Consider the following 115,343-nt stretch of genomic DNA (forward strand, 5'->3'; position numbering starts at 1 on the left):
GGACAACATATGGAAAATCTAACATAACCCATTCCATTAGTACCAAATATTCTTCCAGGAGTAATAAATATATGATATTTATGGAAAATATTTTCCGACCATATGATATCATCTTGTTCCAATCCATTTAATTTTGCCCATACAAAAATACCAGCACTGTTTTTAGAATATTTTAAATCAAAAGCATCACATATTTCCCATACCACTTTTTTTCGTTTCATATATTCCTCATTAATTTTTCGAAACCATTGAATATCATGTTTCAATGCTTCGATAGCTCCTATTTGTATTGGATAATACATTCCAGAATCCATTTGACTTTTCACTTTTAATATATTTTGAATAAATTCTCGCTTTCCTATTACCATTCCAATTCTCCATCCAGGCATATTATAACTCTTACTTAAAGAATTCAATTCTAAAGCTATGATTTTTGATTTTTTTATATTAAAAATACTTAAATAACTATCATCATTCAGTATAAAACTATAAGGATTATCATAAACAAGTAAAATACGATGTTTTATCGCAAAAGAAACGAGTTTTTTTAAATTTTCCAATGTAACCGTAGCACCTGTAGGCATATGAGGATAATTGACCCACATAATTTTTACCTGAGACAAATCTAAGGAAGATTCTAATAATTGTATATTCGGAAACCAATTTTCTTTTTCATGAAGATCGTAATAAACAATTTTCGCTTCCAACAATTTGGAAACAGAATAATAAGTCGGATAACCGGGGTTGGGAATTAATACCTGATCATTTTTGTCTAGATAAGACATGCTGATATGCATAATTCCTTCTTTAGATCCCATTAAAGGTAATATTTCATATTCAGGATCTACTTGAACTTTATATATTTTAAGATACCAATCAGAAATAGCATGACGAAACTCTTCTATTCCAATATAACTTTGATAAGTATTTGCATGATCATATTCCGATGCTTTTTTCATTTTAGATATGACACCATATGGTGGAAGAAGATCTGGATTCCCTATTCCTAAATTAATGATTTTTGCACCATTTTTTTCAAGAAAAACAATTTCTTTCATTTTCTTCGAAAAAAAATATTCCGATATATAAGATATTTTTTTTGATGGTACAATCATGATTTTCTTATTATTCCATTTTTATATTCTCCCATAATTGATAATTTATAAATACATGAAATATTTTGTATTTTCTTTTTCATTTTATAATAATCTTTTACATGATTAAATATGATGTCCACATAAAATGAATATTCCCAAGGTTTTTTTAAAATAGGAATGGATTGAATTTTTGTCATATTCATACCCAAATGAGATATAAAACCTAATATTTTCGATAAACTACCAATAGTATGTGATATTTTGAATTTCAAAGAAGCTTTATCAAAAGAATAAGAACATCCATCATCCATATACGAGCCATTTTTAATCACAAAAAACCTTGTAAAATTACTTGAAATAGTTTGTATCCTATGAAATAGGATCTCTAATCCATATTCTGTAGCTGCATGTTCAGAAGCAATTGCTGCAATTCCTTTTTTTTTGTATTGAGATATATACTTAGCAGCTGATGCTGTATCTGAATATTCGGATACTTTTATTTCAGGATGCCCATAGATAAACGATTCACATTGTAAAATAGCCATAGGATGAGAATAAATTTCTTTGATATTTGTTAATTTTTGTCCAGGATAAGCCATTAAATGATGTTGTATTGGCATATATATTTCTCCTATGATTTTTAATTTATACTCCGAAATGAGTCTATAATTTGTCAATATCGTTCCCGCTATAGTATTTTCTATAGCCATTACTCCAGTATCTACATCAGAATGAGCAACCGAATGGGCTAATTCTTTAAAAGAATTACATTCCAATAATTGATAGTTGCATCCTTTAAAATATGTTAAAACTGCTGCATGATGAAAACACCCCTTTACACCTTGTATTGCTATTCTTTTCATGAAAATTAAGAAAGATTGAATTTACTTAGGTACTACAAAGTAGTATCATCAATCAAAGAAATATAAAAATTATTCCAATCAATACAATTTTTTTTCCATTCGGATTTCTATCATTGTATTGTCACAGATCAATGTATATACAAATTTACAAAATAAAAAGTATTAAAACGGTTAACTTTATATTTTTTATTTTGATCATATATACCCAAAAAAAATCTTCTACAGAATGGAAAAAAAACATATCCATCCCTTTCATCAGTTTGTTCTTCTATATCCGTTCCTAAACAACAAAGTATTGGGAAAAAGATTCTTTCGTTTACTGGACCAGGTTTCATGGTCGATGTAGGATATATGGATCCTGTTAATTGGACTTCCGATATAACTGGAATGGTATAAATTCGGTTATATAATTTGATCCGTTATGTTGATATCTAATTTGTTTGCTATTATTTTACAATATTTATACCTAAAATTAGGAATTGTTTGTGAACGAGATTTAGCAGAAGTTTGTAGAGATCACTATGCTCATTTTATTAATGTTATATAATGTATTCTTTGTAAAATTTCTATTTCAGATTGTGATTTATCAGAAATTATGGGATCTGTTCTTGCATTTAAATTCCTTTTTGGTCTACCTATGACATGGGGGTTTTTCTTCCGACTATCGATGTTTTTATTATTCTTGTTTTTTCAGTACAAAGGATTTAGATATATTGAATGTATCGTTGCTATATTCATTCTTCCCATTTTCATTTGTTTCAGTTTGAAAATTTGTAGTTACAAACCAAAAATTACTTCTATATTACAAGTAGTCATACCCCATATTTATATTATCAAGAACTTACGTACATTTTATATATATAGGAATATTATCTTATCCAGTCATGCCACATCATCTTTATATACATTCAAGTATTATACAAACTAGAAATTATTCACGTACCAATGATGGAAAAAAAATGGCTATTACATACGCTACTATAGACAGGCCATTCTATTGATATTTAGCTTTTTGGATTCATTCATCTATATTGATGAAATTTGCATCTACTTTTCATAAATACGGATACACGGATGTAGCAGATATTATGGATGCACACAAATGACTCCATCTAATTTAAGGTGATAGTTTTGCTGATATATTGTTTGCTATTGCTCTTCTTGCATCAGGAAAAAATTCGACGCTTACTGGAACTTTATCTGGAAAAATTGTAATGGAAGAATTTTGAAATATTCGATTACAACCTTGGATAAGAAGAATCATTACAAGATTAAAGGTAATCGTACTTGCTATTATGGCATATTTTTTTTGATGGATAAAAAGGAACGACATAACTATTAATTATAAGTCAAATTATGTTATTGATACAAATTAGTTTTGCTATCATTCCATTAGTTCATTTTACATGATATCCGGAAAAAATGGGAATGTTTATCAACGAATTGATTTTAAATACATTATCATGGATCATTACTATGAGGATCCTAGTATTGAATTTATTTTTAATATATGATATATTAAGAAATAGCTAATACTTCGAAATTTAGTAAAAATTCTATTTTTTTGTGCAAATGTATATGAGCATGATGTTTTCCTATTGTTTTTATAGATTTATTTCCTGGAATTCTGATACATTTTTTATCTATAGATATGCCATTTTTATTTAAAATAATCATGATATCATGATTATTAATAGAACCAAAAATTTTTCCTCTTTTATTCACTTTCACCGGGATTTCGATCACTAATTTTTTTAATTTTTCCTTTATCTTTTGTAATTTATCCATTAAAAAACGTTCATTTTTAGAACGTTGTTTAAACATTTCCGAAATATTTTTTTTTACTCCAGGGGAAGATATTACCGCAAATCCTTTTGGAATTAAATAATTTCTAGCATAACCAGATTTTACATCTAATTCATCATATTGAAATCCTAAATTGTCTACGTCTTTTTTTAAAATAATTTTCATAATAGATACATTTATCTTAAATCATCTGTCACAAAAGGAAGAAGACCTATTTGTCTACATCTCTTAATTGCCGCATTCAATTTATGTTGATTTTTTTGTAAAGTACCTGTAATCCGTCTTGGTAGGATTTTACCTTGTGCATTCAGAAATTTTGTTAAAAATACAGAATCTTTATAATCTATATATTTTATATTTCTCTTTTCAAAATAACAATATTTTTTTTTGACTTTCGTTTCAATCTTAATAGGAGATAAATATCTTAAATCATGATCTCCTTTTAATTTCTTGGAATTATGTTTTTGATTAGATTCTTCTGAAAGTAAATTCATCATTTTTCTTTATTTTTAAAAAGTTTATTCCTTCGATTAACGGAATATTCTATTCCATATTGGTTGAGTTTAACGGTTAAAAACCGTAAAATACGTTCATCTTGTTTTAATTTCAATTCTAATTCAGAAATTAAATGAGAATTGAATAAAAATTCAAATAAATGATAACATCCACTTTTTTTTTTTTGTATTGGATACGCAAATTTTTTTAATCCCCAGTATTCTTGACAAATGATTGTTCCTTTTTGGTTTATTATATAATTTTCATATTCTTTTACTGTTTTTTTTGCCTGATCATCCGATAATATAGGAGTTATGACCATAATGTTTTCATAATGTTTCAACATCGAAATTTTTTTTGTATGTTTTTTATAAATTACAAAAAAATCTTCAAATTGTTTTTGTATTAATTTCGTTAATCAATTTTTTGATACGATTCATACTTTGTTTTTTTCCAATCATTTCTAAAATAATCATAATATCCACGCCTTTGAAAACACCTACTAGAGATAATCTCATTAATTTCATATAAATTTTCCACATATTTTTATCGACTTTATCTTGAAAAACTATTTTTAAATTATCCAATGTAAATGGAGTCACACTGAATAACAAGTTATGTAATTTTTCTAATTGATGTAGAAAATATTGGTATTTTTCATGGTTATACAACAAATATTGTTGATCATAATAATATGGATCTATGAAAAAATAAAAAGAATGATCCCATATTTCATGAATGAAATGAATTCGATCGATAGTGAGATCGATCACCCGATACAAATAATTTTTTTTATACCGATGAAAAATAGAACGTTTTTTTAGCTCTTTACATAAAAAAGTAAACACTTTTTCCTTATTCCGATTTAAATACCTTCTATTAAACCAAACCATCTTTTTCATATTAAAAAGAACACCAGATTTTTGAATCTTTTCAAGAGAAAAAGATTGTTCTAATTCTTTTAAAGAGAATATTTCTTGATTTCCTCCAGGATTCCATCCTAACAAAGCCAACATATTGATGAATGATTCTGGAAGATATCCTAATTCTCTATATCCAGGAATCATCTTTTTAGTATTTGGATCCATCCATTTGATAGGAAATATGGGGTCTATCGTTTCTTCATAATTTCTTTTGCTCATTTTTCCTTTTCCATTTTTTTTTAATATTAAAGGTAAATGAGCAAAATAAGGTGGATTCCATCCAAAAGAACGATACAATAATATATGAAAAAACATAGAAGATATCCATTCTTCTCCTCGAATAACATGAGTTATTTTCATTAAATGGTCATCTATTGTATTAGCTAAATGATATGTAGCGGTACCATTAGATTTTAAAAGAATTTTATCATCTAAATAATTCGTATTCATCTCTATATTTCCACGAATAATATCATGGATTTTCAATTGTTCTCCTGGATTCATTTTAAATCTCACGACATATGGATTTTGATCTTTCAGTTTAATGGCTAATTTTTTTTTTGTCATGGTTAATGAATTATTAAAATTCATACGAGTTTTGTAATTATAAGAAAAAAAAATCCCATGTTTTTGAAAATCTGTTCTTTTCTGATCAAGATCTTGATCTAAATCAAAAGCATAATAAGCGTATCCATTTTGTAATAATTGATTCAAATAAAAACGATAAATATATCCGCGTTTGGATTGATAATAAGGAGAAAAAGGTCCACCAAAACCAATTCCTTCATCTGGAACGATTCCACACCATTTTAATGATTCTAATATATGAGATTCTGCATTGCGTATATATCTTTTTTGATCTGTATCTTCCATCCTGAGAATAAATCTTCCTCCATTTTTTTTAGCAAATAAATAATTGTATAAAGCAGTCCTGATTCCACCTAAGTGAATGGGACCTGTAGGACTAGGAGCAAAGCGTACTCTCACAGGAGTGAACATGTTTGGTAACATACAAAATTTATTTTCCAATACAAAATTTAGAAAAAATATTGTTCAATATGTCTTCACTTGTTATCTCTCCTATGATTTCACCCAAATGATTTGATGCACATTTAATATGAATGAGAATCAATTCCTCTGATATACCTCGTTTTAAAGAATCATAAGCGAATTGGATTTCATTCAATGAATTCTTAAATGATTCATAGTGTCTACTTTGTAAAACAATATATTTTCTTTTTTTTAATTTTTTCATAAAAACACAGCTTAAATAGTTTAGCATTTCTTCAATTCCTTCTCCGTTTTTTGCAGAAATATGAAACAATCCATCTACTTTGGACTTGATATCGATATAATCATGAAAATGACAAATATCAGATTTATTTGCTATGGCAAAAATTATTTTTTGCGAATTTTTTTTATAAATATTTTGAATTATATGAATCATTTCTTTTTGTTTTTTTTCATTGAATGAAGAATCAAAAACATATAATATTAATTGAGAATTTTCAATTTTTTTCATCGTATTTTTAATACCCATATATTCTATTGGATCATGTACATTTTTCCTCATTCCTGCAGTATCTAAAAATCGAATTGGAATTCCTTTTAAAATCATAGACTCTTCTATAATATCTCTAGTCGTTCCTCCTATAGGGGATATAATAGAACGATCTTCTTGAATAATTTGATTAAATAATGTAGATTTACCTACATTTGTTTCCCCGATAATTGCTACAATGATACCTGTTTTTATCGCATTTCCTAATGAAAATGATTCAACTAAATTTTTGATTATTTTGATCAATTTTTGTAAAAAATTACATAGTTCCATTCTATCAGAAATCGATACTTTTTCTTCGTGAAAATCCAAATCTAATTCTAACATAGATGAAAAATCTAATAAATCTTGTCTTAATTTTTTAATCATATTAGATAATGAACCTTTAACATGCTGTAAAGAAATATCGTGATAAACTTTATTATCAGATGAAATCAGATCGGATATTGCTTCAGCCTGTGATAAATCTATTTTCTTATTTAAGAAAGCACGAAATGTAAATTCACCAGCACGAGCTAAACGCACGCCATTTCGAATTAAAAGTTGCAAAATATTTTGTTGTATATAATAAGATCCATGACAGGAAATTTCCACCATATTTTCTCCTGTATAAGATAAAGGATTCCTAAAAACAGAAACTAATACTTTATCTAAAAAAGAATATTTTTTATTGTTATTATTATCTTGAATATATCCTAAATGAATAGTATGTGTAGGTTGATCTTCTAGTTTTTTATTTTTTTGTATAGAAAAAAAAATTTTACTAACAATAGATATGGATTGATTTCCTGAAATACGAATGACAGAAATCGATCCATAACCAAAAGGAGTAGCTAATGCTGTAATAGTATCATCATTTAACATGATATTGATTCATATGAATATGGTTTGATTAAAAGTAAGTACTTTTTTATAAAAAAAAAAAATACAATGAAATATATTGATCCAATTTATTTATGATTTCAAAAGAATTGTTCCATTTTATATCAATCATATCAAAAGCTGGATATTCGATTCTTTTTAATTCCTTATTTTACAATGTAATGATACCAATATATTGATGAAATTCCTTTTTATATCAAACATTCGTTTTTTATTACAGAAAGTGAATGAAACAAATTATGAAAATTGAAAAAATCATAGGCCTATTCAATATATAATAGGTTATTCTTATTTTTGGAATAAAATATTTTTTGTTAATGAAAAAGTATTGATTATAAAGGATGAAACACAAGAACTCGTATTTTGTATATTAAATGATATATAAAATATTGATACGATTGATGATGAACCATAAATGATATCTGTATTCATAAATCATACATCCAAACATAATGTAAAAATTGACTTTACCAAAGTTGACATTTTGGAAAACGATATATGAAAAAATAATTCATAGACCAACTATTATCGTAAGAAATCCTAAATATTCGAAACAAAAATTACTCAGTTATCATATTATACAATATGAACCTGATAAGGAATGATTTGTTCCGTATGAAGATCCTTTAATATTCTATCAAAAAATTTATTTCTGGATGAAAAAAAAATTTACTAATGTAGTTTATGTTGATTTCGCAATTCGTCCATTGATTTACACGGATATGATTCTTATTCTAAAAAAGAAATGGATTTGTTCATATAAAAATTAAAAAATATTTTCAATGTTTTGATAGAATGATTCGTGCTAAATATGATGGATACAATAAAAAAATAATAAAATGACTAATAAAAAAATAAAAGAAAAAATATATAGATTAAGAAAAGAATTATCAATACTCAATAAAAAATATTACAATTTTAGTTATTCGGACATATCTGATTTTGATTTTGATAAAAAATTGAAAAAACTATATGATTTAGAGAAAAAATACCCTGAATGTTTTGATTCATCTTCTCCTACTTTAAAAATAGGATCGGAAATAGAACAGAAAAAATCCAAGGCTATCAATTATAAATATAAAATGTATTCTATTAATAATTCTTATTCTAAAGAAGAATTAAAAAAATGGAATAATAAAATAGAAAAATCGATTAACAATTTTTCCTTTATATGTGAACCAAAGTATGATGGAGTAGCTATCAATCTGATTTATAAAAATGGCATTCTTATACAAGCCATAACTCGTGGAAATGGAGAAAAAGGAGAAAATGTGATAAGAAACATCCCAATCATCAATTCGATTCCCCTAAGATTGATAGGGAATCATTATCCTTCATATATCGAAATACGAGGAGAAATATTCATACCTATTCATCATTTTGAAAAAATGAATCAACAACGCCTAAAACATGGATTCAAACTATATTCTAATCCAAGAAATACAGCTAGTGGAATGTTACTTAATGTTCAAAACAAATCATACCAAAAAAAAATATTATGTTGTATAGCATTTCATGCAGTAAGCACAGAATTTCATATCAATCAATACGATTCTTTACAAATCATGAAATATTGGGGTTTTAATATTCCATATCATACACGTATTTGCAAAAACATCAAAGAAGTTTTTCGATTGATAGACTTTTGGTCCCATTACCAAAATAAACTTTCTTATCAAATAGATGGAATAGTCATTAAAATCAATGAATATGAAAAACAATCGATTTTAGGATATACCAAAAAATATCCAAGATGGGCAATAGCCTATAAATTCAAACAACCATATTCAGAAACTAAATTAATAGGATTAACTTTCCAAATTGGAAGAACCGGTATTATTACTCCTGTAGCGAATGTTGATCCTACTCCAATGAGTGGAACAACAGTAAAAAGAGTCTCCTTATACAATATCAATTTCATAAAAAAAAATAAAATTCATTATGAAGATACTTTTTTATTAGAAAAAAGGGGTAATGTAATACCAAAAATCACCAAAATAAATGAGCAAAAAAGATCCGTCAATGCATTTCCTATCCCATTTATCAAAAAATGTCCATCATGTCATAGTTATTTAATAAAAAAAAAACAATTATTCTATTGTATGCATGGAAATTGTTCTTCTAAAATAATTATGAAATTGAAACATTTTGTCAGTGATAATGCTATGAATATAAAAAAAATTGGTTATAAAATGATTGAAAAATTATATAACAATGGTGTGTTATCTCATTTTCATGATTTTTTTCAATTAAAAATAGAACAATTACTCCAAATAAATGGAATCAAAGAAAAATTAGCAAAAACCATGATTCATAATATCCACATATCTAAACAAAAGACTCCTTATCATAATGTATTATATGCTTTGGGAATTCGTCATGTTGGAGAAGATATATCTCAAAAATTAACAATCAATTTTTTGGATATTCATTCTTTAATGAATGCAAAATATAATGATTTAATATCCATTCCAGGAATAGGAAATCAAATTTCAAAAAGTATTATTCATTACTTTTCTGTTCAAGAAAATAAAAAATTAATTCAAGTTCTTATTCAATTAGGATTGAATTTTTGTTCTGATTTTTCCATGACAAAAAATAAAATACATCCTATTCAAGGTAAATATTTTGTTTTTACAGGTAAATTATCTTGTATGACTCGTAAAAAAGCCAAAATTATCATTGAATCGTTTGGAGGTATAGTTTTTAACAATGTAAACAATCAAATTGATTTTATCATAGTTGGAAATAACTATGGATCCAAACTAAAAAAAAGTATAGATAAACATCATATCAAAATTTTAACAGAAAATCATTTTTTGGAAATGATTGAAAATTGAAACATATTGAATATTAGATAGATGTTTATGAACGTACTTTGAAAAAAAAGTAGCTTTTATAGAGGTTTTTTTTTTCATATAGAAAACAGTATATTTAATCAAGTGGAGGTTTTTTTCATAAAAAAATCATCACAGTAAGTATGAAATCTATTTTTTTATGTTATTAAAAAATACATTTACCGGATCTAGTTTTGAGTCTGAAGCAGAATTTATTCCATTAATGAGTCAAGATGAAGAAGATCAATTACTTAAAGACGAAGTTCCCGAACAATTAGGTATCCTAACAGTAAGAAATATGGTTTTGTATTCTGGAATTGTTTTTCCAATTATTGCAGGTAGAAGTGGATCCATCCAATTACTACAAGATGCTTATGGATTGGACAAAACAGTAGGAGTCTTAACACAAAAAAATCCTGGAATAGAAAATCTCAGTGAACAAGATTTATATTCCGTAGGAACCGTAGCTAAAATTTTAAAATTGTTAAAAATGCCTGATGGAAACACTACTGTTATTTTACAGGGAAAAAGAAGATTCAAAATCAGTCGTTTTATTCAAAACGATCCATATTTTAAAGCTGAAATTATCGCTTTAGAAGAAAAGAAACCTTCCTGTAAGGATAAAGAATATATTGCTTTGGTAGAATCAATAAAAGATATTGCTATAAAAATTATTCAAGATAATCCCAATATACCATCAGAGGCAAGTATTGCTATACGAAACATAGAAAGTCCATCTTTTTTAATCAATTTTGTAGCTGCAAATATGAATTTATCAATAGGAGATAAACAACAATTATTAGAATACGATGATTTAAAAAAAAGAGCAATAGAAACTTTACGATTCCTCAATGTAGAACATCAGCAAATTAAATTGAAGAATGATATTCAATCTCGTGTACGAAATGATATGGATCAGCAACAGAGAGAATATTTTTTACATCAACAAATTAAAGCTATTCAAGAAGAATTAGGGGATATTTCTTATGAAAAAGAAATAGATGATATGCGTGATAAAGCTACTAGAAAAAAATGGACTCAAGAAGCAAAAAAACAATTTGATAGAGAACTGATAAAAATGCAAAGAACAAATCCTCAAATGCCTGAATATACGGTACAAAGAAATTATCTAGAGCTAATGATAGATCTTCCTTGGAAACAATATTCAAAAGACAATTTTGATTTAAAATACGCACAAAGAATATTAGATAGAGATCATTATGGATTAGATCAAGTCAAAGAACGTATTATAGAATATTTAGCCGTATTAAAATTAAGAGGCGATATGCGTGCTCCTATTTTATGTTTTTACGGGCCACCAGGAGTCGGAAAAACATCATTGGGTACATCCATTGCTACAGCTCTCAAAAGAAAATATGCACGAATTTCTCTAGGAGGATTACATGATGAATCAGAAATTAGAGGTCACAGAAGAACTTATATTGGAGCTATGCCTGGTAGACTTTTACAGTCCATACGAAAAGTGGGAACTTCTAATCCTGTTTTAGTTTTGGATGAAATTGATAAAATGGGTATAGGAACTAATGGGGATCCATCATCTGCTATGTTAGAAGTTTTAGATCCAGAACAAAATACTGAATTTTATGATAATTTTTTGGAAATGGGGTATGATTTATCAAAAGTATTATTTCTAGCAACTGCGAACTCTATTTCTCATATACAACCAGCTCTTGTTGATCGAATGGAAATCATAGAAATTAATGGATATACCATAGAAGAAAAAACATACATTGTAAAAAAACACATTTTACCTAAACAGTTAAAAGAAAATGGACTCAACAAATATCATCTAACACTTGGAAAAAGACAAATAGAAAAAGTAATTGAAAGTTATACCAGAGAATCTGGATTGAGAAACCTGGAGAAACACATAGCTAAATTAACACGTTATGTTGCTAAGCATATAGCTATGAATAAAAAGTATGTAAAACGGTTAAGTATTGAAAAAATAGAGAGTATTCTTGGAATTCCTCATGAGCCAGATCGTTATGAAGGAAATAATGATCCAGGAGTGGTAACTGGATTAGCTTGGACTCATTTTGGTGGAGATATATTATATATTGAATCTAGTTTATCTAATGGGAAAGGTCATTTGAGTATAACAGGAAATTTAGGAGAAATTATGAAAGAATCCGCAACGATCGCTATGCAATATATTAAAGCTCATTATCAAGAATTTAATATAGATCCCATCATGTTCGAAGAAAAAAATGTACATATACATGTACCAGAAGGATCGGTTCCAAAAGATGGACCATCTGCTGGTATAACCATGTTAACTTCTTTAGTATCCATATATACAAAAAGAAAAACCAAACCGTATATAGCAATGACGGGAGAAATTACTTTAAGAGGAAAAGTTTTACCTGTAGGAGGTATAAAGGAAAAAATTTTAGCAGCTAAACGTGCTAACATCAAGAAAATCATTCTTTCCAAGGAAAATAAAAGAGATGTAGAAGAAATTAAACCAGAACATGTAAAAGGAGTAACTTTTGATTATGTTAGAAATATGAATGATGTCATTCATTTATCTCTTTTGTCAGAATCATAAAAAATTATGTTATTTTTTGTGTTAAAATTGATAGAATATTTCATTATATAATGAATGAAAATATAGAAAATAGTCAAAGGACCCCATTCCATGAAATAGATTTAATCAAATTAGCAAAACAATACGGCACTCCATTATATATATATGATTCTGAAAAAATGAAGGATCAATTTCAAAAATTGAAAAATTCTTTTTTAGATATTCAAAAATTGACCATTAATTATGCCTGTAAAGCAAATACTAATTTAAATATATTGAAATTTCTGAAAAAAATGGGATGTGGATTAGATACCGTTTCTATACAGGAAATAAAAATAGGATTAAAAGCGGGTTTTCTTCCAGATGAAATAATATTCACACCCAATGGTGTTTCTATAAAAGAAGTGAAAAACGCAGTAGAGTTAGGAGTTCGAATCCATTTAGACAATTTGTCTATTTTAGAACAATTTGGAGAATATTTTCCTCATCATTCTATAGGAATAAGAATTAATCCACATGTCATGGCAGGGGGAAATTCAAAAATTTCAGTAGGACATATTGATTCCAAATTTGGAATTTCTTATTATCAAATTCCTCATATGAATCAAATATTAAAAAATACAGGATTGAAAATAGAAGGATTACATATGCATACGGGATCTGATATATCAGAAATTCAATCATTTATAAATGGAGCAAAAGTGTTATTAAGAATTGCTAAGGATTTTCCCAATCTTGATTATATAGATTTTGGAAGTGGATTCAAAGTTCCATATCAAAAAAAAGATGATCAAACAGATTTAACTTTGCTCAGTAAATATATAACGGAACTGTTTCAACATTTTTGCAAAAATTATGGAAAAATCATTACTTTGATATTTGAACCTGGTAAATTTTTGGTTAGTGAATCTGGATGCTTTTTAGTAAGTGTTAACGTTATTAAACATACAGTTTCTACTATATTTGCAGGAATCGATTCAGGTTTCAATCATTTTATTCGCCCTATGTTTTATAATGCATATCATCATATTGAAAATATTTCTAATCCAAAAGGTCGTTTTCGTTTTTATAATGTAGTTGGATATATATGTGAATCAGACAATTTTGGTTTGAATAGAAAAATATCAGAAATACGAGAAGGAGATATTTTGTGTATTCAAAATGCTGGAGCTTACTGTTTTTCTATGTCTTCGAATTATAATTCTCGTTATAGACCTTCTGAAGTGATGATGATTGATGGAAAAGATTTTCTCATAAGAAAAAGAGAATCCATGACAGATCTTCTTCGAAATATAGTAGAAATTCAAATTTGAATGGAGAGATGGCAGAGTGGTTAATTGCGACGGTCTTGAAAACCGTTGAGGATATTTCCTCCGGGGGTTCGAATCCCTCTCTCTCCGCTTTATTTATTTTTTATATAATTTGTATAATTGTTTATGAATATCTTCATTCGTGATTTTTTTAAATAAAAATGTAAAATGACCCAATGAATGTCCAGGGTTTAAAAGGCACTCGATCTTTTCTATGTGATCCCAACATAATAGTTTGATATGAAGAATGTTTAGCAATTTTTGGGATGTATGAGGTAAGAATGGTTCTGACAGTTGCGATAACATGGCTACTATTTGTAATGAAACATAAATAATAGTATTGATTCTTTTTTTTTCTTTTTTATTCCAAGGTTCTTCTTCTGTTAAATATTTATTTCCGATACGAGCTATTTTCATGAAATAAGATAAAGAATCCCTAAATCTATAAGAATGAATTAAGTCGCCGATTTTTTTTGGGTATGATCTGATTTCTTTTAATATAATTTTTTCTTTTTCAGATAAAATTTCCGGAGTAGGAACTATTCTATTATTATGTTTTTCAACTAAAGTTAAACATCTGTTTACAAAATTTCCTAATATAGCCACCAATTCTGCATTATTCTTTCTTTGAAAATCTTTCCAATTAAAATTATTATCTTTTTTTTCAGGCATATTTGCTATGAGTACATAACGTAAGGTATCCTGTTGATTTGGGAAATCAATTAAATATTCATGCCCCCAAACGGCCCACTTTTTAGAGGTAGATATTTTTTTATTTTCTAAATTCAAAAATTCATTAGCTAATATATTATACGGTAGGATGTATCCATGGTTATATGCTTTAAGAATTGATGGAAATATAATACAGTGAAAAACAATATTATCTTTTCCTATAAATTGAATCCATTTTGTGTTTTGATTTTTCCAATAGGATTTCCAGTCTATACTGTTTTTTTTAGCCCATTCGATAGTAGAAGATATATATCCTATAGGTGCTTCAAACCACACGTATAGAACTTTTCCTTTTCCTTGATCCATGGGAACTGGAATTCCCCATTCTAAATCTCTTGTAATGGAACGTGAGTTTAATCCTTGATCTAACCAAGATTTTGCTTGTCCGTACACGTTTATTTTCCAATTTTTTTTATTATTCATAATCCAATTTTTTAAAAATTTTTGATATTTATTCAAAGGAAAATACCAATGTGTTGTTTTTTTTCGAATCGGATCACATCCACTAATGGTAGACTTGGGATTAATTAAATCTTCAGGAATTAAATTTTTTCCACAATTTTCGCATTGATCGCCGTATGCATCCTTTTCTTGACAAAAAGGACATGTTCCCGATATATATCGATCTGATAAGAACTGATGAGCTTTTTGGTCGTAATATTGTTCCGATGTTTGTTCAAATATTGTTTTTTTTTTATAAAATTCTAAAAAAAAAGAATTGGAAACTTCGTAATGAACTTTGTTAGAAGTTCTGGAATAATTGTCAAATTGAATTCCAAAATTCATAAAACAATCTCGAATCATATAATGGTATTTGTTCACTATTTCTTTTGGATTCTTATTTTCTTCCTTAGCTTTGAGGGAAATAGACACTCCATGTTCATCCGATCCGGATATGAAAATAACATCTATTTTCTTTCTTCTGAGAAAACGAACAAAAATATCTGCTGGTAAATAAACACCGGATAAATGACCAATATGAATTGGTCCATTTGCATATGGAAGAGCTGCTGTTACTATATATTTATTATTATTCAATTTTTCCATGTATAAATATGATTTTTTTTTTAATATAAAAAAAGTTGATATTGCTATAATGAATGATACTAAAAAGTTATTTTTAATAGATGCATTTCCACTAATTTATCAAAGTTTTTATGCTTATAAAAAATCCCATCTTTTTACTTCTAAAGGATTAAATACTTCTCCTATTATCCATTTTACAAACTTTTTGATTAATCTATTAATCCGAGAAAATCCTACTTATATGTCTGTTGTATTTGATAAACACCAAGAAACTTTTCGAAAAAAAACATACAAAAAATATAAATCTCATAGGAGAAAAATCCCCAAAGAAATACAGATAGCCATTCCTTATATTGAAAAAATATTAACAGCTTTTCGTATTTTGTTTATTCATTCATATAATGGATATGAAGCTGATGATGTCATAGGAACAATTGCTAAAAAAGCAGAAAATAAAGGATATATTGTATATATAATTTCTTTAGATAAGGATTTTTTCCAGCTTATTACAAAAAATATAAAAATATATATTCCTCCTTTTAAAGGAAATCCAAAAAAAATTATGGGTATAGAAGATATTCAAAGAAAATTTGAAATCCATTATCCAAAACAGATTATCGATTTGTGGAGTATGATGGGAGATTCTTCCGATAATATACCCGGAATTCCAGGAATAGGAGAAAAAAATGCAAAAAAATTTTTAAAAAAATATGGAAATATTGAAAATTTTTTAAATTCCACTTATGATCTTCAGGGCAAGATGAAAGAAAATGTAGAAAAAAATAAACAATTTGGGTACTTATCTAAACAATTAATCACTATAGTTACTAATATTCCATTTAATTTTCAAGATCAAATGTTTTTCGTCCAATCACCAAATTGGATTGGTATTCAGAAAATTTTCGATGAACTTGAATTTGTTCAACTACTGAAAAAAACATATCAATATTATAAAAAACATGAATGATAATCACATTATGTTGTGATATAAAAATTATGTTTCATAATATAAATCCAAACTTTTTCATGAAGAAATGATTTGATATTTTTACCATTCTGAATCGAATTTCGAATAAATGAAGAAGATATTTCAATAACTGGAGCTTCATTTAAAAAAATCACTTTTTTCTGTTTCAAAATAGGTTGATCTGATTTCATTTTTTTTCCTATTCTAGGATATACTAGAATATCATATTTATTTAATATAGTTTGATAATTTTTCCATTTCGTGAAAGACGAAAAAGAATCTTTACCTAAAAGAAGAAAAAATTGGTTCATAGGATACTGTTTCTCTATATGATTTAATGTATGAATCGTATAATAAGGTTTTATTAACCTTGATTCAATATCTAAAACCATCATATTTTTGTAATTATCAATAGCCTGACGAACCATTTTTATTCGGTGTTCATAATCTAAACATATATCTTTTTTTAATGGATTTTTAGGTGAGACAACAAACCAAACAGAATGAATATGATTGATGAATTCTAGTACATAATTTGCAATAATTAAATGTCCTAAATGAATCGGATTAAAAGACCCAAAATATAGTACTATTTTCATGTATGATGTTTGATTATTTCCATGAATTCAAAAAATTGTATACGATCATTCATTCCTAAAAAAACAACATAGATCATTTCATGATATATCAAATCATTAGGTTTTTGTTTCGAAAAAGTTTCTTATTAAAATGATCATCATATAAATGATATCCATTCGTTCACTATTTTTACAATGTGAATATGATTCGTACTATAATGATAGTTTCAAATTATCGATTATAACCAATGATTTGTTATATTTTATTTTTCATTGAATTCTTTCCTTATTAATATAATAAATTTTCTTTTTTTTCAAAAAACAATATGAATAAAAAAAATATTTTAAATAAAAACAAAAAAAAAATAAAAAATCATGGAAATAAAATTCGATCCACTATATTCGGATTTTTCCTGTTATTATTCAGTATTTTTTTCTTTTTAAGTTTTTTCTCTTTTATTTTTCATTGGGAAAACGATCAGAGTCAAATAGAAGACTTTTTTAATAACAATATCATTGCAGAAAACATGCTCGGAAAAATAGGAGCACTCATATCCCATTTTTTTATTTATTGTAGTATAGGAATCAGTGCGTTTTTTATTCCTATATTATTATTTATCACAGGATTACAGTTTTTGTTTGATAAAAAAAAAATATTAAATAATCTTTATAAATCACTAATCTATCAATTTATTTTTTTCAGTACATGGATCCCAATTACTTCTCATATTTTTTTTTCCAATAAAAAAATCATTTCCAACAGTATTGTTGGATTTGAATTAGGAAATTTATTAACCAACTTATTTGGTCGAACCGGAACATATATAATTATTTCTATTAGTGGATTATTTGATATGATGGTGATTGTTCATCTTATTACTTGTCAAATACAAAAAAAAATGAAAAATTATGAAAACATAATAAAAAATCACTTTACATTTCCCTCTTATTCGTCATATACAAAAAAAAAGATAGAATATAAAAAAAATATCAATATGTTACATTCTATTTTAAATAATAATAAAAATGCATCAATCGATATACAAAAAGTGGATTTAGAATCAAATAAAAAAAAAATATATCAAATACTCAATTTTTATCATATCAAAATATTTCATATAAAAGTTGTTGTAGGACCAAATGTGATATTGTATGAAATTGTTCCTCATATGGGGATTCGTATTTCTAAAATAAAAAATTTAGAAAATGAACTTGCTTTAAATTTATCTGCTTCGTCTGTAAGGATTATAGCTCCTATACCAGGAAAAAATTCTATAGGAATAGAAATTCCTAATAATCAACGTTATAAAGTGTATATGAAAGAAATTTTATTTTCAAAAGAAAGCAAAGAAAAAAGTAAAAACATGGAATTACCTATTTCATTAGGAAAAACAATTTTTAATGAAATTTTTATAATCGATTTAGTCAATATGCCTCATATTTTGATAGCAGGATCAACTGGCCAAGGAAAATCCGTAGGATTAAATGCAATCATTGTTTTTTTATTATATAAAAAAAATCCAAAAGATCTAAAATTTATTTTAATTGATCCAAAAAAAGTAGAATTATCCATATATGAAAAAATTTCAAAATCTTTTTTTGCAAAAATACCTCATTCGAAAAATTCAATTATTACGGATTTAAAAGAAGTAGAAAAAACATTAAATGCCTTATGTAAAGAAATGGATAAAAGATTTTCCATTTTAAAAAAAGGGAAAGTAAGAAATATTCAAGAATATCATATAAAATACAATAGTAAAAAAAATGTGCATTTACCTTATATCGTATTAATTATTGATGAGTTTGCTGATTTAAGTATGTTTTTTAAAACCACAAAAATAGAAATATATATTACTAGACTAGCACAACTTTCTCGTGCTGTGGGAATACATATGATTATAGCAACACAAAGACCTTCGGTCAATGTTATTACCGGATTAATAAAATCAAATTTTACAGCAAGAATATCTTTTAAAGTAAGTTCTAAAATAGATTCTAGAACAATTTTAGATTGTTCAGGTGCAGAAAAATTAATAGGTAGAGGAGATTTACTATTTTCTTCAAACAAAAACGAATTAATTCGATTGCAAAGTCCATTTATGGATTTGGAAGAAATACAAAAAATAGTGAATTTTTATGAAGATATCAATCAACAAAAAAAAGAATATTTTTTACCAGAACCAGATAAATGGATCAAATCATGATTAAAAAATTAGATTTTTACATGGTTCGTTTATTTATAGAACCTTTTTTTATCGTTTTTTTGTCAATATTTGTTTTATTTCTAATCCAATTTTTCTGGAGTCAAATTGATGAATTAACGGGAAAAAATATAGATATCATCATTATTATCAAATTTATTTATTATTTTGGAATAATTATCTTTCCTATAGTGATTCCTATTGTTATATTATTAACTTCTCTAATAACATTTGGAAACTTATCGGAAAAAAAAGAACTTTTCGTGATTCAATCTTCTGGAATATCTTTTTTTCGCATTATGTTACCCGTGTTTATCGTATCATTGATCTTATCTCTTGTTTCATATTTTTTCTCTGATTTTTTCATTCCAAAAGCTCATGTTCAGATTAGAAAATTAGGAGATCAAATATCATTATCTTCTCCATCATTAATAATAAAAGAAGGAATATTTGTCAATATATGTTCCAATGTTTTTATCAAAGTAGATAAAAAGATCGAAAAACAGAATCAGAATAGATTACAAAACGTTTTCATTTTTTTTCATAATGATGATAATTCTATAATCAATACCATTTTGGCCAAACAAGGATTTATAAATACTAACAAAGTAAAAAAATATGTTGTACTAAAATTAAGGAATGGATTTTTATATAGCGGAAAATTCGATTGGAGGAATCATTACAATGATAAAAAAAATACATATTATCAAATAGCAAAATTTAAAACTTTGATTCAAAAATTTCCAATTCCTTCATATCAAGAAAAAAATAGAGAAAACGATCATGAATCATATAAATTTCTCGATACAAAAAGCTTAATAAAAAGAATTAAATTTTTAAATAAAAAGCAAATCCATTCAAAAAATTTTACATATGAACAAAAAATTTACTTATACAAAACTCAATTAGAACTTCAAAAAAAATTTACGTTTCCAATAACATGTCTTATCATGTTTTTTATTGGTTCCTCATTGGGAAGTATTATCAAAAAAGGAGGAATTCTATATCCAACTATCATATCTTTATCTATATTTATTTGTTATTATATACTAATTACTATTACTCAAAATGAAGTAGAAAAAGGAAATTTGATTCCGTGGATTGGCGCATGGACTACAAACTTGATCTTTTTTCCGATTAGCATAGGGATTATCAAAGTAGCAATAAATAATAAATTGTCATGATATGGTCTTGAAAAATGATTTCATCATGTTGAACATCCGATAAATATGAACAAATCATCATCAACTAATGAAAAGTAGTAAAAATGAATGTTGGCAATACGGATAATATCAATAATAAAACAATCTATGTTATTTGTAGTAAATGAAAAAGGACCAAAATATAATAATCGTATTTCTCATTCGTGATCAAAATGTTGGAGTACTTAGAAAACAAATCAAAACGGTCTGGACGGGATTCGAACCCGCGACCTCATGCGTGACAGGCATGTATTCTAACCAACTGAACTACCAGACCAAAAGAACTATTTTATTAAAACATTTAACTTCTCTCTTATATATTTTTTAGAAGCTGATCCAACATAGATATCCACTTTTTTTCCATTTTTAAAAAAAATCATTGTAGGAATACTACGAATTCCATATTTGGATGAAATCAAAGGATTTTTATCCACATTTAATTTGAAAAATAAAACCTGATTTTTGTATTTTTCATCATGACACATTTCTTCTAATAATACCGATAAATTTTTACATGGAGTACACCATGGTGCCCAAAAATCGACCAATATAGGATCTTTTGATTCATGAACTAATTGATCAAAATTTGTATCGTTTATTTCTTTTAACATATAAAAAATTTTTTACAAAAAAAAAGAATAAAACAAATTTACTTTTTTTTTACGAAGATTCTAAAATAGAAACCTGGTTAATAAACCAATATAAATATCTATTCCTTTTTCGATTTCCGACACTAAAATATACTCATTAGATGTATGAGAACGAGAACTATCACCTACTCCCATCTTAATGGTAGGAAATGTCATGATACTTTGATCAGAAAGAGTTGGAGATCCATAAGTTTTTATTCCCATGAATTTTGCATGTAAAACAATAGGATGCGTTGAACTTATGTAAGAAGTGGAATGATAAGAACGTATTTCAATTTTAGAATGAATGGTTTTTTGAATGATTTCTATAAACTCATTTTTTTCATATAAATCATTCATTCGAATATCTACAATAAAAGAACAAAAATCAGGAATAATATTATGTTGAATACCTCCCTGTATTTGAGTGATATTTAACGTACTATATCCTAATAATATCGATTTTCTATCAAACAACATATTTTTTAAATTATTTATGTCCTTTATAGCTAAATATATAGCATTAATCCCATTACTTTTTGCAGAATGAACCGATCTACCTAATGCAATACAATATAGCACCATTAATCCTTTTTCAGCTACTGCTACTTTCATATTAGTTGGTTCACCTATTATACCCAAATCAATACAACCAAATTCTTTTAAAATGGATCTTATCCCTAATTTTCCAGATATTTCTTCTTCAGCTGTAATAGAAATGATTAATTTATATGGAAAATTAGACAAATTACTTAAGTAGAGAAAAGTAGATATTAATGATACGACACATCCACCTGCATCGTTACTCCCTAATCCAATAATTTGATCATATTTTTTTGTAGCAGTAAAAGGATTGGTTCTCCATCCTTTTACCGGTTTTACTGTATCAATATGAGAATTTAATAATATGGTTTTTACATTTTCTTTTTTAGGAAAATTAGAATTTTCTACCCATATATTATTAAATTTTCTTTTTACATAAAATCCATGTTTGTGAAAATAATTTTCTATCAAAACGGACGCTTGATATTCATTTTTCGATACTGAAGGAATATTGATCAGTTTGATTAGGAGTTTGATTGCCTCTTTTTTTAATTTTTTGATATCTATTACAGGCATAGTACAGTATTATTGTGAATCTCGTTTAAATAATGAGGATGACCAATAGATACTTTTTTCACTCCATTTTGGAATGCAAAAAATGCATTTTCTAATTTCGGAATCATGCCATTGAAAATAGTATGATCTTGTTTCATTTTTTGAAACAAATCAAAATTAATCTTTTTTAGAAAAGATTTTGGATTGTTTATATTCCGTAATACTCCTTTTTTTTCAAAACATAGATGTAAATCTACTTGATTATTATCATTTGATAACGCAATAGCTATATGAGATGATATGGTATCTGCGTTAGTATTCAAAAGAGTCCCATATCCATTATGAGTAATAGGACATAATACAGGAACTAGATCATTTTTTAGAAGAAGTTTGATAAAATGAATATTAATATTTTTTATATCAATATCCCCTACATATCCATAATCAATGTTTTTTTCTTTACTACGAAAAAATGATTTGATACAATTTCCATCTGCTCCAGACAAACCTAAAGCATTACAATTATAACCTTGTAATAAGGAAACAATATTTTTGTTAATATATCCCGCATAAATCATAACAACGACTTCGAGAGTTTTTTTGTCAGTCACCCTTCTCCCTCTTATCATTTTCTTAGGAATACCCATTCGATCCATCACATTATTTGCTTTTTCTCCTCCTCCATGAATGAAAATTTTATATCCTTCTAATTTACAAAAAGATTGAATAGAAATATTCAGAAGTTTAGGATCATTAATGATATGTCCACCTATCTTTACTATATGAATTTTCATGATAGAAATTGAAGAATTTTTAAAAAAACTATTTGTGCAGAAAAAATTCTATTTTCCGCCTGTTGCAATATGATCGAATTCGGACTATCTAAAACGGAATCTTCTACAACTACATTTCTCCTTACAGGTAAACAATGCATAAATTTAGCTTGATTAGTTATATTCATTTTTTGTTCCGTAATCATCCAATCAGAATAATCTTTCTGAATCACTTTTCCATAATATAAATAACTACTCCAATTTTTAGCATAAATAAAATCAGATCCTAAAAAAGCTTCATTTTGATGATGAATAATTTTTGATTTCAAAGAAAATTTTTCACAAAGATGGTATTCTTTTGGACATGAAATAACAAAATCTATTTGTTCAATTTTCGATATCCATTGAGCAAATGAATTAGCAACAGACTGAGGTAAAGGGTTGACATGTGGAGCCCAACTTAACACAACTTTACTTTTTTTTTTGAAAAAAGAACTATATTCCGCTATAGTAATCAGATCTGCTAAAGATTGTAGAGGATGTAAAGTTGCACTTTCCATATTAATTACAGGAACTTGAGAATAAGTCATGATTTTTTTAAATATAGTTTCTTTATAATCATCATCTCTATCTAAAAGATTGGGAAAAGTTCTGACTGCAAGTATATCGCAATACCTACTCATAACAGATATGGCTTCTTTAATATGCTCTTGTTTCATTTTCATAATACTTCCATCATTCATTTCTATTTTCCAAGAATCTTTATTAAGATCTAATATCCATGTATGACATCCTAAATTAAAACAAGCTTTTTGGCAACTAATTCTTGTACGCAAACTAGGATTGAAAAAAACTAATCCAATAGTTTTATTTTTACCAATGTATTGGTAATCATATGGTTTTTGTTTTATAGATATAGCTTCTTGAATAAGATGATATACATTAGGAACATCTTCTACACTAAAAAAATTTTTCATCAATTTGATTTATTTATATTCATCCCATGATTTCACAAATAATTTTTCCATAGATAAATGACAAAATGCTTGTATAAAGGCTTTCGATAAACGAGAATTGGTAAGTAACGGAACATTAAAATCTATGGCAGTACGTCTGATATGATAATCATTATATAATTCCGTTTTACTTAAATTTTTTGGAATATTGATAATCAAATCTAATTTTCTGCTTTTTATCAGATCTATCACATTAGAATACTTCCTAACGTTAGGCCAATAAACTTTGATAGAAGGAATTCCATTCATAGATAAGAAATGGTTAGTTCCTGCTGTTGCATATAATATATATCCTTTTTTTGTTACAAGTTTCAATACATCCAATAGTTCTAACTTAGAATCAATAGGACCTCCAGAAATTAATATATTCTTTTTAGGAATATCATAACCAACAGAAATCATAGCCTTCAATAAGGCTTCTTCGAAAGAATCTCCTAAACAAGCGACTTCTCCCGTAGAAGCCATATCAACACCCAATATTGGATCTGCATTTTGTAAACGAGAGAAAGAAAATTGAGAAGATTTTACTCCTATAAAATTGTTTTCCAAAAAATTAGATTTTTTTTTATCCTGTTTTTTCCCAAGAAGGACTTGAGTCGCGAGTTTAATCATATTAAAATTAGATACTTTTGAAACAAAAGGGAAACTTCTAGAAGCTCTTAAATTACATTCTATGACTTTTATTTGATCATTTTTATATAAAAATTGAATATTGAAAGGACCAGTTATATTAAAATATTTTGATATTTTTTTAGACGTATTTATCATTTCTTTTAATGTAGAAACATAAATCTTATGTGGTGGATACACTAAAGTGGCATCTCCTGAATGAACTCCAGCAAATTCTACATGCTCGGATATAGTATAATATAATATAACTCCATCTTGAGACACAGCATCAAATTCAATTTCTTTTGCATTTTCTATAAACTCTGTAACAATTAATGGATATTCTTGGGAAATTTCTTTCATTTTTTCATTAAGATAATTTTGAAGTTCTTCTTGATTAGAAATCACGTTCATATTGGACCCTGATAATACGTACGAAGGCCTAACTAATATAGGAAAATCAACTTCTTTTACAAATTGATAAATAGTTTTAAAATCAGATAATTCTTTCCATTTTGGTTGCAAAATACCTAATTCATCCATAGCATGAGAAAATTTATATCTATTTTCTACTTTATCTATAGAAATAGGAGATGTTCCTAAAATACAAACATTTTTCTCATAAAGTTTTAAAGCTAAATTATTAGGTATTTGACCAGCCATAGATACAATAGTTCCTTTTGGCTCTTCTAATTCAATTATATCCAATACCCGTTCTAAAGAAAGTTCTTCAAAATATAATCGATCACATAAATCAAAATCAGTACTTACTGTTTCTGGATTATAATTAATCATGATAGATCTATAAGATTCTTGATTGATAGTATGTAATGCATTTACACAACACCAGTCGAATTCCACACTACTACCAATTCGATAAACTCCAGAACCTAGTGTGATGATCGATCTACCATCTTTTTCATAACAAATATCATGTTGAATAGAATGATAAGTTAAATATAGATAATTTGTATTTGATGGATACTCTCCTGCTAAAGTATCAATTTGTCTCACAAAAGGAATAATATTTTTTTCTTTTCTATATTGTCTTATTTTTTCTTCTAAATCATAAATATTTTCATATTTTTTTTCTTTTTTTCTAAAAAAAATACTAGCGATTTGTAAATCCGAAAATCCTTCTTGTTTTGATTTTTTCAATAATTCATATGGAATATCATTCCATTCTTTGAATGAAGAAATTTGATTTTTAGTTTCTAATATGTTTTGCAATTGATAGAGAAACCATGGATCAATTTTTGTTAAATTGTGAATTTTTTCTACAGAAAAACCTGTTTCAAAAGCTTCCTCTAAAAATAAAATTCTCTGATATGTAGGTTTTTTCAGATTTTTTTTCAAAAGTTTATAAGAACCAATTATTTTTTTGTTATGTATGGAATTCACGAATCCATACATTCCTATATCCAACATTCGGATTCCTTTTTGAATAGCTTCTTCGAAAGATCCACCGATAGCCATCACTTCTCCTACACTTTTCATACTACTTCCAATTCTATTAGAAACTCCATCAAATTTTTCAAGATCCCATCTTGGAATTTTACATACTACATAATCTAATGCCGGTTCAAAAAAAGCAGAAGTATTTTTGGTGATAGAATTTTTTAACTCATGTAATCCATATCCTATAGATAATTTTGCAGCAATAAAAGCCAAAGGATATCCTGTTGCTTTAGATGCAAGAGCACTTGAACGAGAAAGACGAGCATTCACTTCAATTACTCTATAATCTTCTGATTGATAATTTAATGCAAATTGAACATTACACTCTCCAATAATATTAAATTTTTTAGCTATATCTATAGCTAATTTTCTTAATTTGAAATATTCCGAATTATTTAAAGTTTGAGATGGAGCGACTACAATACTTTCTCCGGTATGAATCCCTATTGGATCAAAATTTTCCATATTACATACGGAAATACAATTATCATATTTATCTCGAACAATTTCATATTCTATTTCTTTCCATCCTTCTAAATATTCTTCTATAATAACTTGAGAAGAATAAGAGAATGCTTGATTTACTATTTTCTTTAAATCACTCACATTGTTTGCGTAACCACTACCTAAACCACCTAATGTATAAGCAGATCTAATTATAATAGGGAATCCTATTTCCATAGAATAGATAACAGCATCTTCTATCGAATTAACTACAAAACTTGTTGCTGTTTTTATTTGAATATGATTGAGTTTTTTTCGAAATTTGTATCGATCTTCACTTTCAATTATAGATTGGATGGGAGTTCCTAATACTTGAATGTTACTTTTATCTAGAATTCCTTCTCGAAAGAGATTGATTCCACAATTCAGTGCCGTTTGTCCTCCAAATGATAATACAATTCCTTCCGGTTGTTCCTTATATATCACATTTTTTATAAAAAATGAAGTTAAAGGAAGAAAATAAACTTTATCAGCAATTCCTTTTGAAGTTTGAACAGTTGCAATATTTGGATTCACTAATACGGTATAAATACCTTCCTCTTTCAAAGCTTTGATAGCTTGTGTTCCAGAATAATCAAATTCACCTGCTTCTCCTATTTTTAATGCACCTGATCCTAAAACCAATACTTTTTTTATTTTCATTTTTCTTTTTACAAATTCCTTTATTTATTCCTTTTTTTTTTTTTAATAATTAAATCTATAAAAAAATCAAACAAAAATTCTGTGTCTGTCGGTCCACTAGATGCTTCTGGATGAAATTGGACAGAAAAAAATGGTTTATGATTATGAATAATTCCTTCACATGTATCATCATTTAAATTTTTAAAAAAAACCTTCCAATCTTTATCTAATATATGACTGATATCTAAAACATATCCATGATTTTGTGATGTAATAAAACTTTTACCAGTTTGTAATGATATAACTGGTTGATTATGACTTCTATGAGGAAATTTTAATCTATGAGTTCTTCCTCCTGCAGCAATTCCTAAAAGTTGATTCCCGAGACATATTCCAAAAATAGGAATTTCTTTTTTTATAGCCATACGGATATAATGGATAGGTTTTTCATATATTTTTGGATCTCCTGGTCCATTGGAAATAACTAATCCATCATATGTTTCATCGGTAAAATCATAATTCCATGGAACTCTTATAATCGTACAATTTCTTTTCAATAAACATCTTAAAATATTATTTTTTAGTCCAAAATCTAGAAGTAATATTTGATAAATACCATTTCCATATATCATTTTTTTATCGATTGATACTTGATCAGATAAATTATCCGAATTGGGATTATAAAAAGGAATATTTCGGTTTTCCAATAATATTTTTCCTAACATAGATCCACCTTTTGTTCTAAGTTTTTTTGCAATAAATCTAGTGTCTAAACCATATAATCCAGGAATGTTATGTTGAAATAACCAATCTGACAAAGACTGATTCATATTCCAATGATAGGGTCTATTCGAATAACGAGAAATCAATAATCCAGAAACTTGAATTTCATCGGATTCATAGTAATTGGAAATGGATTCTTTACAAAAAGAAAAAGGTGGAACTCCATAATTTCCTATGATAGGATAGGTAAAAGTAACTATTTGACCTCTATAAGATGGATCCGTTATACTTTCTGGATATCCTGTCATGGCTGTGTTAAATACAACTTCACCTGATGAAGATACTGGCGCTCCAAAATGATAAGCATTGAATTTCGTACCATCCTCTAAAACTAAAAATCCCTTATTTTTATTTTTACTATTTTCCATTATTTTTTTAAATACAATAAAGCTTTGTTTAATTTATTCAAAAAAATTTCTATATGACATTTTTTCACATTTAATGGAGGAAGTAATCGTAAAACATATGGATTATTAGATGTACCTACAAGTATTTTTTCTCTATAAATCAACACATCTCTCAAATTATGAATAGGAAAATCAAATTCAATTCCTAACATGAGCCCTCTTCCCCTAATTCGTTTAATTTCCAATATATATGTCATTTTTTTGAATAGCAATTCACCCATTTTTTTTGCGTTCTCAATTAAATTTTCTTTTTGAATAACCTTTAAAACAGATATTCCTGCTGTACAAGCTAAATAATTTCCTCCAAAAGTAGATCCTAACATACCATGATATGATTTAAATTTTGGATGGATTAATACTCCTCCTATAGGGAATCCATTCCCCATGCCTTTTGCTACCGTGATAATATCTGGTTTTATAGAATAAAACTGATGGGCAAAGAAATGACCAGTTCTTCCATATCCACTTTGTATTTCGTCAATAATGAATACGGTGTTATATTGATGACATAATTGATCAATTTTATGAAAAAAATTTGGTCCTGGATCTACAATACCGGATATACCTTGAATTCCTTCAGTAATGACCGCACAAATATCCCTATTTTTTAATATTTTTTCTAAAATATCTAGATCATTATAATTCATGAATAAAACATTTTTTCGATAATCAAAAGATGTTTTTATTTGATTATTGTCTGTAATAGAAATGCTTCCAGTTGTTCTCCCATGAAAAGCCCCTTTAAATGATATCATCTTTTTCTTACCTGTATGAAAAGAAGCAATTTTTAATGCATTTTCATTCGATTCTGTTCCAGAATTACATATAAATAACGAATAATCCTCATATCCTGAAATTTTTCCCATCATATTCGCTAGTTTTTTTTTATGAGAAATCAAAATACTATTTGAATAATAACCAATTTTTTGTATTTGTTTTATCATGGATTGAACATAGTACGGGTGAGTATGTCCAATAGAAATGACTGCGTGTCCTCCATAAAAATCTAGATATTTATTTCCTTTTTTATCGAAAACATATAATCCTTCACTTTTATCAAGTTCTATATCTAGAATAGAATAAACATTAAATAATTTCATTTACTTATTATATTTTTTACTAAAATCGAACAGATTTTAACTTTAAACCACAAGTTTCTTCTATATTGAACATAATATTCATATTTTGTAAAGCTTGACCGGATGCTCCTTTGATCAGATTATCTAAAATGCTGATGACAATTAATTGATCTTTTTCTTTAGCTATATATAAAATACATTTATTCGTATTAACTATTTGTTTGATATCAACATTTTCATCGGAAATATGGACAAATGGATGGTTTTTATAATACTTTTTGTATATCATTTTATTTTCTTCTAAAGAAAGATTCGAATAGGTATATATAGATGATATGATTCCTCTAGAAAAGTTACCTCTATAAGGAATAAAATAAATTTCCGATGAAAAATCATCCTGTAATTGATCAATAGTTTGTTTTATTTCTTTGATATGCTGGTGTTGAAATATTTTATAAACAGAAACATTATTATTCCTCCAACTGAAATGATTTGTATTGATCATTTTTCTACCAGATCCAGTCGAACCAGTAATAGCACTAATATGAATATCAGTTCTCAATAATTTTTTTTTTGCTATGGGTAAAATAGATAGAATAATTGATGTAGCAAAACATCCAGGATTGGCAATATTATCAGACTTTTCTATTAATTTTTTTTGCAACTCTGGCATACCATAAAAAAATATTCTGTTTTTAAAAACAGATCGGTCTTTCATTCTAAAATCTTGACTCAGATCGATCACTCTAATATGTTCTGGAATCCTAATTAATTCTTTTCTAGATTGTCCATGACCTGAACAAAGAAAGGCTACATCGATATTTTTATCTATTTCGGAAGAAAACTTTTGGTGTCCAATTTGTTCTCCTAGTAAATCTTGATGAACCAAATATATGAATGACCCTGTATGACTATGACTTACTACACTTACAATATTGACTTTTGGATGATAATTCATTAATCGAATTAATTCTCCAGCTGTATATCCTGCTCCACCTACAATACCTATATTAATCATTATTCATCGTATGTTTATGTAAATTATGGTATATTTTTATTTGGTTACTTAAAATTTTTGTGAATCCTTCAACATCCTTTGCATTCCATGTATGATTCATTTCTCCATATTGATCTGAAAAATTAGAAGATGTCATTAAATCGAAGTCAGATTTTATTCCAATCAGTTGAAATCTATAAGGGTATAACATGATATTCACAAATCCTGTTAATCTTTCTTGAGTGCTTAGCAAAAATTGTTCTATATCCCGCATAACAGGATCTAAATATTGTGCTTCATGAAGCAAAATTCCATACCAATTAGATAATTGTTCTTTCCAATATAGTTGCCATTTCGTAAGAATATGTTTTTCTAATAAATGATGTGCTTTGATAATGATAATTGCAGCCGAAGCTTCAAACGCTATCCTTCCTTTAATTCCTAAAATAGTATCTCCTACATGAATATCTCTTCCTATTGCATATTCTGACGTGATTTGTCCTACTTTTCGTATATTATGTATTGCTTTTCCTTTTTCTCTATTGACACCTACTAATTCTCCTTTTTCGAATTCTAACTCTAATTTTTCTTTTTTTCTCTTTTTTAACTTTGTTGGATATGCTTTTACTGGAAAGTTATGATAAGATGTCAGAGTTTCTTTTCCTCCTATACTAGTACCCCAAATCCCTTTATTGATGGAATACTTTATTTGATTCCAGTGAATAGATATACCTTGATCTTTCAAATATTTGATTTCTTCTTTTCTGGATAAATTCATATCCCTTATCGGGCATATGGTGATTTTATCTGGACAGATAATACGAAAAGCAAGATCAAATCTTACTTGATCATTTCCAGCTCCGGTACTACCATGAGCAATACCTTTTGCTTGAATATTAGTAGCATATTCTGCTATTTTAATAGCTTGAAATATTCTTTCTGAACTTGCCGATAATGGATAAGTATTATTCCTAAGAATATTACCAAATATAAGATACTTGATACAATTTTGATAGTATTCTTCTACGCCATCAATGGATTTATGAGATAAAGAACCGATACTTAAAGCCCTATTTTTTATTTGTTCTAATTCTTCTTGATTAAATCCTCCTGTATTCACAATAACAGTATGAACTTCATATTTTTGTTGTTTCAGATATTTTAAACAAAAAGATGTATCTAATCCACCACTATAAGCTAAAACAATTTTATCTCCGATATTTAAAACATGATTTTTTGTATTTTGATGTTTGATTCTTTTTTTCGTATTATGATTTTTTTCAGGTTTGTATAATAACCCAGTACATAAACACATTTTTTTTTCATTTTTGATTAAAATATCAAAATTCACACAACTTCTACATCCATTCCAAAATTTTTTAGAATGAGTTAATTCATTAAAAGAAACTGGTTTAAAACCTAGTTTGGTATTAATTTTGATAACAGTATGATTTGTTGTAATACTAAAAATTTTATACTGTGGAAATTTGTTTCTAGATAATTTGAATATTTTAGTTTTGATCACTTTCGCTAATCCTTGATTTCGAAATTCAGGAAAAACAATTAAACCAGAATTAACAACAAATTTTCCATTTTGAAAAACTTCAAGATAACTGAATCCTGCTATTTTCTCGTTACAAAAAGCGATAACAGCGTCCCCATTAACCATTTTGGATTTGATATATTCTGGATCTTTTTTTGCAATTCCAGTACCTCTTTTTTTTGCAGATTCCTGAATTTTTTTACAAATTAGGTATGCATACTTGGTATCCTTTTCATGAGAGACTCTAACTTTGATTTTCATTTTTATTTGTAAGAACAAACTAAATAAAATGTATTTTTATGATATATTTGATATATATAAAATTATCATTCATATATTTTGATTGAAATATATAATAATGCAAATTTAATAAAGTCTTTTCATTATTGTTTTTAATTTAAACAAAAATCTACTTCTTTTATTTTTTTCAATTTGTTTAATAGAATGGAATCGATATTAATTCCATATTTTTCTGATTCAAATTTCAAAGAAATTTGATTTTTTTTATCATAAATCATGATATCCAATTTTTTATTTCCTATTTGTTCCTGAAATAATTTATCAATATGATTTACGAATTCTTCATTCAAATTATGAATATCAATTTTCACTAATAATTTTTTTGCTTCATTTTTTAAAATGTTCTTTAACATTCCTATATGTAGGATATTCAATTCGATATTTTTGAACTTTTCAATAGAGATATATAAGTATAAAATATTTTTTTCAATTAAAAATGACTCGTATTTTAAAAAATTATTTCCATAAATACGAAATTGTATATAAGAATTGTAATCTTCTAATGAAAATATTCCGTATTTGATTCCACTTTTTATAGACATTTTTTTTTCTACTTTAGAAATAATACCACATATGTATATTTTATGACCAATAAGAGTTTCTTTTTTTTTATTTAATTGTTCTATGGTATAAAAATTATTGAAGAAATTTATGTCATCAAAAAAATCATCTAAAGGATGTGAAGAAACATATACTCCTAGGACTTCTTTTTCTTGAAATAACTTATGTAAATTAGTCCATTTTTTACATTCCAAAATATTCGGTTTATCTGATCCGTTTTGATTTTTTTTTTTTTGAAATTTTGATGAAAATTGAATAATTTGTTCTATAGTACTTAATGGAGATCCTTTTTCAATATGAAAATATTGTTCTCTTCGTATTTGAAAACAATCCAACGATCCAGATAAAATCAAACTCTCTAAAGTTTTTTTATTAACTACACGTAAATCTACTCTAGATACTAAATCAAAAATGGATATAAATGGTTTGTTGTTTCTTTTTTTAATGATTTCTCTTACAGCGTTAAATCCAACTCCTTTTATTCCAGTCAGACCAAAACGAATATAATTTTGATGATTACATATTCTAAAATATGAATCACTTTCATTTATATCTGGTCCGATTACAGTTATATTCATTCTTCTACATTCTTCTATAAAAAAAGTAAGTTGTTTAATGTTATCCATATTATTACTTAATACATTAGCCATATATTCGTGTGGAAAATGTGATTTGAGATATGCTGTTTGAAAAGCAATATAAGCATAACATGTAGCATGAGATTTATTAAAAGCGTAACAAGAAAAAAATTCCCAATCTTTCCATATTTTTTCTAATTTTTGAATAGGATATCCATTTTTTTTCGATTGATATAAAAATTTATTCTTCATCTTATCAAGAATTTCTCTTTGTTTTTTTCCCATTGCTTTTCTTAAAAGATCAGCTTCTCCCTTACTGAAATTTGATAATTTTTGTGATATTAACATCACCTGTTCTTGATAAATTGTTATTCCATAAGTTTCTTTTAAAAATTCTTCCATATCTGGAATATCATAGGTAATAGGCTCTTTTCCATGTTTTCTAGATATAAAACTTGGAATATATTGCATAGGTCCAGGTCGATATAAAGCATTCATTGCTATTAAATCATCAAATTTATCAGGTTTTAATTGACGTAAATATTTTTGCATACCTGGAGATTCATATTGAAAAACGGCTATAGTTTCTCCTTTTTGAAATAATTGATAAGTTTTTTTATCATTTAATGAGAATGATAAATTCGTAATGTTTTTTACACGTTGTTTAATGAGATTTATGGTATGTTTAATGATGGTTAAAGTTTTTAATCCTAATAAATCAATTTTTAATAAACCAGAATATTCTACAATATGATTATCAAATTGAGTAATCAATAAATTTGTATCTTTTGATACAGATACCGGTACATATTCCCTAATATCGTTCGGACATATAATAATTCCACAAGCATGTATACCTGTACTTCTTATAGTTCCTTCTAGAAAACTAGCTTGAATTAAAACTTTACTTAACAAAGTATTTCTATCCATTACACACTTTTTCAAGTTGTTGATATTTTTTCTTTCGTCTTTGTTCATTTTTTCATATGAAAAGTTTTCAAAGAAAAGATTTTTTAAAGAAAAATAATTGGGAATCATTTTTGTAATCCGATCTGTTTCTTTTAAAGGAAATTCTAACACACGTGAAACATCTCTGATAGCAAGTTTTGCCCCCATTGTTGAATATGTGATAATTTGCGCTACTTGATTTTTTCCATATTTATTAGCCACCCAATCGATTATTTTATCACGACCTTTATCATCAAAATCAATATCTATATCTGGTAATGAAATTCTGTCTGGATTTAAAAATCTTTCAAATAGTAGATTATACTTCAGTGGATCAATTTCTGTGATTCCAATACAATAAGCAACAATGGATCCAGCGACAGACCCTCTTCCAGGTCCTACAAGGATATTCATATTTTTTGCTTGATGTATCAAATCTTGTACGATAAGGAAATAACCAGGATATCCTGTTTTTTTTATAATTTGTAATTCAAAATGAATTCTATCTTGTATGGTTTCATCAATATTTTGATAACGTTTTTTAGCTCCATTATAAGTTAATTCTTTTAAATAAAGATATTCTATTTTGTTTTGATCATATTTTATATTTATTGAATTTTCGAACAATGGTGGTATTTGAAATTTTGGAAGTAATAATTGATGAGAAATGTGATAAGATTCTATTTTTTCAATTAATTCATCCAAAAAATCAAATGCTTCTGGAAGATCTGAAAATATGTTCATCATTTCTTCCGAATTTTTGAAATAATATTCAAAATTAGGGAATCCAAATCTCTTTCCTTTTCCGATTCCTATTGGAGTAGATTTTTTATTTCCACTTTTTATACAAAGCAGAATATCATGAGCATTTGCTTCATTTTTATTCAAATAAAACACATTATTTTGTACGATGTACTTGACATGAAATTTTTTTGAAAATTTTAATAGGATGTTATTAATATATTCTTCTTCTTCTAATCCATGACGTAATAATTCTATATAAAAATCATCTTGAAATAATTCTTTCCACCACAAAAAAATTTTTTCTGCTTTCTTTTCTCCATAATTGAGTATAGTATAAGGTATTTCTGCATGAATATCTCCAGTAAGAGCTATTAAATTTTCCTTATATTCCTCTATTAATTTTCTACCAATTCTAGGAATTCCAGAATAGAATCCTTTTATAAATCCATAAGAACAAAGTTTGGACAAATTTTGATATCCTTTTTTATTTTTAGATAAAAAAACTTGACGGTACCGTTTATCTGGTTTTTCTTTTGTAAATTTATTTTGTGGATAATATTCGGATAAAAACATTTCGCATCCAACAATACCTTTGATTTTTTTTTTTGGATACAATTTTTTATTTGCAGAATAAATAGCATTTAAAAAATAAAAAGAACCCATCATATTTCCATAATCTGTAATGCCTACAGCATCCATATTCAATTGAATGGCCTTATTAATTAAGGATTTGATACTTATGGTTGAATTTAAAATAGAAAAATGAGTATGAATATGAATATGAGAATATTTTTTTCCTTTGAATAATTTTTTATTTAATTTTTTGTTGTCTATTTTTTTCTTTTCTTTTTCCTTTTCTTGTATGGATTTTTCTTTATGAAAACAAACGACAGATACAGGAATCTTATTTGTATATTTTTCCTTAAATGGTGATAAAAATTCACTTTCTACACCAATATCTTTATGAGATATTATTCCAATTCGTAATAATTCTAAAAAACAACGTGCAGTTGCTTTGACATCATTAGCAGCATTATGCTGATATAGTATATTTTCATTAAATAATTTATGATATAATTCAGATAACGTAGGCCATTTAAACCTCTTTTTATTTCCAGGTAATTGACAATAGTTCATGGAAATTAATTTTGTATCTAAACATTTTTTCTTTTTTAAAGAAAAATCTTTTTTTTTCCGAAACAGTTCAAATTCAATAACTCTTAAATCAAAATTTAAGTTATGTCCAATAACACACTTAGATTGATTAAAAGATTTTATAAATTTATTTAGAACAATATGTAAGTCAAACCCATATTTTTTTGCTATTTCATTAGTAATACCATGTATTTTAAAAGCATTAAAAGGAATATCATAGTTTTCCGGTTTTATAATAAAATCTTGAAATTCTATTATTTTACCTGAAATATCATGAATTTGCCAAGATAATTGTACTATTCTAGGCCAATTTTCGGAAGAAATATCTCCAGACCTGATAGGTAAACCAGTTGTTTCTGTATCAAGAATACAATACATTTTATTCGAATTAGTAGAAAAGTTACTGAAAAAATTATTAGTTTTGCATTATTTCTCTTCTCATAGAGAATTCAACAATAAACGAGTAATATAAACATATTTTTTTTTGCATATGTCAAATAAATGGATATGATAAATAATAGAAAATAAATTTAATATATTGTTATTATGTCTCATCAAACTAATCAAAATGAAAAAACAAAATACCAAAAACTACATTTATCTTTATCTAAAATTGAAAATAATTTAAAATTGAATAATCAAGGTAAAAAACAAAAAATAAGTTTCGATTGGATGAATTTCGGTCATTATATGAAAAAAGAAAATGATATTAATCAAATAGATAAAGAAGCAAGAAAAAAATATGAAAAAATATACTCTAAAACATTACCAAACATACAAGAATTAGAAATATATGAAGGTGTTGTTACTTATATTACAGAAAAAATTATTCTCGTAGATATAGGATTTAAATCAGAAGGAGCAATTTCTATAAATGAATTTAAAGAAAATAATCCTCCTGTTGAAATAGGGGATAAAATAGAAGTCATGGTGTTAAAAATAGATTATAGAGGACAATGCGTTTTATCATATCAAAAAGCAAAAATGCTGAGAAATTGGCAAAAAATAAATCAATCGTATGAAAATTCCGATATAATATTAGGTTATGTTGTAGCTAGAACAAAGGGAGGACTTATAGTAGAAGTTTGTGGTATTGAATGTTTTTTACCTGGATCACATATTAATGTAAAACCAGTACGAGATTATGATAATTATGTAGGTAAAACTATGGAAATTAAAGTGGTGAAAATCAATCAAAAAACAAAAAATATAGTTGTATCACATAAAGTATTAATAGAAAGAGATATTGAAGAACAAAGGAAAAAAATGATATCTAAACTTGAAAAAGGTCAAGTTTTAGAAGGAAAAATTAAAAATATACTTCCATATGGGGCTTTTGTCGATTTAGGTGGAGTAGATGCTCTTCTTCATATTACCGATATGAGTTGGCCACACATTAATCATCCAACAGAAATTGTTCAATTAGAACAAGAATTAAAATTTGTTGTATTAGGTGTAGATAAAGAAAAAAATCGTGTTCAATTGGGATTAAAACAATTGCAACCTCATCCATGGAATGCTTTGGATAAAGAGTTAAAAGTCGGAAATAAAATTAAAGGAAGAGTAAGTGTTATAGCTGATTATGGGGCATTTATTGAGATTATACCTGGAGTAGAGGCTTTGTTACATATAAGTGAAATGTCTTGGTTTTCTAATATATCATCCCCTCAAGATTTTGTACAAATAGGAGATCATATAGAAGCTATTATATTAACTATAGATCGAAAGGAAAGAAAAATGTCTTTAAGTGTAAAACAACTAACACCAGATCCTTGGATTGACATTCAACAAAAATATACTGTAGGTTCAAAACATATTGGAATTGTGAAAAAAATAACAAATTTTGGAATGATTCTAGAATTAGAAAAAGAAATATCTGGGATGATGCATATTAATGATTTTTCTTGGGTGAAAAAAATGAAACATCCATCTGGATATTGTTCGGTAGATAGCAAATTAGAAGTGGTTATTTTATCATTAGATCAACAAAATAGGAAATTGATTTTAGGACATAAACAACTTATGGATAACCCATGGGATACATATCAAAATATTTATAATGTAGGAAGTATTCATAATGGACTTGTTGAAAAAATATTTGATAAAGGTGCAATTGTAAAATTTTTAGATAATAATATTTTAGAAGGATTTGTTCCTACACGTTTTTTAGAGAAAATAGACAAAACATTTCTAAAAAAAGGAGATAAAGGAAAATTTAAAGTTATTGAGTTTAATAAAGAAAATCAAAAAATTGTTATATCTCATACATCCACTTTTCGTGATAAAGATCATAGAAAAGAACAACGGTCAAAAGGTCGTAAATTTGAAAAATCCACTTTTGGTGATATAGAAGGTTTAGCTAAACTTAAAGAAAAAATAGAAAAAGAAAAAAAATAAAGAGATTGATTAAAAATGGAAACACACCCTATTGCAGAAAAGGAAGGATGGAAAGTTAAAAAGGATTATCCTATTTGGGCTAACAATGAGTTATATCTTACTACAATTAAAGGTGGATATTTATTAAATGGAGAAACTCCATTTGGAGCATATAAAAGATTAGCAAGTAATGCAGCAAAAATTCTGAAAAAACCAAATATAGAGAAAGAGTTTTTCAATATTTTTTGGAAAGGATGGTTTATTCCTTCTACTCCAGTTATGGTTAATTTTGGTACAGAAAAAGGTTTACCTATTAGTTGTTTTTCAGGTGTAGTAGGAGATAGTATGTATGATATATATAGGAAAAACTTAGAAATGGCTATACTTAGTAAACATGGTGGTGGAACGGCATATGATTTTAGTTTGGTTCGACCTTCAGGAAATCCTATTAAAAAAGGAATTTTAGGAAATTCTGAAGGAATTATCCCCTTTATTAAATCATATGATAGTACCATAATAGCTAGTAAACAAGGAAAAACAAGACGTGGAGCTGTTGCTATATATTTAAATATTGAACATAAAGAATATCCAGAATTTTTAAAAATTAGAGAACCAAAAGGTGATATTAATCGTCAGTGTCATAATATACATCAAGGTGTTATAATATCTAATTCTTTTATGGATAAGGTTGTAAAAGAAAATGGAAAAGAAAGATTTTTATGGATCACTACATTGAAAGAAAGAGTAAAAACTGGAGAACCTTACTTATTTTTTAAAGATAATGCAAATAAAAATCTTCCTTACAATTGGAATAAGTATGGATTAAAAATACATCATAGTAATTTATGTTCAGAAATTATGTTACCTACAAATGAAGATCATACACTTGTGTGTTGTTTATCTTCTTTGAATTTACATAAATATATAGAATGGAAAAATACTAATACCGTATTTTACTCTATATTATTTTTAGATGCTGCGTTACAAGAATTTATTGATAAGGGAAAACATATAAAAGGTATTGAAGATGCTGTTCATTTTGCCGAAAAAAGTAGAGCATTAGGTTTAGGAGCATTAGGATGGCATTCTTATTTACAATCAAGAATGATACCTTTTATATCGATGAAATCGGATATTATCACACGTGATATATTTAAGTATATAAAAATAGAATCAGAAAAAGCTACTAAATACTTAGCAACAGAGTATGGAGAATCAGAATGGAATATTGGTACTGGAAGAAGGAATTTAGCTTTAATGGCTATAGCTCCTAATAGGAGTTCGGCTAAACTAGCTGGAGGAATATCACAAGGAGTAGAACCTATAGCTGCAAATATTTATGTAGATGATGATTCTAAAGGTATGCATATCAGAAAAAATCCATATTTAGAAAAGATTTTGTCAAAAAATGGACATAATATTCCTAAAGTTTGGGAGCAAATTGCTAATGAAAAAGGATCTTGTCTTGGATTAACTGTTCTTGATGAAAAGGAAAAAAATGTATTTCGATGTTTTAAAGAAATTGATCAACTTGGTTTAATAAAACAAGCAAGTATAAGACAAAAATATTTAGATCAAGGACAAAGTATTAATCTTTCATTTCATCAAAAAACTCCCGCAAAATATATTAATAAAGTTCATGTTGAAGCATGGAAAATAGGTATGAAAAGTCTTTATTATTTCAAAAGTGAAAGTATAATAAGAGCAGATACGAGTAAAAAACATAAATATATATAAAAAATAGGCAGTGACTTACTCTCCCAGAAAATAAACTAGTACCATCAGCGCTAATGCATTTCACTTCTCTGTTCGGAATGGTTAGAGGTGGTTCCACATTGCTATAACTACCCATAAAAAATTATATTACAAAACATAATATATAAATGAGGAATATATAAAAAACTTACGGGTAATTAGTACTACTTAGCTATGACATTACTGCCTTTACACTTGTAGCCTATCAACGTTGTCATCTACAACGACCCTTAAAAGAAGCCTTATCTTGTGGAGAGTTTCGCACTTATATGCTTTCAGTGCTTATCTCTTCCGAACATAGCTACTCAGCAATGCATCTGGCGACACAACTGATACACCAGAGGTTCGTCCAATTCGGTCCTCTCGTACTAGAATCAGGTCCACTCAAGCTTCTAACGCTCGCAATAGATAGAGACCGAACTGTCTCACGACGTTCTGAACCCAGCTCGCGTGCCACTTTAATGGGCGAACAGCCCAACCCTTGGGACCTTCTTCAGCCCCAGGATGTGACGAGCCGACATCGAGGTGCCGAACCTCCCCGTCGATGTGAGCTCTTGGGGGAGACTAGCCTGTTATCCCCGGAGTACCTTTTATCCTTTGAGCGATGGCCCTTCCATTCGGAACCACCGGATCACTATGCCCTACTTTCGTACCTGATCGACTTGTAAGTCTCACAGTCAAGCACCCTTATGCCATTACACTCTACACACGATTACCAAACGTGTTGAGGGTACCTTTGGGAGCCTCCGTTACCTTTTTGGAGGCGACCACCCCAGTCAAACTACCCACCACGCAATGTCCTCAATTTTTTGTAATTGAGTTAGATTTCAACTAAAAAAAGGGTGGTATTTCAAGGACAACTCCACATTATCTTGCGATGATGCTTCAAAGTTTCCCACCTATCCTACACATTTTTGAATCAAAATCAATACGAAGCTATAGTAAAGGTTCACAGGGTCTTTTCGTCCCATTGCGAGTAATCGGCATCTTCACCGATATTACAATTTCACCGAGCTCACGGCCGAGACAGTATCCAGATCGTTACACCATTCGTGCAGGTCGGAACTTACCCGACAAGGAATTTCGCTACCTTAGGACCGTTATAGTTACGGCCGCCGTTTACTGGGGCTTCAGTCAAAAGCTTTGCTAAAAGCTAACTTTTTTCTTTAACCTTCCAGTACTGGGCAGGTGTCAGACCCTATACGTCATTTTTCAATTTAGCAGAGTCCTATGTTTTTGATAAACAGTCGTCTGGACCTCTTCACTGCGACCTTATAAAAAGGCAACCTTTATCCCGAAGTTACAGGTTTATTTTGCCTAGTTCCTTAGCCGTGAATCACTCGAGCACCTTAGGATTCTCTCCTTAACTACCTGTGTCGGTTTTGGTACGGATTGCTTTTATCTGAAGCTTAGAGGATTTTCTTGGAAGCTCTTACCTGTTCTATCCACTCCCTCGAAAGTTTGTGGTACTATTGTAGATCAGAAAAATATACAGATTTTCTAATATATTCTATTCCTAACTACTTCAACGTACACTTCCGTCCGTACGCGACAGTTTCATTACTTCGTCCCCTCAATCGCAATAAAAGCAAGTACCGGAATATTAACCGGTATTCCATCGATTACACCTATCGGTTTTATCTTAGGACCGACTAACCCTCAGTTGATTAACATAGCTGAGGAATCCTTAGTTTTTCGGTGTGTGGGTTTCCCGCCCACATTATCGTTACTTATACCTACATTTTCTTTTGTAAAAGCTCCATTGTATTTCACAATACAACTTCTATGCCATTACAATGCTCCCCTACCGATCAATTATTTATTCAATAATTAATCCCATAGTTTCGGCGATATATTTATGCCCGATTATTATCCACGCTTAATCACTCGACTAGTGAGCTGTTACGCACTCTTTAAATGAATAGCTGCTTCCAAGCTAACATCCTAGCTGTTTATGTGACTAAACTTCGTTAGATCAACTTAATATATACTTAGGGGCCTTAACTGATGGTCTGGGTTGTTTCCCTCTTGGACATGGACCTTAGCACCCATGCCCTCACTACCGTGAAACATAATAACAGCATTCGGAGTTTGTCAGGAATTAGTAGGTGATGAAACCCCTTCATCCAATCAGTAGCTCTACCTCTGTATTACTTAACACGATGCTGCACCTAAATGCATTTCGGGGAGAACGAGCTATCTCCGAGTTTGATTGGCCTTTCACCCCTATCCACAGATCATCCGAAGACTTTTCAACGTCAACCGGTTCGGTCCTTCACTATGTATTACCACAGCTTCAACCTGTCCATGGATAGATCACTCGGTTTCGCGTCTAATTCCTCCGACTATAAATGCCCTATTCAGACTCGCTTTCGCTACGGCTCCACAGCTGAACTGTTTAACCTTGCCGAAAAAAATTAACTCGTAGGTTCATTATGCAAAAGGCACGTCGTCACTTCACTAAAAAGCTCCGACAGTTTGTAAGCATATGGTTTCAGGATCTATTTCACCCTTCTATTCGAAGTACTTTTCACCTTTCCCTCACGGTACTAGTTCACTATCGGTCTCTGAGTAGTATTTAGCCTTTCCAGATGGTCCCGGATGATTCAGACAAGATTTCTCGTGTCCCGTCTTAATTAGGTTCCTACTATATCTACTTTTTCATTTCGCATACAGGACTATCACCTTTTATAATTGATTTTTCCAAATCATTCTGCTATAAAAAAATAATATATATATATTGTAGACCTACAACCCCAACATAGCCAAAACTACATTGGTTTAGGCTGTTCCGTTTTCGCTCGCCACTACTAACGGAATCACTTTTGTTTTCTTTTCCTCTAGATACTTAGATGTTTCAGTTCTCTAGGTTTGCTTTATCTAATAAATTAGACAATATTACATGATTAAATGTAATAGGTTTCCCCATTCGGAAATCTGCGGATTAAATTGTATGTGCCAATACCCGCAGCTTATCGCAGCTTATCACGTCCTTCATCGCCTCTCAGAGCCAAGGCATCCACCATACGCTCTTAATTAGTTTTTTATATTGAGTTATTCCTCATATTATATATTATGTCAAAGAACTTTAAGTGGAGAATATCGGAATCGAACCGATGACCTCCTGCGTGCAAAACAGGCGCTCTGGCCAACTGAGCTAATTCCCCCATTTTTATAAAAAAATAAAGAACAAAATAGTCTCGCGCGGAATTGAACCGCGGACCTCTACATTATCAGTGTAGCGCTCTAACCATCTGAGCTACGAGACTGATATAATAATCAATCTCTTTATTTTTTATAAATATTTTATATGAAAAACTTCTAGCCTGAAAAATTTTAAGGAATCTACTTAATAAAAAACTCTAAAAAAGAGATGTTCCAGCCGCACCTTCCGGTACGGCTACCTTGTTACGACTTAGCCCCAGTTATCGATTTTACCTTAAGCAATTCCTTTTACGGACACCGATTTCAGGTACCCCCGACTTCCATGGCTTGACGGGCGGTGTGTACAAGGCCCGGGAACGTATTCACCGCATCATGGCTGATATGCGATTACTAGCGATTCCAACTTCATAGAGTCGAGTTGCAGACTCCAATCCGAACTGAGATCGGTTTTTAGAGATTAGCTTCTAATTACTCAGTAGCAACCCTTTGTACCGACCATTGTAGCACGTGTGTAGCCCAAGGTATAAGAGCCGTGATGATTTGACGTCATCCCCACCTTCCTCTCGACTTACGTCGGCAGTCTTGTTAGAGTCCCCGACTTAACTCGCTGGCAACTAACAACAGGGGTTGCGCTCGTTGAGGGACTTAACCCAACACCTCACGGCACGAGCTGACGACAACCATGCAGCATCTTGTACTCCGTCCGAAGACTAAACTATTTCTAGTTTATTCGCAGTACATTTAAACCTTGGTAAGGTTCCTCGCGTATTATCGAATTAAACCACATGCTCCACCGCTTGTGCGGGCCCCCGTCAATTCCTTTGAGTTTCAATCTTGCGATCGTACTCCCCAGGTGGATCACTTATCACTTTCGCTTAGTCACTGAAAAGAAAAACGATCCAACGACTAGTGATCATCGTTTACGGCGTGGACTACCAGGGTATCTAATCCTGTTTGCTACCCACGCTTTCGTACCTCAGCGTCAGTATAGACTTAGTAACTTGCCTTCGCGATCGGTGTTCTGTGTAATATCTATGCATTTCACCGCTACACCACACATTCCAGCTACTCCAATCTCACTCAAGCCTACCAGTATCAATAGCACTTTTAACAGTTAAGCTGTAACATTTCACTACTGACTTAATAAACCGCCTACGCACCCTTTAAACCCAATAAAACCGGATAACGCTTGTGTCCTCCGTATTACCGCGGCTGCTGGCACGGAGTTTGCCGACACTTATTCGAATAGTACATTCAAAATTTCTATCACGTAGAAATTCTTATTCCTAAACAAAAGCAGTTTACAACCCATAAGGCCTTCTTCCTGCACGCGGCGTGGCTGGTTCAGAGTTTCCTCCATTGACCAATATTCCTCACTGCTGCCTCCCGTAGGAGTCTGGTCCGTGTCTCAGTACCAGTGTGGGGGATCGCCCTCTCAGGCCCCCTACCGATCATTGTCTTGGTAAGCTATTACCTTACCAACTAACTAATCGGACGCATGTCCATCTTCTTCCACATTGCTGTTTTAATAAAAAAATCATGCGATTTAATTATACTATAGAATATTAATCCAAGTTTCCTCAGGCTATTTTCTAGAAAAAGGTAGGTTACATACGTGTTACGCACCCGTCCGCCGGTCGCCATCAAAATCTATTTTCATAAATTTTATGCTGCCCCTCGACTTGCATGTGTTAAGCCCGCCGCTAGCGTTCATCCTGAGCCAGGATCAAACTCTCCGTTGTAAAAAAAAAATTTTTTATTACAAAATCATGTAATTAAGAGACCCTTAAACAATCAGGCGTCGAAGCTTTTTTTTCAAATGTAAAGAACAATAAATTTCGTGTTTTTTATTTAATTTAAAAAAAATTTTCACGAAAAGGATAAATATATATATTTTTTTTTAATTGAAAAAAATTAATCTAATTTTATAAACAAATTTTTTCTCAAATCCACATAATTTACTATGGTAAAAACTTCAGATTTTAATTTCAAATCGCCCTTAGATTTACTTGCAAAATTTCCTTCTCAAGAAAGAGACGAATCTAGATTAATGATTATACATAAAAATATAAATAAAATAGAACATAAATTTTTTAAAGATTTACCTAAATATTTTGAAGAAGGTGATGTTTTAATATTAAATAATACAAAAGTTTTTCCTGCAAGATTATTTGGAAATAAGGAAAAAACAGATGCAAAAATAGAAGTATTTTTATTAAGAGAATTAGATTCAGAAGATAGAACGTGGGATGTTTTAGTTGATCCTGCAAGAAAAGTTCGAGTTGGAAATAAACTTAATTTTGGATATGGATTAACTGGTGAAGTAATAGATAACACTACATCTAGAGGTAGAATTTTACAGCTTCATTTTAATGGAAATCATCAAAAATTAATTCAAAAAATTAAGGAAATAGGAAAAACTCCTTTACCTAAATACATTAATAGAAATCCAGAAAAAAATGATGAAACACGTTATCAAACTGTATATGCTAAAATAGAAGGATCAGTAGCAGCTCCAACTGCAGGTTTACATTTTTCTAAACATTTATTAAAAAAATTAGAAATAAAGGGAATAAATTTAGTAGAAATTACATTACATTTAGGATTAGGAAGTTTTCATCCGGTAGAAGTAGAAGATATATCAAAACATAAAATGGATTCTGAAAAATGTTTTATAGGTAAAGAATCCTGTAAAATTATAAATAACGCTATAAAAAAAAAAAAAAGAGTTTGTGCTGTTGGTACATCTTCTATGCGTGCAATAGAAAGTTCTGTTTCTTCTGATAAAAATTTAAATCCTTTTTCAGGATGGACAAATAAATTTATTTTTCCACCATATCATTTTAATATAGCTAATGCTATGATTACTAATTTCCATATGCCAAAATCTACTTTACTTATGATGATAACAGCTTTTACTGGATTTAATTTAACGATGAAAGCATATGAAATAGGAATAAAAAAAAAATATAGATTTTATTCTTATGGTGATGCTATGTTAATTTTATAAAATAGATAATGTTAAATAAATGTTTTTAAAAAATTTCATATTTATTTTTTATTATGAAATTAATTTTAGAAAAAATTAAAATTCCCATAAAAAAAGAAATAAAAAAATTTGAAAAATTGTTTATTGAAATAACTAAAAGTAAAATAAAGCTTGTAAATCAAATAAATTATTATATTTCTCATAGAAAAGGAAAACTAATTCGACCAATATTTGTTTTTTTAATAGCTAAAATGTTAGGAAAAATACAACAAAAAACTTATCATACAGCATGTTTAATCGAATTAATACATATTGCTACTCTTGTTCACGATGACGTTATTGATAATAGTCTTCTTAGACGTGGTTCTTTTTCTATAAATGCTATATGGAAAAATAAAATAGCAGTTTTAGCAGGAGATTTTATCCTTTCTAAAAGTCTTCTGCTAGCAACAGATAATAATCATTTAGATATTTTAAAAATTATTTGTAAGTCTATTAATAATATGAGTGAAGGTGAATTATTACAAATAGAACAATCAAAAAATTTAAATATTGATGAAAAAATGTATTATCAAATTATATATCAAAAAACAGCAAGTTTAATTGCTGCTTCATGTGAATGTGGAGCAATTTCCGTAAATGCAAAAAAAAATATTGTTTCAAAATTCAAAAAGTTTGGAATACTTATTGGATTTGCTTTTCAAATTAAAGATGATTTATTTGATTATGAAAATCATAATAAAAATTTTACAGGAAAACCTGTAGGAATTGATCTTAAAAATAGAAAAATAACACTACCTCTTATTTATACTATACAAAATGCTTCTAAAAAAGATCAAACATGGATATTAAACTTTATCAGAAATTATAATGAAAAAGAAAAATATAAAATAATCAATTATATTAAAAAATACAAAGGAATAGAATATGCTACTAAAAAAATGATAAAATTCAAGGATAATGCTTTAAAAATATTGAATATTTTTCCAGATGGATTAATAAAAGAATCTTTAAAAACTATGGTTAATTTTATTATTGAAAGAAACCAGTAATAAACTAATTTAAATCCCAAATTATTTTTGATAATAAAAAAATCAAAATTTTATACAATCACAAAAATTTATTTTCTATAAATAGAATATTTATTATAGAATGTTATATTTTTTAACTATCAAAATATCTTTGATTTAAATATGTAGTTGGATATGCTTGATCATGTCCCGTTCTCCTTATATGATCTAAATATTTTGGAATATAAGATAACGCTTTTATCTGATCAGATAGAGACATTCCATTCCATATGTTTTCTGCCATTTTTTTTTTTCCTACTTTATATCTATAATCGGTCCAAAATCGACTAAAAGATAAATCAATTGGAATTTCTTCTATTGAAAAAGCAGATTTTAATCCATTCATAGTATTTATAATAGACTCATTATGAGGTAAATATTTTCCAACCCATACATAATGGGAAATAGAAAGTCTCTCAGGAAAAACAATTTCTCTTAAAAATCCATTCAAATCATATCTAAATATAATATCTCCTGAAACGAAAGGACTTTTAAAGATATATTGTTTACCTCTCATTATCACTGATTTCGTCATCGTTAATAATAATAGATTGATAATTTTATTTCTTGAAAAAAGTTAAAATAAATTATATTTTTTATAAAAAGAATAAAATAATATATTATTACATAATAAATAATATACACAAAAAATTATATATTTTTTATCAACAATGTTATATATAGTTCCTACTCCTATAGGAAATTTAGAAGATATTACATTTAGAAGTTTGCGTATTCTAAAGGAAGTAAATTTAATATTAGTAGAAAATTACCAAATATCTAGAAATCTTTTAAAATTTTATAATATTAATACTCCAACAACAAATTATCATAATTATAATGAACGCAATATTATTCCTTCTATTATAGATAAAATGAAGAAAGGTGAAAAAATAGCATTAATATCTGATGCTGGAACTCCATGTATTTCAGATCCTGGTTTTTTACTCATACGTACTTGTATAGAAAAACATATATCTATAGAATGTTTACCTGGTCCTACATCTATTATTCCCGCGTTAGTAAATTCGGGTTTACCTATTCATGAATTTACTTTTATAGGATTTTTACCTAAAAAAAAAAGACAAAGTAAATTACATTCTTTATCTAAAGAAACAAGAACAATTATACTTTATGAATCACCTTATAGGTTAATAAAAACGTTAAATGATATAAAGAAAATATTTGGAAAAGAAAGAAAAATAGTTGTTTGTAAAGAAATTTCAAAAATATTTCAACAAATTTTTAGAGGAAATATAAGTGAAATTATTTTTTTATTGCATCAAAATTTTAATAAAATATTAGGAGAATATACAATCTTAATTGATAGAAATAATTCTAAATAATAATATTAAACATAATTTTTTTTCAGTATATATTCGGCTATTTGAATTGCATTTGTTGCAGCACCTTTTCTCAAATTATCTGCAACAATCCAAAGATTGATTGAATTTGGATGAGAAAAATCTTTACGTATTCTTCCTACAAAAATTTCATCTTTTCCATGAGCATATAATGGCATAGGATAAATATTTTTGGATGGATTATCTTGAACTATCACTCCTTTTGTTTTTGATAAAATTTCACGAATACAATGAATATCTGGATTTTGATTAAATGTAATATTTACACTTTCTGAATGGCCTCCTATAACTGGAACTCTTACTGAAGTAGCCGTTATTAATATATTTTCATCATTCATTATTTTTTTTGTCTCCTTTATTAATTTGATTTCTTCTATAGAATAACCATTTTTTGTAAAATCATCGCAATGAGGTAAAATATTTTGATAAATAGGATATGGATATATTTGATGGATATGCGATACCATTTTATTATTTTTTTCTTTATTTAATTGATTTAAAGCTTTTTTTCCAGTTCCTGTTACTGATTGATAAGTTGATATTATAACTCTTTTTATGTGGTATTTTACATGTAAAGGATATAAAATCATTACTAATTGTATAGTGGAACAATTTGGATTAGCGATAATTTTATCTTTCTTTTCTAAAAAATAAGAATTTATTTCAGGTACAATTAATTTTTTATTTGGATCCATTCTCCAAGCAGAAGAATTATCTATAACAGTAGAACCAATTTTAGCAAATTCAGGAGCCCATTTTTTTGATATTTCTGATCCAGAAGAAAATAAAACAATATTAGGTTTTTTTGACAATAAATGTGTTATACTAATAACTTTGTAAGCTTGATTTATACAAAATAATCTCTTTCCCAAAGATTTTTGAGATGCAGATACATACATTTTTTTAAATGGAAATTTGTATTTTTCAAGAACGCTTAACATAACACGTCCCACCATTCCAGTAACTCCTACTATTCCTAACACCATAATAAATACATTATAAAATATTCAGAAATTCAAAAATATTTAAAAAAAATCATTTTTTATAAAAATAATAAGCAAATTTAAATAATTAATTATTAATAATAATGGAGAAAAAAAAAATGATCATTTTATCAGGTCCATCCGGTTCAGGTAAAACAACTATATCAAAAGAATTATTATCTAATATACCTAAATTAGATTTATCTATCTCATGTACTACTCGTAGAATGAGAAATAATGAACAAGATAAGAAAGACTATTATTTTATTTCTGAAAAACAATTTTTATCAAAAATCAACAAAAATCAATTTGTAGAATGGGAAGAAGTTTATAAAAATTTATATTATGGAACTTTAAAAAGTGAAATATATAGAATATGGAATAACAACCGACATATATTATTTGATATTGATGTAAAAGGAAGTATAAATATTAAAAAAAAATATCCTAATAAATCTCTTTCTATTTTTATAATGATACAATCATTAAATATATTGAAATATAGGCTTATAAACAGAAATACTGAAAATTTTCATAAAATTAAAATACGTTTAAAACGAGCAAAAAAAGAAAATAATCTATCTTGTTTATTTGATTTTATTTTACCAAATATTAATTGGTATGATACAAAAAAAAAAGTCGTCAATATAGTTAAAAATTTTTTATCAAAAAAAAATGATATCGGGGTGACTGGATTTGAACCAGCGACCGCACGCCCCCCAGACGTGAACTCTAACCAATCTGAGCTACACCCCGATTAAGAAAAACTCCTCAGGCTGGATTCGAACCAGCGACATCCTGATTAACAGTCAGGTGCTCTAACCAACTGAGCTACTGAGGATTATATTTATATTTTATTTATTCTTTTTAAATGCCGACCACCTTTAAAAGGTGTTTTCAAAAAAATGTCAACAAGTACAAGCAATTGATTTTCATTTACAAAACGGGAAGGAATGCTCATAATATTTGCATTATTATGTCTTTTTGCTAAAAAAGCAATTTTTTCATTCCAAACTAAAGCTGCACGTACATTTTTATATTTGTTTGCAGTCATAGCTGCTCCATTACCACTCCCACATAAAACAATTCCAATATAAGCTTTCCCTTTATCAACATATTTAGAAGTTGGATGAATAAAATCTGGATAATCAACAGCTTTCTCTTCATGATATGATCCAAAATCTTTAACTCCATATCCTTTTTGTTTGAGAAAATTATTGATTAAATATTTATATTTCACTCCAGTGTGATCTGATCCTGTAGCTATAACTATCATTTATCATTATATTTTATTTTTCATAATTATAAAGAAATCCTACATCCTAATATGTAAAAATACAAAAAAGGACAAAAATAAAAAATTTTAAAAATAATTAAAATCTTAACTTTATTATATGAAATATTATATACTAAACAATGATGAATGAAATAAAAAATATTAATTGTTTTAATTTTACGAATAAAAGAGTTTTACTTCGAGTAGATTATAATGTTCCTATAAATAATGGTCATATAACAGATGACACAAGAATTCAACGTAGTATTCCTACTATACAAAAAATATTATCCAAAAAAGGAAAAATTATTTTAATTTCTCATTTTGGAAGACATAAAGATTATCAAAATAAAAATTTATCCTTAAAATTTTTAGTTCCTATTTTATCAAAAATATTAAAAATTTCTATCAAATTTTGTGAAAACTGTATAGGAAGCCATGTAATTAAAAAAATTGATCAGTTAAAAAATGGTGAAATATTATTATTAGAAAATTTACGTCTTTATAAAGAAGAAGAAATGGAGGATCCAAAGTTTTCTTTTTATTTATCAAAATATGGAGATATTTACATAAATGATGCTTTTAGTGTTTGTCATCGATTTCATTCATCCATAACTGTTCTTCCAAAATTTTTCAACGAAAAAAAATGTATGGGTATTCTTTTAGAACAAGAAATAAAAAATTTGAATCTATTCTTATCAGAAAAAAGTGTTAAACCTATAACAATTATATTAGGAGGTGCAAAATTATCTTCCAAAATAGAAACTATTAAAAATATCATTAATTTTGCCGATCATATTTTATTAGGAGGAGCAATGTCTTTTCCTTTTATAAAGAAAAAGGGAGGAAAAATAGGAAATTCCTATATAAATAATTACATTTTAATTGAACATTTAATTGAAAATATAATTTGCCATTCTAAAATAGAAAATAAATTGTCATTACCATTAGATAGTATTATAGCTAATTCATTTCATAATAATGCTAAAACTAAGATTGTTTCTACTTATTCTATTCCAAATGGCTGGCAAGGTCTAGATATTGGTCCTAATTCTATTAAAAATTTTTGTAATATTATTCAAAAGTCTAAAACTATTTTATGGAATGGTCCTATGGGAGTTTTTGAATTTCCAAGTTTTTCATTAGGTACTACATCTATTGCAAAAGGAATAGCAAAATCAACAAAAAATGGATCTTTTTCTTTGGTAGGAGGAGGAGAATCACTCTCTGCATTAAAAATAGAAAAATGTGAAAAAAACATTAGTTATTTATCCACAGGAGGAGGTGCTATGTTGGAATATTTAAAAAACAAAAATCTACCTGGAATAATTGCTTTAAAAGTATAAACAATTTTTTTAATTATATTTGTTATAAAAATTAGTTATGTCTTTTAAAAAATCCGATTTATTATATTCATATGAAGATCTCGAACCTTTTATTGATCGAGATACTATGAATATACATTATAACAAACATCATACTTCTTACACAGACAATTTAAATCAATATATATCAGGTACAGATATGGAAAATTTATCTATTGAAGAAATTCTTCGAAGGTCACATATTGAAAATCCTTCTGTACGAAATAATAGTGGAGGATTTTTTAATCATAATTTTTTTTGGAAAATATTAATACCACATTCAAAATTTTCAAATCCAAGTATATATTGGAATAATATTTTAAAAAATAATTTCAATTCTTTTAACTTGTTTAAAGAACAATTTACTAATGCTGCTATGAGTATTTTTGGATCTGGATGGACTTGGTTATGTGTAAAAGATAAAAAATTATGTATTTGTACTACACCTAATCAAGATAATCCCATTATGTATAAATCTGGATGCGAAGGAAATCCTATATTAGGATTAGATTTATGGGAACATGCCTATTATCTTAAATATCAAAATAAACGTTTAGATTATATATCTTCATTTTGGAAAATTATTAACTGGAAAAATGTTGAAAAAAATTATCAACAAGCTATAGGGTATTTATAATAATGGGAAAGATTATATTAAAAAATATAGAATTATTTGGATTTCATGGACCTATTCCAGAAGAAAAAAAAATTGGATGTAAATATACCGTTAATCTTGAAATTGATTTAGATTTACAAACAGCATCTATTAAAGATGATTTAAATCAAACTGTGAATTATGTTATTTTATTTCAAATTATTAAAGAAGAAATGAAAATTAGATCTAATTTAATAGAAACTGTAGCTAAAAGAATTATAAAAAAAATTCAAAAAATCAAAAAAATAAAACATATAAAAATTAGGTTATGTAAAATTAATCCACCTATATGTGGAGTTATTAAAAAATTTTGTGTCGAATTAAATGAATAATTTTTTTTTCAGGCACCGTGGCCGAATGGTTAGGCAAAGGTCTGCAAAACCTTTTATAGCGGTTCGATTCCGCTCAGTGCCTTATAATTATTTTTTTATTACAATTATATCATAAAATATCTAAAAATTATTTAGATTTGTAAAAATATAAAAAATTTGATGTTTTAAAAAAAATGAAAATAAATAATATTCTTATTTCACAATCAGTGAATGGAGGTTTTTATTCTCCATATTTAGAAATTAGTAAAAGACAAAATATAAAAATTGATTTTCGATCTTTTATAGATATTATTGGTGCAAATCCAATTGATGTTAGAAAACAAAAAATAAATTTTGCTAATTTTAGTGTTGTGATATTTATAAGTAAAAAATCAGTTGATCATTACTTTCGATTAGCAAATGCTATGCGTTTTAAAGTTCCTATTTCTATGAAATATATTTGTCAAACAAAAACAATAGCTTATTATTTACAAAAATATATCATTTATAGAAAAAGGAAAATTTATATAGGGGATAAAAATTTCATTGATCTATTACCTTATATAAATAAAAATGAAAAGGAAAAATTTCTTTTACCTTCTTCAGACATTTTAAGCCAAAATATTCTAAATCAACTTAACAAGTTAAATATTTTTTGGAAAAGAGCTATTTTATATAAAATAGCTTATAGCGATTTATCAGATTTAAAAAATGTATGTTATGATATTTTAGTTTTTTTTAATCCATCAGAAATAAAATCGTTATTTGATAATTTTCCAAATTTTGATCAAAATAATACTAAAATAGCTACATTTGGTAAAAATACTTTAGATGAAGCATATAAATCTGGATTAAAAATAGATATTAAAGTTCCTACACCGGAATTGCCTTCTATGTCTATGGCATTAGATAAATATATTAAGAATCATATAAAATAAACAATATTGTTATAAAAAATAAATAATATATAACGAATATAAATGGAATTACTCTACTGTTACGGATTTAGCTAAATTTCTCGGTTGATCAATATTTTTTTTACGTAAAAATGCTATTTGGTATGCTAATAGTTGTAATGGAATTACTGTTAGTAAAGGACTAAAAATATCACATATATTCGGAATATTTATTACATGATCGGCTATCATGTCAATTTGACAATCATTTTGATTAGCTATAGCTATAACTATTCCTTTTCTTGCCTTTATTTCTTGTATATTACCCATTATCTTTTCATAGAAATCATTTTTTGTTGCTAGGACAACTACTGGCATTTTTTCATCAATTAAAGCTATAGGGCCATGTTTCATTTCAGCTGCTGGATATCCTTCTGCATGAATATAAGATATTTCTTTCAGTTTTAATGCACCTTCTAGTGCTACTGGAAAATGAATTCCTCTCCCTAAATAAAGAAAATTATTATAATTATAATATAAATTGGATACTTTTTGTAAAGTAGTATTCAATTCTAGTGTACGATTAATTTTTTCAGAAATTGAATCTAATTCTTTATATAAAAATTGAGAAAAACTTTTATTTACAGTAGATCGATATTTTCCTAATTTTATAGCTAATAATATCAAAATTATTATTTGTGCAGTAAATGATTTGGTTGAAGCTACACCTATTTCAGGACCAGCATGAGTGTAAACTCCTGCATCAACATATCTTGCAATGGAAGATCCAACAACATTACAAATTCCAAAAACAAAAGCTCCTTTTTTTTTTGCTAATTTTAAAGCTGATAAAGTATCAGCTGTTTCTCCAGACTGAGAAATAACAATGATAATATCTTTAGGATTTATAATTGGATCTTTATATATAAATTCTGATGCATATTCCACTTCCACAGGGATATGATCTAATTTTTCAATTAAATATTCCCCTATTAAACTAGCATGCCATGAAGTTCCACATGCTATAATCGTAATAGATTTTGTTTTTGTAAAAATTTCTTTATTAGAATCTACTCCATTAATATATATAATTTCATTAGATATAAATAACCTACTCTTTAATGTATCTAAAATAATTTTGGGTTGTTCATATATTTCTTTTAACATGAAATACTTATACTTTCCTTTTTCAATTTCTTTTAGATTAATTTTTAATTTTTTTATAATGGGACTTATTTTAAGATTATTAACTATTTTTCGTAAATCTAATTTTTTATTCTTTTTTAGAATTACCATTTCTCCATCTTGTAAATAAAGAACGTTTTTAGTATAATTTAAAAAAGAAATTGGATCGGATGCAATAAAAAATTCTTTTTCATTATATCCTATTCCTATAGAAATAGGACTACCTAATTTAGCAAGTATAACTGTTTCCGGATTTGATTTTTCTATTATAGCAATAGAATAAGTTCCTATTACTTCATTTAATGAAATACGGACAGCTTCTTCTAAAGAAGATTTGTTTTCTATTTTTAAATATTCTATTAAGTTAACAAGTACTTCTGTATCTGTTTCACTTTTAAAAAAGAATCCATTTTTTAATAAAAAAATTTTGATTGCATGATGATTTTCTATAATACCATTATGAATCATAATAAGTTCATTAGAATTAGACACATGAGGATGTGCATTAACATTATTTGGTAATCCATGCGTAGCCCATCTAGTATGACCCAGTCCAATAGATCCTTTTAAATTCATTTTTTTAGAAAATATCGTTTTTTCTAAATCAGATACTTTTCCTATTGTTTTGCATAAATTATATTCATTATTATGAAATAATGCAATTCCAGAACTATCATATCCTCTATATTCTAATTTCTTTAATCCATTAATAAGAATATGATAAGCTTTTCTATAACCTAAATAACCAATTATACCACACATTTGAAATGATAAAATTATTTATTTAATTTTATTCATTAATTTTTTGATAAAATTTTTTGATAAACGTTTTCTATTTTTTCATATGAAAAATATTTTGATACTAATGATTTGTTTATTTCTATAAATTTTTCTACTTCTTTAGGTATAATGATATCTCCTTTTATGATTGCATCAGAAAAATATAAACAAATCTTCATTAGGTTCAAATAATCTGGATTTTTTAATAATGTCAATTTTTTAGATTTAATTCCATCTAGTTGTATTTTTTTTATAACATTGAGATCAAGTACTCCTATAAAAGGATTATTATCAATCGATACTACTATTTTAACATTTTGATAAATAGGATCTATTTGATATATCTCCTTGATATATAAAGGTATAAAACAACTAATCCATCCATATATGTGAATAATATCAGGTTTCCAATTGAGTTTTTTTACCGTTTCCAAAACTCCCTTTGCAAAGAATATAGCTCTTTCATCATTATCACTAAAAAAATTTCCATTAATATCATAATAAATATATTTTCTTGTAAAATATTCTTCATTATCTATGAAATAAACTTGTAATCGAGCATCAGGAATAGATGCTACTTTTATTAATAAAGGTTGATCTATTTCATTTATAACTAAATTAACACCTGATAAACGAATTACTTCATGCAATTGATGTCTTCTCTCATTTATTACTCCAAAACGAGGCATAAATATACGAACATCATTCCCTGTTGATTGCATAAATTTAGCAGTTTTTAAAACTGATAAAGATATAGGGCTCTCTGAAGAAAAAGGAAATAAATCCGAAGAAACATATAATATGCGTTTACCTGTCATCTTAGAGTTTAATTTTTTTGTTTTTATATAAAAGATAAAAAATGGATCGGTACAAATATAACAATTTTATACATTACGTATTTTATAAAGTAAAAAATAGTAAGTGATTTTTTTCTAATATAAAATCTTGTAGATTGTATAAATAAAAATCCGTATGTAGAAATACTTATTTTTATCATGAAAATAAAAAATAAAAACAATAAATTTTTTATCGGGATCATTAATATAACTAATTTTGGATATGCTTTTGTGAATATCCAAGAATTTCAAAAAGATATTTTTATTCCAAAACATAAAATTCATCATTCTTTAGAAGGAGATTTAGTAAAAATAAAAATTCAGAAAAATATTAATGAAAAAATCAAAGGAGAAGTTGTTCAAATAATTAAAAGAAATAAAACAAAATTTATTGGAATTTTAAAACATAATAATAACAATTATTGGAAAGTAATTGTGAAAAATTATAATTATCTAAATATATTAATTCCCATAGAAAAATTGCAAAATTACAGTTATAATGAAAAAGTTTTAGTAGAAATTATATCATGGCCAAAAAAATTCAAAAATCCTTTAGGAAGAATTATCAAAAAATTTGGAATTTCTGGAGAATATAATACAGAATTTTTTTCCTTATTAGAAGAATATCACATTTCTTGTCAATTTTCTAAACAATCTGAAAATGAAACAAAAAAAATTCTTGTAAATGAATTGACAGACTTTCATCAGAATGCTCAATCAAGAAGAGATATGAGAAAAACAAATACTATCACTATAGATCCTATAGATGCAAAAGATTTTGATGATGCATTATCCATTAAAAAATTAAAATCAAACGAATGGGAAATAGGTGTACATATTTCTGATGTATCCCATTATATTCGAGAAGGAAGTTATTTAGATAAAGAAGCCTATTCACGTGCTACTTCTATTTATGTTGTAGGAAAAGTTATACCTATGCTTCCTAAAGCATTATCCAATAATTTATGTTCTTTACAACCAAAAAAAGATAGATTTTGCTTTTCATTTATTTTTAATATAAATGAAAAGGGTGACATAATAAAAATGTGGTTTGGGAAAACACTTATACGATCTAATCATCGGTTTTCATACGATGAAGTCCAAGAAATTATAGATCAAAAAAAAGGAATTTTTTATTCGGAAATATGTAGGCTATTTTATTTTTCTAAAATATTTCAAAAAAAAAGACTCAAAAATGGATCCATTTATTTAGATAGAAATGAAGTAAAATTTTTTTTAGATGAAAAAAAAAATCCAATAAAAGTTTCTTGTGCAAAAAATAATAATGCTCATCATTTAATAGAAGAATTCATGATATTAACTAATCAAAAAGTATCAGAATTTGTTCATAAAATAAAAAGTCAACATAATCAAGATAAATTCGTTTATATATATAGAATTCATGAAAAACCTGATTTAGAAAAAATTTTATTTTTAAAAAAAGTAATAAAACCTCTAGGTTATTTTTTAGATTTGAATAATATAAAAAGTTCAATCAATCATCTATTAATGAAAATAAAAGGAAAATATGAAAAAAATATGATTGAAAACTTAATACTTCGTTCTATGAGCAAAGCGAAATATTCTACAAACAATATAGGTCATTATGGTTTGTCTTTTGTACATTATACTCATTTTACATCTCCAATAAGAAGATATTCAGATATTATTGCTCATCGTTTACTATATCATTTGTTATTGAAAATTAACAATATGAAACAAAATGAAAAAACATTGAAATTAAAATCAGTGGATTATTATGAAAAACAATCTATACATTGTAGTGATAAAGAACGTTTGTCTATTGACATAGAAAGGGAATTTTTAAAATATATACAAGTAAAATATTTTTGTAAATTTTTGGGAAAAGAGTTTATTGGTATAATTACAGGATTTACTAAATGGAGTGTTTATGTTGATTTATTATCGTTTCAAACAGAAAGTATGATAAAATTTTCTGATATAAAAGAAGATAAGTATATTTTAAATACAGATAATTGTAGTATAATAGGAAAAATCAAAAAACGTATTTATTATCTTGGTGATCAAATTAAAGTAAAACTTTTGGATTCGGATTTAGAAAAAAAACAAATTATTTTAGATTGGATTGGAAAATATGAGTAATTTTGATTTTAAATTCTTACGGATTGAGGTACAAATACTGTGTAATTTCCTCCTTTTTTCATAACATCTCTTACCATAGAAGATCTAATGAAAAAATTATCATAAGAAGAAAAAATACAAATAGTTTCTATTTTAGAATTTTTATTTAATTTTTTATTAAAAAAAAACATTTCTTTCTCAAATTCGAAATCTAAATGATTTCGAATTCCTCTTAACAAAAATTTTACTTTTTTTTTTATGCAAAAAGAAATAGTTAATCCATTAAATGAATCTACTTCTATTTTTGAACATTTGTTTAAAAATGTTTTGTATATCCAAATTTTTCTTTTTTCAATTGAAAACATACTTTTCTTTTTACTATTATCTCCAATGGCTATAATGATTTTATCAAATAATCGTAAAGCGCTAAAAACAATATCACAATGACCTAAGGTAATTGGATCAAAAGATCCGGGAAATACTGCTATTTTGTGATTATTATTCATTTTATTACTATATATATGATTATATTCAAAAATGAAATTGAATATATCTAATGATTTGAAAAAATAAAATTAATAAAAAAATTTATTTTTGTTATCAAATTGATCAATATGATAAAAAAAATTATGTTTCCATTATTTTCGTAATACTTTTTTTTCAAAAAAAACATAATTCAAAAAAATGTTTTATTCACAATATATATATAGTTAGATATAATATTAATATAGGATAATTCACATTACTGAAAACATGAAAAAAATTACAAGTAAAAATCAATATAGTGATTGATACTCTATAAAAATAATATCAAAAAAATATAAAAATAAGGATATTATTTATTGTAAATAATTTTCAATAAATAAAAAATTGAAATATATTCTGTGAATATTGGTTATTTTGAATATTATAAATGTGAAACAAAAACTGTTCTTTATTAATACATATAAAAATATGATGGATTTTCAAAAAATGATAAAAATATTAGAATCTTTATTTAAAATACGAAAAATAGAATACAAAAAAAAATATGCCAAAATCAAGGAAATAGATACTTATGTTTGTGAACAAAATGATTTTATTTTTGTAAAAAATTTGAACATTTTTTTATTAAATACATCAAAAAATAAAAAATTACCGATAAATAATTTACAAATTATTTTACCATATGGTAAATGTAAATATGATGTTGATTTCGAATTGAATCATTATTTATCATATATTCAAAATTCTGCAATAAACAATCAAAAAATATATAAAAAAAAATGGATGAAAATTGTTCTTTTTAAAAGAAAAACATTTTTTTTTTATATCCTACCTCCTCTTCCTTAGTTCAGGAACTAATTTAAAAAAGTTCTAAATTTCTCCTTTATTTATAAACATCATCATAATTTAAGAAGGATACAGAACTAAACTTTTATAAGTTTCATAACTATTTTTACAATCACGTTATATATGAATACCTAATTTTATAACATAAAATTATATACGTGTATCATACAAATGAAAAAAACATATATTTATTCAAAATCATTGTTTCTTTTTGGTTTTTATTTTTTTCAAGTATCGGATCTTTTTTTATCATCATATTTATTGCATATCAAGGATATTTAGGAGATTTACCTAGTACTGAAGAAATAGAAAATCCTTTTATGGAAAAAGGATCAAAAGTTTATGATATTAATGGCATTTTACTTGGAAAATTTTTTTCCGAAAATCGAATTTTAGTTAATTATAAACAATTACCAACCAATCTCGTAAACGCTCTTTTAGCAAAAGAAGATATTCGCTTTAAAATTCATTCTGGAATTGATGCTAAATCTATACTTCGAGCTCTATTTTCTTTTGGTAAAAAAGGAGGAGGAAGTACCATATCTCAACAATTAGCAAAACTTCTTTTTACAGGACATTCTGCAAGAAATAAATTGTATAGAATACATCAAAAAATTTTAGAATGGGTGATGGCAGTTGAATTAGAAAAACATTATACAAAAGAAGAAATTATTGCAATGTATTACAATAAATTTGATTTTTTATATAATGCAAAAGGAATAGAAAAAGCATCACATACTTATTTTAATAAAAAAGTTTCTGAACTCAATTTAGGAGAATGTGCAACATTAGTTGGAATGTTAGAAAATCCTTCATTATATAATCCTAAAAGTCATCCAAATAGAGCTATAAAACAAAGAAATTTGGTGTTATTTCAAATGAAAAAATATCATTTTTTAAATAAAAATAAATATAAAAAAGAGTTAAAAAAACCAATGAAAATAAATTTTAAAATACAAAAAAAAGATTTTGAACTTCTTACTTATTATGGAGAATTTCTTAAAAAAGAAACTCAAAAATTTGTAAATGAATATGAAGAACAAACTGGAAAAAGATTAAATCTTGATTCTGGAGGTTTAAAAATATATACATCTATCGATTCAAGAATGCAAGATTATGCAGAACAATCAGTAAAAAAACATCTAAATAAATTACAAAATTTATTTAATAAATCGAAAAAAAATAATAAAAATTATCCATTTTTAAATATTTCTCATGAAAAAATAGAAAGAATCATGATATCAGCAATGCATAGAACATCATTGTATCATAAATTAAAACAAAATGGTTTGTCAGAAGAAAAAATTATAGATGAATTTAAAAAACCAAAATTAATGGAATTATTTACTTGGAATGGAAATAAAAAAGTATGGATATCTTTATGGGATTTAATTCGATATCGAAAAGGCATTATTCAAGCTGGGTTACTTTCCATAGAAGCATCAACTGGTTTTATAAAAGCATGGGTAGGGGGAGTTGATTTTAATCATTTTCAATATGATCATGTAGCACAAACAAAACGCCAAGTTGGTTCGATTTTTAAACCTATTTTATACGCTACAGCTATAAATCAATTAAATTATAATCCATGTACAAAAATTTCTAATGAAAAATTTCAATTAGGAAATTGGAGTCCTAGAAATTCCAATGGAAAATATGGAGGTCTTCTTACATTAAGAGATGGATTAGCTTTATCTGTCAATACTATTTCAGCACGAATTATTGCAGAATTAACTCCAATACCAGTTATTGAATTAGCAAAAAAAATGGGGATAGAATCGAAAATACCAGAAAATCCATCTATAGCACTTGGATCATCTGATCTAACATTATATGAAATAACAGGAGCTTTTAATACATTTACTAATTATGGTTTTTACATCAAACCAAGTATTATCATTAAAATAGAAGATAAAAATGGAAATTTAATTAAAAACAATGTGAATTGCATAGAAGAAAATAAGAAACAAGTTTTTAATAATCGAACTGCTCATATCATGTTAAATTTAATGAAAGGAGTTATTGAATATGGGACTGCTAGAAGATTAAAAACATATTATAATATGAAAGGTGATATTATAGGGAAAACTGGAACAACAAACGAAAATTCAGATGGATGGTTTATAGGAATGATTCCAAATTTAACAACAGGAGTTTGGGTCGGGTGGGAAGATCGATATTGTCATTTTAACAATATACAAATTGGTCAAGGAGCTAATACAGCATTACCTATATGGGCTTATTTTATAAAACATTTATATCAAGACATAAATCTTATGTATCACGATCAAATGTTCTTTCAAAAATTAAGAAATGGTGAATTTTATTGGAATCAATGTGAAAAAAAATATAATACAAAAAATTATATCAAAAATAGAACAATCAATACAAATAAAATTGAAAATAACGAAGAAAATTTAAATGAAAAGAATAACGAAGAAAATTTAAATGAAAAGAATAACGAAGAAAATTTAAATGAAAAGAATAACGAAGAAAATTTAAATGAAAAGAATAACGAAGAAAATTTAAATGGAAAGAATAATGAAGAAAATTTAGAGAAATCATGAAAAAAATACTCATTATATATGGCCATTATTTTTTGATTTCATATAACATATATGCAATGAAATGTATTTTTTCCATTATTTCATGATCTTTATTTATTTTCTATTAATACATGTTATTGTTTTTATTTTCTAATGTTTACATATATCGAATAAAAAACATGAATAAAAATTTTCTACACCAAATCCAATCATAGATATTAATTTTATATTATTTTTTTTCAAAGAAATGTGGATTTATTTGAAAACTTTTTGATTACATTTTACCTAAAAAAGAAAATGACAATACAAAAAAATGATACAATTTCATTTTATTCAAAATAATTCATAACCTATTGATTGAATCAATACTTATTATATAAATATTTTATATATAAATCATTTCATCAAAGTATTTAATATGGAAAATTATATAGAAGTATCTTAATACGTATAAGAATATATAAATTGTTTCGTAAAAAAATGATTTATTTCAAATAAACAATGTATGAATTTTTCATAATTCATAATACAAATGATATCATCATACTTATTATTTTAATACACATTCTGTATCAATTTTTTCTCTTTTTTCATTTGTTCAACAAAAGATTGACCATTAAAATGACCAACACATTCAATGACACGAATAATCATATTTTCAACATCTATACTCATAGGATTTTTTCTACCACATATATATATATATGCTCCTTCTTGAATCCAAATGAAAAAATCTTTACGATTATCCCATATTTTATTTTGTATATATATTTTTTCTTCTTGATCTCTTGAAAAAGAAAGATCTAACTTATAAATAATTTTTTCATGTTTCCATTTTTTAATTTCATCTTTATATAAAAAATCAACATGATAATTACGAAATCCAAAAAAAAGCCAATACTTTCCAGTCAAATTTTGATTCATTCTTTCATATAAAAGAGATCGAAAAGGAGCTATTCCTGTTCCAGTACCAATAAGAATTATATTGTTATTGGATTTTGGAAATCGAAATCTTTGATTATTGTGAATAAAAAAATATAATTTATCTCCTTTTTTTAACTTGGATAAAAACGTAGAACAATGTCCATATGTTTTTTTTCCATTGAACATAATAGGATAATGAGATACAGTTATATGTATTTCATTGATATGTATTTTCATAGAAGATGATATAGAATATAATCTAGGCTTGATAGGTTCCATTATTTTGAATAAATCTTCTAATCCAAATTGAGAAATATTAATAGGATATTTTTTTAATAAATTGAACATATCCCAACTTTTTTCTAAATCGAATGAATTTTCCGCTTTACTTAATAAAAATGAATATTTTTTCAAAAATTTTTTAGATAAAAAATATATATTGAATTTTTTTTTCAAAAGATGAGTAATTTCATTTTTTTTGTGATGGATTAACAAATCTTGTTTGGAAAAAATATTGATGATATTATTCACTTTGGAGTCTTCATTTTCAGGATAAATCCCAACAGAATCTCCCGGAGAATAATCTAATGGATTGTTTTTATTAAATACATTGATTTCAATATGATGAATATTTTTTAATAAATCATTATTTGCATTTTTTTTGATATTATTTAGGATTCTATTTTTAGAAATTATTCCTAAAATTCTTTTCATAAAATTTCTCTATTATTTTTTTTTATAAATTTTCTAAAAAAATTTTCAATAGATTACTTCATCTATATAATTTCATATTTTTATTTTGATCTATAAAACAATTAAATCGTTTTTTTTATGACAAATTTTGTTATATATTAAAATAGACCATCGACTGATAAATATCGTTCTCCAGTATCATAATTTATAGTTAAAATTGTCGAATCTTTTGAAAAATTTTGTAAATTTTTATTTATAGCAGATAAAGAAGCACCTGTAGATATTCCAGATAGTATTCCTTCTTTTCTTGCCATTTTTCTGACAAATAGAAAAGCATCTTTTTTAGAAACTAAAAAAGTTCCATTTAATAATTTTATATCTAAAATAGATGGAATAAATCCAGCTCCTAATCCTTGTAAAGAATGCGAATTCGCTTTCCCTCCAAATAAAACTGGCGATTCTTCTGGTTCTACAGAATAAATTTTCATATATGGAAATTTTTTTTTCAAAATTTTTCCTATACCAGTTATATGACCACCAGTTCCTACTCCTGTAATAAAATAATCAATTCCATTAGGAAAAGAATTGATTATTTCCATACCAGTAATTTTTTCATGTATAGATGGATTCGATAAATTATCGAATTGTTTAGGCATCCAAGAATTAGGAATAGTCTTGAGTAATTCTTCTGATTTTTTAATCGCTCCTTTCATACCTTCTTCTCTTGGAGTTAAAATAAATTTTGCTCCAAAAACTGAAAATAATTTTCTTCTTTCCTTACTCATAGATTCAGGCATTACTAATATTAGTTTATACCCCTTAATTGAAGAAACTATAGATAACCCTATACCTGTATTTCCAGAAGTAGGTTCTATAATAACATCTCCTTTTTTAATAATATTTTTTTTTTCTGCATCTTCTATCATAGATAAAGCTATTCGATCTTTTATACTTCCACCCGGATTATTTTTTTCTAATTTTATCCATACTTTATGATAGGGATACATCCGTTTCAGGCGGACATGTGGTGTGTTTCCAATTGTTTGTAAAATATTATCTACTTTCATCATTTTTTTTTATCATATTATAAAATTGATGGAACTAGGAATGGAAGGTTTATTTTTCATTGCTATTTCATTTTTTTGATATACCACAGAAAATGGTGGAACACTTCTTGTTATCCAAACATTTCCACCAATAATACTGTCATGACCTATGACTGTATTTCCTCCTAAAATTGTTGCTCCAGAATAAATGGTTACTTTATTTTCTATAGTAGGATGACGTTTTTTATTAAATAGTTTTTTATCTACATAAATAGCACCAAGAGTAACACCCTGATATATTTTGACTTCATCCCCTATAATTGTACTAGATCCGATAACAACTCCAGTTCCATGATCTATTGAAAAAGATGTTCCAATGATTGCAGAAGCATGAATGTCCACTCCAGTTTTACTATGAGCATATTCTGTAATCAATCTTGGGATAATTGGAACTTGTTGATTCCATAATTGATGTGCTAATCTATATAAAGCCGTAGCAAAAAAACCTGGATAGGAAAAAAATATTTCGTATATTGAAGTAGCTGCTGGATCCGATTTTAATATGGCATCTGCATCTATTAACAACATGTCATAAATATTGGGGATATCTATCAAAAAATTTTTCAAAATTTCTTTTGAAAAATTTTTTGATAAGTTCATATTAATCAAAATCAGATATAGATCATTTTTTATCCTATCATATTTTTTTTGAAAAAGAATTTTATTTTTCAACAAATTTTCAGAAGGAGTAAATAAGATATAAAATAATTCTTCTAAAAAACACTCTAATTTCTTTTTATCAATGGTAAGAAATTGATTTTTTTCTTTTCTTTCAGAAACAATTTTTTGAAATATTAAATCACTCATCTTTTTTTTATTCATTTAGTATGTTAATCCTAATTAATTTCATATACTAAATTAATGTATATTATCAAGGTTATATTATATACACTATTTTAGTTCTAATTTAATAAAAACAATCAAAAAATAAAATTTATATTTTTTTGAATCATTATTTATTGTTTCACTAATTAACAAACATATTCAAATAATAGTTAAAATGAGTAAATAAACATATCATTCATTATGATAAAATTTATTTATCTCATGAAAAAATAAGAAAATTAAAAAATGTTTGAAAAAAGAACGAAGTAATATTTTTTTATTCTATTGAACAAAACAAAAAATATAAAATATTAATTGATATGATGCATTCAAATATAAAAATTCTTTTTTGTATTATTATACAAATAAATATAAATTTTTAATTAATTAAATTATGAAAATAATCAAAGTCAAGAATCCTATAGTGGAAATGGATGGAGATGAAATGGCTAGAATTATTTGGAAATATATTAAAGAATATTTTATATATCCATATTTAGATATCAAAATCATGTATTTTGATCTAGGAATAGAAAATAGAAATAAAACGGAAGATAAAGTAACTGTCCATGCAGCTAACTATATTAAAAAATATAATGTAGGAATAAAATGCGCAACAATCACTCCTGATCAAAAAAGAATGAAAGAATTCAACTTAAAAAAAAAATGGAATTCTCCAAATGGAACTATTCGAAATATGATTGGAGGTACAATTTTTAGAGAACCAATTTTGGTAAGTAATATTCATAAATTTGTTCCTGGATGGATTAACCCTATATGTATAGCAAGACATGCTTATGCAGATCAATATAAAGCAGTTGACTTTTTGGTTAAAGAAAAGGGTGATTTATATATTTCTTTTTTTCCTGAAAATCAAAAAAATCCTAAAAAAAGTTATAAAATACACCATTTTACAGGACCTGGAATCGCAATGGGTATGTATAATACAGTACATTCTATATATGGATTTGCTCGTTCTTGTTTTAATTATGCTTTATCTAAAAAATATCCTCTTTTTCTTTCCACAAAAAATACCATTTTAAAATCATATGATGAAAAATATAAAAATATTTTTCACGATTTGTATAAAAATGAATTCCAAAAAAAATTTAACGATATGGGAATTATTTATGAACATCGTTTAATAGATGATATGATAGCAAAAACTATAAAATCTAACGGAGGATTTATATGGGCTTGTAAAAACTATGATGGAGATGTTTTTTCTGATTGTATTGCTCAAGGATTTGGTTCATTAGGAATGATGACTTCTATTTTGATATCCGAAGATGGAAAAACATTAAAATCAGAAGCAGCACATGGAACTATAACAAGACATTTCCGTTTATATCAAAAAGGTATTCATACGTCAACAAATCCAATTGCTTCTATATTCTCATGGACACGTGGATTAAAACATCGTGCTTTTTTAGATAAAAATAAAGAATTAAATCATTTTTCTGAAAAATTAGAAAAAGATTGCATTCAATTTCTAGAAAGAGGAAATTTAACTAAAGATCTTTATATTATAGCTAATAAAACAAATAACAAACATAAAAACAAAATTCTAGATACTAAAACATTTCTGAAAAAATTAAGAATTTTTTTTGAAAAAAATTAATTTATTTGATTTATTATTTTCTTAACAATTTTTATTTTTTGAATTTTTCCAAGTTCATTTTCTATAAAATGAGGTACAAAAACAATTTTTTTAGGATAAAAAAATTGTTTTTCCCCTATAAAAATTGATTTGGGAATTTTTAATGAAAAAGGAAAGCTTTCTATCACTAATATTAATTTTTCTCCTAAAACATGATCTGGAATGGAGGATAAAAAAAATCTTTTATTATTTGGAATAAAAAATTTTAAATCTTTTTCTACTATTTCAGGAATAATTTTAACTCCTCCACTATTAATAATTCCATCATATCTACCAATCCATATAAACATATTCTTCGATACTAATTGTACGATATCGTTTGTAATAAATAATTTATTATTAGAAAGAAATCTAATTTTTAAACAATTTTTTTGATCTATATCTACAGATATATCATTAAATGGTTGATAAAATAATGTTTTATTCCATCCATTTACTTTTCTTATAGCTATATGACCAGATGTCTCAGTCATTCCATAAGTTGCATAACAATCTGTTGTTCTAATAGATTCTAATCTTTTTTCTAAATCCTTATTAATAGGAGCTCCTCCTATTAAAAGAATTTTTACATATTGAAGTTTTTTTATACTATAAAATACTTGCATTGGTGTCATAGAAACAATATCAAAATAATTTTTAATATGTACCATAGGATTCGATGATGGAGGAACAAAAAAAACTTTCCATTTAAAAATCATAGCACGAATTAAAAACATTTTTGCTCCTATAGAATTTATAGGTAAACATAGTAAACCTGTAACTTTTTTTCGATTTAACTTTAAAAATTCTACGGTTTTTAATGCTCTTTCATACATATATTTTTTTCTTAGAAATATCATTTTAGAACTACCTGTAGTTCCAGAAGTAAAAGAAACAATCTTTGGATTCATACTATACCAATCCTTAATAAAGGAATGAATTTTTTTTTTCCAATAAGAGTCAAAATGATTTCGAAAAATATGATTATAAGTAAAATCTATCCACATTGTTCCATTTTTTTATATAAATCCTCTATTTTACATTGAAAAGATGAATGATACCGAACTAAACCTTTCTTAATTCTTAAAAAAGAACGAAAATTATTGGTATATACACAATGAGTATTCAATCCATGATACATTTGTTTTCCCTTATTATATTTCTTTTCCATTATAAATGTCCACTGTGCTATAGCGTTCATACCGATATTGCTTTCTAGAGATGAACTAATATACCACTTTATATTTCTTTCACATGCTTCTTTGATCCATTCCTCAGATCCAAAGAATCCATTATTCATACTAGGTTTTAAAATAATATAATCCGGGTTAATATAATCTAATAATCTTCTTTTATTTTCTATATTTTTAATTTTTATCAATTCTTCATCTAATGCTATAGATATTTTCGATTTTTTACAAATATGATGCATATCGTTCCAATAACTTGGAGGAATAGGTTGTTCTAACAAAACAACAATATTTATATCATATAATTTTTCTATAAACAAAATTGCTTCTTTTCTATTTCTAAAACATCCATTTGCATCTATATGTATTCTTAACAAAGGATATCGATCTTGAAGTTTTTTTAAAATGAAATATTGTTCATTGAACAATTCTTTACTCATTTTTATTTTTAAATAAAGAAATCCTTTATCAATCTTATCCTCAATTTTTTGAATTATTTTTTGCTTTTTCCATGTATTTATCCATATAACATCATTTATAAACATACTTTTTGTTCCTTTTGTAAAATCAGAATGATATAAAATGGGATATTTCTCTTTCAAACTTAAAAAAACTTGTTCTAATCCAAAAAATAAGGAAGAATATGAAATATATTTACGATAATGATATATATCATATTTTTTTATATATGATATTTTACTTATAACATTTTTTAATTCATTTTTAAATCTATATAAAAAATTAGGACATTTTTCTTCCAATAATGGATTACATTCTCCAATACCTATGTTGTTATTAGTGAATAATATAATAAAAAAAATTATATTCTTTTTAAAAGAATAATTAGAATTAGAAACTTCTTTTTTAAAGACAAGTTTTTTTTTTCGTATTGAAAAATTTAACATATCAAATATGTACAGAATGACCTATGTTCAATATTATTAATTCTTTTCCTTTTTGATAAAAACTTTTTATTGCATTTTTTTCATCTATTTGAATACTATCAAAAGTATTATAATGAACTCCTATAATTTTTTCACAATGTAAAAAATCAGATGCAATAATTGCTTCTTCAACATCCATCGTAAATCGACCACCTATTGGAAGAATAGAATATTTTAATTTACCAAAAGTTGGTATGATTTTCATATCATACATAAGAGATGTATCTCCGGATACATATATATTTCCTTCATCTGTGTGTAATAAAAAACCACCTGGATTTCCTCCATATATTCCATTAACAAATGAACTTGAATGAAGAGCCCATACATATTTTAATTTTCCAAATGGAAAAGAAATAAAAGATCCATAATTGACTCCATATGTTTTAATTCCTTTTTTTTCAAAAAAATTGGAAATTTCATAATTAGAAATTACCAAAGAATTCGGATATATTTTGTGAAATAATTCAACGTCACACACATGATCATAATGAGCATGAGTGACTAATATATAATCAATAGGTTCTACTATATATTTTTTCCAAGAAAATTGTTTTTTACAAAAAAAAGGATTTTCTGATAAAAATGGATCTACCAATATATTTTTTTCATGTACTTTTAAAATAAAAGTACTATGAGAAAGAAATGTAAATTTCATTATTTAATATTTTGATTTATAAACAAATACTTGTAGTCAATCCTACACTATATAAAAAAGATATGAAAATTAATTTTTTCAATTCTGAAATCAATATATTTTTTTCTTCTATAAAAAGGATATTTTTCATATGAAATATGAAAAATAGAAAAATACATAAAATGAATATCCATTCATAAATATTTTTATTATTAAAATATAAAAATATCAATCCTAACAAATTGGAAACTAATAATATTCCTACATGATATAATTTTGCATATTTGATTCCTATAAAAACAGGAATTGTTTTTTTTCCATTTTTATAATCCATATCTATGTCTCTCATATTATTCAAATTTAAAACAGCAACATTTAAAAGACCAATAGATAGTGATAGGATAAACATATCAATTTTAGGAAAAATATTAGTATATAAAAAAAAACTTCCTAATACAGAAAAAAAACCAAAAAAAACTAATACAAATAAATCACCTAACCCCATACGTCCATATGATTGTTCTCCTATAGAATATCCTATAGAGCTATATATACAAGAAAATAATCCAACTAAGTAAATAAAAAAAATGATTTTTTCTTTTGGAAAAAAATTTCTATATATTAATATCAATCCAAAACAAAAAGATAATATAGAAAATAAATAAATAGCTCGTTTCATTTTCATCAAAGAGATCAATCCCCGTTGAACTGCCTTTTTTTGATTTAAATCTTCTTTCAAATATCTCTCCAATATACTATCACCATAATCATTTGATAAATTAGATAAAACTTGAAGTGATAAACAAGTAAATACACATAAAATATATGTTACAGTACAATGGTATATATTGATATTATATTTATTGATAGATAAAAAATAACTAGAAGTTACACCAGAAATAGAAAGGGGTAAAGTATGAATACGAATAGCATAAATCCAATGATTAATATTCATAAAAATTTTTGAAATTTTTTAAAGTTTGGTTCTCTTTTTTCTAAAAATGCTTTTTTACCCTCTTCAGATTCTTTCATTAAATAAAACATTAAAGTCGCATCTCCTGCTAATTGCATCAATCCATGTTGTCCATCTAACTCTGCATTTAAACAACGTTTTATCATCCTTATAGCCATTGGGCTTTTTTTTTGTATAATTTTACACCATTCAATGGTTTTTTTTTCTAAATCTTTTTGTGATACTACTTTATTAATCAAACCCATGTCAAAAGCTTCTTTTGCTGTATATTTTTTGCATAAAAACCACATTTCTCTAGCTTTTTTTTGTCCAATATGTCTAGCTAAATAAGAACTTCCAAATCCTCCATCAAAAGATCCTACTTTTGGACCAGTTTGACTAAAAATAGCATTATCGGATGCAATAGTGAGATCACATACAACATGTAAAACATTTCCACCTCCTACTGCAAAACCATTTACCATAGCAATAACAGCTTTGGGCATTTCTCTAATTTTCTTGTAAAAATCTAAAATATTCATTCTTGTTTTCCCATCTTCTCCTATATAGCCTCCTAAACTTCTAGTCGTTTGATCTCCACCTGAACAAAAAGATTGTTTTCCATTTCCTGTAATAATTAATACATCTATATCATTTCTTTCATAACATATATTGATAGCATCAATCATTTCCTGTACAGTTTCTACTCGGAAAGCATTTAGACACCATGGTCTATTAATCTCAATTTTAGAAATTCCTTTCCAAAAAAGAAAAGAAATGTCTTTATATTTTTTAATTATATGCCAATTTATTGTAAAATTCATAAAAAATTACATTTTTCATTTTATAAAAAAATATATATGTCAAATATATTTTAATGATTTACATTGATAATCATCAATATTTCTAATATTATTATTTCTATTAATTGAATTAATACAATTTATTTTACTTAGTAAAAGTATTATTTTACTTTCATTTATAAAAACATTTTATATTTAAAAAATGAATTGTTCTAATAAAAGATAAATAAATCCAGATATATATCCAATTAAAGCGATCCAACTTATTTTTTTAACATACCAAAAAAAACTAATTTTTTCCATACCCATAACTGCTACTCCTGATGCTGATCCTATTAAAAATAAACTTCCACCTGTTCCAGAAACATAAGCGATAAAATGCCATAATTCATGATCAATGGAATAATAAAACATAGATATACTTGCTGCTACTAATGGTACATTATCAATAATAGAAGATATCAATCCAAATAAAAAAGTTGTAATTTTCCATGTAGGAACTACATTATTGATCCAATTAGCTGTATGATATAAAATACCTAAAACTTCTAATGAAGAAACGGATAATAAAATTCCAAAAAAAAATAAAATACTAGATATATCCAATTTTTGGAATAATTCATTTATATTTAAATATGAATATTGATTTCTGTATTTTTTAGATAATACAATACAAAGAAGTATTCCAAGAGAAAACATGATTCCCATATATGGTGGAATTCCTATGATAGTTTTATAAATAGGAACAAGTAACATTAAAAATATTCCTATTTTCAACATATGAAATCCAATTTGAATATTTTTTTTTGACAAATTCTTATACTCTCTATTTTGTTTAATAGGTCCATCAAAAACCGACATACAAGATGCTATACATGTAGATATTAACATACATAAAATAGATGGAATAAAAACTCTTTTTATAAGTTGAATTGTGGTTACTTTTTTAGATATCCACAACATAGTTGTAGTTATATCTCCAATTGGAGACCATACTCCTCCTGCATTAGCAGATATAATGACTATACCTAAATAATATAGTCGTTCTTTACATTTATTAATTATTTTTCTTAATAAAGATATTAAAACTATACTTGTAGTAAGATTATCTATAATAGCTGATAAAAAAAAAGATAAAAAACTAATTTTCCATAAAAGTTTACGTTTTGTATCTATATGTAATAATTCTTTAAGAGCGTCAAATGCAGAAAATTTATCAATAATTGAAACAATAGACATAGTACCAATAAGAAAAAAAATAATTTCAGACGCTTTTCCTAAATGAAGTAATAATAAATTTTGAGGATCCTTTTTTATCATTAAATATTGATCTAAATCATACACTGATTTATTAAAAAATATAATAATAGACCAACAAATTACAGACATTAAAATTGATGAAATAGTCTTATTTAAAGAAAAAAAATTCTCAAATACAATAAATAAATATCCAATTATAAATATTAAAATTATCATTGATATTTTCTGATTGTATTCGGAATATATTTAATTAGTCCCATTTTGAATAAATGGCATATTTTCCAATTTTTTCTTCAATACGCAATAATTGATTATATTTTGAAGTACGTTCAGATCTACATATAGAACCTGTTTTAATTTGTTCTATATTAAATGCAACGGATAAATCTGCAATAAAAGAATCTTCTGTTTCTCCAGATCTATGAGATATTATATTTTGATACCCATTTCTTTTAGCAAGTTCTATTGTTTCAATAGTTTCTGTTAAAGTTCCTACCTGATTTAATTTGATTAATATAGAATTTGCAATTTTCTTTTCTATACCTTTTTTCAATCTATCTATTTGAGTAACAAATAAATCATCTCCTACTAATTGAACTTGATCCCCAATTTCATTAGACAATAAAGTCCATCCTTTCCAATCATTTTGATCCATTCCATCTTCGATAGATATAATTGGATATTTTTTTAATAAAAATGATAAGTATTGAACATGTTCTTCTCTAGATTTAATTAGAGCATCTTCTGTATCTTTTTCAAATTTTGAATAATTATATTTACCATTTTCATAAAATTCAGATGAAGCGCAATCAATAGCAATTCCTATTTCATTATAGGGATCATAATCCGACAAATGAATAGCCTCTAACATAAAATCTAAAACCTGTTCTACTCCATTTAGATTTGGAGAAAAACCTCCTTCATCACCAAGACTAGTGGAAAGTCCTTTTTTATATAATAAATCTTTTAATTGATAAAATACTTTATAACTCATTTGTAAAGCTTGTGTCAAATTACTAGCTTTAATAGGTACTATCATAAATTCTTGAAAAACAATAGGAGCATTGGAATGTTTTCCTCCATTTATAATATTTATTAAAGGAATTGGTAATGAACGGGAAAAAGAACCTCCTATATATTTATATAGAGGAATTTTTAATTCACATGAAGCAGCTTTAGCTGAAGCTAAAGATACTGCTAATATAGAATTAGCACCTAAACGACTTTTATTTTTAGTTCCATCTAATTCTAACATAATTTTATCAATATGAATTTGATCTAAAATTGATTCGCCAATTAATTCAGGATAAATAATTTCATTCACGTTTTGAATAGCATTTAAAACACCATTTCCAGAAAAAATATTTTGATCATTATCACGCAATTCAAATGCTTCTCTTTCTCCTTTGGAGGCTCCTGATGGAACGGATGCCCTTCCTAATATTCCATTTTCTGTTATGACATCCACTTCTATCGTTGGATTTCCTCTAGAATCCAAAATTTGTCTAGATTGAATATGTTTAATTTTACTCATTAATAATTTCTTTTTTTCCTAATTTTTTACTACGTCTTGTTATTTTGACTCTTTTTTTAGAATGATAAATTTTATTAAAATCTACTAATTCAATTAAAGATAAAGTAGCATCATCTCCTAAACGATGTCCATTTTTTAATATTCTAGTATAACCACCTGGTCGCTCTCGTACTTTATGAAAAGAATCTTTAAATAATTCTGATACAGCTTTTTTATCCCTTAAATATGAAAAAATATTTCTTCTTGAAGATAAATTATCAATTTTTGATTTTGTAATAATAGGTTCAATGTATTTTCTTAAAGTTTTTGCTTTAGATAAAGTAGTAAAAATTATTTTATTCTTGATTAAAGAAGACGCCATATTGGATAGCATCGATTTTCGATGTCCACGTTTTCTTTTTAAAGCATTATTTTTATTTCTATGATTCATTATTAAATATTAAAAAAATATTGATTATTTATAATTTGATATTTTCATTCCAAAATATAAACCCTTTTCTTTCATTTTTTTTTCTAATTCATCTAAAGATTTTTTTCCAAAATTCCTCATTTTTAACATCGAATTCCTATCACAATTAATCAAATCCTCTATCGTTTCTATCAAAGCTAATTTTAAACAATTTTTTGTGCGTACAGATAAATCCATCTCTTTTAATTTCGATTTTAGTAATGTTTTCATTTTCATGAATCTATCACTATATTTTTTGTTGTTGTTTCCTTTTTCTTTTTTTTTTTCTTTTTTTCCAATTTTTTCACAAGAAAATATAGAAAAATATTGAATTAATATGTTAGAAGCTTCCACTAAAGCTTTTTTTGGAGATATAGATCCATCTGTTGTAATTTCTAATGATAATTTTTCAAAATCAGTTTTTTTACCTACTCGACAATTTTCTACTGTATATTTTACATTTTGAATAGGAGTATATATAGAATCTATTGGTATTGTTCCAATTATATAATTATTATTATTTTTTTTATTTTCTTCTGCAGGTACATATCCACGTCCTTCCTCTATTGTAAAAGATATTTCAATAGAAGTACATTCATCTTTATTACAAATAACTAAATCTTGATTCAAGATTTGAAATCCAGTTATAAATTTATTTAAAACTGTTCCATTAATACATTTTTCTTTATGAAGAACAGCTTTAACTGTTTCTCTATTCATATCCGGAATGATTCGTTTGAAACGAATTTTTTTAAAATTTAAAATAATATCAGTAATGTCTTCAACTACGCCTTTTATCGTAGTAAATTCATATTTTACATCTTTTATTTTAATAGAAGTAACAGAATATCCTTTTAAAGAGCTCAATAATACTCTTCTTAAAGAATTTCCTAAAGTAATTCCATATCCAGGTTCCAAAGGTTTTAGATGAAATATTCCTTTATAATCCGAAAATTCAGTAACATAAACTTTATCGGGTTTAATAAAATCTAGAATAGCCATTCTATTTTATATAATATAATTTTTTTATTATCTATTTTTTTGAATAAAATTCAACAATTAATTGTTCTTTAATATTTTCAGGTATTTGTATTCTTTTTGGCATAGTTCTAAAAAATCCAATCATTTTTTTTTCATCTAAAAAAAGCCAATCTACTATTGGTCCAGCTTTTTCATTAATGGATTTTATAATATCAGGATGTTTTTTAGATTTATCTTTAATTCCTATTTTATCTCCAGGTTTTAATGTATAAGAAGGAATATTAACAATATTTCCATTAACAGTAATATGTTTATGAGAAACTATTTGCCTAGAAAATAATCTAGATGATGCAAATTTTAATCTAAAAACTATGTTATCAAGACGACTTTCACATGATTGTAATAACAATTCCCCTGTATTTCCTTTTTTTTTTGAAGATTCAAGAAATAATTTTTCAAACTGACGTTCCAATATACCATATATATATTTAGCTTTTTGTTTTTCTACTAATTGAATTAAATATTCTGAACGTTTATTTCTACGACGAAAGTTTCCATGTTGACCAGATGGATATTTTCTTCTTTCAAAATACTTATCTTTTCCATAAATACATTCTCCAAATTTTCTAGAAATTTTTGTTTTAGGTCCTATATATCTTGCCATAATCTATTATTTTATTATACTCTTCTTCTTTTTGGAGGACGACATCCATTATGTGGTAATGGAGTTATATCTTTTATCATCGTTACTATCATTCCAGAATTACTTATTGCTCTTATAGCTGCATCTCTTCCAGATCCAGGTCCTTTAATTTTGATTTCTACTTTTTTTATTCCAGCATTTAATCCTATTTTTGCTACACTTTCTGCTGTTATTTGAGCAGCATAAGGTGTATTTTTTCTAGAACCTTTAAAATTCATTTTTCCAGCAGATGACCATGCGATCACATCTCCTTTTTTATTTGTTAAAGTGATAATAATATTATTGAAACTAGATTGTATATGAGCTATCCCAACTGAATCAATTATTACTGATTTTTTTTTTTTTTTCGAGGGTGATTTTACCATAAAAAAAAACTTATTTTACTATTCTTCTTTTATTTGCTATAGTTCTTTTTTTTCCTTTTCGAGTTCTACAATTATTTTTTGTTTTTTGACCTCTTAGAGGTAATCCTTTTCTATGCCTCATTCCGATATAAGAACCAATATCTATTAATCGTTTAATATTCAATTGAATTTCGGATCTTAATTCTCCTTCAATTTTTATATAATTAGATATATATTTTCTAACATTACTAATTTCTTGGTCAGACCATTCTTTTACTTTTTTATTTTCATCTATACCAATAGAATTTAATATTTTTTGAGATAAACTTTTACCTATTCCATATAAATAAGTAAGAGATATTACACCTCTTTTATTTACTGGTATATCAATACCTGAAATTCTAACTGACATAAAACTATAGTTATCCTTGTTTTTGTTTGAATTTAGGATTTTTTTTATTAATAATTCGTAATTTTCCTTTTCTACTTACTATTATACAATTCTTAGTTCTTTTTTTTAAAGATGCTCTTACTTTCATATAATGAAAAATTTTTTATTAATATCTATAAGTAATTCTTCCTCTTTCTAAATCGTAAGAAGACATTTCTAATCTTACTTTATCTCCAGGAAGTATTTTTATATAATGCATTCTCATTTTACCAGATATATGTGCTTTTACTACACATCCATTTTCTAGTTTAACACGAAACATAGCATTTGGAGATGATTCTAAAATAATTCCATCAACTTCAATATGCTTCTGTTTTGCCATGATATATTCATATTACAATTTATAACAAAATATACATAAAAAAAATCACAATTTATAATGTATGTTTTTTCTATTATTCTTCATCATTAATCCATCATAATAATAATTTAAAAGATGAATATTTATTTGTTGGTATACATCTAAAATTACACCAACTACTATTAATAAAGAAGAACCTCCATAAAATAATGCAAAACTTTTAGTAATTCCTAATCTAGATACTATAGAAGGAAGGATAGCAATAATAGCTAATAAAATTGATCCTGGCAATGTTATATAAAATAATATTTGATCAATATATTTTGCCGTTTCTCTTCCAGGTTTTATTTGAGGAATAAAACATCCATTTCTTTTTAAATCGTCGGACATTTGATGAACTGGTATGGTAATAGCCGTATAAAAAAATGTAAAAATTACAACTAGTATAAATATGGTCGAATTATACCAAAACCCATAAATATCTTGAAAATGATTAAATAAATGTTTTATATTATTATTTGTAATATAATTAGAAAAAGTAATTGGAAATAACATAATAGCTTGAGAAAATATAAGAGGCATAACCCCAGCAGATATCATTTTTAATGGAAGATATTGATGTTTTTTTTGTAAATATTGGGATTCTAATCTTACAGATTTATAATGAGAAGCGTATTGTAATGGAATTTTTCTAATAGCCTGAATAATGATAGTTGAAAATAAAATTACTATGATCCATAATATAAATTCACAAAAAATTAAAATCACACTACTATGTTTATTATATAATTTATTATATATTTCTTTTACTATAGCATCTGGAAAACGTGAAATAATTCCAGACATAATGATTAAAGAAACTCCATTTCCTATCCCTTTATCTGTTATTTTATCACCTAACCACATAGTAAATAAAGTTCCTGACGTTAAAATAGTTATTCCTATAAATAAAAACATACTTTTTCCAAAAAAAGAATCTAAATCTATTAAATAAATAGAATTAAAATTTTCAGAAAATGGAATAAAACTTTGAGTTAAAGATATCAAATAAATAGGAGCTTGTACAAAACATATTAAAACCGTTAACCATCTTGTAATAGAATTGATTCTTTTTCTACCGCTTTCTCCATCCCGTTGTACTTTATGTAAATATGGAATAATAAGACACATTAATTGAATGATAATTGATGCAGATATATAAGGCATAATTCCTAAAGCAAAAATAGATGCTCTGTTAAAAGAACCACCAGTAAAAGAAGATAAAATCTGTATTAAACCTTTAGACCCTAATTGAATTTTCTCTAAAAAATTACCTACTCCTATAGGATTTATACCTGGAATAGGCACGTATGATCCAAAACGATATATTAATAAAAGACTTAAAGTTAAAAAAATTTTATTCCTTAAATCTTTCATATTACAAAAAATGCTATGAACATTTTTAAAAAAATTATTCATAATAATTTTTATCCTATTAAGATTCCTTCTCCTCCAGACTTTTTTATAGAAAATAAAGCTTTTTTACTAAATTTAGATGCATGTATTTTGATAGATATATCTATTTTTCCTCTACCTAAAATTTTAATAAAATGATTTTTTTTTACTAATTTATTTTTTAATAAAATATTTTCATCAATAACTTTTTTATGATCTATTTTTCCTTCTTTACAATATTTTTGAATAATATCCAGATTAATAATAGAAATTTTTTTTTTGCAAAAAGTTCTTTTAAATCCAAATTTAGGAATTCTTTTATGAAGAGGCATTTGTCCTCCTTCAAATCCTATTTTTTTAGCAAAACCAGATCTTGATTTTGCACCTTTATGACCTCTTCCGCAAGTACCACCTTTTCCAGAAGCTTGACCTCTTCCTAATCTAATTTTTTTTCTTTTTTTCCAATATTTCTTATATATCAAAAAATTAGAAAGTCGATCTTTATCCATTATACACTTTTTTAATAGAAATACCTCTTTGTTTTGCAATAATATAAACATCTCTTACTTTACTAAGAGCTTTTATTGCTGCTTTTATAATATTATGATGATTAGATGATCCTTTTGATTTAGATAATACATTTCTTAAACCAGAAGATTCTAATACGGCCTTTAAAGGCCCACCAGCTATAATACCAGTTCCATCAGAAGCTGGTTTTAAAAGAATACGTGCTCCTCCATATTTTGCTTCTTGTTCATGCGGAAGTGTCCCATTGGATATACACACTTTTTGTAAATTTCTTCTAGCTCTATCTCCTGCTTTTCGAATAGCTTCAGGAGCATCTTTAGACTTTCCAAATCCATATCCAACCAATCCATTTTCATTACCTTTAATAACAATAGCACTAAAACTAAAATATCTTCTTCCTTTAGTAACTTTACATACCCTAGTAACTCCAACTAATCTTTCCTTTAATTCTAAATGTTGTATTTTTTTTTCTTTTTCAAATGAAACCATAATAATTAAAATTTCAAACCGGAATCTCTTATTCCAATAGATAACGATTTTATCCTTCCATGATATAAATATTTACCCTTATTAAAAACTACTTTATCTATATTTATTTTTTTTGCTTTTAATCCTAATGATTTACCCACTTCATAGGATAATTCGATTTTCGTTTTTTTAAGTTTTTTAAAATTTAAAAATTCTTGATCTATAGAAGAAGAATATACTAATGTTTTTCCAGATACATCATCAATAATCTGTGCATAAATTTCTTTATTACTTCTATAAACAGATATTCTAGGTTTATAGGGATATCCAAAAAATTTTTTTATTTTTCTTTTTTTCATAATATTAAAAATAAATTAAGCAGATTTTCCAGTTTTTCTTCGGACTTCTTCTCCTACGTATCTTACTCCTTTTCCTTTATAAGGTTCTGGAGTTCTCAAAGATCTAATTTTGTAAGCAACGGTTCCTAATAATTGCTTATCATGAGATTTTAAAATAATAATAAAATTTCTTCCTTTATCCGATTTTATTTGTACTCCAATTTCTTTTGGAAGTTGGATCATAATATTATGAGAAAAACCTAAATTCATCTCTAATATGTTATTTTCAATAACATTTACTCGATAACCAATACCTATTAATTCTAATTTTTTTAAAAAACCTTTTGAAACTCCTACCATCATATTATGAATTAAAACACGAAATAATCCATGCAAAGATTTTGATTTTTTATCTTCCTTATTTCTTATCACAAATAATTTTCTATCCAAAATATTTATTTTTAATACGTTAGGAATTATATCACTTTTCAATGTACCTAATCCCCCTTTTACAAATATTTTTTTATCCACTATTTCTACATCTACATTTTTAGGTATTATAATGGGAATTTTTCCTATTCTAGACATAAATTAATTGATTGTATTCTAATGTACGTAACATAAAACTTCTCCTCCTATTTTTTTTTTTCTCGCTTCTTTATCTGTTATTACTCCAACAGATGTAGATATTATTGCAATACCTAATCCATTTAATACACGTGGTATCTTTTTATATTTACAATATATTCTCAATCCAGGTTTACTTATTCTAATAATATTATGAAAAATTGGATATTTTTTTTTATAATATTTTAATATAATTTTGATCATTTTTTTTTGATCATCTACTTTATAACTTAATATATATCCATTTTTGAATAAAACTTCAGTTATATCCATTTTCATTTTAGAAAAAGCAACTTCTAAAGAAATATGTTTAACAAAACTTGCATTTCTAATTCTAGTAATAAAATCAGCAATTGAATCCATTTTTTATTATATAAATATTTTTTTAAAATAAATTACCAACTAGCTTTTTTAACTCCAGGAATAAAACCTTGAGAAACTAAACTTCTAAAAACAATTCTAGAAATTCCAAAATAACGAATATAACCCCTGCATCTTCCTGTTATCGTACATCGATTTCTTAAACGAACAGGAGAAGCATCTCTGGGTAATTTTTGTAAAAGATCATATTTTTTTAATTTTTTTAAAAAATGTCTTTTTTTTCTATATTTTTTTACAATTATTTCCCTTTTTCTTTGTCTTGCTTTTACAGATATTTTTGACATAATATTATTTTTTTTCAAATGGTAATCCAAAAAATTCTAAAAGTTTTTTAGATTCTGATTTATTTTTTGTAGAAGTTACAAATGTAATATTCATTCCCATATTTTTTCTAATTTTATCAATATCTATTTCTGGAAAAATTACTTGTTCTTTAATACCCATATTATAATTACCAAAATCATCAAAACTACTACTCTTTATCCCCGAAAAATCTCTTACTCTTGGCAAAGAAATTAAAATCAATCTTTCTAAAAATTCATACATTTTATTTTTTCGTAATGTTACTTTAACTCCTATTGGAACTCCTTTTCTAAGTTTAAAATTAGATTCATCATGTTTAGAATAACAAAAAACTGCTTTTTGACCTGTTATACTTGTAATTTCGTTGATAGAATAATCTAATATTTTTTTATCTAAAATCGAATAAGCACCAATACCTTGATGAATTACTATTTTAATTAATTTAGGAGCTTGCATAATAGAAGAAAAATGAAAAATTTTAGATAAATTATATACTATTTTTTCTTTATAAAGTTGGTATAATTTAGGTTTATAATTTTTCATATACAATTTTTACTATTTTACGATTGTCAAATTAGATATATGAATAGAAGCTTCTTTTTTAAGAATCTCTCCTTTTGGATTTTTAGCATTTGGTTTCCTATGTTTTGTTACCATATTTATTTTGTCTATAATAACTCTATTTTTTTTTGGATATACTCTCAATACAATGCCTGTATGACCTTTATAATCTCCATTCAAAATTAAAACCTTATCTTTTTTTTTTATTCTTTTCATATAACTTCTTGTGCTAAAGATATTATTTTCATATACAATTTATCTCTTAATTCTCTTGCTACTGGACCAAATACTCTTGTACCTAACATATCTCCAGAAGGATTAATTAAAACACAAGCATTGTCATCAAAACTTATATAAGATCCATCTTTTCTTCTAGTTTTTCTTTTGATCCTGATTATTACTGCTTTAGATATCTGACCTTTTTTAACTAATTTATTTTTAGATGAAGACTCCTTTATAGTAACTACCACAGAATCTCCTAAAAAAGCATATTTCTTTTTAGAACCACCTAAAACTCTAATAATTAATGCTTTTTTAGCTCCTGTATTATCTGATACTCTACAAATAGATTCTTGTTGTAACATGATAAATAATATTATTTACATTTTTTTACAATTGAAACTAATCTCCAACATTTTCGTTTACTTATAGGTTTCGTTTCCATAATATTAACTGTATCTCCTTTTTTAGAAACATTTTTTTCATCATGTACCATATATTTTTTTTTTCTTAAAATGCTTTTACTATAATACTTATGCTTTACTTTTTTTACTTCAGTTACTATAATAGTTTTATTCATTTTATTACTTGTAACTAAACCTTGTCTTTGTTTTCTATTGTTAATTCTAATAGCATTTTTACTTTTTAGCATTTAACTTTTTATTTAATTCAGTTTTTAATTTTGCAATATTTTTTCTTAAATATTTAAAATTGATAGGATTTTTTTCCAATTTCATAGAATGATTCAATTTCATATTTTGATAGTCTTTTTTACTAATTTTGATTTTTTCAATCAAATCTTCAATCGATAATATTTTAATATCTATTTTTTTCATAATATCAAATTATTAGTAAATATAAACTTCATTTTAATAGGTAATTTTTGTGATGCTAGTCTTAAAGCTTCTTTAGCTACATCTAAACTCACTCCATCTATTTCAAATAGAATTCTTCCTGGTTTAACTACAGACACCCAAAACTCTACTGGACCTTTTCCTTTTCCCATACGTACTTCTTGTGGTTTTTTAGTAGCCGGTTTATCTGGAAATATATTAATCCATAACTGGCCTTCTCTTTTCATATATCGAGTAGCAGCTACACGTGCAGCTTCTATTTGTCTAGAAGAAATCCAAGCTCTTTCTAATGCTTTTATCCCAAATACCCCTCTTGATAAAAGAAATCCCTTTTTAGAAAAACCTCGTATTCTCCCTTTTTGTTTTTTTTTATATTTTGTTTTTTTTGGTTGTAACATATTAAAAAATATAAATATTACTATTTTTTTCTTTTTCCAAAAAAACCTCTTTGTTTTTTATATAAACCTATTAACGGAGATAATTCTCTTTTACCATAAACTTCTCCTTTCATTATCCAAACTTTAATTCCTATACTACCATATACTGTATGTGCTTCAGCCATATGATAATCAACATCAGCACGAAAAGTCCCTAAAGAAATCCTTCCTTCTTTATAAATTTCACATCTAGCCATTTCAGATCCATTTAATCTTCCAGATATTTGAATTCTTATTCCTTGAGCATTCATTCTCATAGCAGAAATAATAGATAATTTAACCGATTTTCTATAAGAAATCCTATTTTCTAACTGCTTTACTAAATTTTTCGCTACTAATGGAGCATCTAATTCAGGACGTTTTACTTCTACAATATTAATTTGAATTTCTTTTTTAGTAATCTTTTTCAACTCTTTTCTTACAGTATCCACTTCTTCTCCTCTTTTTCCTATCACAAGAGCCGGTCTAGAAGTCCGTATTGTTATAGTAATAAATTTTAAAGTTCTTTCTATAAAAATGCGTGAAATAATTCCTTTTGGAAATCTAGCTTCAATATACATTCTAACCTTAAAATCTTCTTGTATTCTATCTTTATAATTATTACACCAACTTGATTGCCAACCTGTTATAATACCTAGCCTATTTACAATTGGATTAGTTTTTTGTCCCATATAATTTATTTTCTTTTTTTTGTAAAAAAACGATAACACTACTAAATTTTTTTCTTATTCTGTGTCCTCTACCTTGTGGTACTGGTCTTATTCGTTTCAATGTTTTTCCTTGATTTACTCTTATATCAGATATATAAAGAAAAAAATTATTTGTTTTTGCAAAATAAGAATCATGATTTTTAATCTCCCAATTAGATAAAACAGAATAAAGTAGTTTTTTCAAGATAATAGATTTTTTTTTTCTCTTACAATAAGATAAAATATCTAAGGCTTCTTCTATTTTTTTATTTCGTATTAAATCTACTATTATCCTCATTTTTCTTGGAGAACTCCGAATATTATGCAAAGAAGCGGAAACTATATTTTTTGTTTTATCCATTTTCATTTTACTTTATCCTTATTTCAATGATTTGGTTTTTTTAACTTTTATTTTACTTCTCGATCCAGAATGAGCACGAAATATTCGTGTAGGGGCAAATTCTCCTAATTTTCTACCTATCATATTTTCTGTAATATAAACATTGATAAATTGTTTTCCATTATGAACTGCAAAAGTTTGTCCTACAAAATCCGGTAAAATAGTAGATGGTCTAGACCATGTTTTAATAATTCTCTTTTTATCAGATTTTATATTTTTTAAAACTTTTTTATATAATTTATAAGAAACAAATGGACCTTTTTTGATAGATCTTGGCATAATTAAAAAAATTTATTTTTTTCTTTTCTGTATAATATATTTATTAGAATATTTTCGTTTAAAACGAGTTTTAAAACCTTTAGAAGGTATACCCTTTCTACTTCTCGGAATACCACCTGAAGCTTTACCTTCTCCTCCCCCCATCGGATGATCAACAGGATTCATAGCAACACCTCTAGTCCTAGGTCTTCTACCTAAATGACGATTTTTTCCCGCTTTACCATATTTTTCTAACTTATGATCAGAATTTGATACTGAACCAATAGTAGCCATACAGGTGTTTATTATCATTTTAATTTCTCCAGATGGAAATTTAATTGTTGCATATTTTTCATCTTTAGCGAATAATTGAGCAAAAGTACCAGCACTTCTTGCAATTTTAGCTCCTTGTCCTGGTCTAATTTCTATACAAGAAATAGTAGTTCCTATAGGAATTTCATTTAAAAATGTAGAATTACCTATATTGAATGGAATATTTTTTCCTGATATAATTTTTTGTCCAATTTTAAACCCATTTATAGTAATAATATATTTTTTATCACCATCTTTATAATGAACTAATGAAATAAAAGAATTTCTATTTGGATCATATTCTATAGATTTTATTATAGCAGGAATACCGAATTTTTTTCTTTTAAAATCAATAATTCTATATTTTTTTTTATGGCCTCCTCCAAAATAACGTATAGTCATTTTTCCATAATTATTTCTTCCTCCTGTTTTACATTTTCCTTTTGTTAATTTTTTCTCAGGATATTGTTTTGTTATTCTTTTAAAAGAATTTTTTACTTTAAATCGTTGTCCTGGTGTAACTGGTTTCAGTTTATTTATTGCCATTTGTTATTATTTTTTGATTTAATGATTCAATTTTTTGATTTTTTTTAAATTGAATAATTGCTTTTTTCATTCTACTTCTTTTTCCATACATAAATCCTTTTTTAGTAATCTTAGATTTATCTTTTCTATAATAATTAATTACTCTCACATTTTTCACAGAATATCCAAATGTTTCATAAATTTTCTTTTTCACTTGATTTTTGTTGCAACGTACATCTACAAAAAATGCACAAAAGTTATTTTTTTTATTATCATATAACTTATCTGTCAAAATAGGTTTAATTAAAATCATAACTTTTTTATATAGATAAAAAATTAAGAATATGTTTTATAGAATTCTCACAAACAATAATGTACGAAAAATGTAACAATGAAAAAGAATCTAATTCATTCAACTGAATCAATTTAAATTTTTTTATATTTCTAGATGATAAATATAAATTTCTATTGAATTTATCGATAATCATCATTGATTTTATATTATTCAATTTTAATGAAAGTAATAATTTTGAAAAAAACTTTGTTTTTGGATTATCCAATGCTATATTTTCTATTATTTTTATTCTATTTTTCATTATTTTATATTCAAGAATAAATCTTTTTACCTTATTTTTTATTTTTTTATTCAATTTTATTGAATAATTTCTCGGTTTGGGACCAAAAACACGACCCCCTCCTCGAAAGATTGGATTTTTAATTGTTCCTTTTCTAGAACTTCCAGTTCCTTTTTGTCTATGAATCTTTCTATTACTTCCAGTTACTTCCCCTCGTTCTTTAGATTTATGGGTACCTTGTCTTTGAGAATGAAGATATCTTTTTATTTCTAAATAAAGAGAATAATGATAAGATTTTTTTAAAAATTTATCCTCATTTATTTTTATTATCTTATCCGTATAATTTCCATGAATATCTAAAATTGTTATTTTCATTGTTTTTTCTTAATCATTAAATATGAACCTTTATTCCCCGGTACTGATCCTTTTAAAATTAATAAATGTTGATTGAAATCAATTTTTAATATTTCTATATTTTTAATTGTCACATTTTTTTTTCCCATTTTACCAGCCATTTTTGTTCCTTTAAAAACACGAGAAGGATCTGATCCTGCACCTATTGAACCAGGAGATCTCAATCTATTATGTTGCCCATGACTTCTTTCTCCTACTCCAGAAAAATTATGTCTTTTTACTACACCTTGGAATCCTTTTCCTTTAGAAATACCTCTAACATCTATTAATTCTCCTATTGAGAATATACCAATGTCTACAATATCCCCTATATTTTGATTATATATCAATTTATTTCTTTCTATTCTAAATTCTAACAATTTTTTTTTAGGTGATAATCCACATTTTTTAAAATGACCTAATAATGGTTTATTTACTTTTTTTATTTTTTTTTCATCTAATCCTAATTGAAATGATTGATATCCATCTTTTTCTATTGTTTTAACTTGAATTATATAACAAGGTGTTGTTTTTACAATAGTACATGCAATATATTCATTTGTATGTAAATAAATACTAGTCATTCCTATATTTTTTCCTATTAATCCTATCATTTTTATACTTTTATTTCTGCTTCTACTCCACTTGGTAATTCTAATTTCATTAATGCATCAACTGTCTTGGATGAAGCATTATGAATTTGTAAAAGTCTTTTATGTGTAGGAAGATAAAATTGTTCTCTAGATTTTTTATTCACGTGTGGAGAACGTAAAACTGTAAAAATCCTTTTTTTAGTAGGAAGAGGAATTGGTCCATTTAAAACGACACCTGTAGGAAGAACTGATTTGACAATTCTTTCAGCTGATTTATCTAATAAATTAGAATCATAAGATTTTAATTTTATTTTTATATTATGACCCATAAAAATTATTGTTTTATTTTTTTATTATTATATTTATTCATTACAATATTATCTATAATAGATTCTGGAACAACATCATAATGAGAATATTCCATGGTTGTAGTCCCTCTTCCAGAGGATAAAGTTCGTAACGATGTTACATATCCAAACATTTCAGAAAGTGGTGCTAACGCTTGAATAATTTTTATATTGTTTCGATCATTCATATTTTGTATTAAACCTCTTCTTCTATTTAAATCTCCTATTACATCACCCATATTTTCTTCTGGAACCAATACTTCTAATTTCATAATCGGTTCTAATAAAACAGGTTTTGCTTTTTTAGCTGCCTCTCTAAATCCTAATTTTCCTGCCAATTCAAAAGAAAGTTGATCTGAATCAACAGGATGATGAGATCCATCTAAAATAGTAACTTTAGCACTATCAATTTCATATCCAGATAAAGGTCCATTTTTCATCATTTCTTTAAATCCTTTTTCTACAGAAGGAATATATTCTTTAGGAATACTACCTCCTTTTATATTATTAATAAATATTAGACCTGGTTTTCCAATATCTCCAGGTTCTAATACAAATAATATATCTGCATATTTACCCTTTCCACCTGTCTGTTTTTTATATATTTCTCTATGTTCTATAGACGATGTAAGAGCTTCTTTGTATTCTACTTGTGGCTTTCCTTGATTAACTTCTACTCTAAACTCTCTTTTCATACGATCTAAAATAATTTCTAAATGTAATTCTCCCATTCCAGATATAATAGTTTGTCCTGTGTAACTATCTGTTCTAACTTGTAAAGATGGATCTTCCTCCATTAATTTAGATAAAGCTAAACTCATTTTATCAATATCAGATTTATATTTAGGTTCAATGGCTAAACCAATAACAGGCTCTGGAAATGATATATTTTCTAACAAAATAGGATAATTCTCATCACATAATGTATCTCCGGTCTTAATATTTTTAAATCCTACTACTGCAGCTATATCTCCAGCTCCTATTTTCTTAATAGGATTTTGTTTATTTGCATGCATTTGATATATTCTAGAAATACGTTCCCTATTTTTTGATCTAGAATTTAAACTATACGTACCAGTTTCTATTTTTCCAGAATACACTCTAAAAAATGCTAATCTTCCTACAAAAGGATCACTCGATATTTTAAATACTAATGCAGAAAATGGCTCATTTTCATCAGATTTTCTTATTTCTTCTTTTTGTGTGACAGGATTTATCCCTACAACATTTTTAATCTCCAATGGAGAAGGTAAATATCTACATATTGCATCTAATATTGTTTGCACTCCTTTATTCTTAAAAGAAGAACCACATAAAATAGGTATAATTTTCATTTGAATCGTATTCTTTTGCAAAGAACGAATAATTTCTTCTTCTGATATAGAAGAATAATTATACAAAAATTTTTCCATTATTACATCATCATATTCAGATAATTTTTCAAGAATATTATTTTTATATTTTTTTGCAACTTTTTTCATATCATATGGAATAGGGATTTTTTGATAAGTCATACCATAGTTATCTTCATCCCATATAATAGCTTGATTAGAAATTAAATCTATTACACCTTTAAATTTTTCTCCATAACCAATAGGTATTTGTATGGGGACTGAATTAGCTCCTAAAATATTTTTTATTTGAAAACAAACATCTAAAAAATCGGCTCCTTGTCTATCCATTTTATTAACAAAAGCAATTCTAGGTATAGAATATTTATCTGCTTGTCTCCATACCGTTTCTGATTGAGGTTCTACACCATCTACTGCACTAAATAACACAACCATTCCATCTAATATTCTCATCGATCTTTCTACTTCTACTGTAAAATCTACATGTCCGGGTGTATCTATAATATTAATTTGATATTTTTTGTTATTATAAATCCATTCACAGCATGTAGCAGCAGATGTTATTGTAATACCTCTTTCTTGCTCTTGTAGCATCCAATCCATAGTAGCAGTTCCATTATGAACTTCTCCAAGTTTATGATTAATACCTGTGTAGAATAAAATCCTTTCTGTTGTGGTTGTTTTTCCTGCATCTATATGTGCTACAATACCTATATTTCTTGTATATCTTAAATTTTTTTTCATAGAAAATTGGATAATATTAAAATCTAAAATGAGAAAAAGCTTTATTAGCTTCTGCCATTTTATGAATATTATCTTTTCTTTTTACAGACTCTCCTTGACCTTGAAAAGCTTCCCATATTTCAAAAGCTAACTTGTTTGACATAGATTTTTCTTTTCTTAAAATAGAACATTTTATTAAAAGTTTCATAGCCTTTGTCACTCTATTCTTAGATGAAATGGAAATAGGAATTTGAATATTAGCACCTCCCATTCTTCTACTTTTGACTTCTACATAAGGAGTAACATTTTTCAGCCCTTCTTTCCATATGTCTAACGATGATTTTTTTTCTTTATTTTTAATTTCATCAATTTTATTCATAGCATTATAAAATATTCTATAAGCCAAATTTTTTTTTCCATTTTTCATTAAATGATTAACAAATCGTGTTACAAAAGGATCATTAAATTTAGGATCAGGTGCGTACTTTTTCTGTTTTTTATATTTTTTCTTCATTTATCAATATTTATTTTTTTTTATCCATTTTTGTACCATATTTACTTCTACTTTTTTTCCTTCCATTTACACCAGCTGTATCACGAGCTCCACGAACTATTTTATATTTTACCCCAGGTAAATCTTTTACTCTTCCACCTTTTACTAAAACAATAGAATGTTCTTGTAAATTATGTCCTTCACCTGTAATATAACTAATTACTTCTTTTCCATTAGTAAAACGAACTCGAGCTACTTTTCGCATTGCAGAATTAGGTTTTTTAGGTGTAGTAGTGTACACTCTAGTACATACACCTCTTTTTTGAGGACAATAATCTAAAGCAATAGATTTTCTTTTTTTTGGGGTAGAGGTACGTCCTTTTCTAATTAATTGTTGTATAGTTGGCATAACTTATATAATATATGAAATATAAATTATGCTATTTAATAAAAAATTATGATTAAATCAAAAAAACAAATAAAAATTCTAATGGATATTCATATATTTTGAATTTTATCATTGTTAAATGGATCTTCTTCCAATGATTTTATATTAAGTTCTTTATAAATGTAATGAAAAGTAGATAATAAACAAGGATTTCCATCTACAATAGCTACGTTATGTTCATAATGAGAAGAATTTTTTTTATCTAATGTAGTAATTGTCCATCCATCTTTATGAAAAACAACATCGGGAACTCCAAAATTAACCATAGGTTCTATTGAAAGAACAAATCCTTCTTCTAATTTGATTCCTTCTCCTTTTTTTCCAAAATTAGGAATTTGTGGTTCTTCATGCATTTTTTTTCCAATACCATGTCCTACTAAATCTCTTACAACAGAATATCCGTTTTTTTCAACAAAAGATTGTATAGAATATCCGATATCTCCAATTTTATTTCCAAATTTGCATTTTTCAATTCCAATATAAAGAGATTTTTTAGCACAACTAAGAAAACGTTTCATTTCTTTAGATACACTTCCTACTTCAAATGTATAAGCATGTTCTCCATAAAATCCATTCATATAAACACCACAATCTACGGAAAGAATATCTCCATCAGATAATAATTTTTTAGTAGGAACTCCATGTACTATTTGATAATTTGGAGATGTACATATAGTATTTGGAAAATTATATAAACCTAGAAATGCAGGTACCCCACCATGATCTTTTATAAAATTTTCTGATAATTTATCTAAATAAAGTGTATTTACACCAGGTTTAATTTCTTTAGCCAACATTCCTAATGTTTTAGAAGCTAATATTGCACTTTTTTTTATCAATATAATTTCATCAATAGTTTTTATTTGTATCAAGGCTTAATTTATTTTATAATTTTCAATTATAGGTATTCCTGTCATAGCATTCGGTATTGGTAAATTCATGAGTTTCAAAATAGTTGGAGCAACATCGGATAAAGAATTTTTCTTTTTTAATAAAATATTCTGTTTTTTTATATTTTTTTTTAAAAAAACAAATGGTACCATAGAGGTAGTATGAGATGTATTCATAGATCCATCCTTGTTTATCATATATTCTGCATTTCCATGATCTCCTACTATAATAACCATATATGAATTTTTTACAGCTTCTTCAATACATATTTTTGTACATTTATCAACAATTTCACAAGCTTGTATTGTTTTTATCATATTACCTGTATGACCTACCATATCTGGATTTGCAAAATTTAAACAAATAAAATCAGCGTATTTTTTTTTTAATTCAGGTATCAATTTTTTTAAAATATTCCATGAACTCATTTCAGGTTTTAAATCATAAGTAGCAACTTTAGGTGATGGACACATAATTCGAGTTTCTTTTTTAAAAGGCTTTTCTCTTCCACCAGAGAAAAAAAAAGTAACATGTGGATATTTTTCTGTTTCAGCAATTCGAATTTGTTTTTTTCCTTTTTTTGATAAAATTTCACCTAAAGTATTTAATAATTTTTCATTTTTAAAAACAAATTCAACATTTTTATATGATTCCTTAAAACACGTCATTGTTATATATTTAGACAAATTTATATTTTTAATTCCTTTGTTTATACAAAAATTTTTATTATCATTTATAAAAAATTCTGTTATTTGTCTAGAACGATCTGGTCTAAAATTAAAACAAAATACAACATCTTTATTTTCTATTCTAGAAATTGGATCTCCTTTCTTATCAACCATTATAATAGGTTTCAAAAATTCGTCTGTTATCCCTTTTTCATAGGATACTTTCATGGAATTATAAATATTTTCAGATAAATCTCCATTTAAATTAGTCATTGAATCATATGCTATTTTAGTTCTTTCCCATCTACGATCACGATCCATAGCATAATATCTTCCAATAATAGTTGATAATTTTCCTACATATTTATTTGATATTTTGATCAGTTTATTAATATATTCAATGCCATTTTTTGGATTAGAATCTCTTCCATCTGTAAATACATGAATAAATATATTTTTTATTTTTTTTTCATGAAATATTTTTAAAAGATAAAAAAGATGATCCATATGAGAATGAACTCCTCCATCAGATAATAATCCTATAAGATGAATATTTTTATTGTGTAAATAATTTTGATCAAAAATATTATATATTAATTTTCTAAAATCATTATTTTGAATAGATAAATTAATTTTTTCTAAAGTTTGAATAACCTTTCTACCAGATCCTAAATTTATATGACCTACTTCAGAATTGCCCATTTGTCCCTTTGGCAATCCAACTTCTTCACCTGATGCAAATAATTCACTATAAGGATAATTATTAAAACAAAAATCCAAAAATGGAGTATGTGCTTGTGAAATAGCAGAATATTTTAAATTTTCAAATGAAGTAATACCCCAACCATCTAAAATTATTAATATTAATTTTTTCATTAAAAATATTTACATTAAATTTTTATCCTTTTAAAAAATCTAATCAATACATTTTTATCATGATTTCTTAAATAATCTTTTATAGTAATTTTATGATTTTTGATAAAATATTGATGAATTAAACTATTAGAAATTAAAAATTTTTTTAACTTTCCTCGTATTATTTTATTTAATATATTTTCCGGTTTTTTTTCTTTTTTTATTTGACTTTTTATAATTTCTAATTCATTTTTTATTAAAATTTTAGAAGCATGTTTTTCTTTGATAAATAAAGGGTCCATGGCTGTAACATGCATTGCTATATCTCTAGCTATGTTATGATTTAATTTAGAAGAAAAACCTAATAAAGTTGCAATTTTATAATTATGTGTGTAATTTGCTATGAATCGTCCTTCTCTTTTTTCAAAAATTTTCAATTCAATTTTTTCTTTAAAAATAGATAAATAATCATGAATCATATCTTGAATACTATGATGACTATTTCCATTTTTACATTTACTTTTTAAAAATTCAGTTTTATCTTTCCCTTTAAAATATAAGGACTCTTGTGATACTTTATTTAATAATTTTAAAAAATCTACACTTCGAGACAAAAAATCTGTTTCACAACTAATACCTACTATTGTTCCTATAGAACAATCTGAATTAACAGATGATAAAATAGATCCTTCTTTTATTTCGGTATTAGATTTAACATGAAAAATTTTTTTTCCCTTTTTTCTCAAAAAAATAATAGCTTTTTCTATATCTCCACAAGAATGAATTAATGCATTTTTACAATCTATCACCCCAACTCCGGTTTTTTTTCTAAGTAAATTTATCTGAGAAATAGAAATATTCATATTTTTTTTTTATTTTTTTTATGCACATAATGATTCTTCATGATAGATAAACCAGATCGAATCGCTTCTGATACAAATTTTAATATAATATCGATAGATTTAGATGAGTCATCATTAGATGGTATGGGATATTGTATAAATTTTGGATCAGTATTAGTATCCACCATTGCAAATATGGGTATTTTCAATTTCCTTGCTTCTTCTAAAGCAATTTTTTCTTTATTGGGATCTACTAAAAAAATGCCACCTGGTATCCGATTCATATTCGAAATACTTCCTAAATTTTTATATAATTTACCATATAATCTATTAATTAATAACCTTTCTTTTTTAGATAATGTATCAAAAGTTCCATTTTTTTTCATTCTCTCTATATTATTCATTTTTTTGATAGATTTCCGAATAGTAATAAAGTTTGTAAGAAGACCTCCTAACCATCTTTCTGTTACACATGGCATATTTACACTTTTAGCATACAAATAAACTTTATTTTTTGCTTGATATTTAGTACCAACTAATAAAATTTTTCTTCCATTACTTACTATTTTTTTTAATTCATTACATGCTTCTTTTAATTTAAAAATAGTTTTCGACAAATCTATAATATGAATTCCTCCTTTTTTCATAAAAATAAATTGTCGCATATTTGGATTCCATTTTCTTGAAACATGTCCAAAATGAACACCTGCCATTAATAAATCCTGAGCATTAATTTTCATTTTTTTGTTATTTTTTTATTTATCAAATTTAATTTATAAGTATCAACGTTTTGAAAATTGATATCTTTTCCTAGCCTTTTTCTGTCCAAACTTTTTTCTTTCTACCTTTCTAGAATCTCTTGTTAATAATCCCTCATTTTTTAATTTTTTTCGAAAATGTATATCAATTTTAGAAAGAATTCGAGATATAGCAAGGCGTATTGCTTCTGCTTGTCCATTAAAACCTCCTCCAGATACTTTAACAGTTATATCAAATTGATTAAATTTATCTACTGTTTTAATAGGTGCAAAAATTTTATGGAAAACATATTTTGAAAAATAATTTCCTATTTTTTTAGAATTGATAATGATCGATCCTACTCCGGATTTTAAATAAACACGAGCTAAAGAAGTTTTTCTTCTCCCTATGGAATGATATACCATTTTTTATAATTCAATTTTAACAAAGTTGGATTTTGAGCCTTATGTTCATGATGTGATCGAGGATAAATATGTAAATTATTTTTTAAGATTAAACGACTCAAACGATTTTTCGGTAACATACCCTTCACTGATTTATAAATAATCATCGCTGAATTTTTTTTCAATAAATCCTTAAAATATATTTCTTTTTTTCCTCCAGGATATCCTGTATAACGAATATACTTTTTATTATATTTTTTTTTCCCATTAACTTTAATATTATTAGAATTAATTACAATAACATGATCTCCACATATTACATGATGTGAAAAAATAGGTTTATGTTTCCCCATTATGATAAAAGCTATACTGGAGGATAGTCGTCCAAGTATTTGATCTTTTGCATCTAAAAGTATCCATGATTTAATTACAGAATTTTTTTTAGGAAAAATAGTTTTAAAACTAAATGGATCCATATTTATTATTTTTCTCTAATATAAGATTTTTTAAAAAATTATCAATTTTAAAATGACTTTTTGTCATATAAAAAATATAGTTCACTAAAAAATCTTTGATTTTCAAAATGGCATAATGATTGGAATAGTATTTTCAATGTTATAAAAATAAAATATATAAAAATGAGTAAAATTATAGGAATAGATTTAGGTACTACAAATTCTTGTGTTTCTGTAATGGAAATTAATGATCCACTGGTAATTCCAAATTCTGAAGGAAAAAGAACAACTCCTTCTATAGTAGCTTTTGTAGATGGAGGTGAAAGAAAAATTGGAGATCCAGCTAAAAGACAGTCAGTTACAAATCCATTGAAAACTATTTTTTCTATAAAAAGATTTATGGGAAGAATGTATTCAGAAATTTCTGAAGAATTGAAACATGTTCCTTATAAAGTTATCAAAGGAAGTAATAATACTCCTCGAGTCAGTATAGATAATCGATTATATGCTCCTCAAGAAATATCAGCAATGATTTTACAAAAAATGAAAAAAACATCTGAAGATTATTTAGGACAAGAAATCAAAAGAGCAGTGATTACTGTTCCTGCTTATTTTAATGATGCACAAAGACAGGCAACAAAAGAAGCTGGAGAGATAGCTGGATTAAATGTTGAACGAATTATCAATGAGCCAACAGCAGCTGCTTTAGCTTATGGATTAGATAAAAATAATCAAAATAAAAAAATAGTTGTATATGATTTAGGAGGAGGAACCTTTGATGTTTCTATCCTAGAATTAGGAGATGGTGTTTTTGAAGTGTTATCTACAAACGGTGATACTCATTTAGGAGGAGATAATTTTGATCAAGTTATAATTGATTACTTTTCTGACACTTTTAAATCTCAAGAAGGAATAGATTTAAGAAAAGATCCAATGGCTTTACAACGTTTAAAAGAAGCTTCCGAAAAAGCAAAAATAGAATTATCATCTTCTAATCAAACAGAAATAAATCTTCCATATATTACAGCTACAGATTCAGGGCCAAAACATTTAGTAATAACCTTGACTCGATCAAAATTTGAACAATTATCAGAAAAATTAATTCAAAGATCAATTTCTCCTTGTTCGAAAGCATTAAAAGATGCTAAATTGAATACAGAAAATATTGATGATGTAATTTTAGTAGGAGGTTCGACTCGTATACCAAAAGTACAAAAAGAGGTTGAAAAATTTTTCAATAAAAAACCATCTAAAGGTGTTAATCCAGATGAAGTTGTTGCCATTGGAGCAGCAATACAAGGTGGAGTATTAACTGGAGATGTTCAAGATGTTTTATTATTAGATGTAACTCCTTTATCTTTAGGAATTGAAACATTAGGAGGTGTTTTTACTAAATTAATTGATTCAAATACGACTATTCCTACTAAAAAATCGGAAGTATTTTCAACAGCATCAGATAATCAACCCGCGGTAACAATACGAGTAGGACAAGGAGATAGACCTATGTTTAATGATAATAAAGAAATAGGAAGATTTGATTTAGTAGACATTCCTCCAGCTCTTAGAGGTGTTCCACAAATAGAAGTAACTTTTGATATAGATGCAAATGGAATTTTAAATGTATCGGCAAAAGATAAAGGAACAGGAAAAAAACAATCAATACGAATTGAAACATCTTCAGGTTTGAGCCAAGAAGAAATTGAAAAAATGAAAAAAGAAGCAATAAAAAATGCTCAAAAAGATGAAATAATTAAAAAAGAAATTGAAAAATTAAATAAAGCAGATAACTTAATATTTCAATCAGAAAAACAATTAAAAGATTATGATAAAAAATTATCAGATAATAATAAAAAAAATATTCAAAATGCTTTAAAAGAATTAAAAAATGCTTATTCTAAAAAAGACATTGTTTCTATTGAAAAATATATTCAAACATTAAATGATGCTTGGAGCAATGCTTCTAAAGAAATGTATTCCAATGTACCAAACAATGAAAATAATAAACCAAGAAAAAAAGAAAATTCTAATAAAAATGCAAAAGAAAATGATAATGTACAGGATGTAGACTATGAAGAAGTAAAATAACATTTATTATAAAAAGGAAAATACCAAGGAAATATATAATTTTCTTAGTATAAAAAAATAAATATTTTCAATACTATTTAAATAATTTTATCCGCCTTACTTTTGTTTATTATGAAATTTATTTCTATTAAATACAATAGAATATCAATCCCTAATATTATATATTTCTATATAGATGATGTATAGAATATAATAAAAAAAACTATACTACTTAATCCAAAATATTCATTCTGAATATTTTGGATTTTATGTTTATGAAAATTAATTTTGTAAAAAAAAAGAGTAAAAATAGATCAAACAGCCCATTTTTCTGAAAACAATTTGTCATTATACAAATAATCAAGAATAATCCAATAAATTTTTATCACATTGATATAAATATAATACACCCAATATACAAAAACAAATATCATTATTATTCAAGACAATATACCTTCTTAATATAAAATAGAAAATCATCGAACATAAAAAATATTAATAAAAAATTAATTATTAAGAAGAAATTGGTTCAATTGGATTATTTAACATATTTTCTACTTCATCGGGAAAAGTTCTTTCTCCAAATATTTTTTTGACATCTTCTCTAAAAATCACCTCTTTTTCTAATAATTCATTAGCTAACATAGATAATTTTATTTCATTATTCTTTAATATTTTTTTAGATCTTTCATATTGTTCTGAAATTATTTTTGATATTTCTTCATCTATAATTTGAGCAGTTTTTTCGCTATAGGGTTTAGAAAAGAAAAAATCGTTTTGTCCTGTAGAATCATAATAAGAAATATTTCCAATTTTTTTATTTAATCCAAAAATTACAACCATAGATTGAGCTTGTTTGGTTACTCTTTCCAAATCATTTAAAGCTCCAGTCGAAATGGATCTAAAAATGATTTCTTCTGCTGATCTACCTCCTAATAAAGCACATATTTCATCTTTCATTTGGTCTAAAGTGGTCAACTGTCTCTCCTCTGGAAGATACCAAGCTGAACCTAAAGATCTACCCCTAGGAACTATTGTTATTTTTACTAAAGGAGAAGCGTATTTTAGTAACCAACTTACAGTAGCATGACCTGCTTCATGATATGCTATTCTTTTTTTTTCTTCTGGTTTTATCACCTTATTCTTTTTTTCTAAACCTCCTATAATTCGATCTATAGCATCTAAAAAATCTTCATGATTTATTTCATTTCTATCTTTTCTTGCAGCAATAAGTGCAGATTCATTACATATATTTGCTATATCAGCTCCACTAAATCCTGGAGTTTGTTTAGCAAGAAAGTCTACATCTACATCATCGGATAAAATCAAGTTTTTTAAATGAACATCAAATATTTCTTTTCTTTCATTTAATTCTGGTGGATCGACTAATATAGTGCGGTCAAAACGTCCAGGACGAAGTAATGCGTTATCTAAAATATCAGATCTATTAGTAGCAGCTAAAACAATAACATTAGTATACGTATCAAATCCATCCATTTCAGTTAAAAGCTGATTTAATGTGTTTTCTCTTTCATCATTTGATCCTGCTATACTACTTTTTCCTCTAGTTCTTCCTATAGCATCAATTTCATCAATAAATATAATACATGGAGATTTTTCTTTTGCTTTTTCGAAAAGATCTCTAACTCTAGACGCACCTACACCTACAAACATTTCTACAAAATCAGATCCTGATAAAGAAAAAAATGGAACTTTTGCTTCTCCAGCAACAGCTTTAGCCAATAAAGTTTTTCCCGTACCTGGTTGACCTATTAATAGAGCTCCTTTTGGAATTTTTCCTCCAAGTTTAGTATATTTTTGTGGACTCTTTAAAAATTCTACTATTTCTTGAACTTCTTCTTTTGCTCCCTCTAGTCCAGCTACATCTTTAAATGTTGTTTTTACATCATCATTTTCATTAAATAATTTTGCTCTAGATTTTCCAATATTAAATATCTGACTTCCTGGCCCTCCTCCTGTAGAACCAATTCTTTTAAATAAAAAAATCCAAAAAATTATTAGTAATATAAAGAAAATTCCATAATCAAGAAAAAATTTTGTTAATGTATATTCTTGTTGATTTTTGAATTCAATAAGAGTATCTAAATTATACTTTTCTTTAAATTTTTCAAATTTTTTCTGAAAAAATTGGAGATCTCCAATTTCAAATTCGTATTGTAACGGTTGAGAAATAAAATATCTTCCATTTATTATATGTTGACCATTTTTTATTCCATTTATTGATGATAAATTTCTTTTTAAATAAACATATACAATTTCCTTATGTTTGACTACAATTTTTTGAACTTCACCTCTTGATAAAATTTCAAAAAAAGTATCTTGATCAATTTTTTTAGGCCTGGAAAAAGAGGATTTAAAAAAAAATATTCCAAGGAATATAGAAAATATCGCTGCATATATCCAAAAAAAATTATTTCTATTTCTAGCCTTTTTATTTGTCATATATTAATTTTTCTCCGTTAATTATTAATGTATTTGAAGTTAATTATAAATTATTATGATTCCATACATTTTCTATGTTATAATATAATCTTACTTCTTTTTGAAAAATATGAACAACAATACTTTCATAATCTATTAAGATCCACTTTTTATTCTTTAAACCCTCTATATGATAAGGTTTTATATTTAATTTCTTCATGATGAATTTTTCTATATGTTGAAATATCGAAAAAACTTGATTACAAGAATTTCCATTACAAATAACAAAATAATCACAAATAAAATTACTTCTTGTTTTAAAATCTAGGATAGATATATCATATCCTTTGACTAATTTAATTCCTTGTACAATTTCTTTTAATAACAAAATAAAAATTATTTTTCTATTTATTATATATATTCTATCTTTTTATTTTAAAAACAAAAATAAGGTTTTCGATTAAAAGAAATTAAATTTTTTAATATCAAATGAACATTGAAGAAATTTATTTGGCCTGTAAAAGTTTTTTTTATAAAAAAAATAACTTCAACAAACTATTTTGCTAAATTACATTCTTTTTCTGGTAACAAAAATTGGACAATTGTTTGGTCGCAAAATCAAACTCAAGGAAAAGGAAAAGGAAAAAATTATTGGTATTCAGAAAAACAAAAAAATTTAACTTTTAGTATTACATTTAATCCAATTTTATCATTTTTTTCAAAACATTTATATGTTATCAATTATATTGTCAGTAATGCTATTCACAAATTTTTAACAAAAACATTTAATCATAATGGATTTTATATTAAATGGCCTAATGATATATTAATCAATCATAAAAAAATATCGGGAATATTAATAGAAAATAATATTTTTTTACATAAAATTAATAATGTTATTATAGGAATAGGATTAAATGTTCATCAAACAAAATTTCGAAAAGAATGGAATGCTACATCTATAAAAAAAGAATTTAATACAAATTGTAACTTATATAATATACTTGAAGAAATAATTTTTGCTATACAAAAAGAATATTTTTTTTTTATAAAAAATGGGGAAAAGAAAATATACCAATATTACATTAAAAATTTGTATATGAAAGATCAAATTTCATATTTTTTTCTTTGCAAAAAAAATATTTTTGTAAAGGGAATTATTCGATTCATTTCTAAAAAAGGTGATTTAATTATTGAAATTCATAACAAATTATATTCTTTTTTCCAAAAAGAAATTCAATATATAAATATTAATAAAATATTTTAATATTAAAAATAATTAATAAAAAATATTAGTTTTTTTGCATGAAAATATTTTACGTTGTTATTTTGACAAACTTCTTAATAAAGAATAAAAATATAATATTGATCACATTAGATGTAAAATAATATAAAGATAATGCAGAGGCGTAATTATTAATAAATAATAACATAATAAATGGCATAATATATAACATCCAATCCATATTTGGATATGAATCATCTTGAAATCCATCTTGTTTTCCATTATTAGTTAATTTCGTATAAACAAATAAAACTAAAGAATACAAAATAGTTAATAAACTTACATGATTTCCATAAAATGGAATATGAAAAGGTAATTTAACAATTGAATCATAAGAAGTTAAATCATCTACCCATAAAAATGATTTTCCTCTTAAATTAATTATAGTTGGAAAAAATTTGAATAATGAATAAAAAATAGGAATTTGAAATAATGTAGAAATACATCCAGACATAGGATTAATTCCTGCCTCTCGATATAATTTCATCATTTCCTTTTGTTTCATTAGTATATCTGAATTTTTATATTTATTATTAAGTTCTTCTATTTTAGGTCGAATTAATTTCATTATAGAACTCAATTTATATTGTTTATAAGTTATTGGAAATAAAATCATTTTCACAACTATAGTCATTAATATAACAATAATTCCATAATTTAATTTTGTTTTTTCTAGTAATTGAAAAATTGTTAAGAAAAAATATTTATTAATCCATTTTAAAAAACCCCATCCAAATGGAATCATATTTTCAAAACCACTTTCATATTTTTTTAATAAATTAAAATCTAAAGGACTAAAATAAAAACGAAAGGAATAATTAAATTCTTTATTTTTTTCTGTATATGAAAAAATATAATGCATTTTCATACCTTTTAAGGAATAACCTGAAAAAAAATGTTTTGAATAAATAAAAACATGATCCAAAATTTTATTTGGAACAATAATAGTTGTAAAAAATTGTTGTTTATGAGCAATCCAATTTACATCATAAATATTTTTTGCATCTGTTTTTTTTTCTGATAAACATTTTATTGATGAATGAATCATATCAGAATTATTAGAAAAAGAAGAATAATAAGTTTGAGTATAAGAATTTTCCCAATTTCTATCCTTTTCTAATGGAAGAATTTTTTGTTCTAAATTCAAAGAAATTAATTTATTAAAAGATTTTAATTTTTTTGTTTTTATAGAAAAATCAATAATATATTGGTCTTGATTTCCTAATTTATATATATGATATATAAATCCTTTTTCATAAGGATTTCTAGCTCTCATTATAATAATTTGATAATATTTTTTCTTTTTATTTACTATAGGATAAAAATTTAAATCTTGAGTATCAAAATGATAATCTTTTTTATTGGAAAATGATATATTATATAAAAAACTCGAATTAGATACTAAAAAAAGATTTTTTACATGGGATGACAAATTAGAATTATACGATTTGTATTTTTTTAATAAAATTTCATTTATCATTCCTCCTTTATTAGAAATTTTTACTCTTAAAACATTATTTTCTAAATATGAAAAGTTTTGTTTCTGATTTTGTCTCTTATTTTGAAAAAAATGTATTGTTTTCCGATTTTTTAAATGATGTTCAATATTTTGATTTTCGGAAATAAAAGTAAATATTATTAAAATCAAGAATATAAGAAACATTCCTATAATAGAATTATAATCTAATTTTTGATTCTTCATGTATAAGAAAATTACTGAATATTAAAATATTTATAATTTTTGGAAACTTTGATAAAATAATTAAATAAAGGATGAGGTTTTGAAACCGTGCTTTGATATTCTGGATGAAATTGAACTCCTAAAAAAAATAAATGATTTTCCAATTCTATCGCTTCTACTAATCCAGTATCGGGATTAAATCCTACAAATTTCATACCTGCATTAGAAAAACATTTTAAATAATCATTGTTAAATTCATATCTATGACGATGTCTTTCAAAAACTTCTTTTATACCGCCATAAATAGAATATATTTTTGAACCTTTTTTCAAAGAACATTTCCAATTACCTAATCTCATGGTTCCACCTTTATCTTTTATTTCTTTTTGTGTTTTCATTAAATTTACAACTGGATGTATTGTAGTAGGATTATTTTCATGACTTGCAGCATTTTTTAACCCTAAAACATTTCTAGCAAATTCTACTATAGCTATTTGCATTCCTAAACATATTCCAAAAAATGGAATTTTGTTTTCTCTAGCATATTTTGCAGCTAATATTTTACCTTCTATGCCTCTATTTCCAAAACCTGGAGCTATTAAAATTCCGGATATTCCATTAAAAAATATTTTAATATTTTCTTTTTTAATTGCATCAGAACATATCCATTTTATATCAACGAATATTTCATTTTCTGTTCCAGAATGTATTAATGCTTCTTTTATAGATTTATAAGAATCATGTAATGAAATATATTTTCCAACTAAAGCTAATTCAATTTTATATTTCGGATTTTTATATTTATTTATAAAAATATTCCATTTTTTGAGATTCGGAGTAGATATATTTTTTACATTTAAATGATTTAAAACAGACTTATCAAAATTTTGAAAGTGTAATAAAAAAGGAATTTCGTATATAATATTAGTATCAATAGATTCAATAACATTTTGAATATCTACATTACAGAATAATGCAAGTTTTTGTTTAACATTGTCGTCTATATGTTTTTTTGTTCTACATACGATAATATCTGCTTGAATTCCACTTTCCATTAATTTTTGAATAGAATGTTGTGTTGGCTTCGTTTTTATTTCGCCAGTAACTGAAATATATGGTAACAACGTTAAATGAACAACTAATACATTATGTTTTCCTAATTTCCATTTTAATTGTCGTAACGATTCAATGTAAGGCAATACTTCTATATCTCCAACTGTTCCTCCAATTTCTATAATAACTATATCATAATTTTTAGATTTTCCTAAAAATTGGATACGTCTTTTTATTTCATCAGTAATATGAGGTATTACTTGAACCGTCTTCCCCAAATAATTACCTTTCCTTTCATTATCTATCACTGTTTTATAAATTAATCCAGATGTAATATTATTGTCTTTTGAAGTAGTTTGATTTAAAAATCGTTCATAATGACCTAAGTCTAGGTCTGTTTCTGCACCATCTTTAGTTACAAAACATTCTCCATGTTCATATGGATTTAGAGTTCCTGGATCTACATTAAAATAAGGATCAAATTTTAATATAGTAATCTTATATCCTCTAGATTTTAATAACATTCCTAATGAAGCAGATACAATTCCTTTTCCTAAAGAAGACGTTACACCACCTGTAACAAAAATATATTTTGTCTTCATTATTATTTTTATAAATAAAAATATCGAAATAATGAAATTTTTATTTTTTTGAATGAAAATTTATGTTTTTTTTTTATATTTACCAAGATTTGGAGCAAGTCCTACACCAATCAGCTCCCCGTTAAATCCCCCAGATCGGGAACGAAACAAGGGTAATCGTGGTTGTAGCGATGTGATGTAGTAAGGCTTGCTCCTTTTACGTTAAAACATTTTTTAAGAAAAAAAATATATGGATGATTTTTTACAATGCAATTTTTGTGGAAAAAAAAAAAATGATATTACTATTTTAGTTTCAGGAATCAATAGCCATATTTGTGACTTATGCATAATAAAAACTTATTCAATCATTCATAATAATCATGAGCATAAAACGATAAATAATAAAAATTATATAAGAAATTATAAACCTAAAAAAATTTTATCTTTATTAGATGAATATGTAGTAGGACAAGAAAAAACTAAAAAAATTTTATCTGTTTCTTTATATAATCATTATAAAAGAATTTTTGATGATTCATTTTCTTCATCTTCATATAAAAATGAAAATATCAAACTAGAAAAATCTAATGTTTTATTAATTGGAAAAACAGGTACTGGTAAAACATTACTTGCTAAAAGTATGGCTAAAATACTAGATATTCCTTTTTCTATTTCTGATGCCACTTCTCTTACAGAAGCCGGATACGTAGGAGAAGATGTTGAATCTATTTTAACAAGACTACTACAATCTGCAAATTATAATGTAAATCAAGCCGAAAAAGGAATTATATTTTTAGATGAAATAGATAAAATATCTAGAAAAAAAAATAACCCATCTATTACTAGAGATGTTTCTGGAGAAGGTGTTCAACAAGCATTACTGAAAATTTTAGAAAGCTCTATAGTTTATGTTCCACCACAAGGAGGAAGAAAACATCCTGAACAGAAAATGATTCCTATTAATACTGAAAATATATTATTTATAGCTGGTGGAACTTTTGACGGTATTCAAAATATTATTTCAAAAAGAAAGAATGAAACTCCTATAGGTTTTTATCCTAAAAAAAAAACAAACAATACAGATGAAATTTTATCTGTTGATTTAAAAGAATTTGGATTAATTCCAGAATTAATAGGAAGATTTCCTATTGTTACTTGTTTACATTCAATTAATCGTATTTTTTTAAAAAAAATATTAATAGAACCAAAAAATTCTTTGATTAAACAATACAAAAAATTATTCCATTCAGAAAAAATATCTTTAAGCATAACAAATGAAGCACTAGATATTATTGTTGATAAAACCATGGAATCTGGAATTGGAGCAAGAGGATTACGAACTTTTTGTGAAAAAATATTTATGAAATATATATTTGATATTGATAATATATCTCCAATTTTGAATATAGACCATAAAATGGTTTCACAAATTTTGTGTCATTCATAAACTAATTTCCATAATTTTTCTTTTAATATTTTTAGACCTTCTTTTGTAAATGAAGAAATAAAAATAATATTTTGATTTAAAAATTCTTGAATAATCTTTTTTTTTGTATCATAATTTATTAAATCTGATTTAGATATAACTAAAAGATGTTTTTTATTCAATAAAATTGGATTAAATTTTTTCAATTCATTTATTAAATCTAAATATCTTTTTTTTTTATTATTAAATTCTGAAGAAATTAAAAATAGTAAAATTGAATTTCTTTCAATATGTCTTAAAAAATGTAATCCTAATCCTTTTCCTTTTGATGCATTTTTAACAATACCAGGAATATCTGCTATAGACAAAGAATCAAAATTATATTTTATTACACCTAAATAGGGTATTTTATTACTAAAGGGATAATTTCCAATTTTAGGTTTTGCTTTTGTAAGAACAGAAAGAAGAGTCGATTTTCCAACATTTGGTTCTCCAATTAATCCGATATCAGATAACATTTTAAGTTCTAAAAAAATCCATTTTCCTGTAGTTTTAGTACCAATGTTTGAATAAAATTCATATTTTGATTTCTTTATAAATGCATTTCCTTTTCCTCCTTTACCTCCTCTAAACAATATTTTTTTTTGAAAATTTTTAGTTATTTCCGTTAGTATATTATTATTACTATCTCTTATTATAGTACCCAAAGGTACTTCAATTAATAAATTAGATCCATTTGCCCCAGTTTTTTTATTTTTTCCACCTGAAAATCCAGTTTTAGCTATCCAATGTTTCTGATATCTTAAATGAAATAAAGTTCGAAACTGAGAATTTCCTATAATAATAATATCACCTCCTTTTCCTCCTGAACCTCCATTAGGTATAGTTTTAGTTGCATTTCTAATTTTAGAAAAATGATAACTACCATTACCTCCATTTCCACTTTTACAAAAAATTTTTATAAAATCTATAAAAGAATATTTCATCATGATAACATAAATATGTCTTATTTATTTTTTACAAAATTTAAAATTTTTTTTTCTACAAAAATAGATATTTCTTTTATAGAATAATTTGCTTTGATTTCTACTAAATGATTTTTCCATTTTTGATTTTTCCAAATTAATGAAGTTTTTTTATTATATTCTTCAATTCTCTTTTCTACAGTATTTATATTTATATCATCTTTTCGAAAACTAGTTTTTCCTCTATTTAATAATCTATAAATTATTACTTCTTTTTGAATTTTAAAATGAAAAATTATATTTATTTTTCCTAAAGAAAAATATTTCAATGTTTTTTCCAATGATAAAATTTGTTTTTCAGTTCTAGGATATCCATCATAAATAATACCTTTATAATGAAAGCATTTTTTCATTTCTTCTATAAAAATATTTGTAGTAATCAAATCAGGAACTAACTTTCCTCTATTAATATAATAGCTAACTTTTTTTCCTATACTAGTTTTTTTTTCTATGTGTTTTCTGAACATTATTCCAGTAGATAAATGAACAAAACCAAATTGATTTTTTATAAATTTAGCTTGAGTTCCTTTACCACATCCTGGAGGTCCAAATAATATAATATGAATCATAAAATATCAATTATAAATATCATCTATAAAAAACAGGAAAAAAATTAGAAAATAATTTTCCAATTATAATTATTTTAATATTATAATTATATAACAGTAAAAAAACGATAAAAATCTTTGATGTTTTTAATAACAATATTTAATATTATTCATTAGAAATGAATAGCTTTTCCATAAGCCATGGCTATAGATTCTATAATAGATTCACTTAAAGAAGGATGAGGATGAATACTTGATAACATTTCATAACTAGTTGTTTCTAATTTTCTTGCAACTACAACTTCAGATATGAGATCGGTCACGTGATGCCCAATCATATGACATCCAATCCATTCGTCATATTTTGAATCAAAAATGACTTTTACAAATCCATCCGTATTTCCATCAGAAATTGATTTTCCTAAAGAACTAAAAGGAAATTTAGATATTTTAACTTTAATTCCTTTATCTTTAGATTGCTTCTCTGTATATCCTACTGAAGCTATTTCTGGAAAAGAATAAACACATTTTGGAATATTATTATAATCTATTTTTAAATAGTCTAGTCCTTTTATATTTTCAACACAACTTATAGCTTCATATGAGGCTACATGAGCTAATGAAGGGGTATTGATGACATCTCCTATAGCGTAATAACCATCTATATTTGTTTGATAATTATTTCCGACTACTATAAATTTGTTTTCAGTTTGAATTCCTATTTCCTCTAATTCAAGACATTGAGTATTAGGAACAACTCCTGTTGCATAAAGAACTATATCGGATTCTAAAGAAAACTCTTTTTCATGTATATCTTTAATAGTAACTATTACTCTATTTTCCTTTCTAATAATTTTTTTTATATAAGAAGATGTATATATTTTTATACCCATTTTTTCAAATGAAATTTTTAAGTAATCGGATATTTCATCATCTCCATTTGGAAATAGTTTTTCACACATTTCTATAATCATAATATTAACACCCATACTATGATAAAAATAAGAAAATTCTAAACCAACAGAACCTGATCCAATAATTATCATATTTTTAGGAGCTTGAGATAAAGTTAGAGCTTCTTTATATGTAATTATTGTTTTTCTATCATATATATTCTTATCAATTTTAGGTAATGAACCAGTTGCTATAATAATATTAGAAGCAGAATGTATTTCTACACTTTTATTTTCTCGAAAAATTTCAATTTTTTTTCCTTTTTTTAACTTTGCTGATCCATAAATAAGATGAATTCCATTTTTTTTCATTAAAAATAAAATTCCTTTTTTCACCCTTTCTACAGATTTTCTACTATTAGAAATAATTTTCGAAAAATCGATTTTTAATGAATCAGGGTTAATCCCAAATAATGTTCCATTTTTTTTTATAGATTGCAAGATATTTGCACTTTTTATCAATGATTTTGTTGGAATACAACCCCAATTTAAACAAATTCCTCCAATAGAATCCTTTTCTATGATTGCTGTTTTTAATCCAAGTTTTGAAGAACGTATAGCAGCAACATAACCTCCTGGGCCACTTCCTAAAACGATGACATCAAAATGCATGATTTTTTTCCAAGTAATTAATTTCCGATAAAATTACAGAATTTTCTCATCATTGATAAATAAAAAGTATTTTGATATCGAAAAATATTATAAATTGCAATTGTAATATTAAAATATTATTCATCATGAAATTTTTTTTAGATACAGCAAATCTAAAAGAGCTAACCGAAGCTAAATCCATAGGGATATTAGATGGTGTAACAACTAATCCTACTTTAATTTCAAAAGAAAATGTATTCTCGAAAAATGATATTTATAATCATTATCAATCAATATGTAATATAATAGGAGATACATGTGACTTAAGTGCAGAAATTATAAGTAAAAATTATAATGATATTATTCAAGAAGGAAAAATATTATCTAGTCTTCATAAAAATATTGTATTAAAAATTCCTATGACGCAAGATGGATTAAAAGCTATTAATTTTTTCTCTGAAAGAAATATTAGAACTAATTGTACTCTTGTTTTTTCATCTGCACAAGCAATTTTAGCAGCTAAATCTGGAGCTTATTATGTTTCTCCATTTATAGGAAGATTAGATGATATATCATATAATGGAATACATTTAATTGAAGAAATGAATTATATATATAATAATTATCAATTCAATACTAGAATATTAGCTGCTTCTATTAGAAATCCTATACATATTATAGAATGTTCTAAACTAGGAATATATGCTATAACATCTCCATTAAATGTTATATATTCTTTATTTAATCATCCACTTACAAATATAGGAATAACAAAATTTATCCAAGATTATAAAAATAAAATTAAATAAATATTTTTTATATTAGTTTTACTTTATGTTTTAATAAATATTGAATTGATAATGAAGTAGGTTTAGGTAATTTTTCATAAGACTTTGAAATACGAATTTGTTCTTTATTTTCGAATATTTCATCTAAATTATTTTTATTGATCGATTCAAATTGCTCTAATTTATTATCTAAATCTATTTTTATTTTACTATGTATTTTATTGCTAATTTTTTCTAAAATACATATAGTATGATATATATTTTTTCCAGATTTTTCTTGTAAATTGACACAATCTACTGTTTCTGTATTTATCGGCGCATTGATATCTATATTGATCATAATATTTTTATTTTTTATTGAAAAAGTAAAACCAATATTTTCTATTATATTGTTTGTATATTACATAAATAATTTATTTTCTATTTTTATAAAAATTTTTAATATCTTGATCAAATAAATACAATCCTATTTGATCTTTTTCTATCAATTTAATTTTATGTAAAATTTCATTAATTAATGTTTCTTCCTCTAATTGCTCTTCTACATACCATTGCAAAAAATTTTGTGTAAAAATATCTTTCTCTTGAGAAGAAAATTGTATCAACTTACTAATTTCTTTGGATATTTTTTTTTCATGTTCAAATAATTCTTGAAATAATTCTTTTAAAGATGTATACTGTTTATTGGATATAACGATATTTTTTTTTATTCTAGCAAAACCACCTCTTTTATTAATATATCTCATTAATTTTAACATATGTTTTTTTTCTTCATTTGAATGATCATATAAAAATTCACAAATTCCTCCTAAACCTGTTGTTTCAACCCATGAAGCCATCGATAAATATAAAAGAGAAGATTCTAATTCTCTAGTGGTCTGTTTAATTAATTCTATTTCTATTTTTTCATTCATCATTTTCTGTTTTTTTTAAGAAATATTCCATTTTTCTTTTTAAAGAAATGGATCCAGATGATAAAGGTAAACGTACATATGATTCACATATCCCCATTATTTTTAATAAAATTTTTATTCCCACTGGATTCCCTTCTTCATAAATCAAATTAATCATATCAAAAATTTTATAAAAAATAGAAAAAGATTCTTTTACTTTATTTTCCATTGCCAAAAGAATCATGTTGGATATTTCATAAGGAAATCCTTGAGCTATGACTGAAATTATACTATCTCCACCTCCTAAAATAATAGGTAAGGATATGAAGTCATCTCCAGATATTAAACTAAAATCTTTTGATTTTTTTTCTATAATCTTGTAAGAAGAAAGTATATTTCCTGATGCTTCTTTAATTCCTATTATATTCTTATATTTTTTTTCTAATTGTAATATAGTATGAGTTTCTATATTACATCCAGTTCTTTTTGGTACATTATAGATAATGATTTTTGCTTTCGTATAGTTAGATATTGATTTAAAATGTTGATATATTCCATTTTGTGATGGTCTATTATAATAAGGTGTAACAGATAAAATCGCATAAAAATCTGATAAATTCTTCATACTATTTATTCGTTTAATAACTAAATCAGTATTATTTCCACCAATTCCTATAACAACCGGTATTTTTTTATGATTTGATGATAAAATACATTCTATAATATCTCTTTGTTCTTCTTCTATTAGGGTGGAAGTTTCTGCAGTTGTTCCTAATGCAACTAAATAATTTACTCCATTATTTATAACATATTTAACAAGATTATTAAGTCCATTAAAATCAATTTCTCTATTTTTTTTAAACGGGGTAACTAACGCTACACCTGTTCCATATAATTTTTTCATAGATTAAATAAATTACTATAATTTGATATATGATAAAAAATGCATTATTAATATCATTTTTTGTTTGTTTAAACACAGATGTAAGCGTGTTTATTTAAAAAAAATTAAATAAATCAATTAGTTATATTTTTTTGTTCTTGGTTTAGCTGTAGAAACAATAATATTTCTACCCATAAACTCTTTTCCATTTAATGTATCTATAGCTTTTTTTGCTTCTTTTTCATTAGACATTTCTATGAACCCAAATCCTTTACTCTTTTTTTTACTTGATGTATACTCATCAAATATAATTTTTGCATGAATCACTTTTCCTATAGATTCAAAATATTTCTTTAATTCTTGTTCGGTTATATCATATGATAAATTTCCTACATATAATTTTGTATTATTGTCCATAATAAAAATAAATTGTTTTGAAAGCAAATTTAGATAAATATTTTTTTTAATAAAGGAAAATGTCAAATTTGAAAGTAAATAGATGTCAAAAATAGAATATTTTCTAATTTTTTTATCTTAAATAAATGATTAAAGGACATTTTTCATGAATAATTTATGTATAGTTTCATCCTTATTAGATAATGATTTTTATAAGTTTACTATGCAAAATGCTGTTATTAAACTATTTCCATTTGCAAAAGCTAAATATGAATTTATCAATCGTGGAAATCATTTTTTTCCAAAAAATTTTGGAAAAATTTTGAAAGAAAATTTAAATAATATGGCTTATTTAAAACTTTCAAAAAAAGAAAAACATTTTTTGAAAAAATATTGTCCTTATTTAGATTCTTCTTATCTAAATTTTTTAGATAAATACAAGTATAATCCAGAAGAAGTCAATATAGATCAAAAAGGAAAAATTATTAAAATGAATATAGAAGGACTATGGAGTAGAACGATATTATGGGAAGTTCCTTTGTTAGCTATTATATCTGAACTGTATTATAAATTAACTAAAACTAATTGTTTATCAGACAATAAAATTGTAAATATTATTAAAAATAAAATAAAAAAGTATAAAGAATTAAAAGTCAAGGTTGGAGAATATGGTACTAGACGAAGATTTTCATATAAAGTACATAGATTAATATTAAAAATTTTAATAGAAGAAGGTTATCCATTTTTTATGGGCAGTAGTAATGTACATTTATCTCAAAACTTTTCAATCAAACCAATAGGAACTCAAGGCCATGAATGGATTATGTTTCATGCAGCTAAATATGGATTTAATATAGCAGATAAAATAGCAATGAGAAATTGGTTAAATATTTATAACGGAAATTTAAGTATAGCATTATCCGATACATATACATCTTCTATTTTTTTCAAAAATTTTGATAAATACTTATCTAATACATTTCATGGAATTAGACACGATAGTGGAGATCCAATATTTTTTATAAAAGAAACAATTAAACACTATAAAAAATTAAAAATAAATCCTAT

The 115,343-nt window shown here is 25.7% G+C and carries 108 protein-coding genes, 7 tRNA genes, 3 rRNA genes and 2 pseudogenes (2 of these 120 cut by a window edge); 28 read left to right on the plus strand and 92 right to left on the minus strand.

Features of this window, described 5'->3' with window-relative positions:
• Window positions 1-1,115: the 5' portion of a pyridoxal phosphate-dependent aminotransferase gene (locus tag H0H35_RS01350; RefSeq protein WP_185883156.1), read on the minus strand. Its footprint begins 43 nt before the window's first position; only the first 1,115 of its 1,158 coding nucleotides appear in the window; it begins with the start codon at window positions 1,113-1,115; its stop codon lies beyond the left edge, outside the window.
• Window positions 1,112-1,960 (minus strand): prephenate dehydratase, encoded by an 849-nt coding sequence (locus H0H35_RS01355; protein ID WP_185883157.1) that lies wholly within the window; start codon window positions 1,958-1,960, stop codon window positions 1,112-1,114. The genes H0H35_RS01350 and H0H35_RS01355 overlap by 4 nt, the downstream gene beginning before the upstream one ends.
• A 421-nt stretch (window positions 1,961-2,381) precedes the next feature.
• Between H0H35_RS01355 and H0H35_RS02905 the strand changes: the two are divergent.
• A pseudogene (locus H0H35_RS02905) lies at window positions 2,382-2,888 on the plus strand (divalent metal cation transporter).
• Window positions 2,889-3,077: 189 nt separating this feature from the next.
• Here H0H35_RS02905 and H0H35_RS02920 read toward each other — a convergent pair.
• From H0H35_RS02920 to mnmE, 6 genes are all read right to left on the minus strand, one after another.
• Window positions 3,078-3,224 carry a hypothetical protein gene (locus H0H35_RS02920; RefSeq protein WP_456318681.1) on the minus strand — a complete coding sequence of 49 codons (147 nt, stop codon included), beginning with the start codon at window positions 3,222-3,224 and terminating at the stop codon, window positions 3,078-3,080.
• 254 nt (window positions 3,225-3,478) lie between these two features.
• Window positions 3,479-3,931, minus strand: coding sequence for a 50S ribosomal protein L9 (rplI, locus tag H0H35_RS01365; RefSeq protein ID WP_185883158.1), 453 nt, complete (start codon window positions 3,929-3,931; stop codon window positions 3,479-3,481).
• Window positions 3,932-3,942: 11 nt separating this feature from the next.
• Complete coding sequence (gene rpsR / locus H0H35_RS01370) at window positions 3,943-4,263, minus strand: 30S ribosomal protein S18 (protein ID WP_238892374.1); 321 nt, start codon at window positions 4,261-4,263, stop codon at window positions 3,943-3,945.
• On the minus strand, window positions 4,260-4,607 hold the full coding sequence (rpsF, locus tag H0H35_RS01375) for a 30S ribosomal protein S6 (protein WP_185883159.1): 348 nt from the start codon (window positions 4,605-4,607) through the stop codon (window positions 4,260-4,262). The genes rpsR and rpsF overlap by 4 nt, the downstream gene beginning before the upstream one ends.
• 43 nt (window positions 4,608-4,650) lie before the next feature.
• Window positions 4,651-6,195 (minus strand): glutamate--tRNA ligase, encoded by a 1,545-nt coding sequence (gene gltX / locus H0H35_RS01380; protein ID WP_238892375.1) that lies wholly within the window; start codon window positions 6,193-6,195, stop codon window positions 4,651-4,653.
• A 7-nt stretch (window positions 6,196-6,202) separates the two neighbouring features.
• Entirely contained in the window at window positions 6,203-7,609 is a 1,407-nt protein-coding gene (gene mnmE / locus H0H35_RS01385; RefSeq protein WP_185882692.1) for a tRNA uridine-5-carboxymethylaminomethyl(34) synthesis GTPase MnmE, read from the minus strand.
• An 857-nt stretch (window positions 7,610-8,466) separates the two neighbouring features.
• Here mnmE and ligA point away from each other — a divergent pair.
• From ligA to H0H35_RS01405, 4 genes are all read left to right on the plus strand, one after another.
• Window positions 8,467-10,467, plus strand: coding sequence for an NAD-dependent DNA ligase LigA (gene ligA, locus H0H35_RS01390; RefSeq protein ID WP_185882693.1), 2,001 nt, complete (start codon window positions 8,467-8,469; stop codon window positions 10,465-10,467).
• Window positions 10,468-10,624: 157 nt separating this feature from the next.
• The gene (gene lon / locus H0H35_RS01395) at window positions 10,625-13,036 is read left to right on the plus strand and encodes an endopeptidase La (RefSeq protein ID WP_185882694.1); all 2,412 of its coding nucleotides are present in this window, start codon (window positions 10,625-10,627) and stop codon (window positions 13,034-13,036) included.
• A gap of 50 nt (window positions 13,037-13,086) precedes the next feature.
• A complete protein-coding gene (gene lysA, locus H0H35_RS01400; RefSeq protein ID WP_185882695.1) occupies window positions 13,087-14,328 on the plus strand; it encodes a diaminopimelate decarboxylase in 1,242 nt (413 codons plus the stop codon).
• A 2-nt stretch (window positions 14,329-14,330) separates the two neighbouring features.
• A tRNA-Ser gene (locus H0H35_RS01405) sits at window positions 14,331-14,415 on the plus strand.
• Window positions 14,416-14,421: 6 nt separating this feature from the next.
• Here H0H35_RS01405 and metG read toward each other — a convergent pair.
• Window positions 14,422-16,104, minus strand: a complete 1,683-nt coding sequence (gene metG / locus H0H35_RS01410) for a methionine--tRNA ligase (RefSeq protein ID WP_185882696.1) — start codon at window positions 16,102-16,104, stop codon at window positions 14,422-14,424.
• A 49-nt stretch (window positions 16,105-16,153) separates the two neighbouring features.
• Here metG and H0H35_RS01415 point away from each other — a divergent pair, with 49 nt between their 5' ends.
• The gene (locus tag H0H35_RS01415; protein ID WP_185882697.1) at window positions 16,154-17,050 is read left to right on the plus strand and encodes a 5'-3' exonuclease; all 897 of its coding nucleotides are present in this window, start codon (window positions 16,154-16,156) and stop codon (window positions 17,048-17,050) included.
• 8 nt (window positions 17,051-17,058) lie between these two features.
• Here the strand turns inward: H0H35_RS01415 and nadD are convergent, their stop codons facing one another.
• Complete coding sequence (gene nadD, locus H0H35_RS01420; protein ID WP_185882698.1) at window positions 17,059-17,649, minus strand: nicotinate (nicotinamide) nucleotide adenylyltransferase; 591 nt, start codon at window positions 17,647-17,649, stop codon at window positions 17,059-17,061.
• Window positions 17,650-17,954: 305 nt separating this feature from the next.
• Between nadD and H0H35_RS01425 the strand changes: the two genes are divergently transcribed.
• Both H0H35_RS01425 and H0H35_RS01430 read left to right on the plus strand, forming a co-directional pair.
• Window positions 17,955-19,832 (plus strand): DNA translocase FtsK 4TM domain-containing protein, encoded by a 1,878-nt coding sequence (locus H0H35_RS01425; protein ID WP_185882699.1) that lies wholly within the window; start codon window positions 17,955-17,957, stop codon window positions 19,830-19,832.
• The gene (locus H0H35_RS01430; RefSeq protein WP_238892301.1) at window positions 19,829-21,013 is read left to right on the plus strand and encodes an LptF/LptG family permease; all 1,185 of its coding nucleotides are present in this window, start codon (window positions 19,829-19,831) and stop codon (window positions 21,011-21,013) included. The genes H0H35_RS01425 and H0H35_RS01430 overlap by 4 nt, the downstream gene beginning before the upstream one ends.
• Before the next feature lie 221 nt (window positions 21,014-21,234).
• Here the strand turns inward: H0H35_RS01430 and H0H35_RS01435 are convergent.
• From H0H35_RS01435 to dnaE, 11 genes are all read right to left on the minus strand, one after another.
• Window positions 21,235-21,308 (minus strand) — tRNA-Asp (locus tag H0H35_RS01435).
• A gap of 7 nt (window positions 21,309-21,315) precedes the next feature.
• Entirely contained in the window at window positions 21,316-21,642 is a 327-nt protein-coding gene (trxA, locus tag H0H35_RS01440; protein WP_185882701.1) for a thioredoxin, read from the minus strand.
• Window positions 21,643-21,702: 60 nt separating this feature from the next.
• The gene (locus H0H35_RS01445) at window positions 21,703-22,779 is read right to left on the minus strand and encodes a M20/M25/M40 family metallo-hydrolase (RefSeq protein WP_185882702.1); all 1,077 of its coding nucleotides are present in this window, start codon (window positions 22,777-22,779) and stop codon (window positions 21,703-21,705) included.
• Entirely contained in the window at window positions 22,770-23,552 is a 783-nt protein-coding gene (gene argB / locus H0H35_RS01450; protein ID WP_185882703.1) for an acetylglutamate kinase, read from the minus strand. The genes H0H35_RS01445 and argB overlap by 10 nt, the downstream gene beginning before the upstream one ends.
• Complete coding sequence (locus H0H35_RS01455) at window positions 23,549-24,508, minus strand: N-acetylornithine carbamoyltransferase (protein ID WP_185882704.1); 960 nt, start codon at window positions 24,506-24,508, stop codon at window positions 23,549-23,551. The genes argB and H0H35_RS01455 overlap by 4 nt, the downstream gene beginning before the upstream one ends.
• A 9-nt stretch (window positions 24,509-24,517) precedes the next feature.
• Window positions 24,518-27,760 (minus strand): carbamoyl-phosphate synthase (glutamine-hydrolyzing) large subunit, encoded by a 3,243-nt coding sequence (carB, locus tag H0H35_RS01460; protein ID WP_185882705.1) that lies wholly within the window; start codon window positions 27,758-27,760, stop codon window positions 24,518-24,520.
• Between the two features lie 20 nt (window positions 27,761-27,780).
• Window positions 27,781-28,890, minus strand: coding sequence for a glutamine-hydrolyzing carbamoyl-phosphate synthase small subunit (gene carA / locus H0H35_RS01465; protein WP_185882706.1), 1,110 nt, complete (start codon window positions 28,888-28,890; stop codon window positions 27,781-27,783).
• Window positions 28,890-30,029 (minus strand): aspartate aminotransferase family protein, encoded by a 1,140-nt coding sequence (locus tag H0H35_RS01470; protein ID WP_185882707.1) that lies wholly within the window; start codon window positions 30,027-30,029, stop codon window positions 28,890-28,892. The genes carA and H0H35_RS01470 overlap by 1 nt, the downstream gene beginning before the upstream one ends.
• Before the next feature lie 19 nt (window positions 30,030-30,048).
• Window positions 30,049-31,026 (minus strand): N-acetyl-gamma-glutamyl-phosphate reductase, encoded by a 978-nt coding sequence (gene argC, locus H0H35_RS01475; RefSeq protein ID WP_185882708.1) that lies wholly within the window; start codon window positions 31,024-31,026, stop codon window positions 30,049-30,051.
• Entirely contained in the window at window positions 31,019-32,809 is a 1,791-nt protein-coding gene (locus H0H35_RS01480) for an argininosuccinate synthase domain-containing protein (RefSeq protein ID WP_185882709.1), read from the minus strand. Before H0H35_RS01480 ends, argC begins: the two co-directional genes overlap by 8 nt.
• Before the next feature lie 131 nt (window positions 32,810-32,940).
• A complete protein-coding gene (gene dnaE, locus H0H35_RS01485) occupies window positions 32,941-37,212 on the minus strand; it encodes a DNA polymerase III subunit alpha (RefSeq protein WP_185882710.1) in 4,272 nt (1,423 codons plus the stop codon).
• A gap of 168 nt (window positions 37,213-37,380) precedes the next feature.
• On the opposite strand from dnaE, the gene rpsA reads away from it, so the two are divergent.
• Together rpsA and H0H35_RS01495 are read left to right on the plus strand one after the other, a co-directional pair.
• Window positions 37,381-39,231, plus strand: a complete 1,851-nt coding sequence (gene rpsA / locus H0H35_RS01490; RefSeq protein ID WP_185882711.1) for a 30S ribosomal protein S1 — start codon at window positions 37,381-37,383, stop codon at window positions 39,229-39,231.
• A 15-nt stretch (window positions 39,232-39,246) separates the two neighbouring features.
• The gene (locus tag H0H35_RS01495; protein WP_185882712.1) at window positions 39,247-40,947 is read left to right on the plus strand and encodes a ribonucleoside-diphosphate reductase subunit alpha; all 1,701 of its coding nucleotides are present in this window, start codon (window positions 39,247-39,249) and stop codon (window positions 40,945-40,947) included.
• Between the two features lie 2 nt (window positions 40,948-40,949).
• Here the strand turns inward: H0H35_RS01495 and rrf are convergent.
• The 5 genes from rrf to H0H35_RS01520 form a co-directional block, all read right to left on the minus strand.
• Window positions 40,950-41,062 (minus strand): 5S ribosomal RNA (gene rrf / locus H0H35_RS01500).
• 42 nt (window positions 41,063-41,104) lie between these two features.
• Window positions 41,105-44,011, minus strand: a 23S ribosomal RNA gene (locus H0H35_RS01505).
• Window positions 44,012-44,058: 47 nt separating this feature from the next.
• Window positions 44,059-44,132 (minus strand) — tRNA-Ala (locus H0H35_RS01510).
• A gap of 28 nt (window positions 44,133-44,160) precedes the next feature.
• A tRNA-Ile gene (locus H0H35_RS01515) sits at window positions 44,161-44,234 on the minus strand.
• A 97-nt stretch (window positions 44,235-44,331) separates the two neighbouring features.
• A 16S ribosomal RNA gene (locus tag H0H35_RS01520) occupies window positions 44,332-45,872 on the minus strand.
• The 16S, 23S and 5S rRNA genes sit together here with 2 tRNA genes alongside, the layout of an rRNA operon.
• 221 nt (window positions 45,873-46,093) lie before the next feature.
• Here H0H35_RS01520 and queA point away from each other — a divergent pair.
• The gene (gene queA / locus H0H35_RS01525; RefSeq protein ID WP_185882713.1) at window positions 46,094-47,140 is read left to right on the plus strand and encodes a tRNA preQ1(34) S-adenosylmethionine ribosyltransferase-isomerase QueA; all 1,047 of its coding nucleotides are present in this window, start codon (window positions 46,094-46,096) and stop codon (window positions 47,138-47,140) included.
• Between the two features lie 53 nt (window positions 47,141-47,193).
• Entirely contained in the window at window positions 47,194-48,171 is a 978-nt protein-coding gene (locus H0H35_RS01530) for a polyprenyl synthetase family protein (protein WP_185882714.1), read from the plus strand.
• Between the two features lie 112 nt (window positions 48,172-48,283).
• Here H0H35_RS01530 and H0H35_RS01535 read toward each other — a convergent pair whose 3' ends face one another.
• Window positions 48,284-48,706, minus strand: a complete 423-nt coding sequence (locus H0H35_RS01535; protein ID WP_185882715.1) for a hypothetical protein — start codon at window positions 48,704-48,706, stop codon at window positions 48,284-48,286.
• Between the two features lie 154 nt (window positions 48,707-48,860).
• Here H0H35_RS01535 and rsmI point away from each other — a divergent pair, with 154 nt between their 5' ends.
• Window positions 48,861-49,535: a 16S rRNA (cytidine(1402)-2'-O)-methyltransferase gene (rsmI, locus tag H0H35_RS01540; RefSeq protein ID WP_185882716.1), complete on the plus strand. Its 675-nt coding sequence runs from the start codon at window positions 48,861-48,863 to the stop codon at window positions 49,533-49,535.
• A 5-nt stretch (window positions 49,536-49,540) separates the two neighbouring features.
• On the opposite strand, the gene asd is transcribed toward rsmI, so the two are convergent.
• Window positions 49,541-50,539, minus strand: a complete 999-nt coding sequence (gene asd, locus H0H35_RS01545) for an aspartate-semialdehyde dehydrogenase (protein ID WP_185882717.1) — start codon at window positions 50,537-50,539, stop codon at window positions 49,541-49,543.
• A 116-nt stretch (window positions 50,540-50,655) separates the two neighbouring features.
• Between asd and gmk the strand changes: the two are divergent.
• Window positions 50,656-51,180, plus strand: a pseudogene (gene gmk / locus H0H35_RS01550) (guanylate kinase); the annotation flags it as partial.
• Between the two features lie 37 nt (window positions 51,181-51,217).
• Here gmk and H0H35_RS01555 read toward each other — a convergent pair.
• The 3 genes from H0H35_RS01555 to H0H35_RS01565 form a co-directional block, all read right to left on the minus strand.
• Window positions 51,218-51,292, minus strand: a tRNA-Pro gene (locus tag H0H35_RS01555).
• Window positions 51,293-51,303: 11 nt separating this feature from the next.
• Window positions 51,304-51,377: transfer RNA gene (locus H0H35_RS01560), tRNA-Asn, on the minus strand.
• Between the two features lie 6 nt (window positions 51,378-51,383).
• Entirely contained in the window at window positions 51,384-51,812 is a 429-nt protein-coding gene (locus H0H35_RS01565) for an RpiB/LacA/LacB family sugar-phosphate isomerase (protein WP_317167187.1), read from the minus strand.
• Between the two features lie 140 nt (window positions 51,813-51,952).
• Here H0H35_RS01565 and H0H35_RS01570 point away from each other — a divergent pair, with 140 nt between their 5' ends.
• The 5 genes from H0H35_RS01570 (at window position 51,953) to H0H35_RS01590 (ending at window position 55,080) form a co-directional block, all read left to right on the plus strand.
• Window positions 51,953-53,158 carry a phosphoglycerate kinase gene (locus tag H0H35_RS01570; protein ID WP_185882718.1) on the plus strand — a complete coding sequence of 402 codons (1,206 nt, stop codon included), beginning with the start codon at window positions 51,953-51,955 and terminating at the stop codon, window positions 53,156-53,158.
• A 37-nt stretch (window positions 53,159-53,195) separates the two neighbouring features.
• Window positions 53,196-53,813 (plus strand): superoxide dismutase, encoded by a 618-nt coding sequence (locus tag H0H35_RS01575; protein WP_185882719.1) that lies wholly within the window; start codon window positions 53,196-53,198, stop codon window positions 53,811-53,813.
• A gap of 2 nt (window positions 53,814-53,815) precedes the next feature.
• A complete protein-coding gene (gene folB / locus H0H35_RS01580; RefSeq protein ID WP_185882720.1) occupies window positions 53,816-54,163 on the plus strand; it encodes a dihydroneopterin aldolase in 348 nt (115 codons plus the stop codon).
• Window positions 54,164-54,174: 11 nt separating this feature from the next.
• A tRNA-Cys gene (locus H0H35_RS01585) sits at window positions 54,175-54,245 on the plus strand.
• 91 nt (window positions 54,246-54,336) lie between these two features.
• Complete coding sequence (locus H0H35_RS01590) at window positions 54,337-55,080, plus strand: uroporphyrinogen-III synthase (protein ID WP_185882721.1); 744 nt, start codon at window positions 54,337-54,339, stop codon at window positions 55,078-55,080.
• Window positions 55,081-55,128: 48 nt separating this feature from the next.
• Here the strand turns inward: H0H35_RS01590 and glmS are convergent, their stop codons facing one another.
• Window positions 55,129-56,985, minus strand: coding sequence for a glutamine--fructose-6-phosphate transaminase (isomerizing) (gene glmS, locus H0H35_RS01595; RefSeq protein ID WP_185882722.1), 1,857 nt, complete (start codon window positions 56,983-56,985; stop codon window positions 55,129-55,131).
• Between the two features lie 35 nt (window positions 56,986-57,020).
• Window positions 57,021-57,821: a glycogen/starch synthase gene (locus tag H0H35_RS01600; protein WP_185882723.1), complete on the minus strand. Its 801-nt coding sequence runs from the start codon at window positions 57,819-57,821 to the stop codon at window positions 57,021-57,023.
• A gap of 177 nt (window positions 57,822-57,998) precedes the next feature.
• Here H0H35_RS01600 and rnr point away from each other — a divergent pair, with 177 nt between their 5' ends.
• Window positions 57,999-59,963: a ribonuclease R gene (rnr, locus tag H0H35_RS01605; protein WP_185882724.1), complete on the plus strand. Its 1,965-nt coding sequence runs from the start codon at window positions 57,999-58,001 to the stop codon at window positions 59,961-59,963.
• 8 nt (window positions 59,964-59,971) lie between these two features.
• On the opposite strand, the gene coaD is transcribed toward rnr, so the two are convergent.
• Window positions 59,972-60,448, minus strand: a complete 477-nt coding sequence (gene coaD, locus H0H35_RS01610) for a pantetheine-phosphate adenylyltransferase (RefSeq protein ID WP_185882725.1) — start codon at window positions 60,446-60,448, stop codon at window positions 59,972-59,974.
• 448 nt (window positions 60,449-60,896) lie between these two features.
• Here coaD and H0H35_RS01615 point away from each other — a divergent pair, with 448 nt between their 5' ends.
• Together H0H35_RS01615 and H0H35_RS01620 are read left to right on the plus strand one after the other, a co-directional pair.
• The gene (locus H0H35_RS01615) at window positions 60,897-61,274 is read left to right on the plus strand and encodes a hypothetical protein (protein WP_185882726.1); all 378 of its coding nucleotides are present in this window, start codon (window positions 60,897-60,899) and stop codon (window positions 61,272-61,274) included.
• Between the two features lie 158 nt (window positions 61,275-61,432).
• Window positions 61,433-63,841 (plus strand): transglycosylase domain-containing protein, encoded by a 2,409-nt coding sequence (locus tag H0H35_RS01620; RefSeq protein WP_185882727.1) that lies wholly within the window; start codon window positions 61,433-61,435, stop codon window positions 63,839-63,841.
• Between the two features lie 534 nt (window positions 63,842-64,375).
• On the opposite strand, the gene H0H35_RS01625 is transcribed toward H0H35_RS01620, so the two are convergent.
• The 3 genes from H0H35_RS01625 to H0H35_RS01635 all read right to left on the minus strand — a co-directional run bounded on the left by H0H35_RS01625 (window position 64,376) and on the right by H0H35_RS01635 (window position 67,350).
• Window positions 64,376-65,458, minus strand: coding sequence for a flavodoxin domain-containing protein (locus H0H35_RS01625; protein ID WP_185882728.1), 1,083 nt, complete (start codon window positions 65,456-65,458; stop codon window positions 64,376-64,378).
• A 137-nt stretch (window positions 65,459-65,595) separates the two neighbouring features.
• A complete protein-coding gene (gene cysK / locus H0H35_RS01630; protein WP_185883189.1) occupies window positions 65,596-66,504 on the minus strand; it encodes a cysteine synthase A in 909 nt (302 codons plus the stop codon).
• Between the two features lie 12 nt (window positions 66,505-66,516).
• Entirely contained in the window at window positions 66,517-67,350 is an 834-nt protein-coding gene (locus H0H35_RS01635; RefSeq protein WP_185882729.1) for a serine O-acetyltransferase, read from the minus strand.
• A 412-nt stretch (window positions 67,351-67,762) separates the two neighbouring features.
• On the opposite strand from H0H35_RS01635, the gene H0H35_RS01640 reads away from it, so the two are divergent.
• The gene (locus H0H35_RS01640; RefSeq protein WP_185882730.1) at window positions 67,763-68,989 is read left to right on the plus strand and encodes an NADP-dependent isocitrate dehydrogenase; all 1,227 of its coding nucleotides are present in this window, start codon (window positions 67,763-67,765) and stop codon (window positions 68,987-68,989) included.
• Here H0H35_RS01640 and H0H35_RS01645 read toward each other — a convergent pair.
• The 44 genes from H0H35_RS01645 to rplM form a co-directional block, all read right to left on the minus strand.
• A complete protein-coding gene (locus H0H35_RS01645) occupies window positions 68,986-70,014 on the minus strand; it encodes an AMP-binding protein (RefSeq protein ID WP_185882731.1) in 1,029 nt (342 codons plus the stop codon). The two genes, H0H35_RS01640 and H0H35_RS01645, sit on opposite strands and share 4 nt — an antisense overlap.
• Window positions 70,005-71,102 carry an enolase C-terminal domain-like protein gene (locus tag H0H35_RS01650; RefSeq protein ID WP_185882732.1) on the minus strand — a complete coding sequence of 366 codons (1,098 nt, stop codon included), beginning with the start codon at window positions 71,100-71,102 and terminating at the stop codon, window positions 70,005-70,007. Before H0H35_RS01650 ends, H0H35_RS01645 begins: the two co-directional genes overlap by 10 nt.
• A gap of 1 nt (window position 71,103) precedes the next feature.
• Window positions 71,104-71,799, minus strand: coding sequence for a metal-dependent hydrolase (locus H0H35_RS01655; RefSeq protein WP_185882733.1), 696 nt, complete (start codon window positions 71,797-71,799; stop codon window positions 71,104-71,106).
• A gap of 16 nt (window positions 71,800-71,815) precedes the next feature.
• Complete coding sequence (gene menA / locus H0H35_RS01660) at window positions 71,816-72,733, minus strand: 1,4-dihydroxy-2-naphthoate octaprenyltransferase (protein ID WP_185882734.1); 918 nt, start codon at window positions 72,731-72,733, stop codon at window positions 71,816-71,818.
• Window positions 72,730-73,554, minus strand: a complete 825-nt coding sequence (menB, locus tag H0H35_RS01665; RefSeq protein ID WP_185882735.1) for a 1,4-dihydroxy-2-naphthoyl-CoA synthase — start codon at window positions 73,552-73,554, stop codon at window positions 72,730-72,732. Before menB ends, menA begins: the two co-directional genes overlap by 4 nt.
• A gap of 174 nt (window positions 73,555-73,728) precedes the next feature.
• The gene (nhaD, locus tag H0H35_RS01670; protein WP_185882736.1) at window positions 73,729-75,009 is read right to left on the minus strand and encodes a sodium:proton antiporter NhaD; all 1,281 of its coding nucleotides are present in this window, start codon (window positions 75,007-75,009) and stop codon (window positions 73,729-73,731) included.
• A 34-nt stretch (window positions 75,010-75,043) separates the two neighbouring features.
• Complete coding sequence (eno, locus tag H0H35_RS01675) at window positions 75,044-76,327, minus strand: phosphopyruvate hydratase (RefSeq protein ID WP_185882737.1); 1,284 nt, start codon at window positions 76,325-76,327, stop codon at window positions 75,044-75,046.
• Window positions 76,320-76,757, minus strand: a complete 438-nt coding sequence (gene rplQ / locus H0H35_RS01680; RefSeq protein WP_185882738.1) for a 50S ribosomal protein L17 — start codon at window positions 76,755-76,757, stop codon at window positions 76,320-76,322. The genes eno and rplQ overlap by 8 nt, the downstream gene beginning before the upstream one ends.
• Window positions 76,758-76,781: 24 nt before the next feature.
• Window positions 76,782-77,777, minus strand: coding sequence for a DNA-directed RNA polymerase subunit alpha (locus H0H35_RS01685; protein WP_185882739.1), 996 nt, complete (start codon window positions 77,775-77,777; stop codon window positions 76,782-76,784).
• Window positions 77,778-77,808: 31 nt separating this feature from the next.
• On the minus strand, window positions 77,809-78,420 hold the full coding sequence (gene rpsD, locus H0H35_RS01690) for a 30S ribosomal protein S4 (RefSeq protein WP_185882740.1): 612 nt from the start codon (window positions 78,418-78,420) through the stop codon (window positions 77,809-77,811).
• 14 nt (window positions 78,421-78,434) lie between these two features.
• Window positions 78,435-78,824 (minus strand): 30S ribosomal protein S11, encoded by a 390-nt coding sequence (gene rpsK / locus H0H35_RS01695; protein ID WP_185882741.1) that lies wholly within the window; start codon window positions 78,822-78,824, stop codon window positions 78,435-78,437.
• A 10-nt stretch (window positions 78,825-78,834) separates the two neighbouring features.
• Window positions 78,835-79,215, minus strand: coding sequence for a 30S ribosomal protein S13 (gene rpsM / locus H0H35_RS01700; protein WP_185882742.1), 381 nt, complete (start codon window positions 79,213-79,215; stop codon window positions 78,835-78,837).
• Window positions 79,216-79,225: 10 nt separating this feature from the next.
• Window positions 79,226-79,342 carry a 50S ribosomal protein L36 gene (gene rpmJ / locus H0H35_RS01705; protein ID WP_185882743.1) on the minus strand — a complete coding sequence of 39 codons (117 nt, stop codon included), beginning with the start codon at window positions 79,340-79,342 and terminating at the stop codon, window positions 79,226-79,228.
• A gap of 18 nt (window positions 79,343-79,360) precedes the next feature.
• A complete protein-coding gene (gene infA, locus H0H35_RS01710) occupies window positions 79,361-79,576 on the minus strand; it encodes a translation initiation factor IF-1 (RefSeq protein WP_185882744.1) in 216 nt (71 codons plus the stop codon).
• Window positions 79,577-79,621: 45 nt separating this feature from the next.
• Window positions 79,622-81,013, minus strand: a complete 1,392-nt coding sequence (gene secY / locus H0H35_RS01715) for a preprotein translocase subunit SecY (protein ID WP_185882745.1) — start codon at window positions 81,011-81,013, stop codon at window positions 79,622-79,624.
• A gap of 8 nt (window positions 81,014-81,021) precedes the next feature.
• The gene (gene rplO / locus H0H35_RS01720; protein ID WP_185882746.1) at window positions 81,022-81,498 is read right to left on the minus strand and encodes a 50S ribosomal protein L15; all 477 of its coding nucleotides are present in this window, start codon (window positions 81,496-81,498) and stop codon (window positions 81,022-81,024) included.
• Complete coding sequence (gene rpsE / locus H0H35_RS01725; protein ID WP_185882747.1) at window positions 81,491-82,006, minus strand: 30S ribosomal protein S5; 516 nt, start codon at window positions 82,004-82,006, stop codon at window positions 81,491-81,493. The genes rplO and rpsE overlap by 8 nt, the downstream gene beginning before the upstream one ends.
• Window positions 82,007-82,011: 5 nt before the next feature.
• The gene (locus tag H0H35_RS01730; RefSeq protein ID WP_185882748.1) at window positions 82,012-82,344 is read right to left on the minus strand and encodes a 50S ribosomal protein L18; all 333 of its coding nucleotides are present in this window, start codon (window positions 82,342-82,344) and stop codon (window positions 82,012-82,014) included.
• A gap of 15 nt (window positions 82,345-82,359) precedes the next feature.
• Window positions 82,360-82,911, minus strand: coding sequence for a 50S ribosomal protein L6 (gene rplF, locus H0H35_RS01735; protein ID WP_185882749.1), 552 nt, complete (start codon window positions 82,909-82,911; stop codon window positions 82,360-82,362).
• An 18-nt stretch (window positions 82,912-82,929) separates the two neighbouring features.
• Window positions 82,930-83,313 (minus strand): 30S ribosomal protein S8, encoded by a 384-nt coding sequence (gene rpsH, locus H0H35_RS01740; RefSeq protein WP_185882750.1) that lies wholly within the window; start codon window positions 83,311-83,313, stop codon window positions 82,930-82,932.
• Window positions 83,314-83,345: 32 nt separating this feature from the next.
• Window positions 83,346-83,615 (minus strand): 30S ribosomal protein S14, encoded by a 270-nt coding sequence (gene rpsN, locus H0H35_RS01745; protein WP_185882751.1) that lies wholly within the window; start codon window positions 83,613-83,615, stop codon window positions 83,346-83,348.
• A 4-nt stretch (window positions 83,616-83,619) separates the two neighbouring features.
• Window positions 83,620-84,177, minus strand: coding sequence for a 50S ribosomal protein L5 (rplE, locus tag H0H35_RS01750; protein WP_185882752.1), 558 nt, complete (start codon window positions 84,175-84,177; stop codon window positions 83,620-83,622).
• A gap of 12 nt (window positions 84,178-84,189) precedes the next feature.
• A complete protein-coding gene (gene rplX, locus H0H35_RS01755; protein WP_185882753.1) occupies window positions 84,190-84,411 on the minus strand; it encodes a 50S ribosomal protein L24 in 222 nt (73 codons plus the stop codon).
• A complete protein-coding gene (rplN, locus tag H0H35_RS01760) occupies window positions 84,408-84,779 on the minus strand; it encodes a 50S ribosomal protein L14 (protein ID WP_185882754.1) in 372 nt (123 codons plus the stop codon). Before rplN ends, rplX begins: the two co-directional genes overlap by 4 nt.
• An 11-nt stretch (window positions 84,780-84,790) precedes the next feature.
• Window positions 84,791-85,066: a 30S ribosomal protein S17 gene (rpsQ, locus tag H0H35_RS01765; protein WP_185882755.1), complete on the minus strand. Its 276-nt coding sequence runs from the start codon at window positions 85,064-85,066 to the stop codon at window positions 84,791-84,793.
• Window positions 85,053-85,250, minus strand: coding sequence for a 50S ribosomal protein L29 (rpmC, locus tag H0H35_RS01770; RefSeq protein ID WP_185882756.1), 198 nt, complete (start codon window positions 85,248-85,250; stop codon window positions 85,053-85,055). Before rpmC ends, rpsQ begins: the two co-directional genes overlap by 14 nt.
• Window positions 85,247-85,666 (minus strand): 50S ribosomal protein L16, encoded by a 420-nt coding sequence (gene rplP / locus H0H35_RS01775; RefSeq protein ID WP_185882757.1) that lies wholly within the window; start codon window positions 85,664-85,666, stop codon window positions 85,247-85,249. The genes rpmC and rplP overlap by 4 nt, the downstream gene beginning before the upstream one ends.
• Window positions 85,667-85,686: 20 nt before the next feature.
• Window positions 85,687-86,376, minus strand: coding sequence for a 30S ribosomal protein S3 (rpsC, locus tag H0H35_RS01780; RefSeq protein WP_185882758.1), 690 nt, complete (start codon window positions 86,374-86,376; stop codon window positions 85,687-85,689).
• Complete coding sequence (rplV, locus tag H0H35_RS01785; RefSeq protein WP_185882759.1) at window positions 86,360-86,755, minus strand: 50S ribosomal protein L22; 396 nt, start codon at window positions 86,753-86,755, stop codon at window positions 86,360-86,362. Before rplV ends, rpsC begins: the two co-directional genes overlap by 17 nt.
• Before the next feature lie 18 nt (window positions 86,756-86,773).
• Window positions 86,774-87,073, minus strand: coding sequence for a 30S ribosomal protein S19 (gene rpsS / locus H0H35_RS01790; protein ID WP_185882760.1), 300 nt, complete (start codon window positions 87,071-87,073; stop codon window positions 86,774-86,776).
• Window positions 87,074-87,085: 12 nt separating this feature from the next.
• The gene (rplB, locus tag H0H35_RS01795; protein ID WP_185882761.1) at window positions 87,086-87,910 is read right to left on the minus strand and encodes a 50S ribosomal protein L2; all 825 of its coding nucleotides are present in this window, start codon (window positions 87,908-87,910) and stop codon (window positions 87,086-87,088) included.
• Complete coding sequence (gene rplW / locus H0H35_RS01800) at window positions 87,897-88,202, minus strand: 50S ribosomal protein L23 (protein WP_185882762.1); 306 nt, start codon at window positions 88,200-88,202, stop codon at window positions 87,897-87,899. The genes rplB and rplW overlap by 14 nt, the downstream gene beginning before the upstream one ends.
• A 7-nt stretch (window positions 88,203-88,209) precedes the next feature.
• A complete protein-coding gene (gene rplD / locus H0H35_RS01805) occupies window positions 88,210-88,839 on the minus strand; it encodes a 50S ribosomal protein L4 (protein ID WP_185882763.1) in 630 nt (209 codons plus the stop codon).
• Entirely contained in the window at window positions 88,836-89,471 is a 636-nt protein-coding gene (gene rplC, locus H0H35_RS01810; protein WP_185882764.1) for a 50S ribosomal protein L3, read from the minus strand. The genes rplD and rplC overlap by 4 nt, the downstream gene beginning before the upstream one ends.
• 2 nt (window positions 89,472-89,473) lie before the next feature.
• Window positions 89,474-89,779, minus strand: coding sequence for a 30S ribosomal protein S10 (rpsJ, locus tag H0H35_RS01815; protein WP_185882765.1), 306 nt, complete (start codon window positions 89,777-89,779; stop codon window positions 89,474-89,476).
• Between the two features lie 5 nt (window positions 89,780-89,784).
• Window positions 89,785-91,893: an elongation factor G gene (fusA, locus tag H0H35_RS01820; protein ID WP_185882766.1), complete on the minus strand. Its 2,109-nt coding sequence runs from the start codon at window positions 91,891-91,893 to the stop codon at window positions 89,785-89,787.
• Window positions 91,894-91,909: 16 nt separating this feature from the next.
• Entirely contained in the window at window positions 91,910-92,386 is a 477-nt protein-coding gene (gene rpsG, locus H0H35_RS01825; RefSeq protein WP_185882767.1) for a 30S ribosomal protein S7, read from the minus strand.
• Window positions 92,387-92,396: 10 nt separating this feature from the next.
• Window positions 92,397-92,774, minus strand: a complete 378-nt coding sequence (gene rpsL / locus H0H35_RS01830; protein WP_185882768.1) for a 30S ribosomal protein S12 — start codon at window positions 92,772-92,774, stop codon at window positions 92,397-92,399.
• A gap of 89 nt (window positions 92,775-92,863) precedes the next feature.
• Window positions 92,864-93,685 (minus strand): type I methionyl aminopeptidase, encoded by an 822-nt coding sequence (gene map, locus H0H35_RS01835; protein ID WP_185882769.1) that lies wholly within the window; start codon window positions 93,683-93,685, stop codon window positions 92,864-92,866.
• 3 nt (window positions 93,686-93,688) lie between these two features.
• Window positions 93,689-95,248, minus strand: coding sequence for a 2,3-bisphosphoglycerate-independent phosphoglycerate mutase (gene gpmI / locus H0H35_RS01840; protein ID WP_185882770.1), 1,560 nt, complete (start codon window positions 95,246-95,248; stop codon window positions 93,689-93,691).
• 14 nt (window positions 95,249-95,262) lie between these two features.
• Window positions 95,263-96,090, minus strand: coding sequence for a translation elongation factor Ts (tsf, locus tag H0H35_RS01845; RefSeq protein WP_185882771.1), 828 nt, complete (start codon window positions 96,088-96,090; stop codon window positions 95,263-95,265).
• Window positions 96,087-96,809: a 30S ribosomal protein S2 gene (gene rpsB / locus H0H35_RS01850; RefSeq protein ID WP_185882772.1), complete on the minus strand. Its 723-nt coding sequence runs from the start codon at window positions 96,807-96,809 to the stop codon at window positions 96,087-96,089. The genes tsf and rpsB overlap by 4 nt, the downstream gene beginning before the upstream one ends.
• 42 nt (window positions 96,810-96,851) lie before the next feature.
• On the minus strand, window positions 96,852-97,232 hold the full coding sequence (rpsI, locus tag H0H35_RS01855) for a 30S ribosomal protein S9 (RefSeq protein WP_185882773.1): 381 nt from the start codon (window positions 97,230-97,232) through the stop codon (window positions 96,852-96,854).
• Window positions 97,214-97,687 carry a 50S ribosomal protein L13 gene (rplM, locus tag H0H35_RS01860; protein ID WP_185882774.1) on the minus strand — a complete coding sequence of 158 codons (474 nt, stop codon included), beginning with the start codon at window positions 97,685-97,687 and terminating at the stop codon, window positions 97,214-97,216. Before rplM ends, rpsI begins: the two co-directional genes overlap by 19 nt.
• 162 nt (window positions 97,688-97,849) lie before the next feature.
• Between rplM and dnaK the strand changes: the two genes are divergently transcribed.
• Window positions 97,850-99,751, plus strand: a complete 1,902-nt coding sequence (dnaK, locus tag H0H35_RS01865; protein ID WP_185882775.1) for a molecular chaperone DnaK — start codon at window positions 97,850-97,852, stop codon at window positions 99,749-99,751.
• Window positions 99,752-100,243: 492 nt separating this feature from the next.
• Here dnaK and ftsH read toward each other — a convergent pair whose 3' ends face one another.
• Window positions 100,244-102,193 carry an ATP-dependent zinc metalloprotease FtsH gene (gene ftsH, locus H0H35_RS01870; RefSeq protein WP_185882776.1) on the minus strand — a complete coding sequence of 650 codons (1,950 nt, stop codon included), beginning with the start codon at window positions 102,191-102,193 and terminating at the stop codon, window positions 100,244-100,246.
• A 43-nt stretch (window positions 102,194-102,236) separates the two neighbouring features.
• Window positions 102,237-102,560, minus strand: a complete 324-nt coding sequence (gene rsfS / locus H0H35_RS01875; RefSeq protein ID WP_185882777.1) for a ribosome silencing factor — start codon at window positions 102,558-102,560, stop codon at window positions 102,237-102,239.
• 108 nt (window positions 102,561-102,668) lie between these two features.
• Here rsfS and H0H35_RS01880 point away from each other — a divergent pair, with 108 nt between their 5' ends.
• Window positions 102,669-103,439, plus strand: coding sequence for a biotin--[acetyl-CoA-carboxylase] ligase (locus H0H35_RS01880; RefSeq protein WP_185882778.1), 771 nt, complete (start codon window positions 102,669-102,671; stop codon window positions 103,437-103,439).
• Window positions 103,440-103,488: 49 nt separating this feature from the next.
• On the opposite strand, the gene H0H35_RS01885 is transcribed toward H0H35_RS01880, so the two are convergent.
• Window positions 103,489-105,159 carry a YidC/Oxa1 family insertase periplasmic-domain containing protein gene (locus H0H35_RS01885; RefSeq protein ID WP_185882779.1) on the minus strand — a complete coding sequence of 557 codons (1,671 nt, stop codon included), beginning with the start codon at window positions 105,157-105,159 and terminating at the stop codon, window positions 103,489-103,491.
• Between the two features lie 11 nt (window positions 105,160-105,170).
• Entirely contained in the window at window positions 105,171-106,793 is a 1,623-nt protein-coding gene (locus tag H0H35_RS01890) for a CTP synthase (RefSeq protein ID WP_185882780.1), read from the minus strand.
• A 229-nt stretch (window positions 106,794-107,022) separates the two neighbouring features.
• On the opposite strand from H0H35_RS01890, the gene clpX reads away from it, so the two are divergent.
• Complete coding sequence (gene clpX, locus H0H35_RS01895; protein ID WP_185882781.1) at window positions 107,023-108,219, plus strand: ATP-dependent Clp protease ATP-binding subunit ClpX; 1,197 nt, start codon at window positions 107,023-107,025, stop codon at window positions 108,217-108,219.
• Here the strand turns inward: clpX and obgE are convergent.
• The 3 genes from obgE to lpdA form a co-directional block, all read right to left on the minus strand.
• The gene (obgE, locus tag H0H35_RS01900; protein ID WP_317167189.1) at window positions 108,210-109,187 is read right to left on the minus strand and encodes a GTPase ObgE; all 978 of its coding nucleotides are present in this window, start codon (window positions 109,185-109,187) and stop codon (window positions 108,210-108,212) included. The genes clpX and obgE overlap by 10 nt on opposite strands.
• A gap of 17 nt (window positions 109,188-109,204) precedes the next feature.
• Window positions 109,205-109,792 (minus strand): nucleoside monophosphate kinase, encoded by a 588-nt coding sequence (locus tag H0H35_RS01905; RefSeq protein ID WP_185882782.1) that lies wholly within the window; start codon window positions 109,790-109,792, stop codon window positions 109,205-109,207.
• 152 nt (window positions 109,793-109,944) lie between these two features.
• Window positions 109,945-111,336 carry a dihydrolipoyl dehydrogenase gene (gene lpdA / locus H0H35_RS01910; protein ID WP_185882783.1) on the minus strand — a complete coding sequence of 464 codons (1,392 nt, stop codon included), beginning with the start codon at window positions 111,334-111,336 and terminating at the stop codon, window positions 109,945-109,947.
• 125 nt (window positions 111,337-111,461) lie between these two features.
• On the opposite strand from lpdA, the gene fsa reads away from it, so the two are divergent.
• The gene (gene fsa / locus H0H35_RS01915) at window positions 111,462-112,124 is read left to right on the plus strand and encodes a fructose-6-phosphate aldolase (protein WP_185882784.1); all 663 of its coding nucleotides are present in this window, start codon (window positions 111,462-111,464) and stop codon (window positions 112,122-112,124) included.
• 7 nt (window positions 112,125-112,131) lie between these two features.
• Here fsa and H0H35_RS01920 read toward each other — a convergent pair whose 3' ends face one another.
• From H0H35_RS01920 to H0H35_RS01935, 4 genes are all read right to left on the minus strand, one after another.
• A complete protein-coding gene (locus tag H0H35_RS01920; RefSeq protein ID WP_185882785.1) occupies window positions 112,132-112,443 on the minus strand; it encodes a hypothetical protein in 312 nt (103 codons plus the stop codon).
• 73 nt (window positions 112,444-112,516) lie between these two features.
• Window positions 112,517-113,020: a ferritin gene (locus H0H35_RS01925; RefSeq protein WP_185882786.1), complete on the minus strand. Its 504-nt coding sequence runs from the start codon at window positions 113,018-113,020 to the stop codon at window positions 112,517-112,519.
• Window positions 113,010-113,900 carry a 4-hydroxy-tetrahydrodipicolinate synthase gene (dapA, locus tag H0H35_RS01930; protein WP_185882787.1) on the minus strand — a complete coding sequence of 297 codons (891 nt, stop codon included), beginning with the start codon at window positions 113,898-113,900 and terminating at the stop codon, window positions 113,010-113,012. Before dapA ends, H0H35_RS01925 begins: the two co-directional genes overlap by 11 nt.
• A gap of 117 nt (window positions 113,901-114,017) precedes the next feature.
• A complete protein-coding gene (locus H0H35_RS01935) occupies window positions 114,018-114,296 on the minus strand; it encodes an RNA recognition motif domain-containing protein (protein ID WP_185882788.1) in 279 nt (92 codons plus the stop codon).
• 145 nt (window positions 114,297-114,441) lie between these two features.
• Here H0H35_RS01935 and pncB point away from each other — a divergent pair, with 145 nt between their 5' ends.
• On the plus strand, window positions 114,442-115,343 hold the 5' portion of the coding sequence (pncB, locus tag H0H35_RS01940; RefSeq protein ID WP_185882789.1) for a nicotinate phosphoribosyltransferase. The gene runs 271 nt beyond the window's last position; 902 of the gene's 1,173 nt are visible here — the first part of the coding sequence; its start codon is at window positions 114,442-114,444; its stop codon lies off the right edge, out of view.

The sequence above is a fragment of the Blattabacterium cuenoti genome (assembly GCF_014252435.1).
Lineage (GTDB): Bacteria > Bacteroidota > Bacteroidia > Flavobacteriales > Blattabacteriaceae > Blattabacterium > Blattabacterium cuenoti_X.

Bases quoted from the DNA above. Each gene is read 5' to 3' on its own strand.
- nhaD (WP_185882736.1), bottom strand. From the start codon at position 75,009: ATGATAATTTTAATATTTATAATTGGATATTTATTTATTGTATTTGAG.
- lon (WP_185882694.1), top strand. From the start codon at position 10,625: ATGTTATTAAAAAATACATTTACCGGATCTAGTTTTGAGTCTGAAGCA.
- H0H35_RS01575 (WP_185882719.1), top strand. From the start codon at position 53,196: ATGTCTTTTAAAAAATCCGATTTATTATATTCATATGAAGATCTCGAA.
- rpsM (WP_185882742.1), bottom strand. From the start codon at position 79,215: ATGTCAGTTAGAATTTCAGGTATTGATATACCAGTAAATAAAAGAGGT.
- H0H35_RS01600 (WP_185882723.1), bottom strand. From the start codon at position 57,821: ATGACAGGTAAACGCATATTATATGTTTCTTCGGATTTATTTCCTTTT.
- rplO (WP_185882746.1), bottom strand. From the start codon at position 81,498: ATGGATAAAGATCGACTTTCTAATTTTTTGATATATAAGAAATATTGG.
- carB (WP_185882705.1), bottom strand. From the start codon at position 27,760: ATGAAAATAAAAAAAGTATTGGTTTTAGGATCAGGTGCATTAAAAATA.
- queA (WP_185882713.1), top strand. From the start codon at position 46,094: ATGGTAAAAACTTCAGATTTTAATTTCAAATCGCCCTTAGATTTACTT.
- obgE (WP_317167189.1), bottom strand. From the start codon at position 109,187: ATGATGAAATATTCTTTTATAGATTTTATAAAAATTTTTTGTAAAAGT.
- rpsL (WP_185882768.1), bottom strand. From the start codon at position 92,774: ATGCCAACTATACAACAATTAATTAGAAAAGGACGTACCTCTACCCCA.
- rpsQ (WP_185882755.1), bottom strand. From the start codon at position 85,066: ATGCTAAAAAGTAAAAATGCTATTAGAATTAACAATAGAAAACAAAGA.
- asd (WP_185882717.1), bottom strand. From the start codon at position 50,539: ATGGTGTTAGGAATAGTAGGAGTTACTGGAATGGTGGGACGTGTTATG.
- H0H35_RS01635 (WP_185882729.1), bottom strand. From the start codon at position 67,350: ATGAGTGATTTAATATTTCAAAAAATTGTTTCTGAAAGAAAAGAAAAA.
- H0H35_RS01530 (WP_185882714.1), top strand. From the start codon at position 47,194: ATGAAATTAATTTTAGAAAAAATTAAAATTCCCATAAAAAAAGAAATA.
- gpmI (WP_185882770.1), bottom strand. From the start codon at position 95,248: ATGAAAAAATTAATATTAATAATTTTAGATGGTTGGGGTATTACTTCA.
- menB (WP_185882735.1), bottom strand. From the start codon at position 73,554: ATGAATTTTACAATAAATTGGCATATAATTAAAAAATATAAAGACATT.
- H0H35_RS01645 (WP_185882731.1), bottom strand. From the start codon at position 70,014: ATGTGGATAGATTTTACTTATAATCATATTTTTCGAAATCATTTTGAC.
- H0H35_RS01445 (WP_185882702.1), bottom strand. From the start codon at position 22,779: ATGCCTGTAATAGATATCAAAAAATTAAAAAAAGAGGCAATCAAACTC.
- rpsN (WP_185882751.1), bottom strand. From the start codon at position 83,615: ATGTCAAAAATATCTGTAAAAGCAAGACAAAGAAAAAGGGAAATAATT.
- rplX (WP_185882753.1), bottom strand. From the start codon at position 84,411: ATGAAAAGAATAAAAAAAAAAGATAAGGTTTTAATTTTGAATGGAGAT.
- H0H35_RS01640 (WP_185882730.1), top strand. From the start codon at position 67,763: ATGAAAATAATCAAAGTCAAGAATCCTATAGTGGAAATGGATGGAGAT.
- argC (WP_185882708.1), bottom strand. From the start codon at position 31,026: ATGATTAATATAGGTATTGTAGGTGGAGCAGGATATACAGCTGGAGAA.
- argB (WP_185882703.1), bottom strand. From the start codon at position 23,552: ATGAAAATTCATATAGTAAAGATAGGTGGACATATCATTAATGATCCT.
- dnaK (WP_185882775.1), top strand. From the start codon at position 97,850: ATGAGTAAAATTATAGGAATAGATTTAGGTACTACAAATTCTTGTGTT.
- H0H35_RS01885 (WP_185882779.1), bottom strand. From the start codon at position 105,159: ATGAAGAATCAAAAATTAGATTATAATTCTATTATAGGAATGTTTCTT.
- rpsI (WP_185882773.1), bottom strand. From the start codon at position 97,232: ATGGTATATCATTCCATAGGGAGAAGAAAAACTTCTTTAGCTCGTGTT.
- H0H35_RS01655 (WP_185882733.1), bottom strand. From the start codon at position 71,799: ATGAAATTTACATTTCTTTCTCATAGTACTTTTATTTTAAAAGTACAT.
- menA (WP_185882734.1), bottom strand. From the start codon at position 72,733: ATGAATATTAATCATTGGATTTATGCTATTCGTATTCATACTTTACCC.
- H0H35_RS01430 (WP_238892301.1), top strand. From the start codon at position 19,829: ATGATTAAAAAATTAGATTTTTACATGGTTCGTTTATTTATAGAACCT.
- rpsF (WP_185883159.1), bottom strand. From the start codon at position 4,607: ATGTTGAAACATTATGAAAACATTATGGTCATAACTCCTATATTATCG.
- H0H35_RS01415 (WP_185882697.1), top strand. From the start codon at position 16,154: ATGAATGATACTAAAAAGTTATTTTTAATAGATGCATTTCCACTAATT.
- H0H35_RS01570 (WP_185882718.1), top strand. From the start codon at position 51,953: ATGATGAATGAAATAAAAAATATTAATTGTTTTAATTTTACGAATAAA.
- lpdA (WP_185882783.1), bottom strand. From the start codon at position 111,336: ATGCATTTTGATGTCATCGTTTTAGGAAGTGGCCCAGGAGGTTATGTT.
- rpsD (WP_185882740.1), bottom strand. From the start codon at position 78,420: ATGGCAAGATATATAGGACCTAAAACAAAAATTTCTAGAAAATTTGGA.
- rplC (WP_185882764.1), bottom strand. From the start codon at position 89,471: ATGATAGGATTAATAGGAAAAAATATAGGAATGACTAGTATTTATTTA.
- rplM (WP_185882774.1), bottom strand. From the start codon at position 97,687: ATGGATCCATTTAGTTTTAAAACTATTTTTCCTAAAAAAAATTCTGTA.
- rplQ (WP_185882738.1), bottom strand. From the start codon at position 76,757: ATGAATCATAGAAATAAAAATAATGCTTTAAAAAGAAAACGTGGACAT.
- H0H35_RS01920 (WP_185882785.1), bottom strand. From the start codon at position 112,443: ATGATCAATATAGATATCAATGCGCCGATAAATACAGAAACAGTAGAT.
- H0H35_RS01935 (WP_185882788.1), bottom strand. From the start codon at position 114,296: ATGGACAATAATACAAAATTATATGTAGGAAATTTATCATATGATATA.
- H0H35_RS01730 (WP_185882748.1), bottom strand. From the start codon at position 82,344: ATGAAAAAAAGAAAAATAAAAAAATTTTTTGGATATCCCTATAAACCT.
- rpsG (WP_185882767.1), bottom strand. From the start codon at position 92,386: ATGAAGAAAAAATATAAAAAACAGAAAAAGTACGCACCTGATCCTAAA.
- rpsH (WP_185882750.1), bottom strand. From the start codon at position 83,313: ATGGATTCAATTGCTGATTTTATTACTAGAATTAGAAATGCAAGTTTT.
- fusA (WP_185882766.1), bottom strand. From the start codon at position 91,893: ATGAAAAAAAATTTAAGATATACAAGAAATATAGGTATTGTAGCACAT.
- H0H35_RS01495 (WP_185882712.1), top strand. From the start codon at position 39,247: ATGGAAACACACCCTATTGCAGAAAAGGAAGGATGGAAAGTTAAAAAG.
- clpX (WP_185882781.1), top strand. From the start codon at position 107,023: ATGGATGATTTTTTACAATGCAATTTTTGTGGAAAAAAAAAAAATGAT.
- rpmJ (WP_185882743.1), bottom strand. From the start codon at position 79,342: ATGAAAGTAAGAGCATCTTTAAAAAAAAGAACTAAGAATTGTATAATA.
- H0H35_RS01650 (WP_185882732.1), bottom strand. From the start codon at position 71,102: ATGTTAAATTTTTCAATACGAAAAAAAAAACTTGTCTTTAAAAAAGAA.
- rpsJ (WP_185882765.1), bottom strand. From the start codon at position 89,779: ATGGGTCATAATATAAAAATAAAATTAAAATCTTATGATTCTAATTTA.
- H0H35_RS01425 (WP_185882699.1), top strand. From the start codon at position 17,955: ATGAATAAAAAAAATATTTTAAATAAAAACAAAAAAAAAATAAAAAAT.
- dapA (WP_185882787.1), bottom strand. From the start codon at position 113,900: ATGAAAAAATTATATGGAACAGGTGTAGCGTTAGTTACCCCGTTTAAA.
- rplB (WP_185882761.1), bottom strand. From the start codon at position 87,910: ATGGCAATAAATAAACTGAAACCAGTTACACCAGGACAACGATTTAAA.
- rplN (WP_185882754.1), bottom strand. From the start codon at position 84,779: ATGTTACAACAAGAATCTATTTGTAGAGTATCAGATAATACAGGAGCT.
- H0H35_RS01355 (WP_185883157.1), bottom strand. From the start codon at position 1,960: ATGAAAAGAATAGCAATACAAGGTGTAAAGGGGTGTTTTCATCATGCA.
- H0H35_RS01565 (WP_317167187.1), bottom strand. From the start codon at position 51,812: ATGATAGTTATAGCTACAGGATCAGATCACACTGGAGTGAAATATAAA.
- H0H35_RS01470 (WP_185882707.1), bottom strand. From the start codon at position 30,029: ATGAAATTATTTAATGTTTATTCTATTCTAGATATAGAACTTGATAAA.
- rpsS (WP_185882760.1), bottom strand. From the start codon at position 87,073: ATGCCAAGATCTATCAAAAAAGGTCCATTTGTTTCTTATAAATTATAT.
- coaD (WP_185882725.1), bottom strand. From the start codon at position 60,448: ATGAATAATAATCACAAAATAGCAGTATTTCCCGGATCTTTTGATCCA.
- rpsC (WP_185882758.1), bottom strand. From the start codon at position 86,376: ATGGGACAAAAAACTAATCCAATTGTAAATAGGCTAGGTATTATAACA.
- trxA (WP_185882701.1), bottom strand. From the start codon at position 21,642: ATGTTAAAAGAAATAAACGATACAAATTTTGATCAATTAGTTCATGAA.
- secY (WP_185882745.1), bottom strand. From the start codon at position 81,013: ATGAATAATTTTTTTAAAAATGTTCATAGCATTTTTTGTAATATGAAA.
- rplI (WP_185883158.1), bottom strand. From the start codon at position 3,931: ATGAAAATTATTTTAAAAAAAGACGTAGACAATTTAGGATTTCAATAT.
- rplW (WP_185882762.1), bottom strand. From the start codon at position 88,202: ATGATTTTAATTAAACCTATTTTGACAGATAAGTTATATGATAATAAA.
- dnaE (WP_185882710.1), bottom strand. From the start codon at position 37,212: ATGTATTGTATTCTTGATACAGAAACAACTGGTTTACCTATCAGGTCT.
- glmS (WP_185882722.1), bottom strand. From the start codon at position 56,985: ATGTGTGGTATAATTGGTTATTTAGGTTATAGAAAAGCTTATCATATT.
- rpsA (WP_185882711.1), top strand. From the start codon at position 37,381: ATGTCTCATCAAACTAATCAAAATGAAAAAACAAAATACCAAAAACTA.
- rnr (WP_185882724.1), top strand. From the start codon at position 57,999: ATGAAAATAAAAAATAAAAACAATAAATTTTTTATCGGGATCATTAAT.
- H0H35_RS01455 (WP_185882704.1), bottom strand. From the start codon at position 24,508: ATGAAAAATTTTTTTAGTGTAGAAGATGTTCCTAATGTATATCATCTT.
- carA (WP_185882706.1), bottom strand. From the start codon at position 28,890: ATGGAAAATAGTAAAAATAAAAATAAGGGATTTTTAGTTTTAGAGGAT.
- H0H35_RS01925 (WP_185882786.1), bottom strand. From the start codon at position 113,020: ATGATGAATGAAAAAATAGAAATAGAATTAATTAAACAGACCACTAGA.
- rpsR (WP_238892374.1), bottom strand. From the start codon at position 4,263: ATGATGAATTTACTTTCAGAAGAATCTAATCAAAAACATAATTCCAAG.
- rplV (WP_185882759.1), bottom strand. From the start codon at position 86,755: ATGGATAAAACAAAAAATATAGTTTCCGCTTCTTTGCATAATATTCGG.
- fsa (WP_185882784.1), top strand. From the start codon at position 111,462: ATGAAATTTTTTTTAGATACAGCAAATCTAAAAGAGCTAACCGAAGCT.
- folB (WP_185882720.1), top strand. From the start codon at position 53,816: ATGGGAAAGATTATATTAAAAAATATAGAATTATTTGGATTTCATGGA.
- ftsH (WP_185882776.1), bottom strand. From the start codon at position 102,193: ATGACAAATAAAAAGGCTAGAAATAGAAATAATTTTTTTTGGATATAT.
- H0H35_RS02920 (WP_456318681.1), bottom strand. From the start codon at position 3,224: ATGATTCTTCTTATCCAAGGTTGTAATCGAATATTTCAAAATTCTTCC.
- tsf (WP_185882771.1), bottom strand. From the start codon at position 96,090: ATGAATATTTCTATTTCTCAGATAAATTTACTTAGAAAAAAAACCGGA.
- rplP (WP_185882757.1), bottom strand. From the start codon at position 85,666: ATGTTACAACCAAAAAAAACAAAATATAAAAAAAAACAAAAAGGGAGA.
- nadD (WP_185882698.1), bottom strand. From the start codon at position 17,649: ATGAAAATAGTACTATATTTTGGGTCTTTTAATCCGATTCATTTAGGA.
- H0H35_RS01590 (WP_185882721.1), top strand. From the start codon at position 54,337: ATGAAAATAAATAATATTCTTATTTCACAATCAGTGAATGGAGGTTTT.
- H0H35_RS01890 (WP_185882780.1), bottom strand. From the start codon at position 106,793: ATGAAGACAAAATATATTTTTGTTACAGGTGGTGTAACGTCTTCTTTA.
- rpsE (WP_185882747.1), bottom strand. From the start codon at position 82,006: ATGGTTTCATTTGAAAAAGAAAAAAAAATACAACATTTAGAATTAAAG.
- H0H35_RS01625 (WP_185882728.1), bottom strand. From the start codon at position 65,458: ATGAAAAGAATTTTAGGAATAATTTCTAAAAATAGAATCCTAAATAAT.
- metG (WP_185882696.1), bottom strand. From the start codon at position 16,104: ATGGAAAAATTGAATAATAATAAATATATAGTAACAGCAGCTCTTCCA.
- cysK (WP_185883189.1), bottom strand. From the start codon at position 66,504: ATGAAAGTAGATAATATTTTACAAACAATTGGAAACACACCACATGTC.
- rpmC (WP_185882756.1), bottom strand. From the start codon at position 85,250: ATGAAAAAAATAGATATTAAAATATTATCGATTGAAGATTTGATTGAA.
- eno (WP_185882737.1), bottom strand. From the start codon at position 76,327: ATGAGTAAAATTAAACATATTCAATCTAGACAAATTTTGGATTCTAGA.
- H0H35_RS01615 (WP_185882726.1), top strand. From the start codon at position 60,897: ATGATGGATTTTCAAAAAATGATAAAAATATTAGAATCTTTATTTAAA.
- rplF (WP_185882749.1), bottom strand. From the start codon at position 82,911: ATGTCTAGAATAGGAAAAATTCCCATTATAATACCTAAAAATGTAGAT.
- rpsB (WP_185882772.1), bottom strand. From the start codon at position 96,809: ATGAAAATTAATGCTCAGGATTTATTAATGGCAGGTGTTCATTTTGGA.
- gltX (WP_238892375.1), bottom strand. From the start codon at position 6,195: ATGTTACCAAACATGTTCACTCCTGTGAGAGTACGCTTTGCTCCTAGT.
- H0H35_RS01685 (WP_185882739.1), bottom strand. From the start codon at position 77,777: ATGGCTATTCTAGATTTTATTAAACCCGATAAAGTTTATGTTACTGAA.
- rpsK (WP_185882741.1), bottom strand. From the start codon at position 78,824: ATGGTAAAATCACCCTCGAAAAAAAAAAAAAAATCAGTAATAATTGAT.
- lysA (WP_185882695.1), top strand. From the start codon at position 13,087: ATGAATGAAAATATAGAAAATAGTCAAAGGACCCCATTCCATGAAATA.
- rplE (WP_185882752.1), bottom strand. From the start codon at position 84,177: ATGAAAAATTATAAACCTAAATTATACCAACTTTATAAAGAAAAAATA.
- mnmE (WP_185882692.1), bottom strand. From the start codon at position 7,609: ATGTTAAATGATGATACTATTACAGCATTAGCTACTCCTTTTGGTTAT.
- H0H35_RS01905 (WP_185882782.1), bottom strand. From the start codon at position 109,792: ATGATTCATATTATATTATTTGGACCTCCAGGATGTGGTAAAGGAACT.
- infA (WP_185882744.1), bottom strand. From the start codon at position 79,576: ATGGCAAAACAGAAGCATATTGAAGTTGATGGAATTATTTTAGAATCA.
- ligA (WP_185882693.1), top strand. From the start codon at position 8,467: ATGACTAATAAAAAAATAAAAGAAAAAATATATAGATTAAGAAAAGAA.
- H0H35_RS01535 (WP_185882715.1), bottom strand. From the start codon at position 48,706: ATGAGAGGTAAACAATATATCTTTAAAAGTCCTTTCGTTTCAGGAGAT.
- rsmI (WP_185882716.1), top strand. From the start codon at position 48,861: ATGTTATATATAGTTCCTACTCCTATAGGAAATTTAGAAGATATTACA.
- rplD (WP_185882763.1), bottom strand. From the start codon at position 88,839: ATGAAAATAACAATTTTAGATATTCATGGAAATTATACGGATAAGATA.
- H0H35_RS01480 (WP_185882709.1), bottom strand. From the start codon at position 32,809: ATGAAAATCAAAGTTAGAGTCTCTCATGAAAAGGATACCAAGTATGCA.